This window comes from Microbacterium sp. ABR10 (assembly GCF_057812175.1).
Map to the genome: position 1 here is coordinate 285257 of NZ_CM173821.1, position 111951 is coordinate 397207.

At 70.8% G+C, this 111951-nt stretch carries 107 protein-coding genes and 2 pseudogenes (2 of these 109 only partly in view); 51 read left to right on the top strand and 58 right to left on the bottom strand.

From position 1 onward, the window contains the following. Both ACXKZF_RS01185 and ACXKZF_RS01190 read right to left on the bottom strand, forming a co-directional pair. On the bottom strand, positions 1 to 243 hold the 5' end (the start) of the coding sequence (locus ACXKZF_RS01185; protein ID WP_055959772.1) for an FAD binding domain-containing protein. The gene continues 591 nt to the left of window position 1, outside the view; 243 of the gene's 834 nt are visible here — the first part of the coding sequence; it begins with the start codon at positions 241 to 243; the stop codon falls past the left edge of the window. A 3-nt stretch (positions 244 to 246) separates the two neighbouring features. Beyond that, on the bottom strand, positions 247 to 861 hold the full coding sequence (locus ACXKZF_RS01190) for a pyridoxine/pyridoxamine 5'-phosphate oxidase (RefSeq protein WP_488985145.1): 615 nt from the start codon (positions 859 to 861) through the stop codon (positions 247 to 249). 107 nt (positions 862 to 968) lie between these two features. Here ACXKZF_RS01190 and ACXKZF_RS01195 point away from each other — a divergent pair, with 107 nt between their 5' ends. Further along, positions 969 to 1991, top strand: a complete 1023-nt coding sequence (locus ACXKZF_RS01195) for a methylenetetrahydrofolate reductase (protein ID WP_488985146.1) — start codon at positions 969 to 971, stop codon at positions 1989 to 1991. Positions 1992 to 2065: 74 nt separating this feature from the next. Here ACXKZF_RS01195 and ACXKZF_RS01200 read toward each other — a convergent pair whose 3' ends face one another. From ACXKZF_RS01200 to ACXKZF_RS01225, 6 genes are read right to left on the bottom strand one after another with little or no spacing between them, the layout of a single operon-like run. Next, positions 2066 to 2752, bottom strand: coding sequence for an Asp23/Gls24 family envelope stress response protein (locus ACXKZF_RS01200; RefSeq protein WP_488985147.1), 687 nt, complete (start codon positions 2750 to 2752; stop codon positions 2066 to 2068). Positions 2753 to 2763: 11 nt separating this feature from the next. After that, the gene (locus ACXKZF_RS01205) at positions 2764 to 3351 is read right to left on the bottom strand and encodes a hypothetical protein (RefSeq protein WP_488985148.1); all 588 of its coding nucleotides are present in this window, start codon (positions 3349 to 3351) and stop codon (positions 2764 to 2766) included. Further along, positions 3348 to 3929 (bottom strand): DUF6286 domain-containing protein, encoded by a 582-nt coding sequence (locus ACXKZF_RS01210; protein ID WP_488985149.1) that lies wholly within the window; start codon positions 3927 to 3929, stop codon positions 3348 to 3350. Before ACXKZF_RS01210 ends, ACXKZF_RS01205 begins: the two co-directional genes overlap by 4 nt. Beyond that, a complete protein-coding gene (locus tag ACXKZF_RS01215) occupies positions 3929 to 4318 on the bottom strand; it encodes a hypothetical protein (RefSeq protein WP_488985150.1) in 390 nt (129 codons plus the stop codon). Before ACXKZF_RS01215 ends, ACXKZF_RS01210 begins: the two co-directional genes overlap by 1 nt. Continuing rightward, the gene (locus ACXKZF_RS01220; RefSeq protein WP_055959752.1) at positions 4315 to 4503 is read right to left on the bottom strand and encodes a DUF2273 domain-containing protein; all 189 of its coding nucleotides are present in this window, start codon (positions 4501 to 4503) and stop codon (positions 4315 to 4317) included. Before ACXKZF_RS01220 ends, ACXKZF_RS01215 begins: the two co-directional genes overlap by 4 nt. After that, positions 4500 to 4976 (bottom strand): Asp23/Gls24 family envelope stress response protein, encoded by a 477-nt coding sequence (locus ACXKZF_RS01225; RefSeq protein ID WP_055959748.1) that lies wholly within the window; start codon positions 4974 to 4976, stop codon positions 4500 to 4502. The genes ACXKZF_RS01220 and ACXKZF_RS01225 overlap by 4 nt, the downstream gene beginning before the upstream one ends. A 321-nt stretch (positions 4977 to 5297) precedes the next feature. On the opposite strand from ACXKZF_RS01225, the gene aqpZ reads away from it, so the two are divergent. After that, entirely contained in the window at positions 5298 to 6113 is an 816-nt protein-coding gene (aqpZ, locus tag ACXKZF_RS01230) for an aquaporin Z (protein WP_200936140.1), read from the top strand. Positions 6114 to 6309: 196 nt separating this feature from the next. Next, the gene (locus ACXKZF_RS01235) at positions 6310 to 7020 is read left to right on the top strand and encodes a TetR/AcrR family transcriptional regulator C-terminal domain-containing protein (protein ID WP_243224191.1); all 711 of its coding nucleotides are present in this window, start codon (positions 6310 to 6312) and stop codon (positions 7018 to 7020) included. A gap of 80 nt (positions 7021 to 7100) precedes the next feature. On the opposite strand, the gene ACXKZF_RS01240 is transcribed toward ACXKZF_RS01235, so the two are convergent. Beyond that, positions 7101 to 7808, bottom strand: coding sequence for an SDR family NAD(P)-dependent oxidoreductase (locus ACXKZF_RS01240; RefSeq protein ID WP_243224192.1), 708 nt, complete (start codon positions 7806 to 7808; stop codon positions 7101 to 7103). Between the two features lie 160 nt (positions 7809 to 7968). Continuing rightward, positions 7969 to 8454 carry a hypothetical protein gene (locus ACXKZF_RS01245; RefSeq protein ID WP_488985151.1) on the bottom strand — a complete coding sequence of 162 codons (486 nt, stop codon included), beginning with the start codon at positions 8452 to 8454 and terminating at the stop codon, positions 7969 to 7971. Between the two features lie 165 nt (positions 8455 to 8619). Between ACXKZF_RS01245 and ACXKZF_RS01250 the strand changes: the two genes are divergently transcribed. From ACXKZF_RS01250 to ACXKZF_RS01260, 3 genes are all read left to right on the top strand, one after another. Further along, entirely contained in the window at positions 8620 to 9621 is a 1002-nt protein-coding gene (locus ACXKZF_RS01250) for an alpha/beta hydrolase (protein ID WP_488985152.1), read from the top strand. 149 nt (positions 9622 to 9770) lie between these two features. Then, on the top strand, positions 9771 to 11147 hold the full coding sequence (locus tag ACXKZF_RS01255) for an amidohydrolase family protein (RefSeq protein WP_488985153.1): 1377 nt from the start codon (positions 9771 to 9773) through the stop codon (positions 11145 to 11147). 467 nt (positions 11148 to 11614) lie between these two features. Continuing rightward, the gene (locus ACXKZF_RS01260) at positions 11615 to 12409 is read left to right on the top strand and encodes an alpha/beta fold hydrolase (protein WP_488985154.1); all 795 of its coding nucleotides are present in this window, start codon (positions 11615 to 11617) and stop codon (positions 12407 to 12409) included. A 109-nt stretch (positions 12410 to 12518) separates the two neighbouring features. Here ACXKZF_RS01260 and ACXKZF_RS01265 read toward each other — a convergent pair whose 3' ends face one another. The 8 genes from ACXKZF_RS01265 to ACXKZF_RS01300 all read right to left on the bottom strand — a co-directional run bounded on the left by ACXKZF_RS01265 (position 12519) and on the right by ACXKZF_RS01300 (position 21855). Then, positions 12519 to 13742 (bottom strand): MFS transporter, encoded by a 1224-nt coding sequence (locus tag ACXKZF_RS01265; protein WP_488985155.1) that lies wholly within the window; start codon positions 13740 to 13742, stop codon positions 12519 to 12521. Between the two features lie 124 nt (positions 13743 to 13866). After that, on the bottom strand, positions 13867 to 14646 hold the full coding sequence (locus tag ACXKZF_RS01270) for a creatininase family protein (RefSeq protein WP_488985156.1): 780 nt from the start codon (positions 14644 to 14646) through the stop codon (positions 13867 to 13869). Continuing rightward, entirely contained in the window at positions 14643 to 15974 is a 1332-nt protein-coding gene (locus tag ACXKZF_RS01275; protein WP_488985157.1) for an FAD-binding oxidoreductase, read from the bottom strand. Before ACXKZF_RS01275 ends, ACXKZF_RS01270 begins: the two co-directional genes overlap by 4 nt. A gap of 203 nt (positions 15975 to 16177) precedes the next feature. After that, positions 16178 to 17353, bottom strand: coding sequence for a hypothetical protein (locus ACXKZF_RS01280; protein ID WP_055959726.1), 1176 nt, complete (start codon positions 17351 to 17353; stop codon positions 16178 to 16180). A gap of 107 nt (positions 17354 to 17460) precedes the next feature. Next, the gene (locus tag ACXKZF_RS01285; protein WP_055959723.1) at positions 17461 to 18351 is read right to left on the bottom strand and encodes an ABC transporter permease; all 891 of its coding nucleotides are present in this window, start codon (positions 18349 to 18351) and stop codon (positions 17461 to 17463) included. After that, positions 18348 to 19124, bottom strand: coding sequence for an ABC transporter ATP-binding protein (locus tag ACXKZF_RS01290; protein WP_055959721.1), 777 nt, complete (start codon positions 19122 to 19124; stop codon positions 18348 to 18350). Before ACXKZF_RS01290 ends, ACXKZF_RS01285 begins: the two co-directional genes overlap by 4 nt. Before the next feature lie 29 nt (positions 19125 to 19153). Further along, a complete protein-coding gene (locus tag ACXKZF_RS01295) occupies positions 19154 to 20422 on the bottom strand; it encodes an amidohydrolase family protein (protein WP_488985158.1) in 1269 nt (422 codons plus the stop codon). Positions 20423 to 20667: 245 nt separating this feature from the next. After that, positions 20668 to 21855, bottom strand: coding sequence for a glycosyltransferase (locus tag ACXKZF_RS01300; protein WP_488985159.1), 1188 nt, complete (start codon positions 21853 to 21855; stop codon positions 20668 to 20670). A 252-nt stretch (positions 21856 to 22107) separates the two neighbouring features. On the opposite strand from ACXKZF_RS01300, the gene ACXKZF_RS01305 reads away from it, so the two are divergent. Continuing rightward, the gene (locus tag ACXKZF_RS01305) at positions 22108 to 23334 is read left to right on the top strand and encodes a glycosyltransferase (RefSeq protein ID WP_488985160.1); all 1227 of its coding nucleotides are present in this window, start codon (positions 22108 to 22110) and stop codon (positions 23332 to 23334) included. Positions 23335 to 23337: 3 nt separating this feature from the next. Further along, positions 23338 to 24357: a glycosyltransferase gene (locus ACXKZF_RS01310; RefSeq protein ID WP_055959713.1), complete on the top strand. Its 1020-nt coding sequence runs from the start codon at positions 23338 to 23340 to the stop codon at positions 24355 to 24357. A gap of 81 nt (positions 24358 to 24438) precedes the next feature. On the opposite strand, the gene ACXKZF_RS01315 is transcribed toward ACXKZF_RS01310, so the two are convergent. The 4 genes from ACXKZF_RS01315 to ACXKZF_RS01330 are packed head-to-tail and all read right to left on the bottom strand — an operon-like array spanning position 24439 to position 28311. Continuing rightward, entirely contained in the window at positions 24439 to 25386 is a 948-nt protein-coding gene (locus tag ACXKZF_RS01315; protein ID WP_055959711.1) for a PDR/VanB family oxidoreductase, read from the bottom strand. Further along, positions 25383 to 26015, bottom strand: coding sequence for a helix-turn-helix domain-containing protein (locus ACXKZF_RS01320; protein WP_055959709.1), 633 nt, complete (start codon positions 26013 to 26015; stop codon positions 25383 to 25385). The genes ACXKZF_RS01315 and ACXKZF_RS01320 overlap by 4 nt, the downstream gene beginning before the upstream one ends. Beyond that, a complete protein-coding gene (locus ACXKZF_RS01325; protein ID WP_488985161.1) occupies positions 26012 to 27325 on the bottom strand; it encodes an amidohydrolase family protein in 1314 nt (437 codons plus the stop codon). Before ACXKZF_RS01325 ends, ACXKZF_RS01320 begins: the two co-directional genes overlap by 4 nt. Continuing rightward, positions 27322 to 28311: an XdhC family protein gene (locus ACXKZF_RS01330; RefSeq protein WP_488985162.1), complete on the bottom strand. Its 990-nt coding sequence runs from the start codon at positions 28309 to 28311 to the stop codon at positions 27322 to 27324. The genes ACXKZF_RS01325 and ACXKZF_RS01330 overlap by 4 nt, the downstream gene beginning before the upstream one ends. 51 nt (positions 28312 to 28362) lie before the next feature. On the opposite strand from ACXKZF_RS01330, the gene ACXKZF_RS01335 reads away from it, so the two are divergent. Continuing rightward, complete coding sequence (locus tag ACXKZF_RS01335; protein ID WP_055960265.1) at positions 28363 to 28932, top strand: nucleotidyltransferase family protein; 570 nt, start codon at positions 28363 to 28365, stop codon at positions 28930 to 28932. Between the two features lie 101 nt (positions 28933 to 29033). Here the strand turns inward: ACXKZF_RS01335 and ACXKZF_RS01340 are convergent, their stop codons facing one another. The 6 genes from ACXKZF_RS01340 to purS form a co-directional block, all read right to left on the bottom strand. Then, a complete protein-coding gene (locus tag ACXKZF_RS01340) occupies positions 29034 to 29963 on the bottom strand; it encodes a 2-hydroxyacid dehydrogenase (RefSeq protein ID WP_488985163.1) in 930 nt (309 codons plus the stop codon). Between the two features lie 152 nt (positions 29964 to 30115). Beyond that, entirely contained in the window at positions 30116 to 31564 is a 1449-nt protein-coding gene (locus ACXKZF_RS01345) for an FAD-dependent oxidoreductase (protein ID WP_488986023.1), read from the bottom strand. A gap of 2 nt (positions 31565 to 31566) precedes the next feature. Beyond that, complete coding sequence (locus ACXKZF_RS01350) at positions 31567 to 32061, bottom strand: ureidoglycolate lyase (RefSeq protein ID WP_488985164.1); 495 nt, start codon at positions 32059 to 32061, stop codon at positions 31567 to 31569. A 225-nt stretch (positions 32062 to 32286) separates the two neighbouring features. Next, positions 32287 to 33000, bottom strand: coding sequence for a GntR family transcriptional regulator (locus ACXKZF_RS01355; RefSeq protein WP_488985165.1), 714 nt, complete (start codon positions 32998 to 33000; stop codon positions 32287 to 32289). 10 nt (positions 33001 to 33010) lie between these two features. Then, a complete protein-coding gene (gene purQ / locus ACXKZF_RS01360) occupies positions 33011 to 33718 on the bottom strand; it encodes a phosphoribosylformylglycinamidine synthase subunit PurQ (protein WP_488985166.1) in 708 nt (235 codons plus the stop codon). Then, positions 33715 to 33963, bottom strand: coding sequence for a phosphoribosylformylglycinamidine synthase subunit PurS (gene purS / locus ACXKZF_RS01365; protein WP_055959693.1), 249 nt, complete (start codon positions 33961 to 33963; stop codon positions 33715 to 33717). Before purS ends, purQ begins: the two co-directional genes overlap by 4 nt. Before the next feature lie 171 nt (positions 33964 to 34134). On the opposite strand from purS, the gene ACXKZF_RS01370 reads away from it, so the two are divergent. The 3 genes from ACXKZF_RS01370 to ACXKZF_RS01380 all read left to right on the top strand — a co-directional run bounded on the left by ACXKZF_RS01370 (position 34135) and on the right by ACXKZF_RS01380 (position 37307). Beyond that, positions 34135 to 35589, top strand: coding sequence for a glycoside hydrolase family 1 protein (locus ACXKZF_RS01370; RefSeq protein WP_243224212.1), 1455 nt, complete (start codon positions 34135 to 34137; stop codon positions 35587 to 35589). A gap of 32 nt (positions 35590 to 35621) precedes the next feature. Beyond that, positions 35622 to 36635, top strand: a complete 1014-nt coding sequence (locus ACXKZF_RS01375) for a LacI family DNA-binding transcriptional regulator (RefSeq protein WP_488985167.1) — start codon at positions 35622 to 35624, stop codon at positions 36633 to 36635. Positions 36636 to 36716: 81 nt separating this feature from the next. Then, positions 36717 to 37307 (top strand): hypothetical protein, encoded by a 591-nt coding sequence (locus tag ACXKZF_RS01380; RefSeq protein WP_488985168.1) that lies wholly within the window; start codon positions 36717 to 36719, stop codon positions 37305 to 37307. 6 nt (positions 37308 to 37313) lie between these two features. Here the strand turns inward: ACXKZF_RS01380 and nhaA are convergent, their stop codons facing one another. From nhaA to ACXKZF_RS01430, 10 genes are all read right to left on the bottom strand, one after another. Further along, positions 37314 to 38645 (bottom strand): Na+/H+ antiporter NhaA, encoded by a 1332-nt coding sequence (gene nhaA, locus ACXKZF_RS01385; protein WP_488985169.1) that lies wholly within the window; start codon positions 38643 to 38645, stop codon positions 37314 to 37316. 120 nt (positions 38646 to 38765) lie between these two features. Beyond that, positions 38766 to 38993, bottom strand: a complete 228-nt coding sequence (locus ACXKZF_RS01390) for a hypothetical protein (protein WP_488985170.1) — start codon at positions 38991 to 38993, stop codon at positions 38766 to 38768. A gap of 247 nt (positions 38994 to 39240) precedes the next feature. Beyond that, positions 39241 to 40209 (bottom strand): glycosyl hydrolase family 32, encoded by a 969-nt coding sequence (locus ACXKZF_RS01395; RefSeq protein WP_488985171.1) that lies wholly within the window; start codon positions 40207 to 40209, stop codon positions 39241 to 39243. 1 nt (position 40210) lies between these two features. After that, entirely contained in the window at positions 40211 to 41149 is a 939-nt protein-coding gene (locus ACXKZF_RS01400) for a carbohydrate kinase family protein (protein WP_488985172.1), read from the bottom strand. After that, complete coding sequence (locus tag ACXKZF_RS01405; protein ID WP_488985173.1) at positions 41146 to 42108, bottom strand: carbohydrate ABC transporter permease; 963 nt, start codon at positions 42106 to 42108, stop codon at positions 41146 to 41148. Before ACXKZF_RS01405 ends, ACXKZF_RS01400 begins: the two co-directional genes overlap by 4 nt. Position 42109: 1 nt before the next feature. Next, on the bottom strand, positions 42110 to 43051 hold the full coding sequence (locus ACXKZF_RS01410) for a carbohydrate ABC transporter permease (protein WP_055959674.1): 942 nt from the start codon (positions 43049 to 43051) through the stop codon (positions 42110 to 42112). A gap of 63 nt (positions 43052 to 43114) precedes the next feature. Then, the gene (locus tag ACXKZF_RS01415; protein WP_488985174.1) at positions 43115 to 44407 is read right to left on the bottom strand and encodes a sugar ABC transporter substrate-binding protein; all 1293 of its coding nucleotides are present in this window, start codon (positions 44405 to 44407) and stop codon (positions 43115 to 43117) included. A gap of 62 nt (positions 44408 to 44469) precedes the next feature. Then, positions 44470 to 45519: a LacI family DNA-binding transcriptional regulator gene (locus ACXKZF_RS01420; RefSeq protein ID WP_055959670.1), complete on the bottom strand. Its 1050-nt coding sequence runs from the start codon at positions 45517 to 45519 to the stop codon at positions 44470 to 44472. Positions 45520 to 46037: 518 nt separating this feature from the next. Further along, a complete protein-coding gene (locus ACXKZF_RS01425) occupies positions 46038 to 47375 on the bottom strand; it encodes a uracil-xanthine permease family protein (RefSeq protein WP_055959668.1) in 1338 nt (445 codons plus the stop codon). Between the two features lie 131 nt (positions 47376 to 47506). Next, on the bottom strand, positions 47507 to 48439 hold the full coding sequence (locus ACXKZF_RS01430; RefSeq protein WP_243224223.1) for a phosphoribosylaminoimidazolesuccinocarboxamide synthase: 933 nt from the start codon (positions 48437 to 48439) through the stop codon (positions 47507 to 47509). Positions 48440 to 48548: 109 nt separating this feature from the next. Here ACXKZF_RS01430 and ACXKZF_RS01435 point away from each other — a divergent pair, with 109 nt between their 5' ends. The 3 genes from ACXKZF_RS01435 (at position 48549) to ACXKZF_RS01445 (ending at position 52667) form a co-directional block, all read left to right on the top strand. Then, positions 48549 to 50282 carry a BCCT family transporter gene (locus ACXKZF_RS01435; protein ID WP_055959664.1) on the top strand — a complete coding sequence of 578 codons (1734 nt, stop codon included), beginning with the start codon at positions 48549 to 48551 and terminating at the stop codon, positions 50280 to 50282. A gap of 190 nt (positions 50283 to 50472) precedes the next feature. Further along, positions 50473 to 51096 (top strand): PadR family transcriptional regulator, encoded by a 624-nt coding sequence (locus ACXKZF_RS01440; protein WP_488985175.1) that lies wholly within the window; start codon positions 50473 to 50475, stop codon positions 51094 to 51096. Next, a complete protein-coding gene (locus tag ACXKZF_RS01445; protein WP_488985176.1) occupies positions 51093 to 52667 on the top strand; it encodes a DHA2 family efflux MFS transporter permease subunit in 1575 nt (524 codons plus the stop codon). The genes ACXKZF_RS01440 and ACXKZF_RS01445 overlap by 4 nt, the downstream gene beginning before the upstream one ends. 220 nt (positions 52668 to 52887) lie before the next feature. On the opposite strand, the gene ACXKZF_RS01450 is transcribed toward ACXKZF_RS01445, so the two are convergent. Further along, positions 52888 to 53229: a TfoX/Sxy family protein gene (locus tag ACXKZF_RS01450; RefSeq protein WP_488985177.1), complete on the bottom strand. Its 342-nt coding sequence runs from the start codon at positions 53227 to 53229 to the stop codon at positions 52888 to 52890. A 128-nt stretch (positions 53230 to 53357) separates the two neighbouring features. Here ACXKZF_RS01450 and ACXKZF_RS01455 point away from each other — a divergent pair, with 128 nt between their 5' ends. The 6 genes from ACXKZF_RS01455 to ACXKZF_RS01480 all read left to right on the top strand — a co-directional run bounded on the left by ACXKZF_RS01455 (position 53358) and on the right by ACXKZF_RS01480 (position 57374). Next, complete coding sequence (locus ACXKZF_RS01455) at positions 53358 to 53777, top strand: SRPBCC family protein (protein ID WP_488985178.1); 420 nt, start codon at positions 53358 to 53360, stop codon at positions 53775 to 53777. Then, positions 53774 to 54184 (top strand): EVE domain-containing protein, encoded by a 411-nt coding sequence (locus tag ACXKZF_RS01460; RefSeq protein ID WP_055959654.1) that lies wholly within the window; start codon positions 53774 to 53776, stop codon positions 54182 to 54184. Before ACXKZF_RS01455 ends, ACXKZF_RS01460 begins: the two co-directional genes overlap by 4 nt. After that, positions 54181 to 54636, top strand: coding sequence for a MarR family winged helix-turn-helix transcriptional regulator (locus tag ACXKZF_RS01465; protein ID WP_055959652.1), 456 nt, complete (start codon positions 54181 to 54183; stop codon positions 54634 to 54636). Before ACXKZF_RS01460 ends, ACXKZF_RS01465 begins: the two co-directional genes overlap by 4 nt. A 110-nt stretch (positions 54637 to 54746) precedes the next feature. Then, positions 54747 to 55406 carry a hypothetical protein gene (locus ACXKZF_RS01470; RefSeq protein ID WP_488985179.1) on the top strand — a complete coding sequence of 220 codons (660 nt, stop codon included), beginning with the start codon at positions 54747 to 54749 and terminating at the stop codon, positions 55404 to 55406. 9 nt (positions 55407 to 55415) lie between these two features. Beyond that, positions 55416 to 56045: a TetR/AcrR family transcriptional regulator gene (locus ACXKZF_RS01475; RefSeq protein WP_488985180.1), complete on the top strand. Its 630-nt coding sequence runs from the start codon at positions 55416 to 55418 to the stop codon at positions 56043 to 56045. Between the two features lie 45 nt (positions 56046 to 56090). Beyond that, on the top strand, positions 56091 to 57374 hold the full coding sequence (locus ACXKZF_RS01480) for a glycosyltransferase (RefSeq protein WP_488985181.1): 1284 nt from the start codon (positions 56091 to 56093) through the stop codon (positions 57372 to 57374). A 35-nt stretch (positions 57375 to 57409) separates the two neighbouring features. Here ACXKZF_RS01480 and purD read toward each other — a convergent pair whose 3' ends face one another. Together purD and ACXKZF_RS01490 are read right to left on the bottom strand one after the other, a co-directional pair. After that, a complete protein-coding gene (gene purD / locus ACXKZF_RS01485) occupies positions 57410 to 58681 on the bottom strand; it encodes a phosphoribosylamine--glycine ligase (RefSeq protein ID WP_488985182.1) in 1272 nt (423 codons plus the stop codon). A gap of 88 nt (positions 58682 to 58769) precedes the next feature. After that, positions 58770 to 59486 carry an alpha/beta fold hydrolase gene (locus tag ACXKZF_RS01490; RefSeq protein WP_488985183.1) on the bottom strand — a complete coding sequence of 239 codons (717 nt, stop codon included), beginning with the start codon at positions 59484 to 59486 and terminating at the stop codon, positions 58770 to 58772. A 115-nt stretch (positions 59487 to 59601) separates the two neighbouring features. Here ACXKZF_RS01490 and ACXKZF_RS01495 point away from each other — a divergent pair, with 115 nt between their 5' ends. After that, positions 59602 to 59958 carry a sterol carrier family protein gene (locus ACXKZF_RS01495; RefSeq protein ID WP_243223984.1) on the top strand — a complete coding sequence of 119 codons (357 nt, stop codon included), beginning with the start codon at positions 59602 to 59604 and terminating at the stop codon, positions 59956 to 59958. A gap of 155 nt (positions 59959 to 60113) precedes the next feature. Here ACXKZF_RS01495 and ACXKZF_RS01500 read toward each other — a convergent pair whose 3' ends face one another. The 6 genes from ACXKZF_RS01500 to ACXKZF_RS01525 form a co-directional block, all read right to left on the bottom strand. Continuing rightward, positions 60114 to 61046 (bottom strand): sugar kinase, encoded by a 933-nt coding sequence (locus ACXKZF_RS01500; RefSeq protein WP_488985184.1) that lies wholly within the window; start codon positions 61044 to 61046, stop codon positions 60114 to 60116. A gap of 106 nt (positions 61047 to 61152) precedes the next feature. Next, entirely contained in the window at positions 61153 to 61785 is a 633-nt protein-coding gene (locus ACXKZF_RS01505; protein ID WP_488985185.1) for a bifunctional 4-hydroxy-2-oxoglutarate aldolase/2-dehydro-3-deoxy-phosphogluconate aldolase, read from the bottom strand. After that, positions 61775 to 63001 carry a D-mannonate dehydratase ManD gene (manD, locus tag ACXKZF_RS01510; protein WP_055959633.1) on the bottom strand — a complete coding sequence of 409 codons (1227 nt, stop codon included), beginning with the start codon at positions 62999 to 63001 and terminating at the stop codon, positions 61775 to 61777. The genes ACXKZF_RS01505 and manD overlap by 11 nt, the downstream gene beginning before the upstream one ends. A 168-nt stretch (positions 63002 to 63169) precedes the next feature. Next, positions 63170 to 64570 (bottom strand): MFS transporter, encoded by a 1401-nt coding sequence (locus tag ACXKZF_RS01515; protein WP_055959632.1) that lies wholly within the window; start codon positions 64568 to 64570, stop codon positions 63170 to 63172. Between the two features lie 52 nt (positions 64571 to 64622). Then, on the bottom strand, positions 64623 to 65627 hold the full coding sequence (locus tag ACXKZF_RS01520; protein WP_488985186.1) for an L-idonate 5-dehydrogenase: 1005 nt from the start codon (positions 65625 to 65627) through the stop codon (positions 64623 to 64625). A 43-nt stretch (positions 65628 to 65670) separates the two neighbouring features. Continuing rightward, positions 65671 to 67224 carry a mannitol dehydrogenase family protein gene (locus ACXKZF_RS01525; RefSeq protein ID WP_488985187.1) on the bottom strand — a complete coding sequence of 518 codons (1554 nt, stop codon included), beginning with the start codon at positions 67222 to 67224 and terminating at the stop codon, positions 65671 to 65673. A 59-nt stretch (positions 67225 to 67283) separates the two neighbouring features. On the opposite strand from ACXKZF_RS01525, the gene ACXKZF_RS01530 reads away from it, so the two are divergent. Then, positions 67284 to 68285: a LacI family DNA-binding transcriptional regulator gene (locus ACXKZF_RS01530; RefSeq protein WP_488985188.1), complete on the top strand. Its 1002-nt coding sequence runs from the start codon at positions 67284 to 67286 to the stop codon at positions 68283 to 68285. A 55-nt stretch (positions 68286 to 68340) separates the two neighbouring features. Further along, the gene (locus ACXKZF_RS01535; protein ID WP_055959627.1) at positions 68341 to 68676 is read left to right on the top strand and encodes a hypothetical protein; all 336 of its coding nucleotides are present in this window, start codon (positions 68341 to 68343) and stop codon (positions 68674 to 68676) included. Positions 68677 to 68679: 3 nt separating this feature from the next. Here the strand turns inward: ACXKZF_RS01535 and ACXKZF_RS01540 are convergent, their stop codons facing one another. Continuing rightward, on the bottom strand, positions 68680 to 69291 hold the full coding sequence (locus ACXKZF_RS01540) for a zinc-binding alcohol dehydrogenase (RefSeq protein WP_488985189.1): 612 nt from the start codon (positions 69289 to 69291) through the stop codon (positions 68680 to 68682). 390 nt (positions 69292 to 69681) lie between these two features. Between ACXKZF_RS01540 and ACXKZF_RS01545 the strand changes: the two genes are divergently transcribed. The 6 genes and pseudogenes from ACXKZF_RS01545 (at position 69682) to ACXKZF_RS01570 (ending at position 76890) form a co-directional block, all read left to right on the top strand. Then, positions 69682 to 70536 carry an endonuclease domain-containing protein gene (locus ACXKZF_RS01545; RefSeq protein WP_488985190.1) on the top strand — a complete coding sequence of 285 codons (855 nt, stop codon included), beginning with the start codon at positions 69682 to 69684 and terminating at the stop codon, positions 70534 to 70536. A 453-nt stretch (positions 70537 to 70989) separates the two neighbouring features. Then, positions 70990 to 72132, top strand: coding sequence for a phosphoribosylformylglycinamidine cyclo-ligase (purM, locus tag ACXKZF_RS01550; protein ID WP_488985191.1), 1143 nt, complete (start codon positions 70990 to 70992; stop codon positions 72130 to 72132). 6 nt (positions 72133 to 72138) lie between these two features. Continuing rightward, positions 72139 to 73614, top strand: a complete 1476-nt coding sequence (gene purF / locus ACXKZF_RS01555; RefSeq protein ID WP_055959619.1) for an amidophosphoribosyltransferase — start codon at positions 72139 to 72141, stop codon at positions 73612 to 73614. Further along, on the top strand, positions 73611 to 74828 hold the full coding sequence (locus ACXKZF_RS01560) for an MFS transporter (RefSeq protein WP_488985192.1): 1218 nt from the start codon (positions 73611 to 73613) through the stop codon (positions 74826 to 74828). Before purF ends, ACXKZF_RS01560 begins: the two co-directional genes overlap by 4 nt. 424 nt (positions 74829 to 75252) lie before the next feature. Then, positions 75253 to 75768, top strand: a pseudogene (locus ACXKZF_RS01565) (Ig-like domain-containing protein); the annotation flags it as partial. Between the two features lie 363 nt (positions 75769 to 76131). After that, positions 76132 to 76890, top strand: coding sequence for a hypothetical protein (locus tag ACXKZF_RS01570; RefSeq protein ID WP_488986029.1), 759 nt, complete (start codon positions 76132 to 76134; stop codon positions 76888 to 76890). Positions 76891 to 77130: 240 nt separating this feature from the next. On the opposite strand, the gene ACXKZF_RS01575 is transcribed toward ACXKZF_RS01570, so the two are convergent. Further along, a complete protein-coding gene (locus ACXKZF_RS01575; RefSeq protein ID WP_055959610.1) occupies positions 77131 to 77313 on the bottom strand; it encodes a DUF3073 domain-containing protein in 183 nt (60 codons plus the stop codon). Between the two features lie 157 nt (positions 77314 to 77470). Here ACXKZF_RS01575 and ACXKZF_RS01580 point away from each other — a divergent pair, with 157 nt between their 5' ends. Continuing rightward, positions 77471 to 77983: a universal stress protein gene (locus ACXKZF_RS01580; RefSeq protein ID WP_055959607.1), complete on the top strand. Its 513-nt coding sequence runs from the start codon at positions 77471 to 77473 to the stop codon at positions 77981 to 77983. A gap of 4 nt (positions 77984 to 77987) precedes the next feature. Here ACXKZF_RS01580 and ACXKZF_RS01585 read toward each other — a convergent pair whose 3' ends face one another. Both ACXKZF_RS01585 and ACXKZF_RS01590 read right to left on the bottom strand, forming a co-directional pair. Continuing rightward, complete coding sequence (locus ACXKZF_RS01585) at positions 77988 to 78593, bottom strand: PadR family transcriptional regulator (protein ID WP_055959606.1); 606 nt, start codon at positions 78591 to 78593, stop codon at positions 77988 to 77990. Continuing rightward, a complete protein-coding gene (locus tag ACXKZF_RS01590) occupies positions 78593 to 79438 on the bottom strand; it encodes a DUF4097 family beta strand repeat-containing protein (protein WP_183418693.1) in 846 nt (281 codons plus the stop codon). Before ACXKZF_RS01590 ends, ACXKZF_RS01585 begins: the two co-directional genes overlap by 1 nt. A gap of 219 nt (positions 79439 to 79657) precedes the next feature. Here ACXKZF_RS01590 and ACXKZF_RS01595 point away from each other — a divergent pair, with 219 nt between their 5' ends. From ACXKZF_RS01595 to ACXKZF_RS01660, 14 genes are all read left to right on the top strand, one after another. Further along, positions 79658 to 79927, top strand: coding sequence for a DUF7218 family protein (locus ACXKZF_RS01595; RefSeq protein WP_055959602.1), 270 nt, complete (start codon positions 79658 to 79660; stop codon positions 79925 to 79927). Between the two features lie 4 nt (positions 79928 to 79931). Beyond that, positions 79932 to 80897: a DNA topoisomerase IB gene (locus ACXKZF_RS01600; RefSeq protein WP_488985193.1), complete on the top strand. Its 966-nt coding sequence runs from the start codon at positions 79932 to 79934 to the stop codon at positions 80895 to 80897. Between the two features lie 272 nt (positions 80898 to 81169). Then, on the top strand, positions 81170 to 81535 hold the full coding sequence (locus ACXKZF_RS01605) for a fluoride efflux transporter FluC (protein WP_488986024.1): 366 nt from the start codon (positions 81170 to 81172) through the stop codon (positions 81533 to 81535). Then, positions 81532 to 81897: a fluoride efflux transporter FluC gene (locus ACXKZF_RS01610; RefSeq protein WP_488985194.1), complete on the top strand. Its 366-nt coding sequence runs from the start codon at positions 81532 to 81534 to the stop codon at positions 81895 to 81897. The genes ACXKZF_RS01605 and ACXKZF_RS01610 overlap by 4 nt, the downstream gene beginning before the upstream one ends. A 178-nt stretch (positions 81898 to 82075) precedes the next feature. Then, positions 82076 to 83170, top strand: coding sequence for an MSMEG_0568 family radical SAM protein (locus tag ACXKZF_RS01615; protein ID WP_055959596.1), 1095 nt, complete (start codon positions 82076 to 82078; stop codon positions 83168 to 83170). Next, complete coding sequence (locus ACXKZF_RS01620) at positions 83167 to 84561, top strand: MSMEG_0567/sll0787 family protein (RefSeq protein WP_488985195.1); 1395 nt, start codon at positions 83167 to 83169, stop codon at positions 84559 to 84561. The genes ACXKZF_RS01615 and ACXKZF_RS01620 overlap by 4 nt, the downstream gene beginning before the upstream one ends. A gap of 104 nt (positions 84562 to 84665) precedes the next feature. Beyond that, a complete protein-coding gene (locus tag ACXKZF_RS01625) occupies positions 84666 to 85193 on the top strand; it encodes an MSMEG_0572/Sll0783 family nitrogen starvation response protein (RefSeq protein ID WP_488985196.1) in 528 nt (175 codons plus the stop codon). 8 nt (positions 85194 to 85201) lie between these two features. Continuing rightward, positions 85202 to 86104, top strand: coding sequence for a carbon-nitrogen hydrolase family protein (locus ACXKZF_RS01630; RefSeq protein ID WP_055959590.1), 903 nt, complete (start codon positions 85202 to 85204; stop codon positions 86102 to 86104). After that, on the top strand, positions 86097 to 86396 hold the full coding sequence (locus tag ACXKZF_RS01635) for an MSMEG_0570 family nitrogen starvation response protein (protein WP_243224005.1): 300 nt from the start codon (positions 86097 to 86099) through the stop codon (positions 86394 to 86396). Before ACXKZF_RS01630 ends, ACXKZF_RS01635 begins: the two co-directional genes overlap by 8 nt. After that, complete coding sequence (locus ACXKZF_RS01640; protein ID WP_488985197.1) at positions 86393 to 87649, top strand: MSMEG_0569 family flavin-dependent oxidoreductase; 1257 nt, start codon at positions 86393 to 86395, stop codon at positions 87647 to 87649. Before ACXKZF_RS01635 ends, ACXKZF_RS01640 begins: the two co-directional genes overlap by 4 nt. A 24-nt stretch (positions 87650 to 87673) precedes the next feature. Beyond that, positions 87674 to 88531, top strand: a complete 858-nt coding sequence (locus ACXKZF_RS01645) for a carbon-nitrogen hydrolase family protein (RefSeq protein WP_243224007.1) — start codon at positions 87674 to 87676, stop codon at positions 88529 to 88531. Positions 88532 to 88565: 34 nt separating this feature from the next. After that, positions 88566 to 89675, top strand: a complete 1110-nt coding sequence (locus ACXKZF_RS01650; protein WP_488985198.1) for an MSMEG_0565 family glycosyltransferase — start codon at positions 88566 to 88568, stop codon at positions 89673 to 89675. After that, positions 89672 to 91114: an AMP-binding protein gene (locus tag ACXKZF_RS01655; RefSeq protein ID WP_488985199.1), complete on the top strand. Its 1443-nt coding sequence runs from the start codon at positions 89672 to 89674 to the stop codon at positions 91112 to 91114. The genes ACXKZF_RS01650 and ACXKZF_RS01655 overlap by 4 nt, the downstream gene beginning before the upstream one ends. Before the next feature lie 98 nt (positions 91115 to 91212). Further along, complete coding sequence (locus tag ACXKZF_RS01660) at positions 91213 to 94374, top strand: efflux RND transporter permease subunit (protein ID WP_488985200.1); 3162 nt, start codon at positions 91213 to 91215, stop codon at positions 94372 to 94374. A 484-nt stretch (positions 94375 to 94858) separates the two neighbouring features. Here ACXKZF_RS01660 and ACXKZF_RS01665 read toward each other — a convergent pair. The 3 genes and pseudogenes from ACXKZF_RS01665 to ACXKZF_RS01675 all read right to left on the bottom strand — a co-directional run. After that, a pseudogene (locus ACXKZF_RS01665) lies at positions 94859 to 95485 on the bottom strand (DUF998 domain-containing protein); the annotation flags it as partial. Between the two features lie 241 nt (positions 95486 to 95726). Next, positions 95727 to 96629, bottom strand: coding sequence for an aldose 1-epimerase family protein (locus ACXKZF_RS01670; protein WP_488985201.1), 903 nt, complete (start codon positions 96627 to 96629; stop codon positions 95727 to 95729). Beyond that, positions 96626 to 97249: an antibiotic biosynthesis monooxygenase gene (locus ACXKZF_RS01675; RefSeq protein ID WP_055959572.1), complete on the bottom strand. Its 624-nt coding sequence runs from the start codon at positions 97247 to 97249 to the stop codon at positions 96626 to 96628. The genes ACXKZF_RS01670 and ACXKZF_RS01675 overlap by 4 nt, the downstream gene beginning before the upstream one ends. 540 nt (positions 97250 to 97789) lie before the next feature. On the opposite strand from ACXKZF_RS01675, the gene ACXKZF_RS01680 reads away from it, so the two are divergent. Then, positions 97790 to 100096: a DEAD/DEAH box helicase gene (locus tag ACXKZF_RS01680; protein WP_488985202.1), complete on the top strand. Its 2307-nt coding sequence runs from the start codon at positions 97790 to 97792 to the stop codon at positions 100094 to 100096. Positions 100097 to 100169: 73 nt separating this feature from the next. Here ACXKZF_RS01680 and ACXKZF_RS01685 read toward each other — a convergent pair whose 3' ends face one another. Then, entirely contained in the window at positions 100170 to 101273 is a 1104-nt protein-coding gene (locus ACXKZF_RS01685) for an Rv2578c family radical SAM protein (RefSeq protein ID WP_488985203.1), read from the bottom strand. Positions 101274 to 101392: 119 nt separating this feature from the next. On the opposite strand from ACXKZF_RS01685, the gene ACXKZF_RS01690 reads away from it, so the two are divergent. Then, positions 101393 to 102520, top strand: a complete 1128-nt coding sequence (locus ACXKZF_RS01690) for a M15 family metallopeptidase (RefSeq protein ID WP_488985204.1) — start codon at positions 101393 to 101395, stop codon at positions 102518 to 102520. 55 nt (positions 102521 to 102575) lie between these two features. Next, complete coding sequence (locus ACXKZF_RS01695; protein ID WP_268774914.1) at positions 102576 to 102710, top strand: hypothetical protein; 135 nt, start codon at positions 102576 to 102578, stop codon at positions 102708 to 102710. Here ACXKZF_RS01695 and ACXKZF_RS01700 read toward each other — a convergent pair. Further along, the gene (locus tag ACXKZF_RS01700) at positions 102703 to 103956 is read right to left on the bottom strand and encodes an LCP family protein (protein WP_488985205.1); all 1254 of its coding nucleotides are present in this window, start codon (positions 103954 to 103956) and stop codon (positions 102703 to 102705) included. The genes ACXKZF_RS01695 and ACXKZF_RS01700 overlap by 8 nt on opposite strands. Positions 103957 to 104186: 230 nt before the next feature. On the opposite strand from ACXKZF_RS01700, the gene ACXKZF_RS01705 reads away from it, so the two are divergent. Beyond that, entirely contained in the window at positions 104187 to 107759 is a 3573-nt protein-coding gene (locus tag ACXKZF_RS01705; RefSeq protein WP_488985206.1) for a S8 family serine peptidase, read from the top strand. A 212-nt stretch (positions 107760 to 107971) separates the two neighbouring features. Here the strand turns inward: ACXKZF_RS01705 and ACXKZF_RS01710 are convergent, their stop codons facing one another. Together ACXKZF_RS01710 and ACXKZF_RS01715 are read right to left on the bottom strand one after the other, a co-directional pair. Further along, positions 107972 to 108994 (bottom strand): pirin family protein, encoded by a 1023-nt coding sequence (locus tag ACXKZF_RS01710; RefSeq protein ID WP_488985207.1) that lies wholly within the window; start codon positions 108992 to 108994, stop codon positions 107972 to 107974. Beyond that, positions 108991 to 109329, bottom strand: coding sequence for a GNAT family N-acetyltransferase (locus ACXKZF_RS01715; protein WP_488985208.1), 339 nt, complete (start codon positions 109327 to 109329; stop codon positions 108991 to 108993). Before ACXKZF_RS01715 ends, ACXKZF_RS01710 begins: the two co-directional genes overlap by 4 nt. Positions 109330 to 109669: 340 nt before the next feature. Between ACXKZF_RS01715 and ACXKZF_RS01720 the strand changes: the two genes are divergently transcribed. Both ACXKZF_RS01720 and ACXKZF_RS01725 read left to right on the top strand, forming a co-directional pair. Next, positions 109670 to 111931 (top strand): carbon starvation CstA family protein, encoded by a 2262-nt coding sequence (locus ACXKZF_RS01720; RefSeq protein ID WP_488985209.1) that lies wholly within the window; start codon positions 109670 to 109672, stop codon positions 111929 to 111931. A gap of 11 nt (positions 111932 to 111942) precedes the next feature. Then, positions 111943 to 111951, top strand: partial view of a YbdD/YjiX family protein gene (locus tag ACXKZF_RS01725; protein WP_055959553.1) — the start only. Its footprint extends 228 nt past the window's final position; 9 of the gene's 237 nt are visible here — the first part of the coding sequence; the start codon lies at positions 111943 to 111945; the stop codon falls past the right edge of the window.

A 111951-nucleotide genomic window follows, 5' to 3' on the forward strand; every position in this document is an offset into this window, starting at 1 on the left:
CGCGTCGCGCTCGACCCACGCGAGCAGGCGCGCGATGGTGCAGGTCGCGCCGATGCGCAGGCCCTCGTCGGTGATCTCGATGTCGGGCCAGCCGAGGGTCGTCAGGTCGACGAACCCGGTCGTTCCGGGCTGCGGCTCGCTCATGAGCCAGGTCCCCCCGGCGATGACGACTTCACCGGGGCCGAGGGTGAGGTCGTCGCGCGTGCGGGCGGAGCGGAACGAGGTGACGGTGGTGATATCCATGCGTCAGCCCGCCAGGATCCGTCCCGACCAGCGGCCGTCGGTGAGCGTGTACTGCTGTCGAACGCTCTGACCGAGCAGGTCGCCGCGCCAGAACGACAGCGTCAGGGGGCGGACCCGGAACCCGGTCCAGCGCTCGGGAGGATCGAGCGTCGGGTGCGCCTCGTCGAACTCGGCCCACAGGTGCCGGCGGTCGTACGCCGGCAGGCGGGCGTTGTCGTTCGTGTTGAGCCACGCCAGCAGCTGCAGATACCGCGACCGCTGACGGTAGACCTCGGCGGCGGAGGCGTTGCTCACGCGCTCGACGATACCCCGCACCACCAGCTGCCGACCCACCTCGGGCCAGGCCACCGACAGGGCGGCGACGGGGTTCGCGGCGATCTCCGCGACCTTCTCGCTGGCGGAGTCGGTGTGGAAGTACAGACCCGTGGCATCCCGGTCGCTCACGAGGACGTGCCGGAGCGAGGGGATGCCGTCGCGACCGATGGTCGAGAGCGCCGCGAGCGGGCGCAGCTCGCTGTCGTGAGCGGGGAGCCAGCTCAGCAGCAGTGCGAGAGGGTCCTCGACGAGCGCGTCGATGTCGTCGACGTCGGAACCGAAAGACGTACCGGCTGTGATCATGGTGACCTCCGAGAGGCTGCGGGTACTGCCGAGCGTATGGAGTGCGCGTTTCCACGATGTTGCCGCCATGAACATCGGCGGAAACACGTTCTCCCTACACTCCCGACATGACCCTGCTGCCCCTGATCGACGCGTGCCCCAAGCGCATGGAGTACGGCCCCTGCGGCGGTGTCGGTTTCGACGGCTCATGCGAGATCGACGCCGCGCATCGCTGCACGTTCCTTCCGCGGCGGACCGTGCCGTGGACGGGGATCGATCGGACGACCCCCGTCGATCCGGGGCGCCGGACCGCTGCCGCCGCGGAGACTCTCGCCTCCCTCGGCACGCGCCCGTGGATCGTCGCCGACCTTCCCGCGCGGGCGCTGAGCGTGGCATCCATCGACGCGTGCGCCGCCGTGCTGTCTTGCGAGGTGGATGCCGTCCTCGCCGGTGACGCGGGAAGCGCCCGGGTGCAGTTCCCACCCGCGTACCGCGCGCACCTGCTCCAGCGCCGAGGGCTGCGGGTGTGGACAGGGCTCAACATGCGCGACCGCAATCGCGTCGCGATCGAGGGCGAGCTCGCAGCTCTCGCCGTCGAGGGAGTGGCCGGGGTGCACTGCGTGACCGGCGATCACACCCGCACGGGGCACCGGCCCGACGCCGCTCCCGTGTTCGACCTCGACTCCACCGAAGCCACGGCGCTGGCGCGCGCGGCGGGTCACGTCGTCTCGGTCGCGGCATCGCCCGCGGCTCCTCCCGTCGAGCGGCGCGCGGCGCGCCTGCGCGAGAAGCTGCGCGCCGGAGCCGATGTCTGCTTCGTCAATCACGCCGGCGGTGCGGAGCCCGTGCGCCGGTTCATCGACGAGGTGGGCGACGGCATCCTGTTCATCCCGTGCATCCCGGTCGTCGTCGACGGGGCCTCGGCCGACCTGCTGGAGTCGTTCACCACGCTCGTGCTGCCCGACGGGTTCCTCGGTCGCATCCGCGACGCGCGCAACCCGCGGGCCGAGGGGATCGCGCTCGCCGTCGCGCTCGCCGAAGAGATGCTCGCGCTTCCCGGTGTCGTCGGCGTGAATCTGTCGGGCGGCCGCGAGGGCGCCGAGGAGTCGTTCGCCGAGGCCCTCGCGGAGGTCGCGCGGCGCGTGCGCTGAGCCGCTGCGCCGGGGTGGTCGCGGTACGCCCGGATCGCGCGGCGCGCGGTGAGCGCCCGCGTCGATCCGGTTGCTCAGGGGCGGGGAGAGTCGGGACGAGCCCGAAGTTCTTCCGCGGCGTGCGCCACCGTGTCGGCGACGTCGGCCAGCGCGTCGGCGACGGCGTCCTGCGCGTCGTGATCCGCGGACGAGGGTGCGGACGCGGCCGCGCTCTCGGACGCCCTGACGGGCTCGGAGCGTCGGCGGCGTTCGGCGCGAGTATCCGTATCCGCGCTGTTCCGCTCGTCGACGTCGGTGCCTTCCGCGTCGTCCGCGTCCGTGGACCCGGCCGCGGCGTCGGACGCCGCACCGGCGTCGTCGTCGAGAGCCTCCTCGGCCTCGGCGACCGGATCAGTGTCGAAGGGACCCCATACGCCGGTCACCGTGACGTCGACGTCGACGCGACCCAAGCCGAGTCCGTCGAGGGCGTGTCGTGCCGCGGCGCGCACCGCGTCGGTGACCTCGTGCAGCTTGTGCGGGTAGTCGACGATGATCGACACCGCGCTGGTGACTCGTCCATCCCGGCTCCGGTCGACCGTGACACCGGCGACGCCGGCCGCGAGCCCGACGCGCTGACGCACCGCGTCGGAGGCGCGCTCGACCAGGCTGCCGAGCGCGTGAACGCCCTCGACGTGCGCGACGGCGTCTGCGACCGCGCGGGCGAGGTCCACCGGAACGGGCTGCGATGCCGTCGAGAGAGTCGAGATCGAATCGTTCGTCATGTCGTGTCCTGTCATTGCACGCGGGTGTTGTCGCGTGCGAGTTTGGCGCGCAGACCCGTGTGGATGGAGATGTAGGCGCGGAGGTTCTGTCCGGTGAGGGCGGCGAGGTTGGTGACGAGGGTGTCTACGTGCTCGGCGACCTGGCGGGGTGAGGTGTTCTGGCGCGGGGTGACCGCGACGTGCAGCACCGACTCCCGGTTGATCTCCCCGGCGGTGACGCGGGAGGAGAGGATCTCGTCGCGCTCGGCGAGGGCGTTCTTCAGCGCCTCGGAGGCGAAACCGTCGGTGACCGTGATGCGGCCCTCGGCGCTGGCGCTGCCGGTGGACTGCAAGGGCGCGTGGCGCCGTCCGCGGACGGCGGAGGAGGCGATGACGATGAGGATGATCGCCAGCACCACGAAGGCGGCGACGGCACCCCATCCGGCGGAGTCGCGTCCGAGGGATTCGACCCAGCCCTGGAATCCGCCCATGACGGTGGTCCAGGTGTCGGTCCCGCCGGGCACCAGGCCCACGGCGAGGGCGAGGGCGCCCGCGGCCAGCAGCACCACGGCGACGAGGAAGAGGACGAAGCGGTTCAGACCGCGACGCGTCGCATTCATCGGGACTCCTTGGTGTCGGGACGCTCCATGCGCACGTGGGAACGCACGGCGGGCGTCAGCTTGTAAGCCGAAACTTCTTCGTCGACGATGCGGCGCAGCTGCGCCTCATCGACCGGGATGCCGACCGGCGGACGCACGGTCACATCGACCGAGCGGTGGGCGACGCCCACCACGATGTCGTCACGGGCGATGCCGGACTCGTTGCTGAGGTGCTGGGCGATGGCGGAGGCCACGACGCCGTTGTCGACGACGACGGCACGCTCACCCCACTCCATCTCGTGACGCGACAGGCGGCCCGGCTTGAGGGCCAGGACGAGCACGAGCAGACCCAGGACGGCCAGCACGATGCCGCCGACGATGAACGCCACCGGCATCAGCGCGGTGGGAGCTGTGACGACGGCGTTCAGAGCCGCGCCGGGGGCGACCAGCAGCGGCTGCGCTCCGACGAGGTTCAGGATGATCTCGACCGCGGCGTACGCCAGGACGAGCAGCAGCAGCACGACCACCACGAGCATGGCCACGGTGCGGGGCGAGTGGGTCTCGCGGCGCACGACGGTGCGCAGCACGGTGTCAGTCATCACAGCACTCGCTTTCGCTGGGGGGCGGTAGCGCCCGAGATGGTCAGGTCCACACGCGAGATCTCACGGCCGAACAAGCGCGTCAAACGCGACCGCAACTCACCCTGAGCAGCGGTGGCCGCCTCGAGCACGGGAGTCGCAGCACGGACGGCCGCGGCGTCGTCGAGGGCGGGGATGGGCCACGGCGAACGAACGCGGATCACGGCGCTGTCGCGACCGGATGCGATGTCGATGTCGATGCCCTTGGCATCCACCCCGATCACCTCCGCCGCCACCCGCTGCGCGGTCTTTTCGAGGACGCGGTCGGCGACCTCGACCCGGCCCGGGGGCAGCCCGGGCCCGGCAACCGCGGTGCGGTCGCCGGGCCGGACGGGGGTGACGGTGGTCACGAGGTGCTCCGACCCGTGAAGGCGTTGATGATGTTGCGGAAGTCGAGCTCACCCGAGGCGACGCGGGCGACGACCGCACCGATCGCCATGAACAGGGCGACGAGGACGAATCCCCCGAAGCCGAAGATCAGGGCGCTCAGCGCGAGGATGAGTCCGAAGAGTGCGCCGGTGGTGATGGGGGTCAACGGACGCGCTTCTCGTCGTCGTCGTCGTTGTCGTCGTCGCCCGGGATGTGCACGTCGTTGACGTCGACGTTGACCTCGACGACCTCGAGGCCGACGAGGTGGCTGATCGCACCGGCGACGCGCGAGCGGACCTGCTCGGCGACATCCTGGATCTGCGCGCCGTACTCGACGACGATGGTGATGTCGACCGCGGCCTGGGTCTCGCCGACCTCGACCTTGACGCCCTGCGTCAGGTCGGTGGCGTTGATCGCGTCGCGGATCGCGCCCAGCGCACGGGCGCCGCCGCCGCCCAGGGCGTAGACGCCGGTGACCTCACGGGCCGCGATACCGGCGACCTTACCCACGACGCCGTCGGCGATGTGGGTCGAGCCGGCGGCGTGAGCCTCCTGGCCGCGTCCGGACAGCGGACGGTTGACGCGGGATGCCGCCTGGGGGACGTTCTGCGCAGCGGGGGTGGTGGCGTTGTCAGCCATGAGCGGTTCCTTTTCGACGGGGTTACCCGGGTGTGCCGGGGCGGCGCGATCGCCTACAGGATCAAGACGTACCGGGCCTGCCTTTCGTCACGCGGGGGTTGCGCAGCGCGCCCAGATATGTATCGAGACGAATAGGCTTACGGCGTATATCCCCCTGGTGGCGCGGGTGTCAATCCGCCGGCGCCGCCGTTCGACACCGCCACGCTGAACGGGTGACGGCAGTGTCCGGCCTCTCACGTCGCGCGTGACGATCGACCGTCCGCCGACGTCTACAGGGCGACGCCGGCGCTCGGCCGGCCATCGAAAGGAGTCACCACCGCCATGGGTAAGAAGAAGCAGGAGACGAAAAGCGAACCCGTCCGGGTCGCCGATTCGACCGTCGAGCAGCGTCAGCAGGATGCACGCCAGTGGTCTTCGATGGCGAGGTACGGCGCCGAGGCCTTCGGCACGTTCCTGCTGGTTCTGGGTGGGGTGGGAACTGCGCTCTTCGCCGCCAACTTCCCCAGTGCCGACGACAATCAGGCCGGCGTCGGCTTCCTCGGCGTCGCGCTGGCGTTCGGGCTGACGCTCGTGGCCGGCATCGCGGCGGTGGGCCACATCAGCGGTGGTCACTTCAATCCCGCGGTCACGCTCGGACTCCTCGTGGCCGGTCGTACCGACGCGCGTCACGTCCCCGGCTACATCTTGTCGCAGCTCGTCGGCGGCATCCTGGCGACGAGCGTCATCGCTCTCGTGCTGAGCGGGCGCCCCGACGGATTCTCGACCGCGCAGCAGGCCGGCTTCGCCTCGAACGGCTTCGGTGAGGGGAGCCCGGGCGGCTACGGACTGGCCGCGGTCTTCGTCGCCGAGGCGATCCTCACGGGAATCTTCATCGCGGTGATCCTGTCGGTCACGGCGAAGAAGGAGTACGCGACCTTCGCGCCGATCGGCATCGGTCTGACGCTGACCCTGATCCACCTCATCAGCATCCCGATCAGCAACACCAGCGTGAACCCGGCGCGCTCCATCGCCACGGCCGTCTACGGCGGCGCGCTCCCGGTGTCGCAGCTGTGGGTGTTCATCGTCGCCCCGCTCGCGGGCGCCGCGGTCGCGGGGCTCGTGGTGCGCGTGCTCGGGCGGCGGGTCGTCGGTTCGTGAGCGACCGCCTCGACGCGGGGCGGTGACAGGCAGGGTCCGGGGGCTTATCGGGGTGTCTCCGGACCCGCTCTTCGCCGTTGACCGGCCTCCCGGTCGGTGCCGTCCGCGAGTACCGCATCGCGGCAGCGCGGCGCAACCAGCCGTCTTCCCTCAGCGCTGGGGCCCACGATGGAACCTCCACGAGAGGGAGAGGGACATGGACGAGCCGATCGACGCGACCCGGGCCTTCACCCCCCGGCTCACGCGCGAGTCCATCGTGGCCTCGGCGCTGGAGCTCATCGACCGCAACGGGCTGAACGGCTTGTCGATGCGCAACCTCGGCAAAGAGCTGCGCGTCGAGGCGATGTCGCTCTACCGCTACGTGAACGGCCGCGAAGACCTCCTCGAGGGTGTCGTCGACCTGCTGATGAGCGGCCTCACGGACGCGCTGTCGGAAGCCACTGGGGACCAGTGGCAGCGATTCCTGCAGGTCACCGCGCACGAGGTGCGCCGCATCGCGGTGGAGCATCCCAAAGCATTCCCCCTGATCGCGACCCGGCATCCGGCCGCCCCGTGGTTGCGTCCCCCGCTGCGCAGCATCGAGGTCGTCGAGATCTTCCTGGCGACGCTCATCGGCTTCGGCTTCACCGACGATCAGGCCGTCGGCGCCTACCGGTCGTTCAGCAGTTTCCTCCTCGGCAATCTGCTGCTCGAGTCCGCGGTACGCGGCGGCGAGACCTCGCCCGCCGATGAGCCCCTCGACGAAGGGGCGGCGGATATCCCGCAGGGCGACGGAACGACGAGCCTGGCCGGTTCGCCGAACGTTCAGCGGCTGCGGGCGATGCTCAGCGAGAACCACGCCGAGGACGAGTTCGAGGAGTCTCTCGAAGCGCTGCTCGATCGCCTCGATCGCCAGCTCTCGCAGTGACGCGGTGTTGCTCGCCCCGCCGATAGGCCGTCGCGCGGCACCCTCCGCCCCGCGCAGCTCTTGCTCATCGGGGACGAGGCTCAGTGCATGATCATCCCGCCGGTGACGTTGATCGCCTGTCCGGTCAGATAGCCGCCGGCGGATGAGGCGAGGAAGTACGTGACTCCGGCGACGTCTTCCGGCACCCCGAGTCGCCCGAGCGGAGATTTGGCGCTCCACGCGACGACATCGGCCTCCGACCGGGTGTCGGCGCCCATGTCGGTGAGCACGTAGCCGGGGCAGACGGCGTTGACGGTGACGCCGTGGCATCCCCACTCCTGTGCTCCGGCGCGGGTGAGCGCGACGACCGCTGCCTTCGATGCGGCGTAGTGGCCCTCTCCTCCGCCGCCCTGTTTCGCGGCCATGCTGGCGATGTTGACGATTGCGCCGCCGTGCGCCTGCAGCATGACCGGTGCCACCGCCTGCATGGTCACCAGGGTCGCGCGGGCGTTGATGTCGAGCACGAGGTCCCAGTCGTCGATGCTGATGTCGAGCAGCGGCACGTGCTGGAACACGCCCGCGCAATTGACCAGCACGTCCACTCCCTCGAGGGCATCCACCGCTTCCCCGACGGCACGACGGGTGTCGAGCGGGTCGCGCAGGTCGACGGAGATGAACGTGGATGCCGAGCCCTCGGCGGGCGGGCGACGATCGAGCACCGCAACCCGGGCGCCGTCGGCGACGAACCGGGCGACGATGGCGGCGCCGATGCCGCCCGAGCCTCCCGTGACGATGACACGCTGCGGCATGGCATCCCTTCTGCGGGCGTCGGGTGCGCCCTCGGCGTCACCGTACGCGGCACGGCGCACGGGCTCGAGACGCCCGTGTTTCCGCGGCGTGAAGTGTGCGCGCCTGTCGCCGGTGCCGTCTCACTGCGGCTTGCTCGGACACTCGACGGGGACACCCGCGTCAGCGCGCGAGCAGCGCCCACACCTCGTCGACGTCGACCTCGAGGCGCGCATCTGTGCCGCGCGTGCGCCACGCATCGCGGTCGAAGACGAACGCCCTCACGACCTCGAAGGCGTACAGGCGCTTCGTCGGCACCGCGAGAATCGCGGCCGGATCGTCGTCGCCGGCATCGCGCGGCAGCCGTTCGGCCAGCACGTCGCGGATCGCCGACGCCTCGGCATCCACCTCCCGCGCGCGCAGCGCCAGCTGCACCCCGTCGGCATCGACCACGGCGGCCGAGGAGTCGTAAACGACACCGGATGCCACGCCCGACCCCGCGATCGCGCGCGCGTGCCGCGACGACACGTCGGACTCCACGTACAGCCCGCGGGGGAGGAGACGGTACTGCGCGGCCGCTGTCCACGGCCCGTCGGCGTCGGCCGTGCCGATCACGACGAAGTGCTGGGCGGCGAGGATCGCGGCGGCACGGCGCTCGGGACGGGTCACAGGCTCATGCTCGCCGGTGGAGACGGCGCGCGTGTTTCCGCCCCGTAACGCTTCCGCGGTCCACTCCGCCCCGCGGTTACGCTCACCTCGACCCATACCCCGGCGAGGCCTCGCCTCCGTCCGGCGCGCGCGGGTCGCGCTCGCCCGACCGACCCCAGGAGCACCGTGACCGACAGCGTCCACCCCGCGATCACCGACCCCGCCGTGCGTGCGCATCTCGCGCGTCTCGCCGCGCAGGCGGGCACGATCCCCTCCGGAGCGACGGATGCCGACGGCGATGACGCCGCTCGCGTCGCCGTGCTGCGCGCGAACCCGTCGTGGATTCGCAGTCCCGACGACGAGACGATCGAGTCGATCGACCTGGATGCCGACGGCCTCGCCCTGCGCCTGTACCGTCCGCGCGCCGGACACCGCGGGACGCTCGTCTTCGCCCACGGCGGCGGGTGGGTCGCGGGCGACCTCGACAACAACGACGCCCTGTGCCGCGCGCTCGCTGCGACCACCGGCACCCAGGTGCTGAGCGTCGACTACCGTCTCGCGCCCGAGCACCCCTTCCCCGCCGGTCTCGACGACCTCGAGCGCGCGCTGCGGTTCGCGGCCGACGGTGCGGACGGGCTCGTCGACCCGGCGCTCCTCGGCGTCGCCGGGCACAGCGCGGGCGGCAACCTCGCGGCGTCCCTCGCGCTGCGCTCACGCGACGGTCGGGCGCCCGGCATCCGGTGCCAGGTGCTGCTGTGCCCCGTGCTCGACGCCCCTGACCCCGAGCGCCCCAGCTACCGCGCCCACACCGAGAACCTGCCGCTGACCGCCAGGGGGATGCAGTGGTACTGGGGGTTGTACGTGCCGGGCGCCGCGGGAGCGGGCTCGACGTCGGTTCCCGGTGCGATGACCGGGGTGGATGCGGCGGGGCCGGCGCCCGTCGAAGCGGCACCGCTGCGCGCCCCCGACCTCGCCGGATCCGCCCCGGCCGTGATCGTCGCGGCCGAGGTCGACCCGCTGTCGGATGAGGCCGAGGAGTACGCAGCCCGGCTGTCGGCATCCGGAACCCCCGTCGAGTTCGTTCGGCGTGCGGGCGTGCCGCACCTGTTCCTGGTGTTCCCCTCGACGCCCGCGCGCGACGAGGTGCTCGCGCAGATCGCGCCGGCCGTGCGCGCGGCGTTCTCCTGAGTCAGAACCTGTCGAGTGTCCAAGACACGCCGCACCCCTCGTGCGCTCTACGGCGTTTCCTGGACATTCGACAGGGAGGAACAGCCCCGCAAACAGCCCGCCACCCACCCGGAACACTGCGGAAACACGCCATTGTTACCGTCATCAACATGTCGCTCCTGGTCACGAACGCACGTCTCATCACGGTCCCCGCGGGCACCGACGACCCCGGTTACATCGAGCGCGGGTACCTGCTCGTCGAGGACGGACGCATCACCGCGATCGGCGCCGGAGACCCCGATCAAGGCGTCACCGCCGACGAGATCCTCGACGTCGACGGCAAGTTCGTCGCCCCCGGCTTCGTGTCGTCGCACAGCCACCTGTTCACGAGCGGCTCCCGCGGACTCGGCGTCGACCAGACGCTCTACGGCTGGTGCACCTCGATGTTCAGCGTGCTCAACAACGCCTCGCCCGAGCAGATCTACTGGGCGACCCTGCACGGCTCGCTCGACTTCCTCGCCAACGGCGTGACGACGGCCTACAACTTCACCGACCCGCTCCTGCCGTGGGAGCCGATGGTCGAGGGCAAGCGCGCCGACGGGGGCGGGCAGCTCCGCGACCACGCGTGGCACACCCGCCAGGCGGACGGATGCCATGACGCGGGACTCCGCTTCGTCGACTCCATCGCCCTGGATGCCACCGTCGGCACCGACGACGAGATCTTCGCCCGGTTCGAGGCGTCCCTCGACCACGTGCTCTCGATGGACCCCGACATCGCCCTCGGCGCATCGATCATGGGCCAGGTGCAGTGGTCGACGCGGCCCGACGCCGCCGAGATCGAGGTCGCCGTCATGGACCGCTTCGGCGTCACCAACCAGGCGCACTTCCTCGAGACGTACGAGGCGATCGAGCACCAGCAGACGAAGTTCCAGCTGTACAAGAACGCCGGAGCCCTGCGCCCCGGCATGATGTTCGGACACTTCATCCAGACCACGCCCGAGATCATCGCGGATGCCGCCGCCGGCGGCGCCAGCATGTCGTGGCAGCCGGCGTCGAACGGGCGTCTCGCGTCGGGAATCGCCCACGTTCCCGAGATGCTCGAGCAGGGCATGAAGGTCGGAATGGGCCTCGACGACCAGGCCTGCACAGACGTCGCCGACCCCTGGCAGAACATGCGCATGGGCATGTTCATGCAGCGCGCCCGCACCCACGACCCCCTGTCGATGATGCCCGAGCGGGTGCTGCGCCTGCACACCCTCGGGGGCGCGGAGATCATGGGTGTCGACGACCGCGTCGGCAGCCTCGAGGTGGGCAAGTTCGCCGACTTCGTCGTGGTCGACCCGCGCACCCCCGACATCGGCCCGCTGTGGAACCCCGTGCGCAGCTACGTGCTCGCCTGCGGTCTGCGCAACCTGCAGCAGGTGTACGTCGGCGGGAAGCTCGTCAACGACCGCGGCGTCTCGACCAACCCCCTCGCGACGGAGGCCTCGCGCGTGCTGCACGAGGAACTGCCCGCGCTGGCGGAGGAGTTCGGCGTCATCCTGTAACCCGCCGGCCCGCCCTGCCGCCGGTCGAGCGTCCAGTACACGCCGCGCCTCGCGCGCCGGGGCGGCGTGTCCTGGACACTCGACGTCCTTCGAGCCCCGGCGGGCGGGCGCTTTCGGCTCCGGGTGAGTGTCCACAACACGCCGTGCCCGGCGCGCCGGGGCGGCGTGTCCTGGACGTTCACGCCGTTCGTGCTCTGGTGAGCGCGCTCGGCTGCCGGTTGAGCGTCCAGAACACGCCGTGCCTCGGGCGCCGGGGCGGCGTGTTGTGGACACTCAACGTTTTCTGCCCCCCCCCCCCCCCCCCCCCCGGCAGGCGCGCATGAGCGCGTGTCCACAGCACCCGGTCGGGATGCCGACGTCGCCCAGGTTTCCTGGCCACTCGATGTACTTCCGCGCCCGTTCATCCGCCCCGCCAGGCTCGGGTCGCACCCTCGCGCTTGCGGAGCGGCCGTGCCAGCGTAGGGCACATGCACAGGACCATCGCGGGGCTCCGCGTCCACACGTCCCACGACGACATCGCCGGACGCGACGTGCTGCTGTGGCATCACGGTTCACCGCAGACCGGGGCGATCCTCCCACCGGTGCAGCACGCGGCGGACGCCCGCGGTCTGGCTGTCGTCTCGGTCGCCCGCCCCGCCTACGCCGACTCCCCGCGGATGCCGGGCCGCACGGTCGCCGACGTCGCCGAGGGGATCGAGCCGGTGCTCGACGAGCTGGGCGTGGCATCCGTCGTCTCGGTCGGAGCGTCCGGTGGCGGACCGCACGCCCTCGCCTGCGCCGCGGCGATGCCCGACCTCGTCCGTGCGGTGATCACGTTCGCCTCGCCCGCGCCGTTCACCGGCGACGACGACTGGTTCGTCGGGATGCAGGCACCAGGCGGCTTGCGCGCCGCGGTGGAGGGCGAAGCCGCCCGTCGCCGCTTCGCCGAGACCGATCGGTTCGACCCGGCGCAATTCGTGGATGCCGACTACGCAGCGCTCGAGGACGACTGGGCTTCACTCGGAGCCGACGCCGGCGCGGCGGAGGAGCTCGGACCCGACGGGCTCATCGACGACGACCTCGCCTTCACCCGGCCCTGGGGGTTCGAGCTCGCGGAGGTCACGGCATCCGTTCTGCTCGTCCAGGGTGAGCGCGACCGCGTGATCCCTCCTGCTCACGCGCGGATGCTGGCGGTCGCCCTCCCGCACACGACGATCGACCTGCGTCCCGACGACGGCCACGTCTCGGTTCTCCGTCACCTCGGCGCGGCACTCGCTCGATAACCCTCCAAGGCGTTCCGGTCGCGCGATGCTGCCGCGGCCGGTCGTGGACGCTCGACGGCGGGAAGGGAGCACGCCGTCGGGGGTATCGTCCCGCGGTCAGGGCATCGGATCAGGCGGTCGCGCCCCGCCGCCGCAGGCGCAGCAGCGCTTCGCCCGCCGCGGCGATGATCGCGGCCAGCCCCAGCGACACCGCGATGGTGGTCAGCGCGGCCGCGGGGCCGGTGGCGTCCAGGGCCGCTCCCGCGATCACGCCGCCGATCGGGACGCCGAGCGACATCGCCGCCGTGGGATAGGCCAGCGTCTCGGTCACCCGTCCTTCGGGCGCGCGGGCGGATGCCACGAGGATCCCCGACACCATCACCGGCGACACCGTGAGTCCGAGCAGCAGGATCACCCCGAACAGCGGGAGGACGGCCTGCTCGGCGACGGGCAGGGCGAGCGAGACGACCGCCGCGATTGCCGCGAACAGGATGAACCGGGCCGCCGGAGACAGTCGCCACGAGCGGGCGCCGGTGACCACCGAGCCGATGGCGATCGCCACGGCCAGGGCGCTGAAGGCGGGACCCGCGAGCCAGGGGCGTCCGTCGACCTCGGCCCAGCCGACCAGGCTCACGTCGAACGATCCGAAGACGCCGCCCAGGGCCACGCAGGCCAGGGCGATCGGCACGACGCCGAGCGGGGGGAGAACGATGCCGCGCGGACGCTGCGGGATGCTGCGGGCGGGTTCGGTGCCCCGCTGGGCGGCGAGCCAGACGCCGCCGACCACCCCGAGCCCGAGCGAGCCGAGCATGGCCACGGCCGGATCCAGGGCCGCCGCCACCGCGGTGATCGCGGGCGGCCCGCTGATGAACACCATCTGATCGCCGATGGTCTCCAGCGCGAGCGCCGGGGTGCGCTGGGAGGGCGGGGCGAGCATCGTCCACCGCGCGCGCACGGCGGAGGTGAGGTCGGGGGTCGCCGCCCCCGTGAAGAATGCGGCGACGAGCCACGTCCAGAAGGGCGCCCCCGACAGCACGAGCGCGAGCAGGACGGATGCCGTGAGCACCAGGCATCCGAGAGACACCAGGATGACGCGAGCCTGGCCGTACCGGTCCATGCGCGACGACCACAGCGGAGCGGCGATGGCCATGCCGCCGACGAGCGGAGCCACGACGATGCCCGCCGAGGCGAAACTCCCCGTGGCCGACGACACGAGCAGGATGATGCCGAGCGAGAGGGTGGCCCGCGGGAAGCGCGCGAGGATGCCGGCGGCGACGAAGCTGCGGGCCCCGGGCAGCCGCAGCACCTGCCCGTACGCACGGACGCCCTGTCCGGTCTCGGCGGCGACGCTCATGCGCTCACCGCCGGGACCACGGCATCCGGCGCAGGGGTCGCACGCCTCAGGCGGAACGGGTGCCCCTCGACCGATTCGCCGTCTTGGTGCCGACCTCGCCGGTGGTGTGCGCGCCCCGAGAAACTCACGCGGTGTAGTCGAATCGGCTGATCTCCTCGAGCGCCTCGACGACGAACGACACGCTCTGCTCGAACAGCTCCGCGCCGTGCGCGGCGTTGGCGCCGGTCGGGTCGCCCAGTACACCGGTCGGGCCGAAATCGTTCGACAGCCATCCGAAGGTCACGGGCTTGGAGTTGAAGCCGATGTGGCGGAAGTCGCCGATGTGCGCGGGGACGGTGGCCTCGAACGTCGAGGGGTCCACGAGCTCGGGCCGCAGGTGCATGATCATGCTCGTCTCACCGTGTCCCGCGTGGATGCCGGTGCCGTGCTCGTTCGGACCACCATCGGTGCCGTCGAACGAGGGGACGCGGGCGGCTGGCATGAAGAACGTGCGCAGACCGAACCGGCGACGCAGCTCCCGGTTCGCGACGTTCAGCAGCGCGACGTTGCCGCCGTGGCCGTTGAGGAACACGAGCGTCCGCGCGCGGGTGGTGAGGATCGAGCGGCCGATGTCGACGACGGTCTGCAACATGGTCTCGGGCGTCAGCCACAGCGTGCCCGGCGCCCACGAGTGCTCGTCGGACTTCGTGATCGACAGCGTCGGCAGCTGCCAGACATCCAACCCCTGCGCGGCGGCGCGCGCGACGGCGGCCGTGGCGGAGGCCTCGGCGACGATGGCATCCGTCGCCAGGGGGAGGTGCGGGCCGTGGTGCTCGATCGCACCCGTGGGGAGCACGAGGATCGAGTTCTCGGTCAGTGCTTCGGCTGCGGCGGGGCCGCTGAGCTCGGCGAGGAGACGGGTCATGAGATGATCGCTCCCTTGCGTGCGCCGGTGTAGTCGGGGTTGAGCTTGCCGGGGTTCAGCAGCCCGTTCGGGTCGGTGAGCGCGGCGGTCTCGGCGGTCTGTTCGACGTTGAAGTCGACGTTCCACTGATGCGGGTTGTGCACGCCGACACCGATCGCGTTGAGCTCGGCGATGCCGCGGTACACGTCTTCTTCGCTGACGTAGGGTGCGGCGAGCATGCCGATCGGGAAGGCCTTCGTCGACTCGATGTGCAGGTGCGAGCCCGCGAACACCGCCTCGACGGCCTCGATGTCGTCCGCCAGCGGGGCGCCGGCGACCTCGAGGTGGAATACCTCGTGCGACTGGCTCTTCTGGTACCACTCGATGGGGTGGTTGTAGCTCAGCATCGACAGGCGGATGCTCGCCTGCGGCCCCTCGCGCACGGCCTCGACGCGGCCCCCTGCACCCTCGATGAGCGCGGTAACGGTGTCGATCTGGCCGGCGTCCAGGATGACGCGCAGGCTCGACCGGCCCTCCGGGATGGCCTCGTCGGCGGGGAGGGATGCCGAGATCTCGGGGCCGTCTCCCGACACCAGGCGCGGAGCGGGGTCGAGGTTGCCGATGGTCTGCACCACCGAGAGGGTTCCGGCGAAGTCGGGGAAGCTCGCCCACAGGCCCCGCCACTCGCGGAGCGGCTCGAGCCGTACCGTCGCGCGCACGATGACGCCCGCGGTGCCGTAGTTGTGCACGTACTTCTGGGCCTCGTCGCCCTCGAAGTGGTGGATCTCGGCGCTGCCGTCGGCGTGCACGACGTCGAGGGCGGCGACGAAGCCGCGGTCGTTGGAGCCGTGCTCGATGGAGCCGGTGCCGCCGGAACCGCCGGAGAGGAAGCCGCCGATCGTCGACTGCGCGGTCGAGGGGTACATCCACAGCGCCTGGCCCGCGGCCCACGCCGCCTGTTCGAGCAGCACCATCGGGGTGCCGGCTTCGGCGGTGATGTAGCCGTCGCCCACCTCGACGATGGCCTTGGCGCGGGTGGTGTCGATGACGAGACCGCCCTGCATCGGGATTCCCTGGCCGTAATTGCCGGTGCCCTTGCCGCGCACGGTGATCGGAACACCGTGACGGGATGCCGCGGCCACGGCCGTGGCGATCTGCTCGGCGTTCGCGGCGAAGACGACGAGGTCGGCGAGGCCGAGGGGAAGCTGCGCGGCGATGATCGGCGACATGGGGGAGCCGTCGACGCTGGCGCGCTCGCGCACGCGCGGTTCGGCGCTGACGGCGGCGGGGCCGAGCAGGTCGAGGAGTTCGTCTTCGAGGGAGAGGACGCGGGTGGCGGTGTCGCTCATGGGGTGTGTCTCCGGGTGGAACGGGTGGGGATGGATGCCGGGGGTCGGGGGTCTCACGTCCGGGGGTTCGCGAGCTGCATTTCGCTGACGACCGCGCTGCAGGGTGCAACCGGGGTGTCAGCGAGATGCGCTCTCGCGACCGATGACGACGGGGAGGGGCCCGGAACGGCCCGGCCCGCGCGAAGCGGACCGGGCCGCAGCCGTCAGAACGAGATCGAGGTGTCGACGAACTCGTTCGTGTACAGGTCGGCCGGGGTGTAGCCGGCCGCGGGCGGGGTGCCGAGGTCGGTGTACACCTTGCTCGCCTTGTCGAAGAAGTCCGCGAAGCGGTCGTCGTCGAAGTCGCCGTAGGTGGAGTTCGTGCCGTTGCCGACGAGACCGAGGTCGACCTGCGTCTTGACCGAGTAGTCGGCGACGCCCTGCGTGTAGGTCCAACCGGTGGCGTACTGGTCGACGAGGTCGAGGATGAGGGCATTGGCCGCCGACGGGTCGGCGTAGTAAGCGACGCCGGCCTTCTGCAGCACGGGCACGAGCTTCGTCAGGCACGGCGACAGCTCCTCGAAGTCGGCGGCCTTCACCGACACCGACGACTGGTAGGTCTGCCATCCGGCGTCGTGGATGAGGGCGAAGTCGACGGGCTTGCCCCACGCCGAGACTTCGTTCTGGTACACGTAGGGCTCGGCCGAGGCGAAGCCCTGCTGCATGTCCTTGCCACCGGCGGCGACGAAGTTCGACGGGGTGCCGTCGTACGAGCCGTCGAGGATCGAGGCATCGGCCAGCCCGGCGCTCTTGAGGTACTCGATGTACGCCGAGCCGTCGAAGTAGCGCCACACCCCGCCGTTGGCCGAGAGGGCGGCCTTGACGTCATCCACGCTCTTGACGTCGGGGTAGGTGGTCGGGTCCCACATGACCATCGTCGGGCTGATGTCGAGAGGGGCGAAGACGGCCTTGGTCGGGGTGGTGTCCGAGAGCTGGATCGCCTCGTCGGTGCTGATGTAGCCGAGGGTGATGGCGTCGTCCTGGTACATCTGCGCCGAGACGGTCTGGAAGCCGATGGCGGGACCACCGGCGCGGAGCTCGAGGTTGACGCCGGTGAACTCGCCGTCCGACATCAGGGGACCGGTGACCGCCTTGGTGTTGGCGTCGATGGTGTAGTCGTCCTTGATCATCTCGTAGAGGTGACCGTGCTCGGCTTCGGGGTTCCAGTCGGTCTGGATGACGATGGTGGCGGGGCAGTCGGCCGACAGGTCGACCGAGCCGATCTCCATGTCGGCGGTGGGCGCGGTCTCCGCGGCGCTGCCGGCGCAGGAGGTCAGGGTGAGGGCGATCGCGACGGCGCCGGTGACGGCGGTGCCGCGGACGAGGGTGGAGCGCTGCATGCTGGTTCGCTTTCTGTGACGGGGGTGGTGCTCTCGGGTGCGGGTGTTTTCGGGTGCGACGGATGCCGCCGCGGTGCGTGCGCGGCATCCGAGAGGAGTGGTGCGGGTCAGAGGGTGCTGTCGTACCAGCGGCCGACGGCCACCTTCGACATCCAGCCGAAGAGGGCGAAGATCGCCACTCCGAGGAGGCACGCCGCGAGGATGGCGGCGAACAGCTCGGCGCTCTGCAGGCGCGACTGGTAGTTGGCGATGAGCGAGCCGATGCCGGGCTCACCGCGACGGAAGAAGTAGTCGCCGACGATCGCGCCGATGACCGACAGGCCCGCCGAGGTCCGCATGCCGACGAAGATCGAGGGCAGGGCTGCGGGGAGGGTGAGCTTGGTGAGCACGGTCCACTTGTTGGCTTTCTGCAGGCGGAACAGCTCGCGCTGCGACTTGTCGACCGACTGCAGGCCGAACAGCGTGTTCGACACCATGGGGAAGAGGGCGATGAGCACGCAGACGATGACGCGGGCGAGGAACTCGTAGCCGAACCAGAATCCGACCAGCGGCACGAGCGCGAGGATCGGGATGCACTGCAGCATGACGGCGTAGGCGTAGGTGGAGCGTTCGACCCAGCGCGCGAGCGACATCGCGATCGCCCAGCCGATGCCGAGCACCATGGCCACGAACAGGCCCGTGAGGGCGACGCCGGTCGTGCGGAACAGCGCGATCCAGATGTCGGCACCGACCTGCGGGTCGAAGAACCCGAGGGTGAACATCTCGTGCGGCATGGGCATGAGGAAGCCCTTGCCCGATGCCGCGAGGCCGATCGAGATGGCGTACCAGCCGCCCAGCAGCACCACGAGCACGGCGAGGGGCGGACCGAGCGCGAAGGCGCGGGCTCCGAACCGGCCGCGGGCGGTCGCGGTACGTGCGCGCGGCGTGGTGGGCGGGGGAGTGGATCCCGTGGGCGCGGACGACGTGGCGACGACCGGCTCTGCAGACGTGGTGCTCATGAGTGTCCTTCCCGAAGGGCGTGGGAGACCTCGCCGACGAGCTTCGCGTATTCGGCCGTGTAGCGGATCTCGGGGTCGCGGGGCATGTCGAAAGGGATCTCGAAGGTGTCGACGAGGTGACCGGGACGCCCCGACATCACGACGACCTTGGTGGAGAGGTAGATGGCCTCGGAGACCGAGTGGGTGATGAAGAGCCCGCCGAACTTCTGCGCGACGAAGATCTTGATGAGCTCGTCGTTCAGGCGTTCGCGGGTGATCTCGTCGAGCGCGCCGAACGGCTCGTCGAACAGGAAGAGTTCGGGGTCGAGCGTGAGCGAACGCGCGAGCGACGCGCGCATCTTCATGCCGCCCGACATCTGCTTGGGCAGGTGCTTCTCGAAGCCGTTGAGCCCGACGAGGTCGATGGCCCACTGCGCCTTCGGGGTGCGGACGCGCTTGGGCTGCCAGTTGAGTTCGGCGAGCAGTTCGACGTTCGACTGCACGTCGCGCCAGGGCAGGAGCGTGGCGTCCTGGAAGACGTAGCCGATGCGGTCGGTGTTGACGGTGGCGACGCCCTCGGTCGCGGTCTCGAGCCCCGATGCGATGCGCAACAGGGTCGATTTTCCGCAACCGGAGGGGCCGACGACGCTGACGAATTCGCCGCGGTTCACGGTGAGGTCGACGCCGGAGAGGGCGGTGGTGCCGTTGGGGAACGTCAGGGCGACGTTGCGGAAGTCCAGGATCGGCGCGGTGGGATCCGCGACGGATACCGGGGCGGGAGAGGCCAAGGTCACGGGGGCGCTCACTTTCCGTTGGGGGCGGGTTACGACGCCGTCGCGGGTGCGGCGGAGCGGGTGGGGACGGGGAGGGCGACGGATGCCGCGGTCTCGGTCGAGACGGTCGTGCGGCTGACGAGTCGGCCACGGTGGATCACGACGCGGTCGGCACTGGCGAAGGCGACGGCCTCGCCGAGCGAGTCCGCCTTGATGGCGACGAGGTCGGCGCGGGCTCCGGCCGTGGGACCGGCGGCCGCGAGGCCCATCACATCGCGGGCGCCGATGGTCACGGCATCCATCGCGTCGGCGGGGGCGAGGTGTCCGGCGCTGACGAGGAGCGAGGCGGTCTCGAGGTGGTCGCAGCGCCCGACGGGGTTGAACGGGTCGCGCACGTTGTCGGCACCGGCGGCGACGCGGACACCGGCGGCCTTGAGGCGGCCGATCGGTGCGATGCCGCGGGGGATCGCGCGATCGACGCCCCATCCCTGCAGGTAGAGGTTCGTGATCGGCAGCGCGATGATGCCGATGTCGGCGGTGCGGATGCCGTCGGCGAGCACGTCGAGTTCGGCCTCGGCCATCATGCTCAGCCGCACGCAGTGGCCCGCGGTGCGGGGGCGGTGCCAGCCCGTGACGGCGGTGGCGTAGGCGGCGAGGGTGTCGAAGCCCGCGAGGCTCTCGTCGGTGTGCAGGTCGAGCCCGACGTCGCGACGGCGAGCCAGTGCGATGAGGCGCTCGAGGTCGGCGATCGGGTCGTCGGCGAGGTGCGGGGCGCCGCCGACGAGGTCGACGCCCGCGTCGAGGGCCGCCTCGAACACCTCGTCGGGCACGGTCGGGCCGCCGAGGGCGACCAGCTCGATGTCCATGAGCCCGGCGAGCTCGGCGCGCAGGCGCACGAGGGCGCGGACGCCCGTGAGCGCGTCGTCCCCGCGCAGCAGGTCGACGTGCGTGCGCACCGCGGTGATCCCGGATGCCAGCATCCGCCGAGCCGTGGAGCGGGCGCGAGCGAGCGTGTCGTCCTCGTCGAGGGTCATGGCGTAGGCGTGCCAACTGTCGATGGCGCGTTCGAGGTCGCCGAACGGCGGCTGGATGGCATCCCACGATTGCGACTTGTCGAGGTGCGCGTGGGGTTCGGCGCCCGCGGCGGTGACGAGATACCCGGTCAGGTCGAGGGTCGCCCCGTCGGTCTCGGGGAGGGGGCTGCCCGCGGGCACGACCGCCAGCACCTCGTCGCCGTCGAGCGCGATGTCGACGAGGTCGCCGGAGGCGAGGCGCACACCCCGCAGGGCGGCGATCGAGACGGGTGGAACGGCGGACACGAGGGCCTCCGGTGAATCGGGATGACGAGAGTCGAGATGAGCGCCACGGCGACGGGGCGAGCCGCCTGGGCGGCTGCGTCAGTGTTGGTGTGACCAACATCCGGCGATGGTCCGATGCTAGGAACCGCGCGTTTCCGCCGTATTTCTCGCGCGTGACCCTCGTGACAAAGTTGTCGGACAGGTGCCCTTCCGCGCGCGCGGAGCGCCCCGCACTCGCGCCCGTGGGTGTCGCGTTCGGCGCGCGCTCAGCGACGTCGCGCGAAGATCTCCCGGGCGTCGGCGTACACCGTGGTGATGCGGTCGACGTGGGATCCGAAGTCGAGTGCGGTCGCGCTGGCGGCGGCCCCGCGCGCCAGTCGCGCGCGAAGGGACGCGTCGCGGGCGATGCGCCGCAGCGCACCGGCGAGGGCCTCCGCGGTCGCATCCGCCGACACGAGACCGTTCTCGCCGTCGCGCACGAACGATCCAGCCGCCTGCGGGGTCGCAACCACCGGACGGCCCATGAGGAGGCTTTCGGCGATGACGAGGCCGAAGGTCTCGGGCCAGAGCGACGGGAAGACGAGCGCGGTGGCTGACGCGATCAGCGCGGCCTTGGCATCCCCGTCGACCCACCCGGCGTACGTGACCAGGCCGGCAGCGGCCGCGTGTTCCACCGCCGGCCGCTCCGGACCGTCGCCGGCGATGACGAGTTCGGCGTCGACACCGAGCAACGCCCACGCCCGCAGGAGGAGCGAGACGCCCTTCGCCGCCTGGAGCTTGCCGAGGAAGACGAAGCGCGGGCGCACCGACGGATCGACGGGAGGCGACGCGGCGGCGGGGGCCGGCCACCCGTGCGGGACGACCCTTTGCTCGACACCGTCGCGTGGCATCCCCAGGACTCGATGGCGCGCCAGTGTGCGCTCGCTCGGGAACACCAGGATGCTGGCGTGACGCGCGGCCCTCCAGATCGCTCGGGCCCGGAGCCGCTGAACGTCGCCGAGGTCGTCGGGCTCGAGACCGTCGCGGATGGTCGTAGACGTCGTGTCGACGAGACAGTAGTCGTGCGCCGTGTGGACCACGGGTGAGAGTCGCGCACGCAGCACCTGGCCGCCGAGGCCCTGGAATCGGTGAACGTGGACCAGTCGACCGGGTTTCTGCACGTCGAGCACGAGCGGCGTGGGGGCGAGGGCGCCGATCAGGTCGAGGGAGTGGAAGAGGATCTTGGCGGCGGGTCCGCCGCCGTGCTGATCGGGGCGATAGGGCCGGCGCACACGGACGGTGCGCACTCGGACGCCGGCCCGATTCGCCCGTTCCACCGTGAGCGGGTCGGTCCACGCCGTGACGATCTCGACGTCGTCACCCCGGCGTGCCTGCTCCGTCGCGAGGGCCAGCACGTACGATTCAGCGCCCCCCAACGGGGCGATGAAGCTGCTCTGCACGTGGGTGATGTCCACCGCGGGTCCCTTCTCGGGTGGGCGTCCGGCCGGGCCGAACACTACGGGCTCGCCCGTGTGCGTCCGGGCGATCGCCTGACGGAGCCCCGCCCCGCCGCCCCGGTCGGACGGTGGGCTCACCCCTCGGTGGGCCCCCGTCCGCGATGGCGTTCACCCGGTCCGCGGCGTGCGAGCTCAGCCCGCCACATGCCGACGTCACCCGCAGAGTGTGAGTTCGTCGCCGCTCATCGCACGTCGACGGGAAGGATGCACGTGCAGATCGTCAGCGTCGCCCCGGTCGTCCCGTTCGAGGCGATTCCGCACGCCGGCGGACAGTACTTCCTCCGGCACCTGCGCGCTCTTCGAGCACTGGGGCACGAGATCACGGTCGTCGCTCCCGCCACGGCCGACAACCGCGCGGCGGCGGCGCTGACCGTTGCGGAGTTCGCGAGCGTCCTCGTCGACATCCCCGCGCCGCCCCGGGGGTTCCGCCGGGTCGTCGCCGTCCTCGATCGGCAGCAGCAGCGTTTCTTCCCCGTCCGTCCGGTGCGGCGGCTGCGAAAGGCGTTCGCCTCGTCCGCCGAGCTGCACGCCCTCTTCTTCACCGCCGACGTGGTCGAGTTCCAGTGGACCGAGATGGGGTGGCTCGGCCGCGGGGTGACGACGCGGGCACGTCGGGTCGTGTTCGCACACGATGTGCTGCTCCAGAGTGCCGAGCGCTTCCTCGGGGCGAGCGCGGGTCGCTTTCATCCCCGAGCTCTGGTGGCGCGCTGTCGTCTGACGACCGTGCGCCGCGACGAGCGCCGGGTGTACGCCGAGGCGGACACGGTGCTGGTGTTCAGCGGGAAGGATGCCGCCATCGTGCAGCGGGCGTCCCGGTCGGCGGAGGTGCGCGTCGTGCGGCCGCCGCTGGCGGAGGCGCTCCCCGCGCCCGCGGCATCCCCTCCCCTCCGCGGGTCGATCCTCTTCGTCGGAGCCTTCGACCGCTCGGTCAACGCCGACGCGGCGCTGTGGATCATGCGCGAGATCGCGCCGCGCGTCCAGCGCCGGCATCCGGATGCCCGATTCGTCTTCGCGGGCGCCCACCCCACCGTCGAGATGCGCGACGAGGCCGCACGCCGCCCCGGGACCCTCCTCGTGACCGGCCGGGTGGAGTCGCTCGAGCCGTATTACGCCGGTGCCGCCGTGGCGTTGATCCCCCTCCGCGCGGGCGCCGGTGTCAAGTTCAAGACCGTGGATGCCATGGTGCGGGGGATTCCGATCGTGTCGACGTCCATCGGGGTCGAGGGGATCGTCGACGACACCCTCTCGGTGTTCGCGATCGCGGACGACGCGGCCACCCTGGCCGAGGCCGTGAGCGCTGCCCTCGACGACCTGCCGGCCGCCCGCCTCCAGGCGGAAGCCGTTCGGCGCATCGCCGTCGAGGAGTTCTCCGCCGACCGTTTCCTGCACACCCTGGCCGGCATCTACGGCCCCTTCAACGCCCCTGTCGAAAGGTGAACCGTGGCTGCTTCCTCCCCTCCTCGCGTCATCGGCGCCACCGTCACCTACGGCTCACGCGCGGCCTCGTGCCTCGCGACCGTGGAGGCGATGCGTGCCGCCGGCGTGACGGCGGTCGTCGTGGTGGACAACGGCTCGGTCGCCGCCGCGCAGAGGGATCTGCGGGAGTACGCCCGGGCACACGAGCCGCTCGTGCGCTACCACCGGTTGGGGCGCAACGAGGGGTCCGCGCCGGCGTTCGGTTTCGCGATCGCCCGCGCCCTGGAGTCGGATGCCGACTACGTCTGGCTGCTCGATGACGACAACCTGCCGCAGGGCGACGCTCTGTCGATCCTGCTGGAGGAGGACGGGGCCCTGCGCGCCGCGGGCGACGATCTGTGCGCCGTGGCACCGACGCGCGCCCCCAGCGCCGAACCGGACGATGTCGCTGAGGCCCGGCGCGTCGAGCAGGCCCGTGAGCATCCGCGCGAGGATCGGTCGTTCGCCGGCGTCGAACTCGCGCTGTTCGCCCGCCGCGCGCTCGAGCGCATCGGGCTGAGGCGTCCTCGGATGGGGGAGACGGGGGCGGATCTCTCCTACGCGCCGTACGGCGGGCTGCTCGTGCGCCTCGACGTGCTGCGGCGGATCGGACTGCCCGACGCAGACCTGGTCCTCTATGGAGACGATCTCGAGTACACGTCTCGGATCGTGCGCGCCGGCGGCCGCATACGGCTCTCCCGCGACGCGATCGTGGTCGATCCCCGCGGACAACGGTGGATGCCGCCCGGCTTCGAGGTCCTGGCGATGTTCCGGTCGACGAATGACGCCCTGCTCTACTACTCGATCCGCAACCGGATCCACAGGGAGCTACGGACGGGACGGCGTCGCAGCGTGGCGCGAGGGGTGAACGCGGGTCTTTTCTGGGCGCTGTGTCTGCTGTGCACGGTGATCACGCGGCGTCCGTCGAAGCTGCGCGTGCTCCGCGCTGCGGCCGCCGACGCGTGGGCGGGACGGCTCGGACGACGCGTCGAGCTCTCCGGGTGAGAGCCAGGGGCGCGAGGGTGAACCGGCGGGCGATTTCGTCACCATCCTCCGCCCGAGCAGTCGATCGCGCGGCCCGGTCGCTCACAGCTCCAGCGTGATCCGATCGCACGCGGCCCGCGAGACGCACACCATCATCGTGCGGTTCGCCGCCTGCTCCTCGGGCGACAGCACCGAGTCGCGGTGCTCCACCTCGCCGTCGACGATGGCCACCTCGCACGTGCCGCACGTGCCGACCCGGCAGCTGGAGGGCACGATCGCCCCCGCCTCCTCGATCACGTCGAGCACCGAGCGCTCGGGCGGGACGGTGACGGTCACCCCCGACAGCATCAGGTCGACCTCGAACGGCTCCGTCCACACCGGCGGTCCGAGCACCTTCGCCTCGAACCGCTCCACGTGCAGGCTCCCGCCCGGCCAGGCGGCCATGGCATCCTCCAGAGCCTCGAGCAGACGCGCCGGTCCGCACGAATAGACGACGGTGCGCGCGACCGGCGCGGCGAAGCGGGCGGCCAGATCCAGGCGGCGTCCCTCGTCGGCGGCGTACACCTCGACCCGCTCGCCGTACCGCTCGGCGAGGTCGTCGGCGAAGGCCATCGTCCGGCGCGAACGCCCGGCGTACAGCAGCGTCCACGCCGCCCCCGCCGCCTCGGCGGCCTCGATCATCGGCAGGATCGGCGTAATGCCGATGCCCCCCGCGACGAAGACGTACGACCGGCCGGCCGTGGGCGCGAACAGGAAGTGGTTGGCGGGCCCGCGCACGCGCAGCGACGCCCCCTCGACGGCGTTCTCGTGCAGCCAGACCGACCCCTCGCGCTCACGCAGCACGCCGATCCGCCACGTGCCCCGCTCGGCGACGGATCCGCACAGCGAGTACTGCCGCTCGAGACCGCCGGGCAGCACGACGTCGATGTGCGCGCCCGGCGACCAGTGCGGCAGCGTGCCGGCGGTGCGCTCGAGGTCGAGCAGGACGATGCCGTCGGCGGCATCCCGTCGCGCGCGCACGACGACGTCGAACGTCACGCCGCCGCTCACGCCCCGACCCCCGCCTGATCGTCGGCGCCGCCGCCGTTCACCAGGTCTTTCACGATGAGCAGGCGATAGGTCGCGCCGTCGGGCGAGTGCCACCGGTGCGGCGTGCCCGAACGGCAGTAGACCGAGTCGCCGACGTGCAGGGTGCGCTCGCCGTAGACCCCGAACGAGATGACGATCGACCCCTCGAGCACGGTGAGGAACTCGTCTTCCTCGTGCACGTAGTGGTCGCCCGGCGCGGAGTTCGAGCCGGTGAACTCGAGCGGCTCAAAGCGCCGCGCACCGGTGGCGAGCAGGCGCGCCGTGCCCTCGGCGTAGGGGCCGATGACGCCCTCGTCGGCGGCGACGAACGACGGCTGCGCGTCCTGATCGGTGCGCGGGGGTTCGGATGCCGCGATGAGCTCGACGCGACTCGTGCCGAGCGCCCGGGCCAGACGTTCCAGGCTCGCCATGCTGGGGCGCGCGAGGCCCCGCTCGAGCTGGCTCAGGAACGGGTGCGACAGCGTCGCCGCCTCGGCGAGCTGGGTGAGGGTCAGACCGCGCGCCTTGCGGAGGCCCCGCAGGTGCGCGCCGAGCAGTTCGTCGCCGGTGGGAGCGTCGTCGACGTCGATCGCGGGGGCCATGGTGGTCATCGTCGCACTCTCTCGAACAGCTGGGCGACGATGTCATGCTCGTCGGCGGTGGTGAGTCGGCCCTCGTCGACGACGACACGTCCGCCGACGACGACCGTGCGCGGGCGGCGCCCGGGGGAGGCCCACAGGAGCCCCGCGACCGGGTCGGCTACCCCCGCGTCGGCGACCCCCGAGACGTCCCAGACGCACAGGTCGGCGGCCGAACCGGGGGTCAGTCGTCCGAGTTCGGGTCGGCCGAGGCCCTCGGCGGAGCCGGCGGTCGCCGTGCCGAGCACCTCGGATGCCGGCAGCTGCGGCCCGACGAGGGCGGAGACCTGCATCGCGAGGCGCGCATCGGCCAGCAGATGTCCCGCGTCGTTGCTGCCGCCTCCGCTCGTGCCCAGCCCTACGGCGAGTCCCGCGTCGAGGAGGCGCCGGACGGGCGCGACACCCCACCCCATCGGCACGTCGCAGCCGGGGGCGTGGGTCGCGGTGACACCGGATGCCGCGAGGCGGGCGATCTCGTCGTCGGTGACGGCGCACAGGTGGGCGAGGGTGACGTCGGGGGCGAGCCACCCCCACTCGTCGAGCAGGTCGATGGGGCGGGAGCCGTAGCGCTCGAGGGCGATGTCGACATCGACGACCTCGTTCGCCTGTGTGCGTCGGCGCAGGCCGTGCATCGCTGCCACCTCGCCCAGCAGCGCGAACGTCTCGCGGGGATCACTGTGCACCCCCGCGGGCCCGACCGCGACCTGCAGCATCCCGTCGGCGGAGACGCCACCGTGGACTCCGGGCAGGAGCGCGCGCACGATGGCGTCGGCCGAGGCGGCCGCCTCCTGGGGATCGTCGCGTGCGGCGCCGCGCACGAACACCAGGCGCGCACCGAGCCCTGCCGCCGCCCCCGCCGCGGCCCGGGCCATACCGACGGTGTCCGCACCGCTCGGCCAGGTGAGGTGGTGATCGGCGACCGTGGTCACCCCGCTCAACAACGCCTCGGCGAGGCCGGCGCGGGCGGCGAGACCGGTGAGCTCCGGGTCGACACCGGCTGAGGTGTACGCCGAGGCCATCGCGGGCAGCCACTCCCGCATCGGGATGCCGCGGGTGCCCGGAAGAGTGCGGAACGCCGTCTGAAGCAGGTGGTGGTGCGCGTTGACGAGTCCGGCGGTGACGACGCACCCCGTGGCATCCACTTCCGTCGCCCCCGCGCGGTCCACCCCCGCGAGGTCGATGCTCTCGACGATCGTCCCGTCGACGCAGACGACGTCGCCGGTGCGCACGCGGCCGGTGTCTTCGACGACGGCCAGGGCGCCGCGCACGACGAGAACGCTCACGCCGTCCTCACCGCGCACGAGAGCGTCGCGTCGCCCGGGGTGGCGGCGTGCCCCACGGAACCGTGCAGTCGGGGCCCGCGCACCTCGCGGAGCGGGCGGGCGTCGGCGCGGTTGCGGGATGCCACGATCTCGGCGATCACCGACAGGGCCGTCTCCTCGGCGGTCGCACCGCCCAGGTCGAGGCCGAGCGGGGAGTGCAGTCGCGACAGTTCTGCGTCGCTCACCCCTGCCGCTCGCAGCAGTGTCGCGCGGCGCGCGACGGTGGCGCGCGCGCCCATCGCGCCGACGAAACCGACCGGCAGACGCAGGGCCGTGCGCAGCGCGGGCACGTCGAGGCGCTCGTCGTGGGTCAGCACGCATACGGCTGTGCGGGCGTCGGGCGAGGGGAACCGCTCGAGGAACTCGTGCGGGGCGGCGACGACGACCTCGACGGCGTCGGGAAAACGGTCCCGTGTCACCAGGAGGGCCCAGTCGTCGCAGACCGTCACCGCGAACCCGGCCGCGGAGCCCAGGCGGCACAAGGCCGCCGCGTGCTCTCCGGCGCCGAGGATGATCAGACGCGGAGCCGCCGGGCGGTGCAGGTCGAGTCCGTCGCCCTCGAGGTCGAGGTGCAGCGTCGCCTCCGCGCCCGCACGCGCGGCCATCAGCGCCGGAAGCGCCGCGGCGGCGTCGATGCGGTAGGCGACCACGTCGACCGCGCCGCCGCACGCGAGCCCCGCGGAGATCGGCGTCACGGTGCCGTCGTCGGTGAATCCGAAGCGCGCGCGTCGCACCCGGCCGGTACGCAGAGCATCGAGTCCGAGCATGACGGCGTCGCTTTCGACGCACCCGCCCGAGATCGACCCGATCACCCGCGCGTCCCGTGTGACGGCGAGTGTGGCCCCGACGCCGCGCGGAGCGCTGCGCACCACACCGGTCACCGTCACCGCCGCGACGGGTACGCCCGCCTCGAGCAGCGGCACCAGGTCGGCGGCCAGATCGAGCATGTCTACGACCGTAGTCGGGGTGTGTTTCGCGCGCGCTACGCTGTCGTCACCATGCCGGCCGCCCCCTCCGCTCCCCCCGGCGGGCTCGTGCTGGCCGCGGGTGCGGGTCGCCGCTTCGGCGGTCCCAAGGCGCTCGCCCGCACGCCCGCCGGCACCCCGTGGATCGCGCTCGCGGTCCAGACCCTGCGCGCGGGCGGATGCGGGCAGATCCTCGTGACGCTCGGCGCCTCCGCCGATGAAGCGCTGCCCCTCCTCCCCGCAGGAGTGACCGTCGTCCGCGTGGCGGACTGGCAGACGGGCGTCTCGGCCTCCGTGCGCGCGGGCCTCACGGTCGCGGCATCCGGTTCTGCTCCGTCGATCGTGATCCTGCCGGTCGACACCCCGGATGCCACGGGCTCGTCGGTCGCTCGTCTGGTCCGACGGTCCGCTCCGGACGCTCTCGCCTACGCCGCGTACGGGGGGTCTCCCGGGCATCCGGTGCTCGTCGGGCGGGAGCACTGGAGCGCCGTCGCGGCATCGGTGCGCGGCGATGTCGGTGCGCGGCCCTACCTCATCGCCCAGGGGGCGGATGCCGTCGAGTGCGGCGATCTGTGGTCGGGAGCCGATCGCGACGAGAGCTAGTCACGGTCGCGGTGATCCGCGAATGACCCAGCGCGGCGCGTGTCACCCCCGCTCGGAGCGAAGGATGTGGTTCGCCATCACCGCATCCTCGTTCCGGTCGGTCAGCCCCCGATGACGACGTTCAGCGGCTCCTCACCGGAGCGCAGACGGTCGATCTGGCGACGCAGCAGGCGCGCCATACGCGGGTGCATGGCATCCGTCGCCCCTCCGACGTGCGGGGCGATGAGCACGCCGTCGAGGCTCCAGAGCGGATGCCCCGCGGGCAGGGGCTCGGGGTCGGTCACATCCAGCGCCGCCCGGATGCGGCCTCGCCGCACGTGGTCGACGAGGGCGTCGGTGTCGATGAGGGGGCCGCGGCCCACGTTGACGACCAGGGCGCCGTCGGGGAGGGCGGCCAGGGCGGCGTCATCGATCAGGTGGCGCGTCGCATCGCCCCCGGGGAGCGAGGCGATGACGATGTCGGTCTCGGCGAGCACGTCGCCGAGCTGACCGAGCGGGAAGACCTCGACGTCATCCTGCAGACGACCATGCGAGGCGACGGCGCGCAGCTCCACCTCGAACGGCTTGAGGCGCGCGGCGATCGCGCGGCCGACGCCGCCGAAGCCCAGGAGCGTCACGCGCTGATCGGCGAGCCCGGTGGCGGAGCCCCCGGTCCACTCGCCGTGGTCCTGCGCGCGCACGAAGTCGGGCAACCGCCGCTGCGCCGCGAGGGCGAGAGCCACGGCCAGCTCGGCGGTCGCCGTCTCGTGCACGCTCGAGGCGTTCGCGAAGACGAGACCCGCGGGCAGGCGCCCCTCGACGTTGTCGTACCCGATCGACTGGCTCTGGACGAGTCCGACCTCGACGCTCGAGAGGGCCTCGATGACGCCGTCCATCGACATGTACGGCGGCACCACCATGTCGAAGCGCTCGCGCGGCGCGGCATCCGTCATGTCCCACACCACCACCTCTACCCCGTCGGGCAGGGGCTGCAGGTCGTCGCGCAGCTGAGAGGTGGGCACGGAAACGATGAGGGGGATCTCTGTGGTCACCCGCTTCACGCTACCCGCGTGCCCGCCACGCCGCCCTCGATGGACACGAGGCAGGAGATCTGATGCGGTGTCCACGCCCAGGTCACTCGGACCGGGGCCGAGGAGGGAAGACTCTTGCGTCCTGTCCTCAGCCGAGGGCGATCGGCGCGGCCTCAGCCGACGGGTATCGGCGAGGATGCGCGCGGGCCGATGTGGACCCCGACCGGGACGTCGTATGCGAGGTACTCCGTCAGCAATGCCGCCGAGTCGCGCTCGAACAGGCGTCGTGACAGCGCCGCGGCGAGCTTCGTCGCACCGCCGACGAGTCCGGGGATCTGGTGGCTCAGCATCCCCTGCGACAGGCGGGCTCCGTGGTTGAACATGTGGATGCGCGACAGCGCCGAGCGTTCGCCTTCGCGGCGGCTGACGAGCCCGAAGTCGTCGTCGAGGTAGGGGAATGCCGCCAGTCCCGGGTTCTGGGCGGCATCCTCGGGCGACAGTCGGTCGCTCCAGAGGACAGCCTCCGACGCCACCGACGCCAGTTCCGGGCGACGCGCCAGGTCGGCGGCGATCCCGGTCGCGGCGAAGACGACGTCGTAGTGATGGATGCCGTGCGGCGTGGTGACGGCGATGTCGCTGCCGGTCCACTCCACGCGTTCCCACGGCGACCCGGTCAGGAAGCGGAAGCTGTCGAAGGAGTGCGCGCGCCACAGGGCGTTCTGCGTCGCCGGCTGGTCGACGGCGGAGAGGTGAACGTTGAAGGCCCACTTCTGCGCGTCGGTGAACGAGCCGTAGTTCTCGATGAGGCCGGCGAACTCCATCCACCGGTACGGGCTCACCTGCGGCATCGCCGCCCGCCGCATGTGCACGTCGACGGACGCCGCCCCGTGCTCGAGAGCGGTTGCGGCATTGTCGAACGCGCCCGTCCCCGCACCCAGGATGCCGATGCGCAGGCCCGCCAGCGAGGCGAAATCGATGTCGTCGTGCGTGTGGTGCACGCGCCCGGCGGGAAGGCCGTCGAGCAGCGCGGGCAGGTGCCGGCCGCCCGCACCCTCGATGCCGGTCGCGAGGACGACGTGGTGCGCGGGGAGCAACCACTGCCCGTCGGGACCGTCGAGGTGCAGCTCGAGGGGGCCGTCGACGGTGGTCGGCGAGAGGCTCGCTACGCGCGTGGAGGGGACGACGGTGATGTCGGAGACCTCCCGGTACCACTGCAGGAACCCCTGCCACGCCGTCGTCGGGAAGTACTCGATCTCCTCCCAGGCGTCCGCGCCGTAGACCGCTTCGAACCAGGCGCGCGGGCTGACCGCCGGGGTGCCCCAGGTGGGCCACGCGATGTCCTTCGGCGTTCGGAGCGTGTGCATGCGGGCGTAGGTGGTCCAGGGGCCGGCGGAGCCCGCGGGGGCCGAGTCGATCACCACGACGTCGTCGATCCCGCGGCGGCGCAGGCCCCGGGCCAGTACGAGACCGGCCTGCCCCGCACCGACGATGACGACCGGTCGCACGCCGTCGCGCGCGCCGACCCACGACCGTCCGTCGCCCGCGCTCAGGGCGGCGTGGTGCACCGCGTCGCGCTCGAGGGCGGCGAGGCGGGAGCCTGCGTCGGGGAGGGCGGTGAGCATGCTCACTCCGCGTCGATCACGACGCGCACACCGTAGGCGTCGTCGAGTCGGTGGTTGTGGTGATCGGCGACGTTGGTGTCGTCGAGCTCGAGGTTGACGAAGTCCATGCTCGGGTCGGCGAAGAAGGGACCGGCGTGCCAGGTGCCCTTGCGCATCGTGATGGCGGTGCGCGGCGGGATGCGGAAGGCCCGAAGGTCGTCGAGGCCGGGCTCCTCGATGCCGGGCGCGGCGACGGCGATGGTCCACTCGACGTCGCCGACGGCCATCAGGGTCTGCGTGGTCTCGAGGTGGCGGGTGACGCGCACGAATTCGGCGGGCTTGTCGTCGAGGCGCATGAGGTAGAAGCGCGGGATGCCGTTCGACACATCGAGTACGGCCTCCTCGGCGGTGAAGGGGGTGCCGTCCTCCATCGGTGTCAGCACGACGCCGAACGGGTCGAAGCCGTTGGGGGTGACCGTCTCGGCGGTCAGGGTGTGGGTGGTGAGGCTGTCGGACACGGCTGCTCGCTTTCGTCGGGTGAGGCGAGCGTACTCTTGTCCAACAAGTCGAGACGACACTTGTCCGACAAGTTCACTCGGTGGTTACCTCACCGAAATGCGCGGCCGGTCGAGGCGGCCGGTCGCGCCAGCCGGGCGAGGGAGGAGTTTCAGCGGCGGGAGGACGCCGGGAGGTCCCGAGGTCCTCCGCTCGCCGAATCTCCTCCGCCGCCAACGGCGCAGGCGTCAGGACCGAACGCGCCGGATGAGCGCATTGCGCAGCCCGGGCGGCGCCGGCAGCTGCACCTCGCGTGACCAGTACCCGATGGCGTCGTCAGCGCCGTAGCCGCAGTAGGTCATCTCGATCACGGGCGAGCCGGGCTCGGCATCGAGGATCCCGGCGCGCACCTCGTCGAGCGAGGTCGCGTCGATCCACATCGTCTCCCACGCCACCCGGATGCCGTTGGCCGCCTCGGCGAGGTCGAATACCGGTCGGCGGGGATCGAGTTCGGCCGGGCGCGTGAGGGGCACGAGGTCTTCGGCGAGGGCGTAGGGGACGCCGTCGACACGCCACATCTTGCGGGTGCGCAGCACCTCGGTGCCGTCGGGCAGATCGTCGTAACGGTCGTCGCCGGGAACGAGCGTCAAGCGCTCGGCCGCCACGACCTCGAGAGTCGGCTCGTATCCCGCGGCGCGGATCGACAGCGAGTGGTCGAACTGCTCGTCGATGCGGCGTCCCACCCCGGGCAGGCGTCGGTTGAGAGAGGTGCGCGCGCCCTGCGTGCGGTGCACGTAGCCCCGCTCCTCGAGACGGATCAGCGCCTCACGCACCGAATTGCGGCTCGCACCCGTCAGCTCGGCCAGTCGCGGCTCGGAGGGGAGCGTGTCGGCATCCGCCCGCCAGAGATGCAGGATGCGATCGATAAGCGCGTCTTGATCGGGGGCGCGCTTGTCGGTCACGGGCGGGGCGTCAGGCGGCGGCGCCCACCACGGCGGCGATCGCCGAGGTGAAGAAACCGAGGCCGTCGACGCCGGAGCGCATGGCGACACGGGTGCCGGGGCCGAAGCCGGGCTCGACAGCGTGCTCGGGGTGCGGCATCAGGCCCACGACGTTGCCCCGCTCGTTGGTGAGGCCGGCGATGTCGTCGAGCGAGCCGTTGGGGTTCACGCCGACATAGCGGAAGGCCACGAGGCCCTCGCCGTTCACGCGCGCGAGGGTTTCGGCATCTGCGATGTATCCGCCGTCGGCGTTCTTCAGGGGGATGACGATCTCGTCGCCCGCGGTGAAATCGCTCGTCCATGCGGTCGAGGCGTTCTCGACGCGCAGGCGCTGATCGCGTCGGATGAATTGCTGGTGGGCGTTGCGGATGAGGCCGCCGGGCAGCAGGTGCGCCTCGACGAGCATCTGGAAACCGTTGCAGATGCCGAGCACCGGCAGGCCCTTGGCGGCGGCGTCCTTGACCTCGGCCATGATCGGCGCGAAAGCGGCGATGGCTCCGGCGCGCAGATAGTCGCCGTAGCTGAAGCCACCGGGGAGCACGAGGGCGTCGACGCCCTTCAGGTCGTGCTCGCCGTGCCAGAGGGCCACGGGCTCACCGCCCGCGAGACGGATCGCGCGCTGGGCGTCGCGGTCGTCGAGCGAACCCGGAAAGGTGATGACGCCGATGCGAGCGGTCACTCCACGACCTCGATGCTCACCACGTCTTCGATGACGGCGTTCGAGAGCATCTCGTCGGCGAGCTCGCGCACGCGCGCCAGCGTGGCCTCGTCGACCTCGCCGTCGACGGTGAGCTCGAAGCGCTTGCCGATGCGCACGTCGGAGAAGCGGTTCTCGCCGAGCCGCGACAGGGCGCCGGCGACGGCCTTTCCCTGCGGGTCGAGAAGCTCGGCCTTGGGCATGACGTCGACGACGATGGTGGGCACTGCAGCTCCAGGAGTCGGGTGGCGTTGTGAATGCCAGTCTACAAGAGCCGTCGCGCCATCCCGGATGGCGTGGTGCCGACATCACGGACATGGGAGCGCTCCCATCCGCCGTGGCATCATGGGGAGGTCGGTGAGAGGATGACCCTCGCGCCCACGGAAGGAACCCGAACCATGTCCCACACCCGACCGTTTCCCGACGGCTTCCTCTTCGGTGCCGCCACCGCGGCCTACCAGATCGAAGGAGCAGCCTTCGAAGACGGCCGCACGGCATCCATCTGGGACGCGTTCTGCCGCGTTCCCGACGCCGTCATCAACGCCGACAACGGCGATGTCGCGTGCGATCATTACCACCGCTACGCCGACGATGTGCGGCTCATGAAGGAGCTCGGCCTCCAGACCTATCGCTTCTCGACCTCGTGGTCGCGGGTGCGCCCCGACGGCGGTGCGCTGAATCCGAAGGGCATCGACTTCTACAAGCGTCTCGTCGACGAGCTCTTGAGCGCCGGCATCCTGCCTTGGCTGACGCTGTACCACTGGGACCTCCCGCAGGCGCTGCAGGACAAGGGTGGGTGGACCGTCCGCGAGACAAGCGAGCGCTTCACCGAGTACGCCCTCGACATGCACGACGCCCTCGGCGATCGCGTCGACGTCTGGACGACCCTCAACGAGCCGTGGTGCTCGTCGTTCCTCAGCTACACCGCCGGTGCCCACGCTCCGGGGCACTACTCGCAGGCCGAGGGCATGCTCGCCGCGCACCACCTGCTGCTCGGACACGGCCAGACCGTTCGCGAGCTGCGTGCGCGCGACGCCTCGCTCAACCTCGGTCTGACGCTGAACCTGACGGTGGCGGATGCCGCGAACCCGGCGAACCCCGCCGACCTCGACGCCGCGCGCCGGATCGACGGACAGTTCAACCGCTGGTTCCTCGACCCGGTGTTCCGCGGCGCCTACCCGGCCGACATCATCAAGGACTTCCGCGACACCGACGCCGAGGCCGTGGTCCGGTGGCAGGCCGCCGTGCAGCCCGGCGACCTCGACGTCATCTCGACCCCCATCGACTCGCTCGGCGTGAACTACTACCACGGTGAGTTCGTCGGCGGTACGCCGCCCGAGGTCGAGCCGCCCGCCGGCGACGCCCCCACGACGCGGCCGATCGGCAAGCCCTTCCCCGCGCACGAGAACCTGTTCTGGCACGACCGGGGCCTGTCGCGCACCAACATGGGCTGGGAGGTGCAGCCCGAGGGGCTGACCCGCCTCCTCGAGCGGGTGAGCGAGGAGTACTCCGCCCCCGCCGGCACCGCGCTCTACATCACCGAGAACGGTGCGTCGTACGACGACGAGGTCGTGGTCGAAGACGGCGAGACCCGCGTGCACGACACCGAGCGCGTGGAGTTCGTCGAGGTGCACCTGGCGGCGGTTCTGGATGCCGTCGAGAAGGGCGTCGACGTGCGGGGCTACTTCTACTGGTCGCTCCTGGACAACTTCGAATGGGCCTGGGGCTACGCCAAACGCTTCGGCATCGTGTCGGTCGATTACCGGACCCAGGAGCGCACCATCAAGGACTCCGGCCGGCAGTACGCTCACATCATCGCCGAGCGCGCACTGGCCACCCGACCCGCGGTGTGACCCCCGCGCGAGGGCCCCGAGGAGGCACCGCGATGGAACTCGCACCCGTTCGAGGCGCCGCCACCATCGAAGAGGTCGCGGCGCGCGCCGGCGTCTCCCGATCTACGGTGTCCCGCGTGGTCAACGGTTCCCCCGCGGTCTCTCCCACGGCCCTCGAGGCCGTGCGCCGCGCGATCGACGAGCTGCAGTACGTCCCCAACCGCGCGGCGCGCTCGCTGGCCAGCCGTCAGACCCGCGCCATCGCGCTCATCATCCCCGAGCAGACCGATCGCTTCTTCGGCGACCCGTTCTTCGCCTCGATCGTCGCCGGCATCGGCGAGGTGATCGGTGAGAGCGACTACATCATGAACATGCTGATCGCCAGCGACGACGCGGGCGCCAAGGCGGTCGCGTACCTGCGCGGAGGCAGCGTCGACGGGGCGATCGTCGCCTCTCACCACACGAGCGACACCTTCCTCGAGCGCATCGCCGATGTCGTGCCGGTCGTTTACGGCGGACGACCGGTGCGCGTGCGCGCTGACGACTACTACGTCGACGTCGACAACGTGAAGGGCGGTCGGGCGGCCACCGCCTACCTGCTCGCGCGCGGGCACCGGCGGATCGCGACCATCTCGGGTCCGCAGGACATGGCCGCCGGCATCGACCGCCTGCGGGGGTTCCGCGACGAGATGGCCGCGGCGGGACTCGAGCCCGCGGCCGTCGACGACGGCGATTTCACCGAGATGGGCGGGGCGCTGGCGATGAACCGCATCCTCGCCGCGGGGGAGGCGCCCGACGCCGTGTTCGTCGCGAGCGACCTCATGGCGCGCGGGGCCTACGCCGCCCTGCGTGAGAAGGGCATCGAGCCCGGGCGCGACGTCGCGGTCATGGGCTTCGACGATTCGTCGGTGTCGACCTCGATCACGCCCTCGCTCACCACCGTGCGCCAGCCGTCGCTCACGCAGGGGCGTCACATGGCATCCGTGCTCCTCGATGTCCTCGCCGGTCGCCCCGCGGCGCACGCGACGATCCTGCCCACCGAGGTCGTGGAGCGCGCGTCGGCCTGAGGCTGCGTTCGCCGGCCACCGGGCGCTATCGTGAGCGGATCGGGGCGCGCGACGAGCTGCGCCCGTGAGCGGAGGCTTCGCATGCGAGGGAAGATCGTCCTGACGGTGGCGGTGGTGCTCAGCGCGGTGACCGCGCTCGCCGGGTGCAGCGGAGGCGGGTCGACGCCGGATCCGTCGACAACCGTGTCGAGCGCGGCGCCCGCGCCCACCCCGTCACCGAGCGTGACGCCGAGCGCGACGCCGACGCCGAGCACGGCGGCATCCGTCTCGATCCCCGCGTCGTGCGATGATCTGGGCACCGCGGCCACTCGGCAACAGACGGTCGGCGACCTGACCGCCCAGCACGCCGACGGGTTCGCGCGCCCGGCGCCGACGAACGCCACGACAGATCTGTCGTGCAACTGGATCCAGGAGGAAGCCGCTGCGGTGCTGCTCATCATCAGCAGCGCGAGCGCGGCCGACGTCGAATCGGGGCTCGCTTCGCTGCCGGCGCAGGGCCACCAGTGCCAGGCCTCGGACGACTTCGGCGCACAGTATTGCGTGGCACCCGGTGCGTCGACCGATACCGAAGACGTCGTCGTCGCCCGCGACGGTACCTGGATCTACCTCGAGACCGTCAACGTGAACGCCCGCGCGTGGCTGTCGGAGATCGCTTCGCAGGTCTTCGGCTGACGCCCTTCAGCGGTCGCGGTCGACCGGCTGCTGATAGACGTCAGGCACGTCGTCGCCGTCGGCGTCCACGTCCTCCGCGAGCGCGAGCTGCTTGTAGCGCCGGTTGCGCACGAGCAGCACGGCCGAAGCGAGGACGGATGCCAGGAGCGAGGCGACCATGATCGCGATCTTGGCGTCGTCGGTGTGCGGCGAGCCGTCGGGGAAGCTGAGCTCGGCGATCAGCAACGAGACGGTGAAGCCGATCCCGGCGAGCAGACCGACCCCGGCGAGGTCGATCCACTTCAACGCGGGGTCGAGCCTCACCTTCGTCACGAGAGTGAGCAGACGCACTCCGAGCAGGATGCCGAGGGGCTTGCCGAGCACGAGCCCCGCGACGACGCCGAGCGTGACGGGGTCCGAGACGGCGCGGAGCAGTCCCTCGCCCCCTCCGACGGAGACGCCCGCGGCGAAGAAGGCGAACAGGGGCACGGCGATCCCCGCCGAGAGGGGACGGAAGCGGTGCTCGAACTGCTCGGCGAGATCCATGCCGCGGATCTCGGGCCGGCGACGCGAGGCGGCGACCGGGACGGTGAAGGCGAGGGCGACGCCGGCGATCGTGGCGTGTACGCCCGAGGCGTGCAGGAATGCCCACGCGGCGAAGCCGACCGGCAGGAGCACGGCCCACGCGCCCCACGGGGTGCGCGCGAACCAAGCGCGTCCCCGGTGCGCGATGACGGCGTAGACCGCCACGAGCAGGGCGAAGATCGCCAGCGGTAGCAACGAGATGTCGCTGGTGTAGAAGATCGCGATGATCGCGATGGCGATCAGGTCGTCGACGACGGCGAGAGTCAGCAGGAAGATCCGCAGAGGTCCGGGTAGGTGCGAGCCGACGAGGGCGAGCACCGCCACGGCGAACGCGATGTCGGTCGCGGTGGGGATGGCCCATCCGGCCAGCAGGCTCGGCTGGGAGTGAACGATGGCGACGTAGATGAGGGCGGGCGCGGCGACGCCGGCGACGGCAGCCGTCACCGGCACGATGGCGGTGTTCACCCGGCGGAGACTGCCGACGACGATCTCTCGCTTGAGCTCGAGCCCGACCATGAAGAAGAAGACGGCGAGCAGGCCGTCGGCGGCCCACGCGCCCACGCTCAACTCGAGATGCCACGGCGCGTATCCGAACCGGAAGTCGCGCAGCGCGAAGTAGGACTCGGATGCCGGGGAGTTCGCCCAGATGATGGCCGCGAGCGCCGCGACGACCAGCAGCATGCCGCCGACGGATTCGCGGCGGAGGAGGGTGGTGACGCGGCGCACCTCGGCGTAGCCGGGCCAGCTCGGCGCGCGGACGGTGTCGTGGCTCATGAAGCTCCTTCAGGGGTCGATCGACAGAATGTCGACCAGACTTCCCGACGCACCGCAACCCATTCTACGGTGCGCTGCGCCGCGCGACCGTGCCGGCCGCGCGGCGCCCGCTCAGGCCGACTATTCGTCTTCCTCGGCGTTGAAGTGCGAGGCGGTGTCGGAGTGACCCGCGGCGACACCGTTGGGGTTGTCGGGAATGGTGCCGTCGGTGCCGAGGCCGCCGGGCTTGGGCTCGCCCTCGGAGTCGTCGGAGGTTTCCCCCTCCGTCGGGGACACTTCGACGTCAGCGCCCTCGTACGCGTTCTCGTCTGCGGCGGCCTGAGAAGGATCGGAGATGTCGGATGCCATGAGCGTGCCTCTCGTCGGGGGCGGGGCGTCAGCCTCGCCGGGTGCTCGACGCTACCGAGAGGCGGGGTGGTGGCATCCACCCTTGCGGGGTCATTCCTCGTGTGCTGAGAGCGCGGGGCGCCGGTATCTCCCCTCGCGCGGACGGTGTTGCTCCGCCGACCGCCCCGGTCGGGCGCGATCCTGCGGCGCCTCCGAAGCGCCGAGCGCGCACGGCCCCGAATGGACGTGCGCGCTCGAGCAGCGGGTGTCAGACCGAGAGGGCCGGCTGCTTCACGACGAGGCGGTCGCCGTCCCAGCCCACGGGCATGGGATCGGTGATGCCGCCGACGAAACCACCGTCGGGTCCGACGTTGCGGAACGCCAGCAGCTGCCACGCGCCCGCCCGGTCTCGGATGAGGCGTCCGACGTACAGGTCGTCGTCGGTGATCGGCGTCGCGGAACCGATGTCGAACGGGCCGAGCACGCTGTCAGCGGGCACGGCCCACACCGCACCGCGCGGGTGGCGCTCGCGCACGGCATCCATCGCCTGTCCGGTCATGCACGAGAACAGCAGCACGGCCCGGCCGTCGATCTCCTCGACCTGGGTCACCTCGAGCTGGCCGAAACCGTCGGTGCTCGGTTCACTGACCGGCGCCTGAAGCTGCCACGTCTCCAGGTCGGTCGAGGTGGCGTGCGCGACGACACCGCGGCCGTTGAGCTCGCCGTGCGTGGCGCGGGCGGTGACGTACATGTGCCAGCCGCGGCCTGCAGGATCGGCGAAGACCCACGGATCGCGGAAGGCCTCGTCGTGCCAGTCGCTGTTCGCCAGGCGCTCGTAGATCGTGCCGTCCGCTTCGAGCACCGGGTTGGCGGGGTTCTTGTGCCAGGTGAAGAGATCGGTGCTGGTGGCGTAGCCGATGCGCTGCACGTTGCGTCCGTCGTCGTCCAGGCGCGAGCCCGTGTAGAAGAGGAACCACGTGCCGTCGGCGCGGCGGACGGTCGAGCCGGTCCACGTGGCGAGGGCGTCGAAATCATCGGGGCCGCCGCGCACGAGGGCGTCGGCGACGCGCTCCCATGACACGAGATCGGTCGAGACGGCGTGGCCCACCGAGGCGCGGTAGTGACGGTCCTCCGGATCGTGCAGCGCCCGCGAGGCGTAGAGGAAGAACAGGTGGTAGGCGTCGCCGTCATCGGCGAACCAGAAATCCCACACGTAGGAATCGGCGAGGTCGAACACGTCAGGCACTTTCTTTCGGCGCAGCGGCACGCTGCAGGTCTTCTCTGGTCGGGGGGTCCATGCCCTCGCGTCCGACGGTGATCGCGGCGGCGGCCGCCGCGCGACGGAGCAGGGGAGGAAGGGTGGTCTCGTCGAGTGCGTGCACCGCGGCGCGCAGGGTGGCGACGTCGCCGGAGATGTTCAGGATGCCGTCGAGCAGCGTCCCCATGAACGTGTCTCCCGCGCCGACGGTGTCGATCACGCGGGTCGGGACCGCGGGGATCTCGACGGTGGCGTGCGCGGTGACGCCGAGGGATCCGGCATCCCCGTCGGTGATGACGGCGAGACCGGCGCCGAGGGTCACCCACTCGCGGGCGACGTCGACGGCATCGACGCCGGGATACAGCCACTCGGCGTCTTCGGCGCTGGCTTTCACGACGTCGCTCAGGGCCACCAGGGCTTCGACACGTGCGCGGGCGTCGGCCACGCCGCCGGTCAGGGCGGGGCGGATGTTCGGGTCGTAGCTGATGAGTGCCGAAGTGCGGGCGCGCTCGGCGGCAGCGCGCACCTCGTCGGCACCGGGCGCGAGGGTCGTGGCGACCGACCCGGTGTGGAAGATTCGCGCGGCGGGGACCTCGACGGGTGAGGGGAGCGTCCAGTCGATGTCGAAGTCGTAGGTGGCATTCCCGCGCTCGTCGATCATCGCGCGGGCGGTGGCGGTGCGCTCCGGCTTCCCCGCGGTCCGCAGCTCGACCCCGGATGCCGAGAGCCACGCGTTCAGCGCATGACCGCGCTCGTCGTCGGCGACGCGGGCCACGAGGGCGGCGTCGCGACCCAGGCGCCCGAGGGCGACGGTGACGTTGGCCGGGCTTCCGCCGGGGCGCTCGGCCGCCCCGGCGGAAGTGGTGACGATGTCGATGAGTGCTTCGCCGAGCACCACGACATCGAATTCGCGGGTCATCCCTTGACCCCGGAAGCCGCGATGCTGCTGACGAACGCGCGCTGGAACACCAGGAACACGATCAGCACGGGCAGCGTGATCAGCGACGTGTACGCCATGACCTCACCCCACGCGGTGTTGAGTTGGAAGAAGTACTGCATACCGACCATGACGGGTCTCAACTCCTCTTTCTGCACGACCATGAGGGGCCAAAGGTACTGGTTCCACGCGGGCAGGAACGTGAGGATCGCCACCGTCGCGAACGCCGGGCCCGACAGGGGCACGATGATGCGGCGGTAGATGGTGAACCAGCTCGCCCCGTCGATGCGGGCCGCCTCGTCGAGGGAGGTGGGGATGGTCGAGAAGTACTGCGCGAAGAGGAAGATCGAGAAGGCGTTCGCGATGAACGGCACGATCTGCACCTCGTAGGTGTTCAGCCAGCCGAAGTCGTACTTCACGACGCCGCCCTCCATCACGAGGGTGGGCAGCTGATTGACCCAGTAGACCATCGGCACCGCGATCGTCTCGAACGGCACGATGAGGGTCGCGATGATCAGCGCGAGCACGACGACCCGGCCCTTCCAGCGCAGGCGCGACAGGGCGAAGCCGGCGAGGGAGTTGACGATCAGGCCGAGTCCCACCGTGAGCACGGTGACGAGGATCGAGTTGAACAGGAACTGCGCCACCGGCACACGGTCGAAGACGCCGAAATAGTTGTCGAGGCTGATCTCACCGGTGGGCAGGAACGCCGCGGGGGAGTTGATGTCGCGGAGGATCTGCGCGTCGGGCTTGAGGCTCGACACGAACATGAACACCAGCGGGAAGAGGAAGAACACCGCGAGGATCGACATCGACACGTAGGTGAGGATGCGACCGTTAGGGCCCTCCGTGGAGCGGGTGCGCGTGCGGGTGGGCGAGGTCCGACGCGCGGGGCGTGCAGCCCGCGCGGCGCCGTCAGGGCGCTCGAGGGTACTGGTCATGTCAGTTCTTCTCTCGGGTCAACCAGCGCTGGATGAGCGCGATGATGAGCACGGCGACGAAGAACAGTAGCGAGATGGAGGCGGCGTAGCCGATCTCCTGCTGCTCGTAGCCCTTGCGCACGGCGTGGAACACGACGGTCGACGTCGAGTTGAGGGGACCGCCCTGGGTCATCACGTCGACCTGCACGAACAGGCCGAGGGCGGCGATGGTGATCGTGACGAGGACGAACACCATGGTGGGGCGAAGTCCGGGCCAGGTGACGTTGGTGAACTGGCGCCAGCGGCTCGCGCCGTCCATGCGCGCGGCCTCGTAGAGCTCCTCCGGGATGGTCTGCAGCCCCGCGAGCCAGATGATCATGTGGAAGCCGACGGCCTGCCAGATCGACAGCACGATGATCGCGCCGAGTGCTGTGCTCGGGTCGTTCAACCAGTCGGCGCCTTTCAGGGCTCCGAACGTGAGCGTGTCGATCATCGAGTTGATGAGGCCGTCGCTCTGGTACATGAAGCGCCAGAGGATCGACACCACGACGATCGAGGTGACGACGGGGATGAAGAAGACGACCCGGAAGAACGTCGTACCGCGCAGGCGCTGGTTCACCAGCACGGCGAGCAGCAGACCGAGGCCCGCCTGGACGGGGACGACGACCAGCGCGAACAGGAAGGTGTTCAGCGCCGACTGCAGGAACACCGGGTCGGCGGTGAAGGCCCGGAAGAAGTTGTCGAGACCGACGAAGCGCGGGGGGTTGGGCGAGATCAGGCGGGCGTTAGTGAACGACAGGGTGAAGGCCAGCAGCACCGGCACGATGAGGAAGAGCAGGAGCAGGAGGGCGGCGGGGGCCATCATCGCCAGGCCCGCCCACGTCTCGCGACCGCGTGAGGTGCGGAAGCGGCGAAGGGATCGGCGCGGCTGCTTCGCCGCGGCGACCGGAGGAGACACGGTCATCAGGTTCTTCTTTCGCGGGGTGCGGTGGGGGCCCGGAGCGGACCCCCACCGCTGGACGCGGCGTCAGTTCGCGCCGTAGCCGTCGTTGGAGGAGATGTTGGTGTCGATCTCGGTGACCGCGGCATCCAGTGCCGACTGCACGTCGGCGCCGTTCATGATGTCCTTGGCCGCGGTCTCGAACGTGCTCGAGATCACCGCGTACGCGGGGGTCTCGGGGCGCAGCACGGCGTACTCCTTCGAGAACTCCGCGAACGGCCGCAAGGGGCCGTCGGTGGAGTTGAAGTACTTCGACGCCTCGGTGGCCGCCTCGGTGGCGGGGATCACGAGCTGCTCGTCGGCGAACTGAGTGATGTACTCGTCGTTGAAGCTGAACTCCAGATACTCGCGCGCGCCCTCGGGGTCGCTGCACGACGCCGAGATGCCCCACTGCCACGAACCTCCACCGATCTTGGGACCGTTGCCGAGGTCCGGCGGCGGGAGGATCAGCAGGTCGTCGCCCACGGCATCCACCGCGGCGAGACCGTTCCACACACCGGTGTAGCTGAGCGCGACGTCACCGTCGACGAACTCCTGGTTGCCCACGGTGCCGCCGCTGTTGGCGTAGCCGTTGGTGAAGAGCGACTGGAACCATTCGCCCCACTTCACGGCATCCGGTCCGTTCAGGGCGCCGTCGGCCGAGAGCATGGTGTCGCGGTCGATGAGGTCGCCGCCGAAGCTCTGCAGGAACGGGGAGTAGGCGTAGGGCCACCACTCGCCCGTGTCCTCGGCACCGAGGTCGATCGGGGTCTCGTACCCGGCGGCCTTCAGAGTCGCGAGGGCGGCGTCGAACTCGGTGGCCGTCCAGGGCTGGTCCATGGTGGGGATGCGGATGCCGTTGGCGTCGAGCACCGACTTGCGCGCGAAGATGCCGAGGGCGGCATCCCAGTACCCGGCCGAGTAGATCTCGTCGTTGTACTTTCCGACCGCGGTGGGCAGCAGCTTGTCGGTGATGTCGCTCGAGAGGCCGAGCGGCTGCAGGTAGTTCGCCCACGCCCAGTTGGGCATGATGGGGCCGTCGAGGTCGAGCAGGCAGGGCAGGTCGCCCGAGGCCGCCGCCGCGACGATCGCGTCGTTGTACGCGCCCTGCGGGAACGACTCGGTCTTGACCTCGTACTGCTCCTGCGAGGCGTTGAAGTCGCTGATGATCTGCTCGTAGACCGCGAGCTCGGCGGGGTTGCCGGCCGAGTGGGTCCACATGGTCAGGACGGTCCGACCGTCTTCGGTCGTCGCGCCTCCCTGACCTGCCTGGCCGCAGCCGGTCAGCGCGAGCGCTGCGACGACACCTGTCGCGGCGAGCGGGATGAAGGACTTCTTCATCGTGTTCCTTTCGAGTGGCGGCGACATCGCTGTCGCCGGAGAGGGGGCCGCGTGGTGCGGCGTCAATCCGTGGCCCGGGGGTCCCGTGCGCTGCCGAGGTGCGCGGGAGGGCCGACGGAAGCCCGACGAACGATCGGGCAGTCCATGAGGTGGGGGGAATCGATGTCGGCCTCGCGGAGGCCGAGGGCGACCTCCATCGCCCAGCGGCCCATGGCCGCGTGGGGGAGCGAGACGGTGGTCAACGGCGGGTCGAGTTCCGACGCGACCAGCTGCTGATCGTCGTAGCCGACGATCGACAGGTCCTCGGGAATCCGGATGCCGTGGCGGTGCGCCCACGTCACGACCCCGGCCGCGATGCGGTCGTTGTAAGCGAAGACGCCGGTCGGGCGCTGCTCGGGCGCGAGCGCGAACAGCGCGGCGGCCGCCTGCTGCCCGCCCGCCGCCGAGGTCGGCGAGAACACGTGGAGGGCGGGGTCGGGCTCGATGCCGGACTCGGCCAGCACGTCGAGGTAGCCGCGCAGACGGAGTTGTGCGGCCACCGGGCGGTCTTCGTCGTTGTCGATGAAGGCGATGCGGCGGTGTCCGGCGTCGACGAGCTCCTGGGTGGCGACCCGGCCGCCGGCGTAGTCGTCGGGCACGACGGCGGGGTACCCGCCGTCTTCGGGGCGGCAGTCGAGGAACACCGTGCCGGCGGGGAGGCCCGCGGGCGCCGGGATGACCCGGTGGTACATCGAGGCGTAGACCATGCCGTCGACGCGGTGATTGACGAGAGTGGAGATCGCGTCGGATTCGATCTCGGGGTGGCCGTCGGTGTCGACGAGGATGACAAGTCGGCCGTTCTCGCGGGCGACCTCTTGCGCGCCGGCGAGCATGCGGCCGGCGAAGGGAGTCGTGGCGATGCGGTCGGAGACGAGGCCGATGGTGCCGGTGACGCGGGTGCGCAGGCTCCTGGCGATCGGGTTGGGCGAGTAGCCCACCTCGTCGGCGACGCGGCGGACCCGCTCTTTGGTCTCGTCGGAGATGCGCGACTCGGCGTCGTTGAGCACGAGCGAGACCGTCGCGGGGGAGACGCCGGCCGCTTTCGCGACGTCGGTCAGACGCACTCGAGTCATCGCCCCACCCTCCATTGGATAATCGATTTATCTTGCTGATAAACCGATTTATCAGCGACCGAGATCAGTGTGCAGTCTGGGGCGGCGTGGTGTCAAGTAACGGTGGAGTAACGGTGGGTGCGGTGGTGTCGTGGTTCACCCCAGTTGGTGGCCGTGTCCCGATAGGTGCAGACCGCGTCCCGATTTGTGCTGCCTGGGACGCCTCGAGACCGCACAAAGTGGGACATGGTCTGAGCGAGCTGAGCGAGCTGATCCAACGAGCGAGCTGAGCCAGCTGAGCGAGCTGAGCGAGCTGAGCGAACGAGCGAGCTGAGCGAACGAGCGAGCTGAGCGAACGAGCGAGCTGAGCGAACGAGCGAGCTGAGCGAACGAGCGAGCTGAGCCAGCTGAGCGAGCTGAGCGAGCCGCGCCGCGGCCCGGAAACGCCGAACGCACACGCTCCGAAGGTGTGGGAACGTGTGCGTTCGAGCCGATCGTGCGATCTCGGCGCGGGACGCCGCGCCAGCGGCGCCGCGCGGTCAGGCGGGGTCGCCGCCCAGCGGGCCGACCGCGGGGATGGGGCCGCCGTCGTCGGCGCCGGTCCGGCGGGCGCGGGCGATGGCGTTGCCGAGGTGGTAGATGACCAGGGCGGCGACCGACCCGAGCACGATGGCGCCCAGCTGGAACTGCCCGAACTGCAGGGTGAACCCGGCGATCGCCATCACCAGCGACACCGCGCCGGTGTACTGGTTGACCGGGCGTGAGAAGTCGACGCGGTTGTCGACCCAGATCTTGATGCCGATGATGCCGATCAGGCCGTAGAGGGCGGTGGTGACGCCGCCGAGCACCCCGGGCGGGATGGTGTTGAACACCGCGCCGACCTTGGGCGAGAGGCTCAGCACGATCGCGGTGAGACCGGCGACCCAGTACACCGCGGTCGAGTACACGCGGGTCGCGGCCATCACGCCGATGTTCTCGCCGTAGGTGGTGGTGCCCGAGCCGCCGAAGGTGCCGGCGAGGGTCGTGGCGACGCCGTCGGCGATGAGGGCGCGACCGGTGGAGCGGTTGGCCGTGGCATCCGTCATCGCGGCGACTCCGCGCACGTGGCCGACGTTCTCGGCGACCAGCACGAGCACGACGGGCAGGAACATCGCGATGACCGACCAGGTCGCGGGGGTGGTGAAGTCGGCGAACTGGAACGTGGGAAGGCCCACCCAGGGCGCGGCCTCCACGGCTCCGAAGTCGATGAGCATCTCACCCGAGACGGCCTGGATGATCACGGTCGCGACATAGCCGACGATGACCCCGAGGAAGATCGAGATGCGGCCCAGGAAGCCGCGGAACAGCACGCTGAACAGGATCACCGCCACCAGGGTGATGGTGCCGGGCAGGGGCTGCAGCTGGAAGTTCGACCATGCGACGGGGGCGAGGTTGAAGCCGATGAGGGCGACGATCGCGCCGGCGACGACCGGCGGCATGACCTTGTCGACCCAGCCGAGACCGACGAACTGCACGACGAAACCGATGGCCGCGAGCAGGATGCCGACGGCCACGATTCCCGCGAGCGCCGACCCCGTGCCGGCCATGGTGGTGGCGGCGGTGATCGGTGCGATGAACGCGAACGACGACCCCAGGTAGCTGGGGAGGCGGTTGCGCGTGACGAGCAGGAACAGCAGCGTTCCCACGCCCGAGAACAGCAGGGTCGTCGACACCGGGAAGCCCGTGAGCACCGGTACGAGGAAGGTGGCGCCGAACATGGCGATGACGTGCTGGAGCCCGATCGCGATCGTCGCGCCCCAGTTCAGACGTTCGCCGGGGGCGACGACGGCCCCCGGGGCGACGGTGCGGCCGTTGCCGTGCAGTTTCCAGCGGAACATGTGTCTCCTCAGGGGATGAATGGATGCCGAGATCACGCGCCTCTCGCGAGGTCACGCCCCGTTGCGTCGAACCGCGCGTGAGCTCGGCGAAAGCGGGTCGTCTCGGCGACGCGCCGGCGCGGGAAGGCGGGTCAGGACGCCGTAAGCAGGCGCAAGAGCGTCGCGTAGCGCTCGCGCGTACGCTCGACGATCTCAGCGGGGAGTGCGGGCGGTTCGCCCTGCTTGTCCCAGTTCTCCGACAGCCAGTTGCGCACGATCTGCTTGTCGAAGCTCGCCATGCGCTCGGCGGGGGTGGTGCCGGTGCGCCAGGCCTCGGCATCCCAGTACCGGGACGAATCCGACGTCAGCACCTCATCGGCCAGCGTCAGCACGCCGTCCGCGTCGAAGCCGAACTCGAACTTCGTGTCGGCGAGGATCAGCCCGTGCGCCTCGGCGGTCGCGGAGGCGCGGCGATAGATCTCCAGCGACGCATCGCGCAGCGCCGTCGCCGTGTCGGCGCCGACGAGCTCGACCGACCTCTCGAACGTGATGTTCTCGTCGTGCTCGCCCATCGGGGCCTTGAAGGCGGGGGTGTAGAGCGGCTCCGGCAGGCGGTCGCCGTCTTCGAGCCCCTCGGGGAGGGGGATGCCGCACACCGTGCCCTCTGCGCGGTACTCGGCCCAGCCCGATCCGGTCAGGTAGCCCCGCACGACGCACTCGATCGGTTGCATGTCGAGCGAGCGGACGAGCATCGCGCGTCCTTGCACGGCATCCGGGATCAGCTCCACCGTGTCGTCGCCCTCGAGCGCATGGTCGGGAGCGAGGTGATTCGGGATGCCGCGACCCCCGTCGGCGCCGGCGAGCTGGTCGAACCACCACAGGCTCAGTGTCGTCAGGAGCGCGCCCTTGCCGGGGATGCCGGGGGAGAGCACGTGATCGAAGGCGCTGACGCGGTCGCTCGCCACGACGAGCAGGTGCGCAGGAGCCGCCTCGTCGCGGGTGTCGGCGGGGACGTAGAGGTCGCGCACCTTGCCGGAATAGATGTGGCGCCAACCGGGGAGCTCGAGCGGGGGAGCGAAGGTCACCCGCTCATTATTGCGGGTGCGGAGGGTCGGCACCGGCGCGGATTGTGCCACACCGCTCGCTCGGGCGCCTGCCCGCCGGCCGCCGGCGGCCCCTGGCTACCCTGGAAAAATGACCGAGGCAGCCCCCGACACCGCGGCATCCATCGACCCCCACGCGGGGAGCCGCCACTCGACCATCCGCGGCTGGGTCTTTTGGCCCGCTGCGGCCATCGCCCTGGCCTTCATCGCCTTCGCCCTGCTCTTCCCGAACGCCGCGGAGGCGACCTTCGGTGCCGTGCAGACCTCGATCGTCTCGGCGTTCAACTGGTACTACGTGCTGATCGCCGCGTTCTTCGTCGTGTTCGCCCTCGCCATGGGGTTCAGCCGATTCGGCAACATCAAGCTCGGCCAGGACGACGACGAACCGGAGTTCTCAACGATGTCGTGGTTCTCGCTGCTGTTCGCGGCGGGAATGGGCATCGGTCTGGTGTTCTACGGGGTGAGCGAGCCGCTCAGCCACTTCGTCGAGCCGCGCCCGGGCGTCGAGGGCACCCCGAACCAGCTCGCGCAGCAGGCGATGTCGCAGACGTTCCTGCACTGGGGCGTTCACGCGTGGTCGATCTACGTCGTGATCGGTCTCGCGCTCGCCTACGCCTTCCATCGCCGCAAGCGTCCTCGTACGATCCGCTGGGCGCTCGAACCCATCCTCGGCGCGCGCCTCGTGCAGGGAGCATGGGGCAACGCGGTCGACGTCGCGGCTCTCGTGGGCACGCTGTTCGGTGTGGCGACGTCGCTCGGTCTCGGCGTCATCCAGATCAGCGCCGGTCTGGACTACCTGGGCATCGTGTCTCCGTCGGTGATCAGCGAGGCGATCATCGTGGGCATCATCACCGGCTTCGTGCTCTTCTCGGTGCTCTCGGGCGTCGGCAAGGGCATGAAGTGGCTGTCGAACATCAACCTCGTCCTCGCCGGTGTGCTGATGCTGTACCTGCTGTTCACCGGGCCCACCGAGTTCCTCCTGCGCGATGTGGTGCAGTCGATCGGCAACTACATCCAGAACTTCGTCGGACTCTCCTTCACCACGAGCGCGTACTCGGGCGAAGACGGCGTCGCCTGGCAGGGGACGTGGACGTCGTTCTATTGGGGCTGGTGGATCTCGTGGGCCCCCTTCGTCGGCATTTTCATCGCGCGCATCTCGCGCGGTCGCACGGTGCGGGAGTTCGTCACCGGGGTGATCCTGGTGCCCACGCTCGTCGGCATCCTGTGGTTCACCGTGCTCGGCGGCACGGCCATCTACGGCGAGCTGACCGGAACCGTGAGCCTCGTCGGTGCGGACGGCTCGGTCAACGTGTCGACGGCGCTCTTCCAGATGCTGCAGGGGGTGCCCGGCGCAGTGTTCCTGTCGATCGGCTTCCTCGTGCTGATCGGGATCTTCTTCGTCACCTCCGCGGACTCCGGCGCGCTGGTCATGGGCATGATCGCCACGGGCGGCGAGGAGGAGCCCAAGCGCTGGGTGCGCGTCTTCTTCACCCTCGCGACCTCGCTCATCGCGTTCGCGCTGCTCCTGGCGGGCGGTCTCACCGCGCTGCAGGCGGCGGCGATCAGCATCGCCCTGCCGTTCAGTCTCGTCCTGCTCGCCATCTGCTGGGCCACGGTCGTGGCCTTCCGGCGCGAGCTGCGCGCGTACGACAAGGCCGAGCGAGCGCAGCTGCGCGACTCGATCGGCGAGCACTACGGGCTCGAGGTCGAGGAACCCAACCAACGCGGCATCTTCGGCATCCCGGTGCGGTGGGGTCAACGACGGGCGGACCCGAACGCGTCTCCGCCCGTGCGGCCCGAGGCGCCGTCGTCGCCGCAGTCCTGACGCCGTCCCCTCCGCGTACCCCTCCCTCTCCCACGCCCACCCCCCTGTCGAGTGTCCAGAACACGCCGTGTGTGCTTGTGCGACGCGGCGTGTTCCGGACGTTCAACGGGTCTGCGCGGGGGTTCGCGTGCGGTTCGTAATGGGCGTATAGTCCACGTGGACTAGTCGACACGGACCACGAGGAGGACGTATGCCGCAGCCCCTCCGCCTCACCCCGATCGCGGTCATGATCCTCGCGACCCTGCGCCAAGCCGACATGCACACCTATGAGATGGTGCGCCTGCTGAAGGAGCGTCGCGACGACCGCCTGGTCCCCCTGCAGAAGGGCACGATCTACCACACGGTCGCCCGCCTCGAGCGTGACGGCCTGCTCGCCGAGGTCGGCGTCGACCGCGACGGCAACCGCCCCGAGCGCACGACCTACACGCTGCTTCCCGCAGGCCGCCAGGCTGTGGAGGAGTGGGTGCGCGCCGAGCTGCCCCAGATCGACCGCGCGAGCGACTTCCGCGTCGCCCTCTCGGAGGCGCACAACCTCGAGCGCGACGAGGTCGTCGCCCTGCTCGACCAGCGCCGTGCCCTGCTCGTCGCCTCGGTGGGCGAGCACCGCACGGGACTCGCCGGGGCGACCCAGCGCGAGACCCCCGAGCAATTCCTCGTCGAGCTGCAGCGACAATCCGCTCTGCTCGACGCCGAACTCGCGTGGCAGGACTCCCTGCGCGCGCGCCTCGCCGACCGCTCCCTCGCCTGGGGCATCGCCGAGATCCCCGAGCACATCAAGAACAAGCGTCACGTCTCGAAGGAGACCACCCCATGACCGACTCCCGCGCCGCCTCCGCGGCATCCACCCCCACCGGGTCGACCCGCACCGGGTCCACCCGCACCGCCGAACGCAGCCCCTGGCCCGCTCTCTGGGCGCTCGTCATCGGGTTCTTCATGATCCTGGTCGACACCACGATCGTGTCGGTGGCGAACCCCGCCATCAAGGCGGCCCTCGACCCGAACACGGGCAACCTCGACAACGTGGTGTGGGTCACCAGCGCCTACCTGCTGACCTACGCCGTTCCGCTGCTCATCACAGGCCGCCTCGGCGACCGCTTCGGCCCGAAGAACATCTACCTCATCGGCCTCGCGCTCTTCACCATCGCCTCGCTCGCCTGCGGTCTCGCCCCCTCGCTCGAGATGCTGATCGCCGCCCGCGCCGTGCAGGGCCTGGGAGCGGCGATGATGACGCCGCAGACGATGGCCGTCATCACCCGCACCTTCCCGCCGCAGAACCGCGGAGCGGCCATGGGCCTGTGGGGCGCGACCGCGGGTGTCGCCACCCTCGTCGGTCCGCTCGCGGGCGGCCTGCTCGTCGACGGCCTCGGGTGGGAGTGGATCTTCTTCATCAACATCCCCGTCGGCATCATCGGGTTCATCGCCGCCGTCATCCTCGTGCCGCAGCTGCCGCGCACCGCCCACAAGTTCGACATCGTCGGAGTGGTGCTCAGCGCCGTCGGCCTGTTCCTCATCGTGTTCGGTCTGCAGGAGGGCGAGCACTACTCGTGGGCCGCATGGATCTGGGCGATGGTCGCGGCGGGTATCGCCGTGATGGCGCTGTTCATCTGGACGCAGGCACGCAGCAAGGGCGAACCGCTCGTGCCGCTCGACCTTTTCCGCGACCGCAACTTCTCGATCGCGAACCTCGCCATCGCCGCCGTCGGCTTCACCGTGACGAGCATGGCGCTCCCGCAGATGTTCTATCTGCAGCTCGCCCGTGGCCTCACCCCCACCGAGTCGGCGCTGCTGCTCATCCCGCTCGCCATCCTCTCGGGCGTGCTCGCTCCCTTCGCTGGCAAGCTGCTCGACCGCACCGACCCGCGATTCCTGCTCGTGCCGGGTCTGCTGCTCGTCGGCGGAGCGCTGGGCATCTACGTTGCGCTCATCCTGAACGACGCGCCGATCTGGATGTTCCTCATCCCCTCCGTCTTCATGGGCATCGGAAACGCCGGCATGTGGGGTCCCCTCGCGACCACCGCGACGCGCAACCTCCCACCGCGTCAGGCGGGCGCCGGCGCCGGCATCTACAACACCACCCGCACCGTCGGATCGGTGATCGGTTCGGCATCCATCGCCGCTTTCATGCAGGCGCGTCTCGAGGCCAACCTGCCCGGGGCGGGCGATGCCGGGGCGAGCTTCGGAACCGGAACGCTTCCGCCGCAGATCGTCGGCGGATTCTCCGAGGCCATGGGTCAGTCGCTCGTGCTGCCGATCATCGTGATCGGCGTGGGTCTGGTCGCCGTGCTGTTCATGCGTCGCCCCTCGGTGATCCGGCCGCACGGCGCTCCGCGCGTCGCGGCCCCGGCCGCACAGGCGCAGGCCGCACCGGCCGCCGCGGGCGAGTAGCGCTCCGACCCTGAACGCCGTCGTCCCCGCGTGGGGCGGCGGCGTTCGTCGTTTGCGCCCAGTGGCCAGGCGCTCGCGTCGGACGGGTCGCGGCGGTGACGAGGGGAGGAGCTGGGGTGGAGGGAGGGTGGATGCCGGGCCGGCGGTCCTCCGCTCGCCGCATCTCCTCCGCGGGGCACGGTTCAGCGGCGGTGACGCTCGGCGCTGTCGCCGCTCGAGGCTACGGCGTGATCTCGTCGACGAACGCGCGGGCCTCGTCGATGAGGCTCTGCCACCGGTCGGCGCCCGCGTCGAAGGGTACCTCCGCCCACTCGCGCAGTGGCCGCCCGCGCATGATCATGGGCCCGGCCACTCCTTCGTCGACGATCTCGCCGATGCGCTTCTCGGGCAGTTTCACCACCAGCGAGCCGTTGTGCACGACGAACGCGAAGACCTTCTCGCGGATACGAAGGCCCTCGGTGCCGAACATGCGCCCGATGTCGACGCCGGGCAGCTCGCACTGTCGCTCCGCGATCGGATCGAAGATCTCGCGGCCGCGAGCCATGGCATCCCTGTCGACCATGGCCCACACGCTAGCGGCGAGGGGAGGCTCGGGCCAGAGGGCGAAGGTGACGGCGACGGGGTTCGTGCGTATGCGACGGGCGCGGATGGCGCCTTGCCAAGAAAGTAGTATGCGCGCATACTAAATACATGCGCACCCTCGCCTCCGCGGTCCGTGAATCCTCCGCTTCTCCCGCCTCGTTCTTCGCCCGGTGGGTCGACCACGACACGTGGCGGGAATGGTCGCCCGATACCGACCGGGTGCGCATCGCGCACCCGGTCGCGCAGGGCAGTCGCGGCATCCTGAAGCCCGAGGGCGGACCGCGCGTGAGGTTCGTCGTCGCCGAGCTCGAGGCCGACCGTGTTTACACCGATGTCACACGGATGCCGGGAGCCCGACTGACGTTCCGTCACGGCGTCGAGCCCACCGCCGGGGGGTCTCGTGTCACCGCCGAAGTGACGATCGACGGTCCGCTGTCGGGGCTGTGGGCGCGCACCGCGTTCGCCGGCTTCGAGCAGTCGGTTCCCGCCGATCTCGACCGGCTCGTCGCCGTGGTGGAAGGCCGATGACCGCCTGGATCGGCGTTGCGTCCGCGGAGCACGTCGCGCGCGGTGTCGCGCTCGGTATCGCCCAGATCGGCCACGGCAAACGCCCCGGGCTCGCCCGCATGCGGCCGGGCGACACGCTCATCTATTACTCGCCGGTGCACCGCCTCGGCGATACCGCGAAACTGCGGGAGTTCACCGCCATCGGACGCGTGGACGAGGGGGAGATCTGGCAGGCCGACGAGGGGGACTTCCGTCCGTTCCGTCGGGCGGTGACGTATCGAGCGGCGCGACCCGTCGCCGTCGCCGACCTGCGGGGCCGGCTCGCTCTGACCGCCGAGCCGAACTGGGGGTATCAACTCCGGCGCGGTCTTGTCGAGATCGCGCCGGCCGACGCCGACGTCATCGAGCACGCGATGATCGAGAGATGACGAACCCCCTCGACAGCCGCTTCCCGACCGGCGATGTGAGTCCCGGGTTCTTGTTGTGGCAGGTGACGAACCGGTGGCAGGCCGCGATCCGTCGAGCGCTCGCCCCGCATGAGCTGACGCACGTGCAGTTCGTCCTGCTGGCGGTGCTCACCTGGGGCGACACCGCTGAAGGAATGACCCAGGCCGAGTTGAGTCACCGCGCGGGCGCCGACCCGATGATGGTGTCGCAAGTCGTCCGGGCGCTCGCCGAGCGCGGTCTCGTCGAACGGCATCCGGATGCCGCGGACCGCCGCGCCATTCGCGTGCGTGCCACCGCCGAGGGGTGCGAGCGGGCGCGGGCGGCCAACAACGCCGTCGAGGACGTGGATGAGGCGGCGTTCGGGGATCGGGCGGGCGATCCCAGCCCGCTCGCCGGTCATCTTGCCGACGTACTGCGCCGGCTGCAGTCCTGAGGCCGCGACACGATCGTCGGTGAGTCGTGGCGGGCGGTTCCATATTCATTTATACGCCGCTATAGTGAAAACGAGCCGCCGTCCGATCCCGGTCACTCGCAGGAGCATCCATGACCACCTCCGCCCCGCACATCACCACCCCCACCGCCGTCGCGAGCGACGCCGCGACGATCGGCCCCCGCCCGCGGTGGGCCCGAACCGCCGGCATCCTGATCGCCGTCGGCGGGGCTCTGCTCACCGCGGCGACCGCGATCGAGCTCACCGCCGACGTCGCCACCGAGTCCGGGCCGGCGACGGCCTTCTGGGTGCTCTTCCTCGCGAGCACGCTCGCCCACGTCGCGGCGATGGTCCCGCTCGCGCTGGGCCGAGGCGACGGAGAGGGCGCCGTCGGCTCGTCTCTCGTGGGCAAGGTCGCGCTTCTCGGGTTTGGGGCTCTGTTTCTCGCGAACCAGAGCATGTACCTCGTCACGGCCTACCTGCTGCCGTCCGCCGTGTTCACCGATGGGGCGATGGCGTTCCTGGTCGGGATGAGCGCCGCGCAGGGCATCGCCCTGCTGGTCGGCGGCATCGTCATCGTCCGCGCCGCGGTTCTGACGGGCGCGGCACGCGGGGCCGTCTTGGTGCTGGCTCTCGTCGGCTTCGCGCTCGGCGCCGTGCTCAACCTCAGCACCATCGAGGCGCTGTCGAACGCGATGTACTTCGTCTCCACCGGCGCGCAGATCGTCGCGGGGCTCGTGCTCTTCCGGTCGACGGTCGCGGCGGCGAAGTAGCGTTCTCCCGTGCCCCGCAGCTACCACTCTCCCCGACGGCAGGCCGACGCAGCCGAAACCCGCGCGACGATCGTCGAGGCGGCGGCCCGGCTCTTCGTCCGCGACGGGTACGTCGCCACCTCGATCAAGGCGATCGCGGCCGAGGCGGGGGTGTCGGTTCCCACGGTGCACCTGAACGGGCCCAAGCACGCCTTGCTCATCGCGGCCTTCGAGCGCACGTTCGCGGGAGACGAGGGGAGGCACTCGCTCGCCGATCGCCCCGAACTCATCGCGATCATGGGCGAGCCCCACACCGATACCGCGATCACCCGATACGTGGATTTCCTCATCGACGCCAATCAGCGCTCGGCGGCGATCGTGCGCGCGATGGTGGCCGCCGCCGACAGCGACCCGGAGGCGCGCGCCGCCTACCTCGACCTCGAGATGCGCCGCCACCGCGACATGACGATCGCCGCGGGCTGGTTCCAGCAGCGCGAGCGCATCCGCGTCGACCAGCTCGACGTCGCCGCCGACGTCCTGGGGCTCATCACCGGCCCGGATCCGTGGACGCACCTCACCGTGGCCCGCGGGTGGGACGTCGCCGCCTACCGCACCTGGCTGACCGCGCAGCTCGTCCACCTCTCCGACAACCTCGCCTAGACCCCCGCCCCTCGGCGGACAGGGTCATCCTCGAAAGACGCAGACATGACACCCTCCGCCCTGCTGTGCAGCATGCCCGCCACAGGCCACGTGGGCCCGCTCCTCGTCGTCGCGCAAGAACTGCAGCGGCGCGGGTGGCGCGTGCGCCTGCTCACCGGGTCGCGGTACCGGCGGATGGTGGAGCAGGCCGGCATCCTGTTCCTCCCTCTTCCGGCCGAGGCGGACACGCTGGACGGGATCGGCGCCGACGAACGCGATCGCGGGCTCGCGACCATCAACCGCGGCGTCGAGCGCGCCTTCGTCGACCCCGCAGCGCCGGCCGCGGCCGCCCTCGAGCAGATCCTGCGCGACGAACCCGCCGACGTGGTGCTGCACGACATGACCTTCCTCGGCGTGCAGACCCTGTTCGCACGGCCGCGCTCTCAGCGCCCCCTCACGGTGATGTGCGGCATCGGGCCGGCGGGTTTCTCCAGCAGTGACACGGCCCCGTACGGGCTCGGCATCACGCCGCTGCGGCACCCCACGCTCAACCGCCTGCGCAACGGTGTGCTGGGGGTGACGGCCAAGACGGTGCTGCGTCCCGTGCACCGCTCGCTCGACCGCTTCCTCGCGGGGGTCGGCGCGCCGCCCCTGAACGGCGCGTTCTTCATGGACGTCCTCTCGCGCAGCGACCTGCTCGCGCAGTTCACGGTGCAGGAGTTCGAATACGCCCGCCGCGACGCCCCGGCCGCCCTCCGGTTCTACGGCCCCATGGTCTCGGCCACCGCCCATCCCGTTGCGGCGCCGGCGTGGTTCGACGACCTCGACCCGACCCTGCCGCTCGTGCACGTCACGCAGGGAACGGTCGCGAACACCGATTACACCGAGGTGATCGAGCCGACGCTCGCGGCGCTGGCCGACCTGCCCGTGCAGGTGGCCGTAACCACCGGTGGGCGCGACGTGGAGACCCTGCCCGAGCTCCCCGACAACGCCTTCGCCGCGAGCTACCTGCCCTACGACGACCTGCTTGCGCGAACGAGTGTGCTGGTCACCAACGGCGGCTATGGGGGCCTTCACCATGCGATGCGCCACGGCGTACCGATCGTGATCGCCGGCGACTCGGAAGACAAGGTCGAGACCTCCGCGCGCGTGCAGCACGCCCGGGTGGGCGTCAACCTGCGGACGGGACGTCCGACTCCGGATGCCGTCCGCACGGCCGTCCAGCGCATCCTCACCGACGATGGCTATGCAGCCCGCGCCCGCCGTATCGGCGACGCGATCGCGGTCGCTCCCGGCGCCCCCGGGCTCGTCGACGACGTCGAGCAGCTGCTCGCCGCCCGCCGCCGCTGATCTCGCTCCTCGCAGGAGCGCCGAGACCCCCGGTGTCAGGCCTCGACGACGCGCACGGCGATGTCGGTGCGGTACTGCCCGCCCTCGAGGCCGATGCGCTCGAGCCCGGCGTAGGCCGCGGTGCGCGCCTCGGCGAACGTCGTGCCGGTGGCGACCACGCTGAGCACGCGTCCGCCGGTGGCGACGAGCTCGCCGTCGCGGAGCGCCGTGGCGGCGTGGGCGACGTGTACGCCGTCGACCTCTCCGGCCTCGTCGATGCCCGTCAGCACTCGACCGGTGAGCGGCGCCTCGGGGTAGCCCTCGCTCGCGAGCACGACCGTGACCGCGGTCGCCTCGGCGAACGCGGGGCGGGGCTGATCCTCGAGTGTGCCCGAGGCAGCGGCCAGCAGCAGCCGCGACAGCGGGTCGACCAGGCGGGGGAGCACGACCTGCGTCTCGGGATCGCCGAATCGGGCGTTGAACTCGATGACCTTGACGCCCTGCTCGGTGAGGATGAGTCCCGCGTAGAGCAGTCCGATGAAGGGGGTGCCCTCGGCATCCATCTGTCGGATCACCGGTTCGGCGATCGCACGGGTGACGTGGTCGACGAACTCGTCTTCGCCGCCGAAGCGGTCGGTGAGCCACGGCAGCGGCGAGTAGGCGCCCATGCCGCCGGTGTTGGGGCCCTCGTCGCCGTCGCGCAGGCGCTTGAAGTCCTGCGCGGGGCTGAGGGGTGCGACGTGGTCGCCGTCGCTGAGGAAGAAGAGCGACACCTCGGGTCCGGAGAGGAACTCCTCGATCAGCACGGCGCCGGTGGGCAGATAGGTTTCGGCGTGCGCGATGGCGGCGCCGCGATCGGAGGTGACGATGACGCCCTTGCCCGCGGCCAGGCCGTCGGCCTTGACCACGTACGGGGCGCCGTACTCGTCGAGGGCCGCTTCGACCGATGCCAGGTCGCCGGCGCGCGCGGAGCGTCCGGTGGGGACGCCCGCAGCATCCATGATCCGCTTCGCGTACGTCTTCGAGCCTTCGAGCTGGGCTGCAGCCTTGCCGGGACCGAAGACGGGGATGCCGTGGACTCGCAGCGGATCGGCGACACCGGCGACCAGCGGCGCCTCAGGCCCGACGATGACCAGGTCGACGGCCTCGGCCTTGGCGAACTCGAGCACGGCCGTGGGATCGAGCGGATCGAGGTCGACCAGGTGCGCCTCGCGGGCGATGCCGGCGTTGCCGGGCGCGGCGAAGATCGCGTGCGACTCCTCTTCAGAGCGCAGGGCGAGGATGATGGCGTGCTCGCGCGCGCCCGAACCGAGGACCAGGATTCTCACGCGGCCAGCCTATCGAGCCCGCGACGGGCCTCCTCGAGGGTCCAGGACACGCCGCGACCGCTGAAGCAATGCGGCGCGTGGTGGACAGTCACCGCCGGGGACCGCCACGGGTGCAGGCGTCGTCGCGGAACGAGACGAGCGAACGCGTCAGTCCCGCGGGATCGACGAACGGCGACATGTGCGCGCCGTCGCCGACGTGGAGGACGGCTCGTGGCAGACGCCCGGCGAACGCCGCCATGACCTCGGGCGTCGAGACCCCGTCGTGCCTCTGCGCGAGAAGGGTGACGGGGACGTCGAGCGTCGCGGCCTCGGCGGCTCGGTCGAACGTGGAGATGGCGCGCAGTGCGCGTGCCCAGTCCCGCGGCGCGCGGTGAGCGACCGCGAGGTCGGCTGCCGCACGGGCGACCGCGTCGCCGTGAGCCGCCAGCTCCGCGGCGACGAACCAGCGAGCCAGACCCGCCTCGACGGTCGGTCCCTTCCCGGCAGCGACCGCGTCGGCGACCGCCGCGAAGGCGGGGAACGGGGTGTCGCGGCTGCACAGCACCGTCAGCGAGCGGACCCGCTCGGGCTGGGCCAGTGCCAACTCGAGCACGATCTGTCCGCCGAATGAGTGACCGACGAGATCCCAGCGGCCCGGCGGCAGCGAGGGAGCGAGGCGACCGGCCACCGTGGCCTGGACGTCGACGCCGTCGGGCAGGTGCGACACGTCGGGGCAGACGACGGGTTGGTCCGTGAGCCGCGACGACACCCCGTCCCACACCGCGGGGCTCAGCGGGGTGCCGTGCACCAGGACCCAGGTCGTCACGCCCTCAGGGTGGCACCCCGTCGTCCGCGCGCGCGGCGCCGCGCGGCAGGCGCGACGTGGCGGATGCGGGTACGCGACCCGGCGACCCGCGTGCGCCGCGGGTAGCGTGGATGCCATGCCTCCCCGCCGTATCGAGACCGGAGACGGCCGTGCAGCCCTCGCCGCCGTCGCCGCCGGAGACGCCCCGCGCCCGGCGACCGCCACAGCGGTGCGCTACCTGCTGCAACTGCTGGCCGAGAAGGCGCCCGGCAACTCGGTCGAGATGCGTGTGCCGCCCTTCGGCGCCGTCCAGGTGATCGAGGGCCCCCGCCACACGCGAGGCACCCCGCCCAACGTCGTCGAGACCGATGCCGCCACCTGGATCGCCGTCGCCACGGGTCAGGAGCACTGGGCGGATGCCACGACCGCGGGCCGCATCGTCGCCTCCGGCGTTCGCGCCGACATCAGCGCGCTGCTGCCGCTGCGGCCCTAGGCCCGCCCTCCTGCCGCCCCCCCGCTCGCGCCGAGACGCCACCGGTGGGCGCCGAGACCGCATTCGTTCGCCGAGGCCGCACGGTATTGCGAAAGAACACGTGCGGTCTCGACGAACGGATGCGTCCTCGCGGAGCGCCGAGGGGTGCGCCCTCCTCAGCGCTGAACCGGGTCGCCGCCGCCGGCGAGGAACCGCACCAGGTCGCGGCGGGTCGGGGCCGCCTCCCAGTCGCCGGGCACGAGGCACGCCATGGCGCCGCAGGCGTTGGCGCGCACGAGCGTGTCGGCGACGTCGAGTCCCTCGAGGTGGGCGCTGAGGTAGCCGGCGACGAACGCGTCTCCGGCGCCGACGGTGTCGAGGGGGTCGATGACGAAGCCGAGCGCCTCGGTGAGGCCGGTGTCGGTGAAGACCGCCGCCCCCGCGGGACCGCGTTTGACCACGACGTGCGCGACGCCGGCGACGAGCAGCGATTCCGCGGCATCCGGGGTCAGCAGGGCGAACTCCTCCACGCCGCCGAAGACCAGCGTCGCGCGCTCGGCGATCTCGCGCAGGAGGGGCCCGGCGACGTCGGGGGCCGCCAGCGCGGAGCGGTAGTTCACGTCGAAGCTCACCGGCACGCCGGCGTCGCGGGCACGATCGACGGCGGCGAGCACCGCGTCGTGTGCCGTGGTCGACAGCAGCGGGGTGATGCCGGTCACGTGGAGCAGGTCGGCATCCTCGATCCATCCGGCGGGGATGTCGGAGGGCGCGAGGCGCGAGCCGGCCGAGCCGCGCCGGTAGTAGTGGACCGCGGTGGATGCCGCAGACGGACGCTCCTTCAGCATCAGGCCCGTCGCCGCTCCGTCGTCGACGAGCGCGTGCACGTCGAGGCCTTCTCCGCGCAGCTCTCGCGCGATGCGCTCGCCGAGGGGGTCGTCGCCCACGCGGCCGAGCCAGGAGGTGTCGACCCCGAGGCGCCGCAATCCGACGGCGACGTTGCTCTCGGCCCCGCCGATGCCGAGCGCGAGGCCCGCGGCGTGCCGGAGCGACCCGATCTCGGTGGTGCGGGCGAGCGCCATCGTCTCGCCGAGGGTGACGACGCGGGTCATGCGTCGGCCCCCGTGTCGCGGGCCGACCTCGCAGCCGCAGGCGCGACGCCGGGACGGCCGACCGCCGAGGTGGCGGTGCGGGCCCGACCCGCCGGGGAGACCCCGCTCACGCCGAGACCCCCGCGCACACCTCGACGAACCGCTCGGCCCTCGCGCGCAACGCGCCCAGATCGCCGCCCCGGAACGCGTCGCCGAGCAACGGCCCGCCGACGCTGACCGCCACGGCGCCCGCCGCCAGCCACGCGGCCGCGCTGTCGGCATCCACCCCTCCGGAGGGGACGACGGCGATGTCGGGGAAGGGACCGCGCAGATCTTTGAGGTAGCCGGGGCCGACCTGGCCGGCCGGGAACACCTTGACCGCCGAGGCGCCCGCCGACCACGAGGCGAACAGTTCGGTGGGAGTGAGCCCTCCCGGGACGATCGGCATGCCGGCGGCGACCGCGTGCTCGACCAGCGCGGTCGAGGTGATCGGGGTGACGACGTAGTCGGCGCCGACGGCGATCGCGCGCTCGAGCTGGTCGAGGTTCGTGACCGTGCCGATGCCGAGGTCGCCGTCGAACGACCCGCGCAGCTCGGCGAAGGCGTCGAACGTGCCCGGCGTCGTGAGGGTCAGCTCGACGCTCTGCACGCCCGCGTCCGCGAGTGCGGCGAGCACCGGTGCGTAGTGCGACGCCGCGGACGCGCGGGCGACCACGACGAGCTTCGACGAGACGGTGCGGGTGGGGAGCTCACCAGTCATGGACGGTCCCGTCGAGCAGGCGGTTCACGGGCAGGTAGGCCTTGGTGTACTCGAACGCGCCGGCGGCCTCCTCGTCGAGCTCCACGCCGAGACCGGGCTGGTCGCCCGGGTGGAGGAACCCCCTGTCGAAGGTGAAGGAGGTCTGGAACACCTCGAGCGTCTGCTCGTTGTGCGGCATGTACTCCTGGATGCCGAAGTTGTGGATCGCGAGGTCCAGGTGCAGGGCCGCCGCCATGCCGACGGGCGAGATGTCGGTGGGACCGTGGATGCCGGAGCGGATGCCGTAGATCGCGGCGAAGTCGAGCAGCTTCTTCATCGCGGTGATGCCGCCGGTGTGGGTGACGGCCGAGCGGACGTAGTCGATCAGGCGCTCGGTGATCAGCGTCTGGTAGTCGTACACGGTGTTGAACACCTCGCCGATCGCGAGCGGCGTCGTCGAGTGCTGGCGGATGAGGCGCAGCGCCGTCTGGTCCTCGCCGGGGGTGGCGTCCTCGAGCCAGAACAGGTCGTAGGGCTCGACGTCCTTCGCGAAGCGCGCCGCCTCGATCGGCGACATGCGGTGGTGACCGTCGTGGAGGATGCGCAGGTCGGTACCGAACTGCTCGCGGATCTTCGAGAAGATCCCGGGCATGTGGTTGAGGTACTGGCGCGTGTCCCACGTCTCCTCGGCCGGGCGGTCACCGGAGCGCTTCGCGGGCTCGTAGTCGTAGCGCACACCCGGGCCGGCGGCCGAGACGCCGTAGATCTGGCCGAGGCCGGGAACGCCGGTCTGCACGCGCACGGCGGTGAAGCCGAGCTCGCGGTAGCCCGTGATGGCGTTGGCCAGGGCCTCGAAGTCGGTCCCCGAGGCGTGCGCGTACACGCGGACGCCGTCGCGGCTCGCGCCTCCGAGCAGCTGGTACAGCGGCATCCCGGCCTTCTTGGCCTTGATGTCCCACAGCGCCATGTCGACCGCGGCGATCGCGGCCATCGTGACGGGGCCGCGGCGCCAGTAGGCGCCCCGGTAGAGGTACTGCCAGGTGTCTTCGATGCGGTCCTCGTCGCGGCCGATCAGCATCGAGGCGAGGTGGTCGGAGAGGTACGACGCCACCGACAGCTCGCGGCCGTTGAGGGTGGCATCCCCCCATCCGACGACGCCGTCGCTCGTGGTGATCTTGAGGGTGACGAAGTTGCGTCCGGGGCTGGTGACGATGACGTCGACGGAGGCGATGCTCATGAGGGACTTCCTGGTCGAGAGGTGGGGCGGGTCGGCATCCGGCCGTGAGGCGAGTGCAACGACCGTGAGAGGGAGGGATACCGGGCGGGCCCGCCGTCACGAGCCCACCCGGACGCGGGCTGCGCGGCCCGCCTGGTGACGGGGCTCCCCGGAGGAAGCCCCGCCGGATCACATCGCGGGGCGGGGATCCCGCAGGTCGCGGCCGGTCCACTCGGGTGCGACGATCGCGGCGACCAGGGCGGACGCCGTGAAGATGCCCATGAGCACCATGATCGGGATGATGCTGCCGGTCGCGGCGGCCACCCATGCGGCGGCGACGACCGGGCCGATGCCCGTGGCGATGATGGCGGCGACCTCGCGGACGACGGCGGTGAGGGTGTAGCGGTTGCGGGCACCGAAGATCTCGGGGATCGAGATGTTCTCCATGGATGCCAGACCCAGCACCGAGATGTTGTGGATCAGCGCGTAGCCGACGAAGATCCAGCCCACCTCGCGGGAGTTGATCAGCAGCAGGGTCGGGACGATCAGCACGAGCGACAGCGACGACATCACGATGTACATCCGGCGGCGACCGACCTTGTCGCCGAGGAACCCGACGAGGGGGATCGTGATGAAGCCGATCAGCGACGACACGATGACGATCTCGGGGCCGACCTCTTTCGAGATCGCGAGGGTGATCGTGATGAACGAGATGAGGTAGGTCTGCACGATGCCGGAGTTGCCGGCCTGGCCGAAGCGCAGGAAGAACGACACGAGGATGGCCTTCAGAGGCTTCTTCTGCAGCGACTCCAGCGTGCGGACGTCGTTGGTCTCGGTGGCCACGCGCTCCAGCTCGGCGCGCGAGAGCGCCTTGCCGTCGACGACGTCGGTGCGCTCCTCGAAGACCGGGCTCTCCTTGAGGTTGAAGCGCACCCACAGGGCGAAGAGCATGATCACGGCGCTGCCGATGAAGGGGATGCGCCAGCCCCACGCGATGACGTCGCTCTCCATCATCACGGCGAGCAGGATCGCCCAGATGCCCGAGGCGAAGAGGGTTCCGCAGTTGGTGCCGAGGGCGACCAGCGAGGCGACGACGCCGCGACGGTTATCGGGGGCGTACTCGGCGAGCATGACGCCCGCGCCCGAGATCTCGGCCCCCGCACCGAAGCCCTGCGCCAGACGCAGGATCACCAGCAGGATCGGAGCCAGGATGCCGACCTGCTCGTACGTGGGCAGCACGCCGATGAGGGTGGTCGCCGCTCCCATGAGCAGGATCGTGTAGAAGAGCACCTGCTTGCGGCCGATCTTGTCGCCGATGCGGGCGAAGAAGAACGCGCCGACGGGGCGGGCCACGTAACCCACGCCGTAGGTCGCCATCGCGAGGACGACCGCCATGGCGGCATCCCCTCCGGCGAAGAAGATCTGGCTGAAGACCAGGGCGGCGGCCAGCGAGTAGAGCTGGAAGTCCATGAACTCCAGCGCAGTGCCGAGCCAGCCCGAGACGGCGGCGCGGGCGAGGTCGCCGGTCGACCTCTTGGCGACGGGCGGTGACGTCGAGGCGTCGACGCCGGGGGCGGAAGAGCTGCTCATCGGATTACTCCTTTGTAGTGATGACGGGTCTGTGACAGCGGGTGTCGGTGGGTTAGAGGGAGAGGAGGACCTTGGCGGATGCCGAGGAGTCGCGCGCGGTGGCGAACGCGCTGACGGCGTCGGTCGCGGGGACGACGTGCGAGACGACCGCGTCGAGGGTGTCGGTCGACGCCAGCATCGCGATGGCGTCGTCGATCTCGGTCGAGAAGCGGAACGCACCGCGCAATGTGAGCTCCTTCGCGAGCATCGGGGCGAGGTTCACTCCGAGCTGGGTATCGGGGAGCATGCCGACCTGCACGACGGTGCCCGCACGGCGGGCTGCGCGCACGGCCTGCGTGAGGGCGACCCCCACGCCCGAGCACTCGAACACGACGTCGAACGATTCGTTCTCGATCGTGTCGGTGCCGACGAGGAAGGTCTCGGTCGCGCCGAGCGTCCGCGCCCGCTCGAGGGGTTCGGGTCGCACGTCGCTCGCGCCCACGACCTCGGCGCCCGCGTGGACGGCCGCGGCCGCGACGAGCAAGCCGATCGGACCCGCGCCGATGACGAGGGCGCGCCGGCCCGTGAGGTCGCCGGCCAGGCTCACCGCGTGGATGGCGACGGCCAGCGGCTCGGCGAGAGCGGCGCGCTCGAGGGGGAGCCCCTCGGGCAGAACGCGCACCATGTGCTCCTCCACGATGAGCAGCTCGGCGGCGCCGCCCTGACGGTGGGGGAATCCTGCGGCGCTGCCGAGGTAGTCGCCACCCGCGCGCAGGTGCGGGCGGTTTTCGAGACCCGCGACCGAGGGGCCGAATCGTGCCGGGTGCACGGTGACGGGGGTCCCCGGCGCGAGGCGTCCCGAGGGGTCGAGGTCGACCTCGGCGGAGAGTTCGTGACCGGGGGTCAGGGGCTCGCGGACGGCGTACTCGCCGTTCTTGCCGTGGAAGTAGTAGTGCAGGTCGGAGCCGCAGATGCCGACGTAGCGCACGCGCAGGCGCACCTCGCCGTCACCGGGCTCCGGGGTGGGGCGGTCTTCCCAGCGGATGTCCTCCGCGCCGTGGATCGCGAGAAGCTTCATCGCGTCTCCTTCGTGTCGTGTGCGCTTCTGGAGCGCCGGATGGTCAGGGGGTGGTGGTCGCCAGGGCTCGGGATGCCGAGAGGGCGTCGGCGACGGCGCTGTCGATGCCGCGCTGCACGATGGTGTCGAGCAGGTCACCGACCCGGTCGACGAAGGCGGTGCGGTGCGCGAGGTCTTCGCCGAACAGGTGCAGGTCGACGATGGCGCGGGCCGCGAGGTCGCGGCCACCGCGCCCGGCGCCTGCGGTGAGGCGCTCGCGCGCGTTGTCGTTCATCGCCGCGGCGTGCGGACCCGGGTCGAATCCGGCGGGCGGCGCGACGCAGGCGAGGTAGGCGGCGACGGTGAGGGCGATGAGGTGCGGGAACTCCCCGCGGTCCAGCGCCTGCAGGACGGGACCGGGGATGCGCTGGCCGAGCTTGACCGATCCGTCGGAGCCGACCTGGTCGGTGCGGTGTCCCAGTGCGCTGTTGCCCCAGCGCGCGAACAGCTCGCGCTCGTACTGCTCGACGTCGACGCCTGCGGGCGCGGTGACCGAGGGCTCGTACTCGTGACGCAGCACGGCCGCGGCGGAGGCCTCGATCTCGGGGAGGGCGATGGCATCCGGAATCGTCGCCGCGCCCTTCAGCGCGCCGAGGTAGGCGATGAGCGAGTGCGTGCCGTTGAGCAGACGCACCTTGAGCAGCTCGTACGCGCCGACCTCGTCGGTGAACACGGCGCCGCCGGCCTCCCACATCGGTCGTCCCGCGGCGAAGCGGTCTTCGATCGCCCACATCGTGAACGGCTCGGCGGGCACCGGCGCGTCGTCGCGCACGCCGAGCAGGGCGGCGACGCGATCGGCGAACTCCGGGGTCGTCGACGGGACGATGCGGTCGACCATGCTCGAGGGGAAAGTGACGGCGCGGTCGAGGTAGGCGAGGACGTCGGCACCTTCGGCATCCGGGAGCTCCTGCAGGAACGCCCGCACGAGCTTCTCGGTGTGCGAGCCGTTGGACAGCAGGTTGTCGCAGCTGAGGATCGACATCGGCTCGCCGCCGGCCTGGGCCCGACGCTGGAGCCCGCGGGCGAGCTGCCCGATCGTGGACCGGGGAGCGCCGCCGCGGATGTCGGCGGCGACGATCGGGTCGGCCACGTCGAGCCGCTGACTCGAGGGCGAGTAGTTGTAGCCGTTCTCGGTCACGGTGAGCGTGGCGATGCGGATCCGCGGGTCGGCGAGGTCGGCGACCACGCGCGCCGGGTCGTCGGCGGCGACGTAGGAGTCGGTGTGGACGCCCGGAATCTCGAGCGAGGTCCCCGTGGGCGAGACGGTCGCGACGGCGTAGAGGTGATCCTGCGCGTGCAGGGAGTCGACGATGCGCCGCGACCGCGAGGCGACGCCGACGATTCCCCAGTCCCCGCCGTCGGCGCGGAGGGCGGCGGCGGTGTAGACGGCCTGGTGAGCGCGGTGGAAGCTGCCCAGGCCCAGGTGCAGGATCCCGGCGGCGGCGGGCGCCGCGGGGATCGCCACCGTGCCGGACGTGGCGCGGGTCAGGCGAGCGGTCGCAGCGGCTCCGTCGGATGCGGCACGGGTCGCCTCGAGGGGATCGTCGATGATCGGCATGGAAACAGTGTGCAGTTGTTTGTACAAACTTGTCAAGTATTTACATCGAACGATGAAGGATGATGGACACACGGCGACAGGAGGTGGAGATGGCGGCGAACCTCACAGAAGTGGCGCGGCACGCGGGAGTGTCGATCGCCACCGCGTCACGCGCCTTCGGCGAACCCGACCGATTGGCGCCCGCCACGCTCGAGCGCGTGCGCCGATCCGCCGTCGAACTGGGGTACTCCACGCCCCAGGTGGCCACGGGGACGCGCACGATCGCGGTGGTGGTCCCGGATGCCGCGAACCCGGTCTACGCCACCCTGCTCAAGGCGATACAGGGGCAGGCGTGGCACGGTCGGCATCGCATCGTGTTGTTCGACGCCGACGAGGACCTCCGCCGCGAACGCGAATCCATCGAACTCGGATGCCGTACCGACGGCCTGGTGCTGTGCTCTCCGCGCCTTCCCGAGGACGAGGTGCTCGCTCTCGTCCGCGACACCCCGCATGTCGTGATCAACCGCGTCCTCCCCGGCGCGGTGTGCGTGGTGATGGATGCCGAGCGGGGACCGACCCAGGCGGTGGAGCACCTCTCGGCCCTCGGTCACGACCACGTCGCGTATGCGTCCGGACCGCACGGCTCCTGGGCCGACGAGCAGCGCGTGGGTGCCGTGGCCCGCGCGTGCGAGCGCTTCGGCATCCGTTTGACGCGATTGAGCCATCACGCGGCATCCATTCAAGGAGGCCGGGCAGGGGCCGCGGCCGCCGTCGCCAGCGGCGCCACCGCGGTGATCGCCTACAACGACCTCGTCGCCCTGGGCCTCGAGGCGGGAATGGCCGAGCTCGGCCGCGTCTGCCCCGACGACATCAGCATCGTCGGCATCGACGACATCGACCTCGCCGGCGCCGTCACCCCGAGTCTCACCACGGTCCGTATGCCGATCGCCCGCTCCGGCGCCCTGGCCGTCGAGCTGCTGCTTCAGGCGATGGTGGGCGGTGCACCGATCGACGAGACCGTGCTGCCCTCGCAACTCATCGTGCGCAGCTCCACCGCGCCGCCGCGTGGGCCCCGACGCTGACTCGACGCCGAAAGGTCACGGCCCACGGAGACCGCGACGGTGGGAGAATGAGCACATGGCCGAGCAGCCCGCCCCCGAACGACCGGTGTACGTCCGCGACGACATCGAGACCGCGACCGTGCGTCGCGCACCCAAGTACGGCGTGTTCCTGGCGGCGGGGGCGTTCCTCGGCATCCTGGTCGCCCTGATCCTGACGGTCGCGATCGACGGATCCGACATCAGCCCCTATACGCAGGTCGTCTATTCCGAGCTGCAGGTGTTCGGCTTCACCGCTCTCATCTGCGTCGTCGCGGGCGTCGTGCTCGCCGCGATCGTCGCGCTGATCTTCGAGCGGGTCCTCAATGGGCGCACGCGCCGCGTCATGGTCGACCACGAGCAGTACGAGGTCTGATCTTCAGGCCAGCTCCGCGATGATCGGGTGGATCGCGGCGTCGAAGGCCACGACGTCGCTGCGCAGACCGTCGGTGACCGCCACAGTCAACGAGCCGATCCACCACACGCCCCGCTGAGTCAGCGGCAGCACCTGCACGTTCAACTCGAACGAGTGCGCACGCCTCCCCACGGTCCGCTCGTGCGCCGCGATCGCGCTGGCATAGGCGCGGTACGACACACCCGGACGCGCCGCCGATTCCCGCGAGTAGCGATCATGGGCGAGGCGGGCGAAGTCGAGCGCGTCGTCGGCGTGCGCGGTCGCGGCCCGGCGCAGCGTGTCGGCGCCGTCGACGGGCAGGGCGACGAGGCCGCCGAACCCGTCCACCAGCTCCAGCGGTACGGGCGAGGGGTGTGCCTGCGGCTCGACGGTCATCGCCCAGAAGCCCCGCCACTCGCGCTCGAGCTGCGCGTGCGCGGCATCCGTGTCGCTCGTGATCATCGGGGGTGGCACGCGCCGGAGAGCCGGGAGCTCCTCCGGGGAGCGGATGCCGAGCACCTGGCGCAGATACAGCGCGACGAGCACCGACTGCGCCGCGTCCTCGCGGATCACCCACTCCGGTTGACCGCTCGTCATGGCGCCATTGTAAGGACGCCCCCTGCCCGGGGGATGGGTCTTGCGCCTGGTGGGGGTTGGGCGGGGAGAGCGCCGCGTACGGGGCGTCGGGCGCGGGGCGCGTGCGCGACGAGCGGGGGAGGAGTTCCGGGGAGGGGAGGATGCCATGGCCCTGGGGGTCCTCCGGTCGCGGGATGTCCTCCGCTCGCGGTGTGTGCGGGTGGTGCGTGTGCGGGGGAGGAGTTTCTGGGAGGGGAGGATGCCGTGGCCTTACGGGGTCCTCCAGTTGCGGAATGTCCTCCGCTCGCGGGAAAGCGGCCGGTGCTGCACGCCCCTCCTCCCCACCCGGTTGTCCACAGGCGGCGCCCCCGGCTCCCACTCCGATTCGGAGCAGCCGGGCACGCTACCTCGATGAGTTCACCTTTCTCGCAACGCATCGATGCTCTTGTCAGCCGCGTCCGCGCGCTCGACGGGGTCGCCCCTTCGGCGCGAATGCAGCGCGAGGGGACGTCCCCTGACACCATTGCCGCGGCCGTGCGGACCGGTGCTCTTCTCCGGGTTCGTCGACGGTGGGTCGCGCTCCCCGATGCCGACCCCCTTCTCGTCGCGGCTGCGCGGGCGGGGGTGAGCCTCGCCTGCTGTACCGCAGCTGCGCGTCACGGGTTATGGGTCCTCGATCAGCACGTCCTTCACGTGGCGGCACCGGCGCATGCGGGGCGAATCGTCGTCGCGTCCGGGACGCGCGTCCACCGCGCGCGACCGTTGCTTCCGCGGCATCCGGAAAGCCTCGTCGATGGAGTGGTCAACGTGCTCGGGGTCGTGAGCGCGTGCCTTCCGGCGGAGCAAGCGCTGGCCGTGTGGGACTCGGCATTGAACAAACGGCTCGTCACCCTCGACGAGATGCGGCGCTACCCCCTCTCGGCACGCGCGCGAGACCTCGCCGAGGAGGCGACGCCCCTGCCGGACTCCGGTCTCGAGACCTTCCTGATCGTCCGGTTGCGGTGGCTGCGCGAACGACTCACACCGCAGGCGTGGATCCTCGGTCACCGGGTCGACCTGCTGATCGGGGAGAAGCTCGTGCTGCAAGTCGACGGCGGTCATCACGTGGGCGCGCAACGCGAGGCCGACATCCGCCACGACACGCTCCTGACCCTGAACGGGTATCACGTCATCCGCGTCGGTTATCGCCAGATGGTCGAGGACTGGCCGTCTGTTCAGCTCCTCATCGTGCAGGCCATCGCGCAGGGCTTGCATCGAGCCCGCTGACGCAGCGAATTCCGTTGCCGACCCCGGGAGCGGAGGAGATTCCGGGAGGGGAGGATGCCGGGGGCCCGACGCGTCCTCCCGTCGCCGGATCTCCTCCGACGGACGTGCCCCAAGCCCGCGCTCGGCAGGTGCCGCACTCGGGACGGGTGCGCGGCAGCGCGGTCCTGAGAGGCGCTCGCGCGGTGTCGGTTCCGTGTCCGCCCCCGGAGCGGAGGAGATTCCGGGAGGGGAGGATGCCGGGGGCCCGACTTGTCCTCCCGTCGCCGAATCTCCTCCCTCGCCGCACCTGTTCCCACTGCTATCGCGGAAGCGAACCCGGCCGTCGCAGACGCGAACCCGGCCTGCGCCGACGCCGACACCCGCGCCCCCGCCGCCCTGCTTGCGCTTGCGCCTGCGGCCGCGGGCCCGACCCGCGCGGAACGCGCGCGCGTCCACCCCGGGTAGTCTGTTGCGGTGGCTTCCGCTCCCCACGAAAACCCCTATTCCGCCGCCGGCGTCGACACTGCCGCCGGAGACCTCGCCGTCGAACTGATGAAGTCGGCCGTGCGTCGCACCCACGGCCCCGAAGTGCTCGGCGGTGTCGGTGGCTTCGCCGGCCTCTTCGACGCCTCGGCGCTGCGCGACTACGCCAAGCCGCTGCTCGCGACCAGCACCGACGGCGTCGGCACGAAGGTCGCCATCGCGCAGGCCATCGACAAGCACGACACCATCGGCGAAGACCTCGTCGGCATGGTCGTCGACGACATCGTCGTGGTCGGTGCCCGCCCGCTCTTCATGACCGACTACATCGCGTGCGGCAAGGTGGTGCCGCAGCGCATCGCCGACATCGTCGCGGGAATCGCGCGCGGCTGCTCGATGACCGGTACCGCGCTGGTCGGTGGCGAGACCGCCGAGCACCCCGGCCTGCTCGGCGTCGACGACTACGACGTCGCGGGGGCGGCGACCGGCGTGGTCGAGGCCGACCGCATCCTCGGCGCCGACCGCGTGCGCGGCGGCGACGTCGTGCTCGCCCTCGCCTCCAGCGGCCTGCACTCGAACGGTTACTCGCTCGTGCGCCACATCATCGCCGGCGCGGGCATCGCCTACGGTGCTGTGTCCGCCGACCTCGGGGGCACCTGGGGAGAGGCGCTCCTCGAGCCCACGCGCCTGTACACCTCGCCCCTGCTGCGCCTGCTCGACGACGAGGCGGTGGGCTCCGGCATCCATTCGCTCAGCCATGTCACCGGGGGCGGCATCGCGGCCAACCTCGCGCGCGTGCTGCCGCAGGACACGTGGGTCGACGTCGACCGCTCGACGTGGAGCCCGTCGCCGGTGTTCCGCGTGCTCGCCGACATCGGCGGGCTCGAGCTGACCGCGACCGAGGGCACGTGGAACCTCGGCATCGGCTTCCTCGCCGTCGTCGCACCCGAGATCGCGGATGCCGCGACCGCGGCGCTCACGGCCGAGGGCATCGCCACGTGGCAGGTCGGCGTCGTCCGCGACGACCAGCGACCCGAGGGCGAGTACGAACAGGGCGCGAAGGGCGTCGACGGGGGCGCGGTGCGCCTGGTCGGCTCCTACGCGGATGCCGGTGCGCCGGCGAACGGAGCGAAGTAACACGCAATGTGCGGCATCGTCGGCATGGCCGGGCAAGGCCCCGTCAACCAGGAGATCTACGACGCGCTCCTCCTCCTTCAGCACCGCGGACAGGACTCCACGGGCATGGCCACCGCCGAGGCGAGCGGTGTCTTCCACATCCACAAGGCCCGCGGCCAGGTGCGCGAGGCGTTCCGCACGCGCGATATGCGGGCACTCCTCGGCGACATCGGCCTCGGCCATGTGCGCTACGCCACCAAGGGCACCGCGTCGAACGAAGAAGAGGCGCAGCCCTTCTACGTCAACGCCCCGTACGGCATCGTGCTGGTGCACAACGGCAACCTGACGAACACGCGCGAGCTCACCCGTGAGCTGTTCAGCAAGGACCGCCGTCACCTCAACACCAGCAGCGACACCGAGCTGCTGGTGAACATCCTGGGTTCCGAGCTGCAGTCCGAGATCACCGGACCCGATCTCGACCCCGCGCAGGTCTTCCGCGCGGTCGCCCGCGTGCACGAGCGCGTCGAGGGCTCCTACGCCTCCATCGCCCTCATCGCCGGCTACGGACTCCTCGCCTTCCGCGACCCGTTCGGCATCCGTCCCCTCATCCTCGGCAAGCGCCCCGCCGCCGACGTGCCGGGCGGCGAGCCGCGCGACGAGTTCATCGTGGCATCCGAGTCGCTCGTGCTCGAGAACGCCGGCTTCGAGGTCGTGCGCGACATCGAGCCCGGCGAGGCGGTGTTCGTCGCCCTCGACGGCACGCTCCACGCCCAGCAGTGCGCGCCGAACGCGACGCTGGCCCCGTGCTCGTTCGAGTACGTCTACCTGGCTCGCCCCGACTCCGTGATGAACGGCGTCTCGGTGTACGAGACGCGCTTGCGCATGGGCGAGCGTCTCGCCGACACGGTCGCGAAGTACACCCCCGCGGGGTCCATCGACGTGGTCATGCCGATCCCCGACTCCGCCCGCCCGGCGGCGATGCAGGTGGCCCGCAAGCTCGGAATCGAGTACCGCGAGGGCTTCTACAAGAACCGCTACGTCGGCCGGACCTTCATCATGCCCGGGCAGGCAGTGCGCAAGAAGAGCGTGCGCCAGAAGCTCAACGCGATGTCGACCGAGTTCCAGGGCAAGAACGTGCTGCTCGTCGACGACTCGATCGTCCGCGGCACCACGAGCCGCGAGATCATCCAAATGGCACGGGATGCCGGGGCGCTCAGCGTGACGTTCGCGTCGGCCGCGCCGCCCGTGCGGTACCCGCACGTGTACGGCATCAACATGCCCTCGCGTCACGAGCTCGTCGCGCACGACCGCACGATCCCCGAGATCGCCGCGGAGCTCGGGTGCGACTACCTCGTGTACCAGGAGGTCGACGACCTGAAGGCCGCGATCATGGAGGGCACCGATCTGGTCGACCTCGACATGAGCTGCTTCGACGGCCGCTATGTCACGGGAACCGTGTCGGAGGAATACCTCGCCTGGGTCGAGGGCAGCCAGGAGTCTTGACCCGCCGCGCGGCGGGACATGTCGCGCTCGCCGCGGCCGCCGTCGTGCTGCTCGCGTTGACGCTGCGCATCGCGGTGGCGTCGCTGTCACCCCTGCTGACGGTGATCGGCCGCGACTTCGAGGTGCCCGCCGCGGTCGTCGGGCTCATCGGCATGGCGCCGCCCGTCGCGTTCGCCCTGTCGGGCATGGTGACGCCGGCGATCGAGCGACGTCTCGGTCTGGAGCGCACGGTGCTCGTCGCCGCGATCGTCGGCGCCGTGATGCTGGCGCTGCGGGCGGCGGCCGTCGACGCCTGGACGCTGCTGGCGGCGACCGCCGGTGTCTTCGCCGCCGTCGGGGTGGCGAACGTGCTGCTGCCCACCGTGGTGAAGAAGTACTTCCCCGAGCGCATCGGACTCATGACCACCGTGTACTCGACCACGATGGCCGTGGCGACGTTCACGCCGCCGCTCGTGGCCGTGCCCCTCGCTGAGGCGGTCGGCTGGCGGGGGTCGTTCGTGACGTGGGCGGCCGTGGCGGTGGTCGCGGTGGTGCCGTGGATCGCGATGAGCCTGCGCGCCCGTGCCTCGCGCTCCGACATCGTCGCGCAACCCCGGGCGTCGGTGCTGTCGCGCATCGTGCGGGTGCCGCAGACCTGGGCGCTGGTGATCACGTTCGGCGTGAACTCCGCCGTCGCGTACGGGATGTTCGCGTGGCTGCCGCTGATCCTCATCGACGACGCCGGGGTGGATGCCGCCGAGGCGGGCGGTCTGCTCGCCCTCTTCGCGTTCATGGGGCTACCGGTCTCGCTGCTGGTGCCCGTGCTCGTGGCGCGTCTCGGGCGGACGACCCCGTTCTACGTGGTGGCGATCCTCGGAGGACTGACGGGGATCGTCGGTCTTCTCGTGGCGCCTGCGGCGGCGACCGCACTATGGGTGGTGCTCATCGGCATCCCGCCCCTGATGTTCCCGCTCGCCCTCGTGCTGTTCGGTCTGCGCACGCGCTCGCACGAGACCGCCGTCGCGGTCAGCGCCTTCGTGCAGAGCGCGGGCTACGCCTTCGCGGCGTTCATGCCCCTCGCGATCGGGGTGACCCATGAGCTGACCGGCGGATGGACGGCGGGGCTCCTCGTGCTCGGCGTGGCCCTGCTGCTCGTCGTTCCTGCCGCGATCGTCATGGCCAGGCGGGAGTCGGTCGAGGAGGCGTGGGAGAGGCGCACCGGTCACCGCTGGTGACCCTGCTGACGCAGGGGAGCGGCGAAAGGCGTAGTGCGGGTGGAGCTACCTTCCGCATGCCCCTCGACGTGACGTGAGCGGGCCCACCGGAGTCTGTCGTTCTCTGAACTTGCCCGGCCCGCGCCACATGGAGCCGACGTCCTCACGCTTCACCTTAAGGTGAACACGCCACGCCCGTTGGTCTTCACCTTAAGGTGAACTCCCGCCTTTGCATCCCCTGTAGCGGGCGACATCGACGTCGAGGGCGCGCGACCCGGAGAAGTGACCGGCTTACAGTGCACAGCGGTTCGTGCACATCTGCGAACCACTGACTTCGGGAGTGTTCATGCCACAGCTCAGCAACCAGAATCCGACCGCATCATCGTCGGGCATTCCTCGACGGGCGGTCCTCGGGGCGTCGGCCGTCGCCGTTCCCGCCATCGTGATGACCGCGTCGTCGCCCGCGGTGGCGGCGTCGGGCCAGGCGGTGTCCATCGTGCTGTCTCCCTCGTCTGTGGTGGCCGGGGGCACCTCGTCGTTGGTCGTGACGGTCAAGAGCGCGGCGGGCGCTGCGGTGGTCGGACAGGCGGTGACGCTGTCGGCGGCGGCGGGTGTGTCGTTCTCGCCGGCGACCGGCGTGACGCAGTCCGACGGCACTTTCCGCTCGACGCTCACGGTCGCCTCGACGCGTGCGGGCGGGACGGTCACCATATCGGCGGTCGTCAGTGGGGCCAACGCGAGCGCGGCCCTGTTGGTCAAGACCGTGGCGGTGGCTGTGGCGGTCTCACCGTCGTCGTCCGTGCGGGGTGATTCCGCGACGGTGACGGCGACGGTGAAGGATTCCAGCGGCGCCGTTCTGGCGGGTCGCGCGGTGACGTTGTCGACCTCGAGGTCCGGCGTGTCGTTCGCGGCGGCGAGTGGGACGACGAACGCGTCGGGACAGTTCTCAACCACGGTGAGGTCGACCACGGCGACCGCGGCGGGAGTGGCGACGCTCACGGCTTCGTCGTCGGGGGCTTCGGGCAACGCGTCGTGGACGATGCTCGGGGTGAAGGTGGCGGTGGCGGTTTCACCGTCGTCGATCGGCGCGGGCGGGGCTTCCACCGTGACGGCGACGGTGACGGACTCCAACGGTGCCCCGTTGGCGAATCGGACCGTGTCATGGGGGACCACGTACAGCAAAGTGGGTCTCAAAAACGCCAGCGGAACAACGAACGCGGCGGGGCAGGTCCAGACGACGCTGCAGACGCGAGGCAACACGCCGGTCGGCGCAGGAACGGTGTCGGCGTCCAGTCTGGGCGCGTCGGGAAGCGGCGCCTTTACGGTGTCGACACCGACCTTGGCCATTTCCGCACCCCCGGAGATCGGGGCCGGCGGCAACGCCACGATCAGTCTGGCGGGCTGGCCCGGGCGCGATGTCACGGTCACGAACAGCGGATCCGGTATCGGTTACCCCAACGGGCCTACCGCGATTTTCGCCGCCAACGGCTCTGCCAGCGTCGTCGTGAGTGTGAGCAACGCGGCCGTCCCGTCGGTGACCTTCACCGCGACCTCGTGGGGTCTGGTGGCGTCCACCACGGCGCGCGTCGGCCCGGCTGGTTCGGCGGGAGCCGGCGGCACCCGACTCGACCTGGCGACGTTCACTGACGGGATCAAGCCGTCGAGGAACCAGGTCGTCGACGCGCTCCTGTTCGATGTTCTGACCGCCAGCGGGACGATCGTGCCTTCGAACCAATATCAGGTTCTCGTTCCGAACAGCGCACCGAGCGGGTTCGGATGGTTTGCCCTGAATGCCAGAGCCGGTGGAGGTGGGCTCACGGGCGGCTTCCGGGCGGTCTCTGCCGGACAGTGGCTGGTCGGATCCGGGGCGGCCAATGAGTTCTCCGAGACTTTGGCGTTGCGCCGGCTCGACGGCGCAGCCTTCAACAATCGGAGCGTTCCGACCGGATCGGGCTCGGACTACATCACGGCCAAGTCGCGCACGGGGGCAGCCTTCTCGTACAGTCCCGCGATCGGCCTCTTCGCCTTCGCGTCGGGCGGCGCACAGTACGTCCGCTTCGAGTCCCGGGTCGCGTGGGTGTGAGGCGCGCGTCCCGCTGAACAACAGGACACCGCTGGCCGCACTCTTCCCGGAAGGGAGAGTGCGGCCAGCGGTGTTCTGTCGCTCAGCGGTGTTCTGTCGCTCGCGTGATTGTGCGCACGGCCGCGGGAGTGCCGCAACGGCAAGACAGATCGACTACGCCACAAATGTCGACCGTTGCCGAGGTGCCGGGATAACTCACCGGACACCCCCGCGTCGGTGCTCAGGTATGAGGAAAGAGAGCTACGCCTTTTTGTCTTCGTACTCGTCGTTGTACTGGTCGGCCCACTTGTCGACGTACGCGTCTTCACCCGGAGCGGGGGCACCCAGTTCGCGCTCGAGAGCCGAGTAGTTCACCGAATAGGTGTCGTACTTCAGCTCACGGGCGATCTTGGTGTGCTTCGCCTTCTGACGGCCACGCCCCATGCGAGACCCCCTCACGATCGACGTGCAGGGCCGCGCTGTGCCCTGCGTATTGCGGTTCCGGACCGAGCCGGTAAGAGTAACACCCAGGATATCACGGCGCATTCCGGCTGCGCCGTCGTACGGCGTCTGCTGGGCCCGGCCGGCGAGAGGAGCACCCATGACCGACCAGCCCCACCACGCCCCCACGGGACCGGTGATCGCCGGCGTCGTTCCCGGGCAATCGCCCCGGGTTGTGCGGGAAGCCGCTCGGCAGGCGGCACTCGCACACGTCGACCTCGTCGTCGTGCACGTCGACACCACCCGATTCGTCGCCTTCGAAGACCCTGACGGCTACGTGCACCCCTCCTCCGGCGACGTCGCCGGAGCGGCATCCAGAGCCGCCCTCGACGACGTGCGACGATCCACCGCAGAGGTCCTGGGGGGTGACGCGGTCGCGTGGAGCGTCCGACAGGAGATCGGCGATCCGGCGCTCGCGCTGATCAAGCTCGCTGATGAGATCCACGCGTCTGTGCTGGTGGTGGGCACGCGAAAGCGCGGTCTGGGTGAGTCGCTGCGAGAGTTCCTCACCGGGTCTGTCGCCGCCCGGCTGAGTCACCGCCAGCGCCGACCGGTCCTCGTCGTCCCGCAGGACGACCCGGTCGGCGCCGACGATCAGCTCCCGTGGGAGTGACGCCTCAGCCGCGCATCGCGCGGGTCACCGCTTCGGACGCTTGACGCAGCGCCGCCTCGATCTCGTCGACCCCGGATGCCGCGAGCTCGCCGCCGCGGGTGACGTGCGACCGCAGTTCCGACCGCACGCGGCCGCGGAACTCGTTGATGGCGGCGTCAGCGCGCGAGAGCTGTTCGCGGCTGCGGACACGGGGATCGTCGGCCGGCGTGGTGTGCGCCTGTTCCCGTTCCTCGCGGGATGCGGCGGCGAGATCGGCGCGCAGGCTCCGCATGGCATCCCGTACGCTTCCGCGCACCTCGTCGGCGATGAGGCGGACGCTGTCGGCCAGGCCCGCCTGGATGCCCTCGAGATCGCCGGTGCGGTTCGCGACCTCGGCGCGTCCGGCATCCGTGATCTCGTAGACGGTCTTGCGGCCGTCGACGGTCTTGGTGACCAGGCCCTCTTCCTCGAGCTTGGAGAGCCGGGGATAGATCGTGCCGGCCGAGGGCGAATATGTGCCGCCGGTGCGTTCGGTGAGAGCCTGCATCAGGTCGTAACCGTGGCGCGGCGCCTCATCGAGCAGGCTGAGGATGTACAGGCGCAGGTCGCCGTGCGAGAAGACGGGGCTCATCACCACTCCTCCTCTCCGGCGAGTTCCTCGGGGCGCAGGCCCGAGATGCCGCGTCGCAGAACCGTGATCTCGCCCGAGACGGTGTTGGCGCGCACGTCGACGAACGACCCCGCGAGGGCACCGGTCGAGCCGGTGTAGTTGGTGGGGCCTTTGCCCGAGCGCACCTGACCGTCGATCTGCACGCGGCCGCTGACGGAACGCGAGACGTAGTTCGCCGGGAGCGAGCGATCGAGCCGCACGGTGGCCGTGCCGCTGACCGAGTTGAGGCTGATCGACTGGGTGGTTCCACTGGAGTCGACGAGCATCGCGCCCGACACCGTGTCGATCGACGCCTTGGTGATGCGGCCCGTGGCCGCGACGTCGCCCGAGACGCTGTTGGCGCTCAGAGCGCCGTCGAGCTCGCGCACCTGCACGTCGCCCGAGACGGCGTTGAGGTCGACGTCGCCGACGAGGCCGTCGACCATGATGTCGCCCGAGACGGTGTTCAGGCGCACGTCGGTGCGAAGGCCCGCCACGAGCGCGCTCGCGCTGACGACGCCGAGGGTCAGGGCGACGGTACGGGGGACGGCGACGCTGACCTCGGCCTTGGGGCCGCCGGCGCCGAAGTTGCGGAACACCTCGAGGAAGTTATCCCAGCGCAGCTGGGGGTGGTCGATCTCGAGGCGGCCGTCGACGACCTCGATGCGAAGGTCTTTGACGGTGACACCGTGTACTTCGATGCGCGTGTCGGGCTCATCGTGGGCGATGACGTCGACCTGTCCGCCGACGAGGCCGATCTTGAGCTCGCGTACGGCATCGAGGTCGATGACGCGCGTCTCTCCGGGATGGATGATCCATTTCTCCATGGCTGGGGCTCCTCACTCGCGATATATCGCGTTAAGCCGAGTATCGCGATATATCGCGTTCGCGTCAACCTCTCGGAAATGTGAGGTGGCTGTGTCTCCGCCCGGGGCGGACCGATGGCATCGATGGCTCGAACCTCGCCGATCCGGTGCGTTGTCAACCCCGCGCGCCCGCGGTCGTTGCCGCCCGTAGCGTCGTGATTCCGACGGAAGGAGACGGTCATGCCCCGAGGACGTGGATCCGGCAGTCTGAAGGACCCCGAACTCTACGAGGAGCTGCGCAAGCAGGGCGACTCGAAGGAGAAGGCGGCCCGCATCTCGAACGCCGCCGCAGCGGAGGGCCGTGAGGCGATCGGCGAGAAGGGCGGCCACGCCGAGGACTACGAGGACCGCACCGTCGACGAGCTGAAGAAGCGCGCGAGAGAACTGGGCATCACCGGATACTCGGGCAAGAAGAAGGCGGAGCTGATCGACCTGCTCCGAAACCACTGACGCGATGCCTCGCCTCATCCGCGTCCGGCCGTACGAAGACCCGGGCTACCGCCGGGTGCGGTCGGGCTCGGGCTTCCGTTACGTCGACCACACCGGCGCGGCCGTGCCCGAGCGCGACGCCGAGCGTGCGCGCGGGCTGGTCATCCCCCCGGCGTGGCGCGAGGTGTGGATCGCCACGACGGCGAACGCGCACATCCAGGCGGTCGGCACCGACGAGGCGGGGCGGCGGCAGTACACGTACCACGCCGACTGGTCGAAACGGCAGGACAAGGGCAAGTTCGCCCGCGCGTTGCAGCTGGCCGAGGCGCTGCCGCGGGCTCGTGCGCGGGTGACGCAGTCGTTGCGCCGCGCCGAGGCCGACCGGGAGCGGGTGCTGGCCGTGTCTTTCCGCTTCCTCGACCTCGTGGCCCCTCGCGTGGGCAACGCGCGCTATTTCGTCACCAACGGCAGCCGCGGGCTGACGACGCTGCAGAGGCGCGACGCGATCGTCGAGGGTGACCTCGTGCGGTTGTCGTTCCCGGCCAAGAGCGGCAAGCGCGCCGAGCTGTCTCTGCGTGATGCGGAGTTGGCATCCATCATCGAGGAGCTCGCCCTCGGGCGCTCGCGCGCCGCGCTGCTGAGTTACAAGCGGGGTCGCCGCCGCGTGCCGCTGACACCGGGCGACGTCAACGCCTACGTTCGCTCGCTCACGGGCGGGCCGTTCAGCGCGAAAGACTTCCGGACGCTGCGGGGGACGATCCTCGCCGCCGAATCGCTCGCCCGGGTCGGCGCGACAGGGGGCAAGAACGAGCGCAAGAAGGCGGAGGTGGCCGCCGTCCGCGCCACCGCCGAGGCGCTCGGCAACACTCCCGCCGTCGCCCGCGCGAGCTACATCGACCCCCGGGTGTTCGCGTTGTACCGCAAGGGCCGCACGATGGATCTCGGAGGATCGAAGGATGCCGCGATCCGACGCCTGATCCTGGGGGCGTGACCGCGCGCACCAGGTCCTGGCCGGGCGGCCGCCGCGGGTGCAACCTCCGTGATGTGCGCAAACTCTGTTGGCATGCGTGTTCTGGGGCTGAGGTTGTGCGAATCGCCGACTCTGTGCGGGGTGTGGGCGGTACGGGTGCATCCTCCGTGATCTGCGCACCCTCAGTCGGCATCCGAGCTTCGGAACGGACGTCGTGCAGATCGATGACCTCGAGCGGACGCCCGGCTCGCGGGGGTCGACGGCGCGAGGCGGCGTAGGGTGGCGCGGTGAAGATGTGGCGAGACGTCGTTCTCGTCGCCATGGGCGGCGCGATCGGCACCGCCCTGCGCGCGGGCATCACCCTCGCGATCGGTGACGACCTGGGACCCGCTCTCGTGCCGCTCATCAACGTCGTGGGGGCGTTTGCGATCGGCATCCTGTTCGGGTGGAGATCCCGGATGCCGGCATCCTCTCGTGCGCAGCGCGTACAGCTGTTCTTCGGCACCGGCGTGCTCGGCGGGTTCACGACCTACAGTGCGCTGGCCGTCGAGGCCGCCGAGCCGGGCCTGCTGTGGTGGGGCATCGGTTCGGTGGTGCTCGGCACGGGTGCGGCCTGGGGCGGCCTGGTGCTCGGCCGCGGCGGGCGGCGGCAGCGATGACCCCCCTCGTCTTCGTCGTCGTGGCCATCGCCGGGGGTGTGGGCGCAGCGCTGCGGTTCCTGCTCGACACCGCGGTGCGGCGCGCGACCGGCGACCGGTTTCCGTGGGGGATCCTCGTCGTCAACATCACGGGCGCCTTCGCGCTCGGCATCCTGAGCATGCTCCCCGCCGAGGAGGCCTGGCGATGGATCGTCGGCACGGGCCTGCTCGGCGGGTACACGACGTTCAGCGCGGTCGCGGTGACCACGGTGCTTCTCGCCGAGGAGGGGCGGACCGCGACGGCGACGAACTACGCGGCGGTGTCCTTCGCGGGGTCGTTGTTCGCGGCCGCGGCGGGATTGGCGCTCGGGTCGCTGTTCTGACCGGCGCCGGTCCCGCCGACGGGCTCGGCGACTGGGGGTGCGGTGGGCCGGTCATCTCGACGGACTCAGGACCGCGGGCCGCACCCCGCGGTGACGAGCGGCGGAGTCGGAGGAGCCGAAACACGACTGCTATCCGGTCGTCGTCGTGTGGAAACACCCCGTGGTTCTACTGGTCTGCATGGACAACGTCTCAGCGCTTGCACCGGTGGACCGTGACCGGGTGTCGACCCGTGTCAGCCTAGCTCTCCTCGGCGTCCGCAGCGACGCTCCCGTGCGGCGCACGGGTGGGGCGGGTCCCAGCGACGACGGGCACTTCGTCGTCGACGGCGAGGGAGCGGCGATCCCCCTCAACCCGAACAGTCCGTACGTCATCACGGCCGCGGGTCGTCTCACCCGGGACGGTGCCGACCTCGGCTTCGACGTCGCCCCCGTCGTGCGGCCGCGCTTCTACGACCTGAAGACCGCCGAGGGCGTGGCGTACGACCAGATCGCGAAGCTCCACGGCAAGAACGTGCTGGCCACGACAGTCGTGCAGACCTGCGTGCGCTACGACGAGAGCGAGCGGTGCCGATTCTGCGCGATCGAGGCGTCGCTCGACGCCGGCATGACGATCGCGGTGAAGACACCCGCGATGCTGGCCGAGGTGGCCGAGGCCGCCGTGCGGCTCGACGGTGTGACCCACATGGTCATGACGACCGGCACCTCCAACGGCTGGGATCGGGGCGCGAAGCACCTCGCCCGCTGTGTGCGTGCGGTGAAGGCGGCGGTGCCGCAGCTCGAGATCCAGGTGCAATGCGAGCCCCCCGCTGACCTGCAGGCCATCACCGACCTGTACGACGCGGGCTCGCGGTCCATCGGCATCCATGTCGAATCGATGGACGACGAGGTGCGCCGCAGATGGATGCCGGGGAAGTCCCGCGTGAGCATGGATGAGTATCGCGCCGCATGGCGTGAAGCGGTGCGGGTATTCGGCTGGAACCAGGTGTCGACCTATCTCATCGTCGGCATGGGTGAAGACCCCGACGAGGCGGTCGAGGGGGCGCGCGAGCTCATCGAGATGGGGGTCTACCCCTTCGTGGTGCCGTTCCGGCCGCTGAAGGGCACGCTCGCCACCGATGTCGACAAGGTGCCGGCGCCGCACCGTGCGGTCGTCGACGACATCACCTCGCGGGTGGCGGGCCTGCTGCACGCGGCGGGTATGCGCGGCGAAGATCAACGCGCCGGCTGCGCCGCGTGCGGGGCGTGCAGCATCCTCAAGACGGCAGGTGCATGATGTTCGACGTGCCGGTGCTGACCGGTTCGCGCCCGCGGACGGAGCCGCTGGCGTGGGAGATCCGCGTCGCCGACCCGATGCAGGTCGGCGCGTACCGGTTGATCCGCCGCGACGTGTTCGTGCGCGAGCAGGGCCTGTTCGCGGGACGAGACGACGACGACGTCGACGATGATCCGCGCACGGTCGTGCTGGTTGCGGTGGCAGCCTCCGGTGACGTTCTCGGCGGCGTTCGTCTGGCTCCGGCGACGCCCCGCGACATCGGGTGGTGGACCGGCAGTCGGCTCGCGGTGCGTCGCGATGCCCGCAATGCCGGCGGGATCGGTTCCGCTCTCGTGCGCGCCGCGTGCCGCGAGGCCGTCCAGCGGGGTGTGGTGCGGTTCGAAGCCACCGTCCAGGAGCGCAACGAGCCGCTCTTTCGTCACCTGGGGTGGGAACGGTGGGGCGATACGACCGTCGCTGGTGCTCCGCACGTGCGGATGCGGTGGCCCGTCGACAGGTTCGCCGCGCTCGTGGCCGCGACGAAGCAACCACTGGGTGCTCTCCTGTCGGGCATCCGCGACGACCATCCCGAGGGCCTCGGCGGCCCCGGTTGGGTCGGTGACGACGGCGCGCTCATCGCCGGCACCGACATCGTGGTCGCCACCGACGCGATCCTGCCCGCACTCATCGACAGAGACCCCGAGTGGGCAGGGTGGTGCGGCGTACTGGTGAACGTCAACGACCTGTCCGCGATGGGCGCGCGTGCCGTCGGACTGATGGATGCCGTGTCGGCGCCGACCGCCTCGGCCGTTCGCCGGATCGTGTCGGGGTTTCGCAGCGCCGCCGTGGCGTGGGGCGTGCCCATCCTCGGCGGTCACACGCAGTGGGGTGGAGCGTCGTCACTCGCGGTGACCGCCCTCGGGCGCACCGAGCATCCCGTGGCCGGCGGCGGAGGTCGACCGGGGCAGACGCTCGGGCTCACCGTCGACCTGCACGGACGATGGCGGCGCGGCTTCGAGGGCCGCCAGTGGGATTCGACGTCGACCCGCGCCGGCGCCGAGCTGCGCCACCTCGCGGGACTCGTGCCCGAGCAGCGCCCCGCAGCGGCAAAAGACGTGAGCATGGCCGGCATCGTCGGCACCGCCGCGATGCTCGCCGAGGCTTCGGGCGCGGGGGCCCGTATCGACGTGGCCGAGATTCCCGCCCCGCAGGGCGTCGGGTTCGGTGACTGGCTGACCTGCTTCCCCGGCTTCGGCATGGTGACCGCCGGGACCGCGACCCTCGCCTCGCCGCTCGTGAGCTCGGCGACCATCGGAGAGCTCACCACGGGCTCCGGCGTCGTGCTGCGCTGGCCCGACGGCGTCGAGACCTCTGTCGTCGCCGCCGGTGCCACCGGACTCGGCAAGGCGTAACGCAACCTCATTCCGGACGAAACCAATCCGAAACACCCGGACGCGAACCTGGTAACCAGACACGCGCTCCATCCCCGGCTCCACCCGACGCGAAGGACACGAACATGACCACCGACCTCGACGCCCAGATCGCGGAGAACATCGCCGCATCCCTCGGCGAGATCCCGCACCCCTCGCTCCCCAAGGGCAGCAACATCTACGGCTCCACCAAGCTGTTCCCCGACTTCCAGGCCGAGAACGGTGAGTCGTACTTCACGCTCATCCACGGCATCCCGCACGAGTCGTCTGTGAGCTTCGTCGCGATCCTGCAGGCGACCCGAGCCCTCCGTAAGGGCTTCGAGTCGGCCATCTACCTGTACGGCCCCGGCACCCTCGCGGCCGCCGCGAACCGCGGCTTCCCCACCACGGGAGATGCGGGCTTCCCCGGCGAGCTGAACATGAACAACTCCCTCGAGACCTTCATCAAGGAGGGTGGCACGGTCTACTGCTGCCGCTTCGGCCTGGCGCTGCACGGCATCCGCGAAGAGGACATCATCGAGGGCGTCATCCCCGCGCACCCGCTGGATGTGCAGGACGCGATCATCTACTACGCGCGCAAGGGCGCGATCATCAACTCCGTCTACAACCTCTGAGGCTCGCCATGTCGATCACCGTTGCCTCCGTCTCGGCCAACTTCACGCGAGACCTGGAGCAGAATTACGCGCTCATCGCCGATCTGGTGGCCGAGGCGCGGGCCGTGGGGGTGTCGTTCCTGGCGTTCCCCGAAGCCGCGATCGGCGGCTACCTCTCGTCGCTCGGCAACCACGGCGACACCATCAAGACGACCACGCGCTCGATGCCGCCGGCGATCCGCCTCGACGGCCCCGAGATCGCCCGGGTGCAGGAACTCGCGGGCGACATGGTGCTCACCATCGGGTTCTGCGAGCTCGCCGACGACGGGGAGACGCGGTACAACGCCGCGGTCTGCCTGGACGGAGAGAACATCTACGGCTCGTACCGCAAGGTGCACCAGCCGCTGGGCGAGAACATGTCGTACTCGGCGGGGGACACCTACCGCGCGTTCGACACCCCCGTCGGCCGGGTCGGGATGCAGATCTGCTACGACAAGGCGTTCCCCGAGGCCGCGCGCATGCTCGCCCTCGACGGCGCCGAGATCGTCGTGAGCATGTCGGCGTGGCCGGCCGCGCGTACGGCGACCGCCGAGAACCTGCAGGACGACCGGTGGACGTACCGGTTCAACCAATTCGACATCGCGCGCGCCCTCGACAATCAGGTGTTCTGGCTGGCATCCAATCAGTCGGGCACCTTCGGGTCGCTCCGTTATGTCGGCAACGCGAAGGTGGTCGACCCCGGCGGCAACGTCCTTGCGACGACGCTGCTGGGCACCGGCCTGGCGATCGCCGAGATCGACGTCGCCGAGACCTTCCGTGCGATGCGCGGCGGCATGTTCCACCTTCGCGATCGGCGCCCCGACGTGTACGGCCCGGTCGCTGCCTCCACCGGCGCGCACGTCGAGGCGTGGAGGGAGCTCGCTCATGCCTGAGATGCGCTTCGCCGTCCGCTGGCCCGACGGCGCCGAGTCCTCGCACTACTCACCCAGCCTCGTGATGCACGACTACCTCGCCGCGGGCTCCCGCTATGGCATCGCCGAGTTCGTGGCGCGCGCCGGTGAGGCGCTGGATGCCGCGGGCGAACGCGTGCGGGCCGCATACGGCTTCGCGTGCACCTCGGCGATGGCATCCCGGGACGAGATCGTCCGCGCGGCCGCCGCGTATCCCGAGGGAGAGGTCACCGTGCTGCGCATGGAGCCGCCCCTGCCGGTGGGGGCGTCGTGATCCCCGTCGAGGTACGACCAGGTGACCACTACCCGGCCGTGATCGTGGGCGGGGGCCAGGCCGGACTCTCGGTGAGCTGGCATCTCGAGCGCGCGGGTGTGCGGCACGTCGTGATCGAACGCGAATCGGCGGCGCACGAGTGGCGCGACGGACGGTGGGACAACTTCACCCTCGTCACCCCCAACTGGCAGTGCCGACTGCCCGGTTACCCCTACGACGGTCCCGACCCCGACGGGTTCATGACCCGGGACGAGGTGTACGCCTGGGTGCGCGGCTACGCCGACACGTTCGACGCCCCGCTCGCCGAGGGGGTCGAGGTGCACCGGGTCGATCGCCGGGACGACGGGGTGTTCGTCGTGCAGACGAGTGCGGGCACGATCACGGCCGACACCGTGACCTCCGCCACAGGCGGTTACCACCGCCCCATCACGCCGTCGTGGGCCGACGACATCCCCGACCGCATCGTACAGATGCACTCCCACCACTACCGCGACGCCGGGCAGCTGCCCGGGTCGGTGCTGGTCGTGGGTACCGGGCAGTCCGGTACGCAGATCGCCGAAGACCTCCACCTCGAGGGGCGCCGGGTGCACCTCGCCGTCGGGCGGGCGCCGCGCGTGGCCCGGTTCTACCGGGGACGCGACTGCATGACGTGGCTCGCCGACATGGGCGTGTACGACGTGCCCGCCGGGGTGCAGGCCGCGGCCAAGCGCGCCGCGACCAACCACTACGTCACCGGGCGCGATGGCGGCCGCGACATCGACCTGCGGGTGTTCGCGACGCAGGGGATGCGGCTGCACGGGCGTGCGACGGGCATCTCGCAAGGCGTGCTCGCCTTCGACGATACGCTGGCCGCCAACCTCGACCACGCCGATTCGGTCGCCGAGTCGATCAAGAACGACATCGACGCCTACATCGCCCGCGAGGGCATCGACGCACCGTTCGAACCCCGCCGCGCTCCCGTGTGGACGCCCCCGTCCGGCCCCACGCGACTCGACCTCGCCGAGGTGGATGCCGTCGTCTGGGCGATCGGCTTCCGCGCGGACTGGTCGTGGCTGGGCGAACTCGACGTGCTCGACGCGAACGGACACCCGGTGCACGAGCGCGGAGCGACGGCGGTGCCGGGCTTCTCGTTCGTCGGCCTCCCGTGGCTGCACACGTGGGGGTCGGGGCGGTTCCACGCGATCGCCAGGGACGCCGAGCACGTCGCCGAACAGGTCGTCACGGCGTCGCAGGGAGCCCTCGCGGTGGGCTGAGTGGCCACCGCGTACTCTCGAGAAATGGCATCCGTCACGATGGCTGCGGTGGCGGCCCACTTCGGCCGCGACGTCGAGCGAACGCTCGCCAAACTCCCCGGTATCGTCGAGGACGCCCGCGGACGCGGGACCGATCTGCTCGTGCTCCCGGATGCCACCATCGGCGGCTATCTGCTCGACCTGCACCACCCGGTCGAAGAGGGCGACGGCATCCCCCACGCGGTCGAGATCGACGGCCCCGAGGTGGCGGCGATCGTCGCCCTCGCCGGCGACATGACAGTGTGCTTCGGCATTGCCGAGCGAGCGGTCGAGGGCGGCGACGAGCGCCGCTACAACACGGCGCTCTGCGTCACCGGCGACGGTGTGCTGGGCGTGCATCGCAAGGTGCACCTGCCGCTGGGGGAGTCGGAGGTCTACGCCCCCGGCGACGACTTCCGCGCGTTCGACACCCCCGTGGGGCGCATCGGCATGCTCATCGACTTCGACAAGACCTTCCCCGAGGCCGCGCGTTCGGTCGCCCTCGACGGTGCGCAGATCATCGCGTGCCTGAGCGCGTGGCCGGCCAGCGTCACCGACCGATCCGACCGCATCCGCAACGACCGCCAGGCCCACCTCTTCGACCTCTACGATTGCGCGCGCGCCGCCGAGAATCAGGTGTACCTCGTGTCATCGAACCAGACCGGCGTGCTGGGCGGCCTGCGCTTCCTCGGCCAGGCCAAGGTCGTCGATCCGGCAGGCGAGATCGTCGCCAAGACGTGGGCGAAGGGCGGGCTGGCCGTCGCCGAAGCCGACGTCTCGGCCGACATCGTCCGCGCCCGACGCTCCCTCAACCACCTCGCCCAGCGCGCCGAACACGCCTACCGGCTGAGCGCCCCGGCGTAGATCGCGCGGCGAGGGCTCCGCGGAAAGGACGACCATGCGCATCGCGCAGCTGACCTACTCGACGAAGCCCCGCGGCGGGGTCGTGCACACCCTCGCACTCGCCGAGGCGCTCGCGACGCGCGGCCACGAGGTCGAGGTGTGGACCCTGGGGCGCGGCGATGACACCGCCTTCTTCCGCCCCGTCGACCCGCGCGTGCGCGTGCGGGTCGTGCCCTTCCCGTCGCTCGACGGTGAGGGGGTGGGGCAGCGCATCGAGCGCTCCATCGAGCTGATGGCCGCAGCCCTCGACGCGGATGCCGACATCGTCCACGCGCAGGACTGCATCTCGGCGAACGCGGCGCTGCGTCGTGGCATCCCGGTCGTCCGCACGATCCACCACCTCGACACCTTCACAACGCCGCAGCTCGTGGCGTGCCACGACCGAGCCGTCATCGAGCCGGTGGCCCGGCTGTGCGTGTCGCGGGCGGTGTCGCGCGAGGTCGAGCAGGCCTATGGCGTACGACCCGAGGTCATCGCCAACGGGGTGGATGCCGAGCGCTTCGGCCGGGCGTCCGAACCCTCGGCGGCGGGTGCGCGCGAGCGGTGGCGGACGCAGCTGGGCGACTACGTGCTGGCGCTGGGCGGCATCGAACCGCGCAAGGGCTCGATCGATCTGCTCGACGCGTTCGCCCGGGTGCGGGACGCCCACCCGCACGTACGCCTGGTGTTCGGCGGCGGCGAGACGCTGTTCGACTACCGCGAGTACCGCGGGCGGTTCGACGCCCGCGCGCTCGAACTCGGCATCCATCCGACCGTGCTGGGCCCGGTCGACGACGATGCGCTGCCCGCGCTCGTGGCCGCAGCGCGTGTCCTGGCGTTCGTCTCGACCAAAGAGGGTTTCGGGCTCGCCGCCATGGAGGCCCTGGCGGCCTCGACGCCCGTGGTCGCGCGCGACCTGCCGGTGATCCGCGAGGTGTTCGGCGATGCGGTGCTGTACGCGTCGACTCCCGCCGAGATCGCCGCGCGGCTCGACGAAGTGCTGCGCGGCGCCGCCAAGACGGATACGGCCGGCGGGGTCGCCCTCGCCCGGGCGCACACGTGGGATCGCGCCGCCCGCGCGCACGAGGAGTTCTACGCCCACGTGCCGCAGAGGACCGCGCGATGACGGAGCGCACGTTCTCGGCGATCCTCGCGGAACGTGCGGCGGCCGACGCCGGCGAGCCCCTCATCGTCGATGCGGCGGGGGTCATGACAGCGTCCGAACTGGATGCCGCGGCTACGGCGCTCGCGCACGAACTCCTCGCCCAGGGGGTCGATCACGACGACACGGTGGCGGTGTCGCTGCCGAACGGGCGGGATTCCGTCGTCGCGTGCTTCGGTATCTGGCGCGCGGGGGCGACGCCGCAACCGTTGTCGACCGACCTCACCGTGTCCGAGCGGGCGGAGCTCGAGCAGATCGCGCCGCCCGCAGCGGCGATCGGAGCGCCCGCTGTGTCGACCGGCGCCGCGTGGCTATCCGATGTGAACGTCGCGCCCCGCGAGGGGGTGCTGCCCGACACGGCGGCCACGTGCTGGAAAGCTCCGGCCACCTCGGGCTCCACCGGGCGCCCCAAGATCGTGCGGGCGACAGCCCCCGCCACCCTCGACCCCTCGCGGGCCGTCGCCGCCTTCCTGCCGCAGAAGGCCACGCAGATCGTCGCGGGCCCCCTGTGGCACTCCGCGGTGTTCACGTACGCCTTCCGCGGCCTGCTGACCGGCCACCGGCTCGTCATCCTCGACCGGTTCGACCCCGCCCGCTGGGTCGCCGCCGTCGAGGAGCACCGAGCCACCTGGGGGCTGCTCGTTCCGACCATGATGGCGCGGCTCCTGCGTCTTCCTCCGGCGGAACGAGCGGTCGAGCGGATCGCGAGCATCGAGCGGGTCCTGCACATGGGAGCGCCGTGCGCTCCCGCGCTCAAGCGGGCTTTTCTCGACTGGCTCGGGCCGGAGCGCGTCGACGAGGTGTACGCCGGCAGCGAGTCGAACGGCCTCACGCACATCACCGGAACGCAGTGGCTCGCGCGGCCCGGCAGTGTCGGACGACCGATCGGCGGAACCCGCATCCGCATCCGCGATCGCGCCGGCGGCGATCTGCCGGCGGGCGAGAACGGCCTGGTGTGGATGCGGCGTGGCGAAAGCGCCGCGTACGCGTACGTCGGTGCGGCCTCGCGGCGCGACGACGAGGGGTGGGACACGCTCGGCGATATCGGACATGTGGATGCCGAGGGCCACCTGTTCCTGCACGACCGCGCCGACGATCTCATCAACCGCGGCGGCGACAAGATCGCGCCGGCCGTCGTCGAAGCGGTGCTGGAGGCCCATCCGCACGTCGAGGAGGCGGTGGCTTTCGGGATGGCCGACGCCGAGTGGGGCCAGGTGGTGCACGCCGCGGTGCGGCCGGTCGGCGACGAGCTCGACGTGGAGGCACTGCGCGCGTTCGCGCGCGAGCGCCTCGGTCCGCGAGCGCCCGCCGCCGTGCACGTCGTGTCGCGGGCGCTGCGCAACGACGCGGGCAAGGTGCGCCGGGCCGCGCTCGCGCGCCGGTTCGCGCCGCCCGGGGACTGATCCACAGCGGCGGTGCTTCCCGGCCCGCTCACCGACGCGCATGGGATACTTGACCCGATACATCTCTGTATCCAATCTCGACCCCCGAAGGGTGCTCCGTGTCGTATCTGGCCGTGCTGAGCCTGAAGAACCGCGCCCTCATCGCCCTGGTCACGATCGTGGCGGCGATCTTCGGCGGCCTGGCCCTGACGAGTCTCAAGCAAGAGCTCATCCCCTCGATCGAGTTCCCCCAGCTCGCCGTCGTCACCACCTACCCCGGGGCCTCGCCCGAGGTGGTCGAGGCCGACGTGTCCACGCCCATCGAGAACGCCATCCGGGGTGTCGAGGGGCTCGAATCCACGACGGCGACCAGCACGACGAACTCCTCGATCGTGTCGGCGTCGTTCACCTACGGCACCGATCTCGCGGCGGCCCAGCAGAAGATCCTGGCCGCCATCGCCCGCATCGACGACCAGCTCCCCGAGTCGGCCGACACCACCGTCGCCTCCGCCAGCATCGACGACTTCCCCGTCATCCAGCTCGCCGTCACGGGCTTCTCCGACACCCAGGCCACGCAGTCGGTGCTGCAGACGAGCGTCATCCCCGACCTCGAAGACGTCGCGGGCGTCAACGGCGCCCAGATCGTCGGCGGCACCGGTCAGCGCGTGACGATCACCCCCGACTCCTCCCAACTGGGCGAGCGGGGCTTCAGCCAGCAGGCGATCACCGACGCCCTGGATGCCAACGGCATCCTCTTCCCCGGAGGCTCTTTGACCGAGGGCGATCAGACGCTCACGGTGCAGACCGGCGCCAAGATCACGAGCGTCGACGAGATCGCCGCGCTCCCGCTCGTGCCCACCGACCAGGCGCAGTTCCAGGCGGGGCAGACCACGATCGGCGATGTCGCCGCGGTCGAGCTGCAGTCCGACCCCGTCTCGACCCTCTCGCGCGTCGACGGGCAGCCGGCGCTGACCATCGCCGTCACCAAGCTCCCCGCCGCCAACACCGTCGACGTCTCGCGCGGCGTGCTCGCGGTGCTGCCCACGCTCGAATCCGCGCTCGGTCAGGGCGCGACCTTCACCGTCGTCTTCGATCAGGCGCCGTTCGTCCAGCAGTCGATCGACGCCCTCGCGCAGGAGGGCCTGCTCGGTCTCGTCTTCGCGGTCGTGGTCATCTTGGTGTTCCTGATGTCTGTGCGCTCGACGCTGGTCACCGCCATCTCGATCCCGACCAGCGTGCTCATCACCTTCGTCGGGCTCCAGGCCTTCGGCTACTCGCTGAACATCCTCACCCTCGGCGCCCTCACCATCGCGATCGGCCGCGTCGTCGACGACTCCATCGTCGTCATCGAGAACATCAAGCGGCACTACGTCGGCGACGCCGAGAAGATCCCCACCATCATCCGCGCGGTGCGCGAAGTGGCGGCCGCCATCACGGCGTCCACGATCACCTCGGTCGCGGTGTTCCTGCCGATCGCCTTCGTGGGCGACGTCACCGGCGAGCTGTTCCGCCCCTTCTCCCTGACGGTGACGATCGCGATGGCGGCGTCGCTGCTGGTGTCGTTGACCATCGTGCCCGTACTCGCATCGTGGTTCCTCAAGCCCGGAAAGGTGATCCGGGATGCCGAGGGCAACCCGGTCGACCCCGAAGCCGCCGATGCTCCGCCCACGCGCCTGCAGAAGGCGTACGTGCCGGTGCTGAGTTGGACGCTGAAGCACTCGTGGGTGACCCTGACCCTGGCGGTGCTCGTGCTCGGCGGCACGCTGGCGTCGGTTCCGCTGTTGAAGACCGACTTCCTCGGGGATTCCGGCCAGAACACCTTCACCGTCACGCAGAAGATCGGCGCAGCTCCCAGCCTCGGTGCCGAAGACGCGGCGGCACAGCAGGTCGAGGCCGTGCTGCTGGAGACCCCGGGCGTGCAGACGGTGCAGACCTCCATCGGCTCGAGCGGCTCGGCGCTGCGCGATGCCTTCTCGGGTGGGGGCACGGGCATCACGTACTCGATCACCTCGGAGGCCGGCACCGATCAGGTGGAGCTGCGCGAACGCGTGCGCACCGAACTCGAGGGCCTCACCGACGCCGGTGAGATCGAGGTGCGCGCGGCCGGCGGCGGGTTCGGCTCGACCGACATCACCGTCGACGTCACCGCTCCCGACTCCCAATCGTTGCAGCAGGCGAGCGACGCCGTGGTCGCGGGCCTCGAGGGTCAGGACGGCATCGGTCAGGTGACCAGCAGCCTGTCGGCATCCCTGCCCTTCGTCTCGGTGCGCGTCGATCGCGACGCCGCCGCCGAGCGCGGCCTGTCGGAACGCGCCGTGGGCGCACTGGTGTCGGGCGCGCAGCAGCCGCGACAGGCGGGCACGGTCGAGCTCGACGGACGCGGCGTGACCGTGTACCTCGCCACGGCCAACCCTCCCCAGACGATCGACGACCTTCGCGCACTCGAGATCCCCAGCGCCCAGGGTGCTGTGCGCCTCGACGAGATCGCCACGGTCGACGAGAGTCAGACGCCCCCCTCGATCACGACCGCGCGGGGGCTGCGCACGGCATCCATCACCGTCACACCCACCTCCGACGACCTCGGCAGCTCCTCGGGCACCGTCACCGACGCGCTCGCAGGACTGTCGCTGCCCGACGGGGCGACGGCGAAGGTCGGGGGTGTGGTCACCGACCAGCAGGACGCATTCGCGCAACTCGGGTTGGCTCTGCTGGCGGCCATCCTCATCGTCTACGTGGTGATGGTGGCCACCTTCAAGTCGCTGCGTCAGCCGCTCGAACTGCTCGTGTCGGTGCCGTTCGCCGCAACCGGCGCGATCGTGATGCTGCTCATCACGGGCGTTCCGCTGGGTGTCGCCGGCATGATCGGCGCGCTGATGCTCGTCGGCATCGTCGTCACCAACGCCATCGTGCTCATCGACCTCGTGAACCAGTACCGCGCCCGCGGTCTGAGCGTGCACGACGCGACGATCGTGGGAGGCGCCCGTCGTCTGCGGCCCATCCTGATGACCGCCCTCGCGGCGATCTTCGCCCTGGTGCCGATGGCGCTGGGGATCACCGGACACGGAGGCTTCATCTCTCAGCCGCTCGCGGTCGTGGTGATCGGCGGGCTCGTCTCGTCGACGTTCCTGACGCTGCTGGTGCTGCCGACGCTCTACAACCTCATCGAAGGGGCGAGCGAGCGACGTCGGGAGCGTCGGGCCGCGCGCGTCGGAGACGAGGGGCAGCCATCAGACGCCGGCGACCATCCGGTGACCCGTCGCGAGCTCCGCGCGCAGCACTGACGGGGCCTCGTCGGAGGCCGCGGCGCCGTCGAGGGGACGACACCCGAGGTGGGACCTCGCCGAGCGTCGACCTGTGATGCAATACGGACGCGACGCTGCGCGGATCCGTCGGCCGGCTGGGCGCGACGGTGCGAGTGCCCGTCCCGCCTGCGACCGTCCGCCGGGCGGCGCGGTCGCCGTCGAGGGACGGAAGGCGACGGGCGGCGAGGGCGATCGGGGAGGGCGAAACCCGCGGCACGTCGGTGGAGCGACGGTCGCCGCGGTGCCGACGGTCGACCGCCGCGCGAGAGGATGCGGGGGACGCGGTGAGCCGAGGGCGGCGGGCGACCGACCGCGTGATGCTCCCGACGGCCAGCCGGAGGCGTCGACCGGCGAACGGTCGGCGGGGGCGGCGACGCGGGCCGCACGCGATGCCGGGGTGGTCGGCGTCTGCGCGGCTCTCGGCGCGGAGCGCGACGGCGCGGAGCGTGTGGGTGAGCATGCCCGACCACGCGAACATCGCTCCGCACGAGATCGTCTCGAACAGGGCGAGGTTGATCGTGGCGGTGACGAAGAGCGCGATCGAGAGGGCGAGCCACACCAGGGCGATACCGGTGCTGATCGCCATCCGCGCTCCGAGCCGGCGCAGCATGATCGGAGCGCTCACGAGCAGGACCAGGAAACCGAGCACCATCATGGCCGCCACTCGGTCGTGGAGGTCCTTGTCGGTGTTCAGCGGCACGCATCCCACCAGAGCGAGGCTGATGCCGACCACGTTCAGGCAGATGCACGCGAGGGTCGCGGACCCGCGGCGGACGGTTTCTCGACCGAGGCGGCGGACATCCCGTCTGACGAAGAGGGCGAACACGACGACCATGAGTCCGCTGACCTTGAGCGTCGTATTGAACAATGCACTCGAGAAATCACCGAAGATTCCGAGTTGGCTGAAATGCAGTTGCCACCACAGCGGGTCGCTCGTGGTGGCCATGGAAAGCAGTAGTCCGCCCAGCAGGACAGACAGCACTGCCCCGCCGACGTGCAGTGACGGCACGGCTGTGAGGCGGCGGGAGAGGCCGCCGAGGCGCGGCAGGCGGAGGATTTCGGGGTCGACGGACGGGAGCGCGGTGCTCATGTGGGGGAGTCTTTCCTCGGGACGGAACGGGACCCCCAGCACGTGGGATCCTCGGCCCCCGTCGGCTTCAAACGGACTATTGCCGAGAGAGCCGTGGTTCTCGGCCGCCCCGGCCTCGACGATTACCGTCACCGCAAATGGTAGCTTTTGTCCGCGTGAATTGAATCCGCTTGTTCTTTCTTTTTCCCCCAGGTCACAAAACGATTTGCTTGTCCCCCAAATGGGGGACAAGCTGCGGGTTTCAGGAGAAGCGGACGCCCCATTCCCGCGCCAGGACGGACCCCGGCTGCAGGGTGTCGAGATCCGTCCCCGTGGCGAAGGCGTTCGCCGGTGCCGTCATCGGTTCGATCGCCACGGCGAGTGGGTGCCCCGGGTAGCGGTCGGTCGTGAAGACCTGGACCCATCGGAAGCCCTCGTCCTGCCAGAGTTCCAGGCGGCGTCCATCCGGGGCGGTGAGCGTGTGGCGGGCGCGGCCTTCGGCATCCCGGTCGAGGCCGCGATAGCCGTTGTCGAGTGAGGCGTCGCCCAGCCGCCTGCCGCCGCGCAGGTCCGTCGCGTCGTCGACGGCCACTTCGTCGACGGGGATGTTCCGCTCGTCGACCACGAGCGTCGTCGTACCCGTGGAATGCACCACGAGATCCTCGGTCGCGACGCCGCCGATCTGGAAGTAGGGGTGCACGCCCAGTGCGACGGGGGCCGATCTCGCCCCGACGTTCTCGATTTCGTGCGCGACGCGCAGCCCGTCGGACTCGAGCGTGTAGGTGACACGCGTGCGCAGATGGAAGGGGTACCCCGTCTGCGGCACGACGTCGGCGCCGAGCACCACCCGTTCGTCGGTGTGCTCGATGGGCTGGTACACACCGAATCGAAGGAGGCCGTGGCTGGCGTTGCCGAACTTCGGCTCGCTGATCGCGAGCTGCTGATCGTCACCGGCGAAGGTGTACCGGCCGTCGCGGATACGGTTCGGCCACGGCACCAGAACGACCCCGGAGGCCGCGGGCGTGGGCAGGTCGTCGGGATAGCGCGGCACGAGGTCGACGCCGTCGACGGTGAGGGCGCGAAGCGCCGCACCCACCTGGGTGACCTCGGCGGACGAGCGGGGTCCGCGCAGGTGGAAGCGCTGGCCGGTGGGATCGGCGGTCATGACGAGGCCTTTCTGGAGCGGGGTGGACGCTGCAGCCACGGCCGCAGCAGGCGGGTGACCCACGGGAGCACCGCGTAGGTCATGACGGGGGTGAGCATGAGGGTCGTCGCCAGCACGCGCAGGACGAGCGGGACCTCGGCGAAACCGGGGATGAAGCCCAGCAGCCAGGACGCGAGGAGGTTGGTGGGGAAGAACCCGACCCAGATGGTGACGGCCTGCTTCCACCGCGGGGGCGCGGACGGCACCGGCTGCTGCACGGGCGAGGTCGTGGCATCCGCGGGGGCGAGCACGGAACCGAACGAGGCGTCGAACCAGCCCTCGATGCCCGTGCGGCGCTCGACGCGCTCCTCGCGCGCGAAGGGGCGGCCGGAGTCGAGCCACCACTGCCGCTGCGACGAGGACTCCCATCCCTCGAGCGTGGCGATGTCGCGGAACCGGTACAGCATGTACCAGAGGTCGCTGTCTTCCCCCGCGCGCACCCACCCCGAGCCGAGGAAGCCCGGGAAGGCGGTCGCGAGGTCGGTGCCGGCCTGCATCCAGGAGGTCGCTTCGGCGGTGCGCGTCGGATCGATGCGCCGCTCGATCGCCACCGTGATGGGGTGGGCGTCGGTGTCTGCCATGCGTCCATCTTCCGTCAGGCCGCCGCTCCCGTCGGCGCCGGGCTCTCTTTCGGCGCACCGGGTCCCGCTCGCGGCGCACCTGGTCCCGCTCGCGGCGGACCTGGTCCCGCTCGCGGCGGACCTGGTCCCGCTCGCGGCGGACCTGGTCCCGCTCGCGGCGGACCTGGTCCCGCTCGAGGCCCACCGCGTCCCGCTCGCGGCCGACCTGTTGCCGCTCGCGACCGACCTCGTCCCACTTTCGGGGGGACGGTGTCCCATATATGGCTGTCTGCGGCACACCCAACCAGCCATAAGTGGGACACGGGTCCTCCGAGGGGTGTGGATGCCATTCCCAGGCGCGGGCTGTAACGTGGGGCGGTCGGCTCTGGACACCGTGCGTGATGCGCGGATGGGTTTGTAGTCCAAGGGGCCGATGGACAGGACGCGATCGCGGCCTCGACCATCACTAGTGAATTGGCCCCCGGCCGACGAGAGTCCGGGTCTCGCACCGCCATGAGCGGCGCCGCTGTTTCGCGCGAACAGAACCCAGGAAGTTTCCTCATGCCCAAGAACAAGAAGCCCGCCGGCGGTCGTCCCGCCAAGAACTTCGAGCCGCGCTATGCCGCTCAGACCTCGTTCCAGGACCGCAAGCGTCGTCCCGGTACGGAGGGCCCCGCCAAGCCCGGCAGCAAGAGCCCGAGCCACCGCGGCTACCGCCCCGAGGCGGAGTCGGCCGGTGACAAGGGTCGCTGGAACGCCTCCGATCGCGCCGGCCGCAGCGAGGCCCGCACCATCCGCACCTCGGCTCGCGACGACCGCCCCGCTCGTTCGTTCGAAGACCGTCCGGCGCGTTCGTTCGATCGCAGCGACCGTCCGGCGCGTTCGTTCGATCGCAGCGACCGTCCGGCTCGTTCGTTCGACCGCACCGATCGCCCTGCTCGTTCGTTCGATCGTGACGAGCGTCCTCGTCGTGATGCGGGAGAGCGTCCGGCTCGGTCGTTCGATCGCAGCGACCGTCCGGCGCGTTCGTTCGACCGCACCGATCGCCCTGCTCGTTCGTTCGATCGTGACGAGCGTCCTCGTCGTGATGCCGGTGAGCGTCCGGCTCGGTCGTTCGATCGCAGCGACCGTCCGGCGCGTTCGTTCGACCGCACCGATCGCCCTGCTCGTTCGTTCGAACGTGACGAGCGTCCTCGTCGTGACGCCGGTGAGCGTCCGGCTCGGTCGTTCGACCGCAGCGACCGCCCGGCTCGTTCCTTCGACCGCAGCGACCGCCCGGCTCGTTCCTTCGACCGCACCGATCGCCCCGCGCGTTCGTTCGACGAGCGTCCCGCCCGTTCCTTCGAGCGTCGGGACGACCGTCCGGCCCGCAGCGACGACCGTCCGGCGCGTTCGTTCGACCGCTCCGACCGCCCGGCTCGGTCGTTCGATCGCGCCGAGCGCCCCGCGCGCTCGTTCGATCGTGACGAGCGTCCTCGTCGTGATGCCGGTGAGCGTCCCGCGCGTTCGTTCGATCGCGCCGATCGCCCCGCGCGTTCGTTCGACGACCGGCCGCGTCGCAACGACGGCCCGAGCCGCAGCGACTGGAACAACACGCCGAAGCGCTCCGCCGAGCACGATCAGCGCGTCGACGTCGTGCACGAGCGCCTGCAGGCGCAGGCCGTGGACGCCGCGACCGAAACCGGTGCCGGCTTCGCCGAGCTCGGCCTCGGCGACAACCTGGTGCGCGCCCTGGCAAGCCTCGGAGCGGCGAGCCCCTTCCCCATCCAGGCTGCCACGGTGAAGCCCATCCTCGACGGCCGCGACGTCCTCGCCCGTGGCCGCACCGGCTCCGGCAAGACGATCGCCTTCGGTGCCCCGCTCGTCGAGCGGATCCTCCGCGCCCAGGCCGGGCAGCGTCGTGAGTTCGGACGTTCGCCCAAGGCGCTCATCCTGGCGCCGACCCGCGAGCTTGCCCTGCAGATCGACGGCACCGTCCAGGTGCTCGCGCGCAGCGTCGGTCTCTTCACCACGCAGATCTACGGTGGCGTGCCCCAGGCACGTCAGGTGGGTGCGCTGAAGAAGGGCGTCGACATCGTCATCGGCACCCCCGGTCGCATCGAGGACCTCCTGAACCAGGGCAAGCTCGACCTTTCGCAGGTGCAGGTCACCGTGCTCGACGAGGGCGATCACATGTGCGAGCTCGGGTTCCTCGAGCCCGTCCAGCGCATCCTGCGCGCGACCGCCGACGGCAGCCAGAAGCTGCTGTTCTCGGCCACGCTCGACCGTGAGGTCGCAGCGCTCGTCGACGAGTTCCTCGTGGAGCCCGCGGTCTACGAGGTCGCCGGCGAAGACCAGGACTCCGGCACGATCGAGCACCGCGTGCTCGTGATCGACCACCGCGACAAGGCCGAGATCCTCGGCTCGCTCGTCGATCGTTCGGGTAAGACGCTCGTCTTCGCCCGCACCCGCGCGTACGCCGAGATGCTCGCGGAGCAGTTCGACGATGCCGGTGTCGCCGCGGTCGCCCTGCACGGCGACCTGAACCAGCAGAAGCGCACCCGCAACCTCGAGAAGCTCACCTCGGGACGCGTCAACGTGCTCGTCGCCACCGACGTCGCCGCCCGCGGCATCCACGTCGACGACATCGACCTGGTCATCCAGGCCGACGCGCCCGACGAGTACAAGACGTACCTGCACCGCTCGGGTCGCACCGGTCGCGCCGGTCGGACCGGCACCGTGGTGACCCTCATCACCCGTCAGCGTCAGCGTCGCATGACCGAACTGCTCGACCGGGCCGAGATCCAGGCGCCCTTCGAGCCGGCGCAGCTCGGCGATGACCTGATCGAGGAGATCTCGGGTCGCCAGCTGTCGAACGTCACCGCGTAAGCGCGTGCATCGAAACCCCCGTCGCATACGCGGCGGGGGTTTCGCGCGTCCGGGACCGGGCGGCCCCGTGTGTTCAGAACAGCGTGGGCTCGCTCGCGGGCGCGACCCGTGGTCGGGTGGATGCCGTGACCCCCGTGCTGCGGATCGGTCCCAGGGCGCTGCCCGCGGGCGTGCGGGCGGCGAGTCCCGGCTGCGGACGACCGCGCGGGTGCTCGTCTTCGTCCCAGCCGTCGAGCCGGTGCATGCGCAGCAGCGGGCGCATGCGTTTGCCGAGCCACGCGCGGTAGGCCTTCGGCGCGCTCGTGGACACGCCGGGGTAGAGACCGCGGTACGACGAGACGAGGTGAGGGCGCTCCCGTTCCAGCCACTGCAGGAACCACTCCTTCGCTCCCGGGCGGAGGTGCAGGGCTCCGTAGACGACGCGGGCCGCGCCCGCGGCGCGGATCTGCGCGAGGGAGTCGTCGAGCACGGCGATGGAGTCGGTGAGGTGCGGCAGGATCGGCATGAGGAAGACCGTCACGCGGAAACCCGCGGCCGTCGCCGCGCGCACGGTGTCGAGGCGTGCCTCCGCGCTGGGCGTGCCCGGCTCGATCGACTTCTGCAGGGCGTCGTCGAAGACGGCGATCGACATCGCGAGGGTCACTTTCACCTCGCGCGAGGCGTCGGTCAGCAACGGCAGGTCGCGACGCAGCAGGGTGCCCTTCGTGAGGATCGAGAACGGCGTGCCGTTCTCGGTGAGCGCCCCGACGATGTCGGGCATGAGGCGGTACCGCCCCTCGGCGCGCTGGTAGGGGTCGGTGTTCGTGCCGAGCATGACGGGTTCGCGTGCCCACGACCCGCGACGGAGTTCGGTGCGCAGCACGTCGGCGACATTGATCTTCACCACGATCTGCGAATCGAAGTCGGCGCCGTAGTCGAGGTCGAGGTACTCGTGCGTCTTCCGGGCGAAGCAGTATGTGCATTGATGACCGCAGCCGCGATAGGGATTCACCGTCCAGTCGAACGGCATCGCCGAGGCGCCGGGGACGCGGTTGAGAGCGCTCTTGGCCATCACCTCGTGGAAGGTCATACCCGCGAACTCGGGCGTGGTCACCGACCGCACCAGACCGTCCATACGCTCCATGCCGGGGAGCGCGGCCGAGTCGTCGACGCCCAGTTGCTGACCTTGCCACCTCATCGACACAGTCGAACACATGTTCTAATAAAGCGCAAGCGCGATCGTCCGTGAGGGGAACATCGCGCGGGGTTCGGGGCGGGGTCACGCCGCTTTCAGGATCCGGCGAGAGAATGGGTCGAGTGATACCCCCCGATCCCGAGCGTTCTCCCCGCCGCGCCGCGCGCGCGGAGGCCGAGCGACTCGCGACGGCGGCAGTCGCGGTGACGCCCCCGGTCGAGCCGGCCACGCGTCGTCGGCTCCGCGCGGAGAGCGGAGCCCCCTCCGTACGCGCACCGGTCGGCATCCAGGCCCTTCTCTCCGCCCGAGGCGGCACGCTCGCCGTGCGCCGCCGCCGCGCGGGTGTCCTCGCGGTTGCGGTGGTGATCGTGGCGTCGGGAGCCGTCGCGATCGGCGCCGCAGCCTCCGCGGGCGGGGGCGAAGAGGTGGCGCAGACCGCGACCGTCGACACGGCGTCCGCGTTCCAGGGCCCGCCCGCCGTCCCCGCGGAGGGACTCCCCGTCCCGCAGCTCGCGGCCGTTCCGGCGACCGCCACCCCGTGCGACGATCCCGCCGTCACCGCGGCCCTCGCCTCGGGAGACGACGCCGCCGTCATCTCCGCGATCGGTGGGGGAAGCGCCTTCCGCGAAGCGGTGGCATCCGGAATCGCCCCGTGCGTCTCGCTGTCGGATCCGAACCGCGAGTGGGTCGTCGTCAACAAGCAGCGCCCTCTCGATCCGCTCGACTACCGCGCCGGTGATCTCGTCATGCCGCAGAACGTCCGAGCGCTCGAGGAGTCGGCGCTGCGCTCCGCTCCCGCGAGCGCCCTGACCGAGTTGGTGCGGGCCGCATCCGATGCGGGGGCGGGCGAGATCGGATTCCTCAGCGCGTTCCGCTCGTACTCGACGCAGCAGTCGACCTACGCCGGCCGCGTCGATGTGGGCGGCGTCGAGGAAGCCGATCGCGAGAGCGCTCGCGCGGGCTACAGCGAGCATCAGACGGGGCTGGCCGTCGACATCGTTCCGTGCGACGGCTCCTGCGGGACCCTCGACGACATCGCCTCGTCACCGCAGGGGGCGTGGGTGCGGGATCACGCGTGGGAGTACGGCTTCATCACGCGCTACGCCGAGGGTCGTGAGAGCGTGAGCGGATACCTGCCCGAGGCATGGCACCAGCGCTACATCGGTCGCGAGCTCGCCCGCGCCTACCACGAGGGCGGGTACACCACGCTCGAGGAGTTCTTCGGCCTCCCGGCGGCGCCGACGTATTGATCGATGGATGCCGGGAGCCCCGGCATCCGTCCGCCTGCATCTGAGGTGGCTGAGCGTGTCGAGGCTTCCGGTCGCGCGGGCTCCCGGCCCCTTCGTCAGGCTCGGGGCCCAGGTGGAAGCCTCGGGGTCGGTGGGGCTCGATCGCTTCGACGGGCTCGGCGACCTGGGTTCGACGACGCCCGTCAGTTGACGACGCCGGCGCTGCAGGTCTGCTGCGCCGCGCTCGATCCGCTGATCGACGGCGGCAGCGCGACCGCTCCGGTCGTGGGATCGACGGTGCCCGGCTCGACCTCCTCGACGGGCGGGGTCGCACCCGTCGCCGATTCCTCGGGGGACGGCGTCGGATCGGCGACCACGGTGCCGCCGTTCACGGCGACGTCTCCGGTGACCTCGATCGCCTGGTTCGCCGCGAGGGCATCCCAGAGCACCTGGGCTGCATCCCAGTCGGGCGCGACGCGGTTGGCATCCGAGCTGGCCGTGACCGTGGGGTATTGCACGAAGACGATGTCTTCGAACGGCACGTCCTTGACCGCCTGGGCGACCTGCACGAGCGTCAGGGGATTGGTGAGGCTCTGCGTGGGGGTGACGTTGCGCAGGCCCGTGGATGCCAGACGGAACAGCGTCGCGGGATTCGACAGCACCTCCTCGCTGACGAGCTTGCGGGCGAGCCGCGACATGTACTGCTGCTGATTGCTCACGCGGGCGAGGTCGCTGCCGCCCACGCCGTAGCGGGTGCGGAGGAACTGCAGGGCCTCGACGCCCTGGATCGTGCGTGGCCCCGCGGCCCAGTCGATACCCGTGTTCTCGTCGCGCATGTCGCTGGCGAGGCAGATCTCGACACCGCCGATCGCGTTGGTGATCTCGATCACCCCGCCGAAGGTGACCATCGCGCCGAACTGGATCTGCTGGCCGCTCATGTCGGAGATCGCCGTGATGACGCACGATAGTCCGCCGTAGGTGTAGAGCTCGTTGATCTGCAGGTACCCGCCGTCGAAGCGACCGCCGTCCGAGGTGTCGCACGCGGGTGCCTCGAACACCAGGTCGCGGGGGAACGACACCACCGTGACCTTTCGCGGGGCGTCCGAGATGTGCACGAGGATGTTGACGTCGTTGAGGCGCCCCTCGGAGTCGGGCCCCTCGCAGCGCTCGCCGAAGAGGGCGATGAGGTTCTCTTCGCACGCGTCGATGCCGACGACCATCATGTTGACGCCGCCCTCGAGCCGGCCGAGGTCGGGCGGGACCGGGGGCTGGTTCTCGACGGCGACGGCCTCGTCGACGAACTCCGACGTGAGGTCGTACGCGGTGTACGAGGCGACGCCGATCGCCGACACGACGGCGACGACCGCCGCCACGGCGATGAGGGTGGCGAGTTGCCCGAGTGGATGCGGGGAACGCAGGCGGGCGTGCTGTGCGACGGTGCGACGGCGCCGGGGCATGGCTACTCCTCTTCGGGTTTCGTCGCAGTCTAGGGGTGGCGGGCGCGGGGCTGCGCCCTCGGCGACGGTACGATTCCCGGTTCGACTGACCGTTCGTTTCGGGGCTGTGACGTTTTCGGACGCCGTCCAAACTGACCGTTGGTTATCAAACGTCCCTGCGTTATGTTTGTGCAACGCGCGCCACCGCTGCCGCGCACAACGCTCAATCATCCCCCCGTTTGGAGCGCACTATGGGTCGAACCCTGCGTTCGGTCGCGGCCATCACCCTGGCCGGACTGTTCACCGCCACCGGAGCCACCGCCGTTCAGGCTGCCGACGTGGGCGAGGGGGTGACACCCCCCACGCCCATCGAGTCGACCACCGGCCGCTACATCGTCGTGCTCGACGAAGCCCCCGTCGCCACCTACGGCGGCGGAGAAGCCGGTCTGGAAGCCACCAAGTCCGAGGATGCGAAGCTGGATCCGGACTCCCCGGCGGCGCGCGAGTACTCGGCCTTCCTCGAGCAGCGCCAGCAGGACGTCGCCGACGAGGCAGGCGTCCGCCGGGACACGACCTACACGGTCGCGGTCAACGGCTTCAGCGCGACGATGGATCCGAACCAGGCGGCGAAGCTCGCCGCCACCGAGGGCGTGCAGAAGGTCGTCCCCGATGAGATCCGCCACCCGCACGCCGTCCCCTCCACCGAGTTCCTCGGGCTCGAGGGCGACAACGGCGTCTGGCAGCGCGTCGGCGGTGTCGACGCCGCGGGTGAGGGCACGGTCGTCGGCGTGATCGACACCGGCATTGCGCCGGAGAACCCCTCGTTCGCGGGCGAGCCGCTCGGAACCACCCCGGGAGATGAGCCCTACCTCGACGGCAACGACGTCGTGTACCGCAAGGGCGACGGCTCCGACTTCCGCTCGCCCCGGGTCGCCGAGGGCAACGGCTGGTCGCTGTCGGACTACTCCACCAAGCTCGTCGGCGCGCGGTACTTCGACCAGGGTGCGGCCGCCACCGGTTTCACGTTCGAGGCCGACTACGTCTCGCCCCGTGACGGCGACACCCACGGCTCCCACACGGCCAGCACCGCGGCCGGCAACACGGGCGTGGACGCCGACGTGGAGGGCGTCGACTTCGGCGCCATCTCCGGCGTCGCCCCCGCGGCCAAGGTCGCCGCCTACAAAGCGTGCTGGGCCGGCCCCGACCCGCTCGTGACGACGGATGACGTCTGCGCCCTGAGCGACCTGCTCGGTGCCATCAACGCCGCCGTCGAAGACAACGTCGACGTCATCAACTACTCCATCGGCGGAGGAGCTGCCACCTCCACGTTCGCCCTGGAGGACCAGGCGTTCTTCAACGCCGCCGCGGCCGGCGTCTTCGTCGCCGTCTCGGCGGGCAACTCCGGCCCCGACGCCTCCACGGCAGACCACGCGTCGCCCTGGTACACCACCGTCGCCGCCTCCACGATCCCGACCTACGAGGGCACGGTGACCCTGGGGAACGGCTTCGAGGCCGCCGGTGCCTCCATCTCGGTGCCCGCAGGTCAAACCGTCACGGCTCCCGTGGTCTACGCCGGTGACATCGCGGCATCCGGAATCGATCCGGCGAACGCGGCCCTGTGCCTGCTCGGATCGCTCGACCCCGCTCAGGCCGCGGGCAAGATCGTCGTGTGCGACCGCGGGCAGAACGCCCGCGTCGAGAAGTCGCAGGCCGTCAAGGACGCCGGGGGCGTGGGCATGATCCTCGTCAACGTCACCCCCGCCTCGGTCGACAACGACTTCCACGCGGTACCGACCGTGCACCTCGACGCGCAGTACCGTGACGCTCTGCTGGCCTACGTGCGCGAGACCCCGGATGCCACGGCCACCCTCGTCGGCGAGAACATCACCGACGTGGTGACCCCGACCCCGCAGGTCGCGGGCTTCTCGAGCCGCGGCCCGATGCTGGCGGACGGCAGCGACATCCTCAAGCCCGACATCTCGGCGCCCGGCGTCGCGATCCTCGCCGCGGCCGCCAACGCCCCCGGCGCCGTCCCCGCGTTCGAGTTCCTCTCGGGCACGTCGATGTCGTCGCCGCACGTGGCGGGCCTCGCGGCGCTCTACCTCGGTGAACGACCGCTGGCGACCCCCGCCGAGGTCAAGTCGGCGATGATGACCACCGCCTACGACACCGTGGACGCCGAAGGTGCCGCCGTCGAGGATCCGTTCGCCCAGGGCGCCGGACACGTCGACCCGACGAAGTATTTCGACCCGGGTCTGCTGTACCTCAACGGCTCCGCCGACTGGGCGGCGTTCCTCCAGGGCAAGGGCCTGTACGACTTCGGCGTCGCGCCGATCGACGGCAGCGACCTCAACCTCGCATCGATCTCGATCGGTTCGCTTGCCAAGCCGCAGACGGTCACCCGCACGGTCACCTCGACGCAGGCCGGTTCGTTCTCGGCATCCATCGAGGTGCCCGGAGTGGATGCCGTGGTCGAGCCGTCGACGCTGGAATTCGCCGCAGCGGGCGAGGAGAAGACCTTCACGGTGACCTTCTCGCGCACCACCGCCGAGGCCGAGCAGTGGGCGACCGGCTTCCTCAACTGGACGAGCGGTGACACCCAGGTGCGCTCGCCGATCGCGATCCGTCCGACGACGGCCGAGGCTCCCGCCGAGGTCTCGGGCACGGGCCCGTCGGGCACCACGAATGTCGAGATCCTGCCCGGGATCAGCGGTGAACTGCCGCTCACCCTGGCGGGCCTGACGGCCGAGACGCTGCTGACCGACCCCGACAACCCCGTCGAGGGACACTCCGGCGACCAGGACTCCGGTGACGCCGACGGCTACGTCCGGTGGGTCGTCGAGGTGCCCGAGGGCACGACGCTCTCGCGCTTCGACCTCGACTCGTCCGACGATGCCGGCAGCGACCTCGACCTCTTCGTCTCGCGTGTCGTCAGCCCCGATGACCTGCGGTACTACGAACGGTTCACCTCGGCGACGGCCTCGGCCGACGAGCGGGTCTCGCTGTCGAACCCCACCCCGGGTACCTACCTCGTCGAGGCGAACGTGTACTCGTTCACCGCGCCGTTCACGTGGGACATGACCTATGCGAACGTCGCCCCCGGCGGCGAGGGCCAGCTCACGGCGACGCCGAACCCTCTCCAGGTGGAGCAGGGTGTCACGACCTCGTACGACCTGTCGTGGCAGGGTCTCGCGCCCCAGACGCGATACCTCGGTGTCGTGACCTACGGCGAGTCGGCGGTGCAGACCGTGCTCACGGTGGATTCGGGAGAGGCGGCGCCGGTCGTCGTCGAGGCCCCCACCGTGTCGGGCACGGTCGCGATCAACCGCACTCTGCGGGCGACCCCCGGCACGTGGAACCCCGCCGACGTGACCACGACGTACCAGTGGCTGCGTGACGGCGAACCCATCCAGGGTGCGACATCGCAGACGTACCGCGTGCAGCGCGCCGACCTCGGTCGCGTCCTCAGCGTGCGGGTGACCGCGACGTCGCCGACCACCGGGCTCTCGGGCACGGCCGACAGTGCCGGTGTGGCATCCGTCGTCACCTCGCGCACGGAGGTGACGGTGAGCCCCTGGGTCGGGCGCACCACCGACACGTACAAGGTGAACGTCAAGATCCGTCCCGCCGGCGGCCCCGCGGCGACGGGCGACGTGGTCGTCAGGGTCGCGGGCAAGGATTACCCCGCCACCCTGAAGGACGGTCGCGCGACGGTCACCCTCGACCCGCAGGCGCGCGGCGCCAAGCTGGTCAAGGTCACCTACGGCGGCAGCACCACCGTCCAGCCCTCGAGCGCGAGCAGCGCGTTCATCGTGCTGCGGTAGTCACCGTCGAACCACAGCGGCGCCCGGGCTTCGGCTCGGGCGCCGCTGTGCTGCGTGCGGGGGCCGGGGCGCCGCTGCCGCCGAGGTCCCTGAGCGGTCGTACGGCGACGTCGTCGGGCTCAGCCTCCTGTTCGTAGGGAGGCCCCTGAGCCTCGAAGGGACCGGGGCTGCAGGGGCCCGGAGGCTTCGACGAGGTCAGCCTCCTCCGTGCGTCAGTCCCTGCGCCGCCGGGGCGTCAGCCGCACCGCCGGCAGCGGCGGTGCCGGGATGCGCTCGGGGCCGTGATCGACCACTGCGCCGAAGCGCTCACCCTGCGCCTCCCACGCCTCGCGGGCCTCGACGATCTCGTCGTGCGAACGGCCGACGAAGTTCCACCACATCACGATGTCGGCCTCGAACGGCTCGCCGCCCAGCAGGAACACCCGCGCGCCCTCGTCGCTGCGCAACTCCACATGGTCGCGGCCCTTGCCGAGGTAGATCAGTCGCGTGTGATCGACGGATGCCGTCGTGCCCGGTTCGACCGCGGGCGAGGGGCGCCGCGCGGCGTCGGCGTCGGTGGCATCCATTCCCGTCGTGGCGACGGCGGTGCCGGTCATGCCGTAGACGGCATACTCCCAGTCCTCGCGGAGCGGGACGCGGACGCCGACCCCGGCGGGCAGGCGCAGTTCCGCGCCCACGATCGGGGTGTGCACCGTGGCGGGCGACTCGATCTCGCCCAACGACCCCATGACGACGACGGCGTCCGCCCCGTCGCCGAGGTCGAGCACCGGGAGGTCTTCGTGCCGTTCGAAAGCGGGTCCGCCGTGGCGGCGGGATTCCGGCAGCGCCACCCACAGCTGGAGGGCGTCAAGCGGAATCGGCTGCGCGCCCACCGAATACTCCGAATGGGCGATTCCCGCGCCGCTCGTCATGAGGTTGAGGGCGCCGGGGCGCACCACGACGTCGCTGCCCACGGCATCCCGGTGTCGCACCTCGCCGACGATCGGCCAGGTCACCGTCTGCAGGCCGATGTGCGGGTGCGGCTCGACGCGCATGAGGGTGTCCTGTGGACCGAAGCGGTCGAGGAAGCACCAGGCGCCCACCATGGGCAGCGCCCGGTGGGGGAGGGTGCGGTGAACCTCCATGCCGCGCACGCCGCCGAGCGGCACCTCGCGCGCACGCACCACGAGTGCCCGCGGTCCGTCGCAGTCGACCGGACCCTCGGATGCCGGAGGCGCGACGTCGAGTCGGGTCACGACGGTTCGCCGGGTCCCGCGGAGTCGGCCGCGTCGGCGTCGTTGGGCCATTCGACGACCAGGCCGGGCACGTCGTGCTCCTGCAGGTAGTGGGCCACGAAAGGGCAGGAGGGGATGACGGTGCCGCCGCGACGCGCGAGATCGCTCAGCGCTTCGCTCGCCAACGCCGTTCCGAGACCGCGGCCCTTGAACGCCGGGTCGATCTCGGTGTGGGGGAGGTTGAGGCGATCCTCGCCCGCGGGGCGGAACTGGAGGAATCCGCCGAGCTCGTCGCCCACGTGGATCTCGTAGCGGCGCTCGTCCTCGTTGCGGGTCACGGTCAGTTCATCGGCCATCGGCGTCTCCTGTCGTCGGTGTCCACAGCAACGTACGTCGGGCCCGCGGTGTTCCGCACCCCCTCGACACAGTGGCGTCCGGTCTCCTTCCGCGGGCTCCTCGACCCGGGTGCGGGCGCGGCCGGTGACCGGCGGAGGGGCAGGGACGAGCGGAGGACCCGTTCGCCAGCATCTTCCTCCCTCCATCCCCGGCCCTCCGCCCACCGCGCGAACCTCCGCGCGCACACCGTTCGTCGCACCGTTCGCGCCGCTCATCGCACGACCGACGGATGCCGCTGGCCCGCCGCCGCGGCATCCGCTTAGCCTTCCCGAGTCCGCAGTGCCGCGAGCAGGAGAACCCATGAGCGCTTCCGTCGACGACGACATCGTCACCGATCCGAACCTTCCCCCGGTCGCCGTGGAGCCCGAAAAGCTCCGCAGCAGATGGACCCCCGCGAAGATCGCCCTGTGGATCGGGATCGCCCTGCTGGGCGGCCTCGGCTGGACGATGCTGGCGATCGTGCGCGGCGAGACGGTGAACGCGATCTGGTTCGTGTTCGCCGCCGTCTGCACCTATCTGATCGGCTATCGCTTCTACTCGAAGGTCATCGAGCGCTTCATCGCGCGACCCGACGACCGCCGCGCGACGCCGGCCGAGCGCAAGCAGGACGGCAAGGACTACGTCCCCACCGACCGCCGCGTGCTCTACGGCCACCACTTCGCCGCCATCGCCGGTGCCGGGCCCCTCGTCGGCCCCGTGCTCGCCGCGCAGATGGGCTACCTACCGGGCACGATCTGGATCATCGTCGGCGTCATCCTCGCCGGGGCGGTGCAGGACTACCTCGTGCTGTTCTTCTCGATGCGCCGCGGCGGCCGCACGATCGGGCAGATGGCGCGTGACGAGCTCGGCAAGATCGGCGGTACGGCGGCGATCCTCGCGAGCCTGCTCATCATGCTGATCATCGTCGCGATCCTCGCCCTCGTCGTCGTCAACGCTCTCGGTGAGAGCCCGTGGGGCGTGTTCAGCGTCTCGATGACGATCCCGATCGCCCTGTTCATGGGCCTCTACCTGCGCTTCATCCGCCCGGGCCGCATCACCGAGATCTCGATCATCGGCTTCGTGCTGCTGATCGCCGCGATCGTCGCCGGCGGATGGGTCGCCTCGACCGAGTGGGGCTACGCGGCCTTCCACCTCGACCGCACCGTGATCGCGTGGGGCATCATCGTCTACGGCTTCGTCGCCGCGGTGCTGCCGGTCTGGCTGCTCCTCGCCCCGCGCGACTACCTCTCCACCTTCATGAAGGTCGGCGTGATCGTCATGCTTGCCGGTGCCATCGTGCTCGTGCGTCCCGAGATCTCGGTGCCCGCATTCAGCGAGTTCGCCGGCGGCCAGACGGGCCCGGTGTTCAGCGGACCGATCTTCCCGTTCCTGTTCGTCACCATCGCGTGCGGAGCGTTGAGCGGGTTCCACGCCCTCATCGCCTCGGGCACCACCCCGAAGCTCCTCGAGAAGGAGCGCCAGACGCGCTTCATCGGCTACGGCGGCATGCTCATGGAGTCGTTCGTGGCGATCATGGCGCTGGTCGCCGCACTGTCGATCGACCGAGGCATTTACTTCGCGATGAACTCCTCGCCCGCTGCCACCCTCGGCACTGTCGAGGGCGCGGTGGCATTCGTCAACGGTCTGGGTCTCGCGGGTGTCAACCTCACGCCCGACATGCTCACCTCCACTGCTGCGGCGGTCGGTGAGGAATCGATCGTCTCGCGCACGGGCGGTGCCCCGACCCTGGCGCTCGGTCTCGCGCACATCATGCAGCAGGCCCTCGGCGGTCAGGCGATGATGGCGTTCTGGTACCACTTCGCCATCATGTTCGAGGCACTCTTCATCCTCACGGCGGTCGATGCCGGAACCCGCGTGGCCCGCTTCATGCTCCAGGACTCGATCGGCACCGTCATCCCCAAGTTCAAGGACCTGTCGTGGCGACCGGGTGCCTGGATCTGCACCGCGGTGATGGTGGCCGGGTGGGGCGCGATCCTCATCCTGGGCGTGACCGATCCGCTGGGCGGCATCAACACCTTCTTCCCCCTGTTCGGCATCGCCAATCAGTTGCTCGCCGCGATCGCGCTCGCCGTGGTCCTGGCCATCGTCGCCAAGCGGGGCCGGTCGTACTTCCGGTGGCTGTGGATCGTCGCGCTGCCCCTGGCCTTCGCCGCCGTCGTGACCATCACGGCATCCATGTACAAGATCTTCTCGCCGGTTCCGGCGGTGGGGTATTGGGCCAATCACTTCGCGTTCCGCAACGCCCTCGCCGAGGGCAAGACGGAGTTCGGCACGGCCAAGAGCGTCGCCGCGATGGAGGCGGTGGTGCGCAACACCCTCGTGCAGGGCGTGCTGTCGATCGTCTTCGTCTCCCTCGCGATCATCGTCATCCTCATGGCCGTGATCGTCACCGTCCGGGCGATCCGCGCCGGCGGCGGTGAGAACCTCGAGGACGCACCCGTGCCCTCGCGTCGATTCGCCGCCGCCGGGTTCCTCGCCACCAAGGAGGAGCGCGCGATCGAGAAGCAGTGGGAGGCCCTCCCGGCCGATCACCCCGACCGCCCGTCCGTCTCCTCCCACTGAGCACGCCGACGATGACCGAC

Coding starts and splice junctions, on each gene's coding strand:
- ACXKZF_RS01190 (WP_488985145.1), bottom strand. CDS start 861: ATGATCACAGCCGGTACGTCTTTCGGTTCCGACGTCGACGACATCGAC.
- ACXKZF_RS01195 (WP_488985146.1), top strand. CDS start 969: ATGACCCTGCTGCCCCTGATCGACGCGTGCCCCAAGCGCATGGAGTAC.
- ACXKZF_RS01200 (WP_488985147.1), bottom strand. CDS start 2,752: ATGACGAACGATTCGATCTCGACTCTCTCGACGGCATCGCAGCCCGTT.
- ACXKZF_RS01205 (WP_488985148.1), bottom strand. CDS start 3,351: ATGAATGCGACGCGTCGCGGTCTGAACCGCTTCGTCCTCTTCCTCGTC.
- ACXKZF_RS01210 (WP_488985149.1), bottom strand. CDS start 3,929: ATGACTGACACCGTGCTGCGCACCGTCGTGCGCCGCGAGACCCACTCG.
- ACXKZF_RS01225 (WP_055959748.1), bottom strand. CDS start 4,976: ATGGCTGACAACGCCACCACCCCCGCTGCGCAGAACGTCCCCCAGGCG.
- aqpZ (WP_200936140.1), top strand. CDS start 5,298: ATGGGTAAGAAGAAGCAGGAGACGAAAAGCGAACCCGTCCGGGTCGCC.
- ACXKZF_RS01235 (WP_243224191.1), top strand. CDS start 6,310: ATGGACGAGCCGATCGACGCGACCCGGGCCTTCACCCCCCGGCTCACG.
- ACXKZF_RS01240 (WP_243224192.1), bottom strand. CDS start 7,808: ATGCCGCAGCGTGTCATCGTCACGGGAGGCTCGGGCGGCATCGGCGCC.
- ACXKZF_RS01255 (WP_488985153.1), top strand. CDS start 9,771: ATGTCGCTCCTGGTCACGAACGCACGTCTCATCACGGTCCCCGCGGGC.
- ACXKZF_RS01260 (WP_488985154.1), top strand. CDS start 11,615: ATGCACAGGACCATCGCGGGGCTCCGCGTCCACACGTCCCACGACGAC.
- ACXKZF_RS01265 (WP_488985155.1), bottom strand. CDS start 13,742: ATGAGCGTCGCCGCCGAGACCGGACAGGGCGTCCGTGCGTACGGGCAG.
- ACXKZF_RS01270 (WP_488985156.1), bottom strand. CDS start 14,646: ATGACCCGTCTCCTCGCCGAGCTCAGCGGCCCCGCCGCAGCCGAAGCA.
- ACXKZF_RS01275 (WP_488985157.1), bottom strand. CDS start 15,974: ATGAGCGACACCGCCACCCGCGTCCTCTCCCTCGAAGACGAACTCCTC.
- ACXKZF_RS01280 (WP_055959726.1), bottom strand. CDS start 17,353: ATGCAGCGCTCCACCCTCGTCCGCGGCACCGCCGTCACCGGCGCCGTC.
- ACXKZF_RS01285 (WP_055959723.1), bottom strand. CDS start 18,351: ATGAGCACCACGTCTGCAGAGCCGGTCGTCGCCACGTCGTCCGCGCCC.
- ACXKZF_RS01320 (WP_055959709.1), bottom strand. CDS start 26,015: ATGACCACCATGGCCCCCGCGATCGACGTCGACGACGCTCCCACCGGC.
- ACXKZF_RS01330 (WP_488985162.1), bottom strand. CDS start 28,311: ATGCTCGATCTGGCCGCCGACCTGGTGCCGCTGCTCGAGGCGGGCGTA.
- ACXKZF_RS01335 (WP_055960265.1), top strand. CDS start 28,363: ATGCCGGCCGCCCCCTCCGCTCCCCCCGGCGGGCTCGTGCTGGCCGCG.
- ACXKZF_RS01345 (WP_488986023.1), bottom strand. CDS start 31,564: ATGCTCACCGCCCTCCCCGACGCAGGCTCCCGCCTCGCCGCCCTCGAG.
- ACXKZF_RS01370 (WP_243224212.1), top strand. CDS start 34,135: ATGTCCCACACCCGACCGTTTCCCGACGGCTTCCTCTTCGGTGCCGCC.
- ACXKZF_RS01375 (WP_488985167.1), top strand. CDS start 35,622: ATGGAACTCGCACCCGTTCGAGGCGCCGCCACCATCGAAGAGGTCGCG.
- ACXKZF_RS01380 (WP_488985168.1), top strand. CDS start 36,717: ATGCGAGGGAAGATCGTCCTGACGGTGGCGGTGGTGCTCAGCGCGGTG.
- nhaA (WP_488985169.1), bottom strand. CDS start 38,645: ATGAGCCACGACACCGTCCGCGCGCCGAGCTGGCCCGGCTACGCCGAG.
- ACXKZF_RS01390 (WP_488985170.1), bottom strand. CDS start 38,993: ATGGCATCCGACATCTCCGATCCTTCTCAGGCCGCCGCAGACGAGAAC.
- ACXKZF_RS01400 (WP_488985172.1), bottom strand. CDS start 41,149: ATGACCCGCGAATTCGATGTCGTGGTGCTCGGCGAAGCACTCATCGAC.
- ACXKZF_RS01405 (WP_488985173.1), bottom strand. CDS start 42,108: ATGACCAGTACCCTCGAGCGCCCTGACGGCGCCGCGCGGGCTGCACGC.
- ACXKZF_RS01410 (WP_055959674.1), bottom strand. CDS start 43,051: ATGACCGTGTCTCCTCCGGTCGCCGCGGCGAAGCAGCCGCGCCGATCC.
- ACXKZF_RS01415 (WP_488985174.1), bottom strand. CDS start 44,407: ATGAAGAAGTCCTTCATCCCGCTCGCCGCGACAGGTGTCGTCGCAGCG.
- ACXKZF_RS01420 (WP_055959670.1), bottom strand. CDS start 45,519: ATGACTCGAGTGCGTCTGACCGACGTCGCGAAAGCGGCCGGCGTCTCC.
- ACXKZF_RS01425 (WP_055959668.1), bottom strand. CDS start 47,375: ATGTTCCGCTGGAAACTGCACGGCAACGGCCGCACCGTCGCCCCGGGG.
- ACXKZF_RS01435 (WP_055959664.1), top strand. CDS start 48,549: ATGACCGAGGCAGCCCCCGACACCGCGGCATCCATCGACCCCCACGCG.
- ACXKZF_RS01440 (WP_488985175.1), top strand. CDS start 50,473: ATGCCGCAGCCCCTCCGCCTCACCCCGATCGCGGTCATGATCCTCGCG.
- ACXKZF_RS01445 (WP_488985176.1), top strand. CDS start 51,093: ATGACCGACTCCCGCGCCGCCTCCGCGGCATCCACCCCCACCGGGTCG.
- ACXKZF_RS01450 (WP_488985177.1), bottom strand. CDS start 53,229: ATGGTCGACAGGGATGCCATGGCTCGCGGCCGCGAGATCTTCGATCCG.
- ACXKZF_RS01455 (WP_488985178.1), top strand. CDS start 53,358: ATGCGCACCCTCGCCTCCGCGGTCCGTGAATCCTCCGCTTCTCCCGCC.
- ACXKZF_RS01460 (WP_055959654.1), top strand. CDS start 53,774: ATGACCGCCTGGATCGGCGTTGCGTCCGCGGAGCACGTCGCGCGCGGT.
- ACXKZF_RS01465 (WP_055959652.1), top strand. CDS start 54,181: ATGACGAACCCCCTCGACAGCCGCTTCCCGACCGGCGATGTGAGTCCC.
- ACXKZF_RS01470 (WP_488985179.1), top strand. CDS start 54,747: ATGACCACCTCCGCCCCGCACATCACCACCCCCACCGCCGTCGCGAGC.
- ACXKZF_RS01480 (WP_488985181.1), top strand. CDS start 56,091: ATGACACCCTCCGCCCTGCTGTGCAGCATGCCCGCCACAGGCCACGTG.
- ACXKZF_RS01495 (WP_243223984.1), top strand. CDS start 59,602: ATGCCTCCCCGCCGTATCGAGACCGGAGACGGCCGTGCAGCCCTCGCC.
- ACXKZF_RS01500 (WP_488985184.1), bottom strand. CDS start 61,046: ATGACCCGCGTCGTCACCCTCGGCGAGACGATGGCGCTCGCCCGCACC.
- ACXKZF_RS01505 (WP_488985185.1), bottom strand. CDS start 61,785: ATGACTGGTGAGCTCCCCACCCGCACCGTCTCGTCGAAGCTCGTCGTG.
- manD (WP_055959633.1), bottom strand. CDS start 63,001: ATGAGCATCGCCTCCGTCGACGTCATCGTCACCAGCCCCGGACGCAAC.
- ACXKZF_RS01515 (WP_055959632.1), bottom strand. CDS start 64,570: ATGAGCAGCTCTTCCGCCCCCGGCGTCGACGCCTCGACGTCACCGCCC.
- ACXKZF_RS01520 (WP_488985186.1), bottom strand. CDS start 65,627: ATGAAGCTTCTCGCGATCCACGGCGCGGAGGACATCCGCTGGGAAGAC.
- ACXKZF_RS01525 (WP_488985187.1), bottom strand. CDS start 67,224: ATGCCGATCATCGACGATCCCCTCGAGGCGACCCGTGCCGCATCCGAC.
- ACXKZF_RS01530 (WP_488985188.1), top strand. CDS start 67,284: ATGATGGACACACGGCGACAGGAGGTGGAGATGGCGGCGAACCTCACA.
- ACXKZF_RS01535 (WP_055959627.1), top strand. CDS start 68,341: ATGGCCGAGCAGCCCGCCCCCGAACGACCGGTGTACGTCCGCGACGAC.
- ACXKZF_RS01540 (WP_488985189.1), bottom strand. CDS start 69,291: ATGACGAGCGGTCAACCGGAGTGGGTGATCCGCGAGGACGCGGCGCAG.
- ACXKZF_RS01545 (WP_488985190.1), top strand. CDS start 69,682: ATGAGTTCACCTTTCTCGCAACGCATCGATGCTCTTGTCAGCCGCGTC.
- purF (WP_055959619.1), top strand. CDS start 72,139: ATGTGCGGCATCGTCGGCATGGCCGGGCAAGGCCCCGTCAACCAGGAG.
- ACXKZF_RS01575 (WP_055959610.1), bottom strand. CDS start 77,313: ATGGGGCGTGGCCGTCAGAAGGCGAAGCACACCAAGATCGCCCGTGAG.
- ACXKZF_RS01580 (WP_055959607.1), top strand. CDS start 77,471: ATGACCGACCAGCCCCACCACGCCCCCACGGGACCGGTGATCGCCGGC.
- ACXKZF_RS01585 (WP_055959606.1), bottom strand. CDS start 78,593: ATGAGCCCCGTCTTCTCGCACGGCGACCTGCGCCTGTACATCCTCAGC.
- ACXKZF_RS01590 (WP_183418693.1), bottom strand. CDS start 79,438: ATGGAGAAATGGATCATCCATCCCGGAGAGACGCGCGTCATCGACCTC.
- ACXKZF_RS01595 (WP_055959602.1), top strand. CDS start 79,658: ATGCCCCGAGGACGTGGATCCGGCAGTCTGAAGGACCCCGAACTCTAC.
- ACXKZF_RS01600 (WP_488985193.1), top strand. CDS start 79,932: ATGCCTCGCCTCATCCGCGTCCGGCCGTACGAAGACCCGGGCTACCGC.
- ACXKZF_RS01605 (WP_488986024.1), top strand. CDS start 81,170: ATGTGGCGAGACGTCGTTCTCGTCGCCATGGGCGGCGCGATCGGCACC.
- ACXKZF_RS01610 (WP_488985194.1), top strand. CDS start 81,532: ATGACCCCCCTCGTCTTCGTCGTCGTGGCCATCGCCGGGGGTGTGGGC.
- ACXKZF_RS01615 (WP_055959596.1), top strand. CDS start 82,076: ATGGACAACGTCTCAGCGCTTGCACCGGTGGACCGTGACCGGGTGTCG.
- ACXKZF_RS01620 (WP_488985195.1), top strand. CDS start 83,167: ATGATGTTCGACGTGCCGGTGCTGACCGGTTCGCGCCCGCGGACGGAG.
- ACXKZF_RS01625 (WP_488985196.1), top strand. CDS start 84,666: ATGACCACCGACCTCGACGCCCAGATCGCGGAGAACATCGCCGCATCC.
- ACXKZF_RS01630 (WP_055959590.1), top strand. CDS start 85,202: ATGTCGATCACCGTTGCCTCCGTCTCGGCCAACTTCACGCGAGACCTG.
- ACXKZF_RS01635 (WP_243224005.1), top strand. CDS start 86,097: ATGCCTGAGATGCGCTTCGCCGTCCGCTGGCCCGACGGCGCCGAGTCC.
- ACXKZF_RS01645 (WP_243224007.1), top strand. CDS start 87,674: ATGGCATCCGTCACGATGGCTGCGGTGGCGGCCCACTTCGGCCGCGAC.
- ACXKZF_RS01650 (WP_488985198.1), top strand. CDS start 88,566: ATGCGCATCGCGCAGCTGACCTACTCGACGAAGCCCCGCGGCGGGGTC.
- ACXKZF_RS01655 (WP_488985199.1), top strand. CDS start 89,672: ATGACGGAGCGCACGTTCTCGGCGATCCTCGCGGAACGTGCGGCGGCC.
- ACXKZF_RS01670 (WP_488985201.1), bottom strand. CDS start 96,629: ATGACCGCCGATCCCACCGGCCAGCGCTTCCACCTGCGCGGACCCCGC.
- ACXKZF_RS01675 (WP_055959572.1), bottom strand. CDS start 97,249: ATGGCAGACACCGACGCCCACCCCATCACGGTGGCGATCGAGCGGCGC.
- ACXKZF_RS01680 (WP_488985202.1), top strand. CDS start 97,790: ATGCCCAAGAACAAGAAGCCCGCCGGCGGTCGTCCCGCCAAGAACTTC.
- ACXKZF_RS01685 (WP_488985203.1), bottom strand. CDS start 101,273: ATGAGGTGGCAAGGTCAGCAACTGGGCGTCGACGACTCGGCCGCGCTC.
- ACXKZF_RS01700 (WP_488985205.1), bottom strand. CDS start 103,956: ATGCCCCGGCGCCGTCGCACCGTCGCACAGCACGCCCGCCTGCGTTCC.
- ACXKZF_RS01705 (WP_488985206.1), top strand. CDS start 104,187: ATGGGTCGAACCCTGCGTTCGGTCGCGGCCATCACCCTGGCCGGACTG.
- ACXKZF_RS01715 (WP_488985208.1), bottom strand. CDS start 109,329: ATGGCCGATGAACTGACCGTGACCCGCAACGAGGACGAGCGCCGCTAC.
- ACXKZF_RS01720 (WP_488985209.1), top strand. CDS start 109,670: ATGAGCGCTTCCGTCGACGACGACATCGTCACCGATCCGAACCTTCCC.